This is a genomic window from Bacillus sp. 005/A4HT-01/001 (assembly GCF_004634445.1).
In the GTDB taxonomy this organism is placed as follows: Bacteria; Bacillota; Bacilli; order Bacillales; family Bacillaceae; genus Bacillus; species Bacillus altitudinis.
Genome location: NZ_SEIZ01000001.1, coordinates 517,695 through 633,037, shown reverse-complemented (window position 1 = coordinate 633,037; position 115,343 = coordinate 517,695). Strand labels below are relative to the sequence as shown.

General features: G+C 41.1%; 108 protein-coding genes (2 of these 108 cut by a window edge). 61 read left to right on the top strand and 47 right to left on the bottom strand.

The window, feature by feature from the left end:
- A protein-coding gene (locus ES896_RS03360) for a hypothetical protein (RefSeq protein ID WP_035389791.1) crosses the window boundary here: on the bottom strand, positions 1-102 show its start. The gene continues 375 nt to the left of window position 1, outside the view; 102 of the gene's 477 nt are visible here — the first part of the coding sequence; the start codon lies at positions 100-102; the stop codon falls past the left edge of the window.
- A 170-nt stretch (positions 103-272) separates the two neighbouring features.
- Between ES896_RS03360 and ES896_RS03355 the strand changes: the two genes are divergently transcribed.
- The 6 genes from ES896_RS03355 to ES896_RS03330 all read left to right on the top strand — a co-directional run bounded on the left by ES896_RS03355 (position 273) and on the right by ES896_RS03330 (position 5,767).
- Positions 273-503 (top strand): DUF1146 family protein, encoded by a 231-nt coding sequence (locus tag ES896_RS03355; protein WP_025208130.1) that lies wholly within the window; start codon positions 273-275, stop codon positions 501-503.
- Between the two features lie 128 nt (positions 504-631).
- Positions 632-1,366, top strand: a complete 735-nt coding sequence (locus ES896_RS03350; RefSeq protein WP_008343385.1) for a YwmB family TATA-box binding protein — start codon at positions 632-634, stop codon at positions 1,364-1,366.
- 32 nt (positions 1,367-1,398) lie between these two features.
- Entirely contained in the window at positions 1,399-2,706 is a 1,308-nt protein-coding gene (murA, locus tag ES896_RS03345) for a UDP-N-acetylglucosamine 1-carboxyvinyltransferase (protein ID WP_007497616.1), read from the top strand.
- 259 nt (positions 2,707-2,965) lie between these two features.
- A complete protein-coding gene (spoIID, locus tag ES896_RS03340; protein ID WP_116306369.1) occupies positions 2,966-3,988 on the top strand; it encodes a stage II sporulation protein D in 1,023 nt (340 codons plus the stop codon).
- Positions 3,989-4,312: 324 nt separating this feature from the next.
- Entirely contained in the window at positions 4,313-5,011 is a 699-nt protein-coding gene (locus ES896_RS03335) for a VWA domain-containing protein (RefSeq protein WP_080964606.1), read from the top strand.
- Between the two features lie 81 nt (positions 5,012-5,092).
- Positions 5,093-5,767, top strand: a complete 675-nt coding sequence (locus ES896_RS03330; RefSeq protein ID WP_046526721.1) for a VWA domain-containing protein — start codon at positions 5,093-5,095, stop codon at positions 5,765-5,767.
- Positions 5,768-5,818: 51 nt separating this feature from the next.
- Here ES896_RS03330 and ES896_RS03325 read toward each other — a convergent pair whose 3' ends face one another.
- A complete protein-coding gene (locus ES896_RS03325) occupies positions 5,819-8,167 on the bottom strand; it encodes an FdhF/YdeP family oxidoreductase (RefSeq protein WP_129547938.1) in 2,349 nt (782 codons plus the stop codon).
- A gap of 82 nt (positions 8,168-8,249) precedes the next feature.
- A complete protein-coding gene (locus tag ES896_RS03320) occupies positions 8,250-9,515 on the bottom strand; it encodes an L-lactate MFS transporter (protein ID WP_046526719.1) in 1,266 nt (421 codons plus the stop codon).
- Between the two features lie 134 nt (positions 9,516-9,649).
- Here ES896_RS03320 and fdhD point away from each other — a divergent pair, with 134 nt between their 5' ends.
- Positions 9,650-10,438 carry a formate dehydrogenase accessory sulfurtransferase FdhD gene (gene fdhD / locus ES896_RS03315; protein WP_008343373.1) on the top strand — a complete coding sequence of 263 codons (789 nt, stop codon included), beginning with the start codon at positions 9,650-9,652 and terminating at the stop codon, positions 10,436-10,438.
- A gap of 10 nt (positions 10,439-10,448) precedes the next feature.
- A complete protein-coding gene (moaA, locus tag ES896_RS03310; protein WP_135226403.1) occupies positions 10,449-11,456 on the top strand; it encodes a GTP 3',8-cyclase MoaA in 1,008 nt (335 codons plus the stop codon).
- A 253-nt stretch (positions 11,457-11,709) separates the two neighbouring features.
- Here the strand turns inward: moaA and rpsN are convergent, their stop codons facing one another.
- The 4 genes from rpsN to ES896_RS03290 all read right to left on the bottom strand — a co-directional run bounded on the left by rpsN (position 11,710) and on the right by ES896_RS03290 (position 13,985).
- Entirely contained in the window at positions 11,710-11,979 is a 270-nt protein-coding gene (rpsN, locus tag ES896_RS03305; protein WP_008343369.1) for a 30S ribosomal protein S14, read from the bottom strand.
- Between the two features lie 16 nt (positions 11,980-11,995).
- On the bottom strand, positions 11,996-13,192 hold the full coding sequence (locus ES896_RS03300) for a GTP-binding protein (protein WP_135226402.1): 1,197 nt from the start codon (positions 13,190-13,192) through the stop codon (positions 11,996-11,998).
- An 80-nt stretch (positions 13,193-13,272) separates the two neighbouring features.
- Complete coding sequence (gene rpmG, locus ES896_RS03295) at positions 13,273-13,422, bottom strand: 50S ribosomal protein L33 (protein WP_003214771.1); 150 nt, start codon at positions 13,420-13,422, stop codon at positions 13,273-13,275.
- A gap of 140 nt (positions 13,423-13,562) precedes the next feature.
- On the bottom strand, positions 13,563-13,985 hold the full coding sequence (locus ES896_RS03290) for a DUF5362 family protein (RefSeq protein ID WP_007497598.1): 423 nt from the start codon (positions 13,983-13,985) through the stop codon (positions 13,563-13,565).
- 516 nt (positions 13,986-14,501) lie between these two features.
- Between ES896_RS03290 and ES896_RS03280 the strand changes: the two genes are divergently transcribed.
- On the top strand, positions 14,502-14,900 hold the full coding sequence (locus ES896_RS03280; RefSeq protein WP_039165303.1) for a hypothetical protein: 399 nt from the start codon (positions 14,502-14,504) through the stop codon (positions 14,898-14,900).
- Positions 14,901-14,948: 48 nt separating this feature from the next.
- Here the strand turns inward: ES896_RS03280 and ES896_RS03275 are convergent, their stop codons facing one another.
- Entirely contained in the window at positions 14,949-15,458 is a 510-nt protein-coding gene (locus ES896_RS03275; RefSeq protein ID WP_135226401.1) for a thiol:disulfide interchange protein, read from the bottom strand.
- Between the two features lie 98 nt (positions 15,459-15,556).
- On the opposite strand from ES896_RS03275, the gene ES896_RS03270 reads away from it, so the two are divergent.
- The 3 genes from ES896_RS03270 to ES896_RS03260 are packed head-to-tail and all read left to right on the top strand — an operon-like array spanning position 15,557 to position 18,454.
- Positions 15,557-17,356 carry an ABC transporter ATP-binding protein gene (locus ES896_RS03270; protein WP_046344658.1) on the top strand — a complete coding sequence of 600 codons (1,800 nt, stop codon included), beginning with the start codon at positions 15,557-15,559 and terminating at the stop codon, positions 17,354-17,356.
- 1 nt (position 17,357) lies between these two features.
- Positions 17,358-17,927: a MauE/DoxX family redox-associated membrane protein gene (locus tag ES896_RS03265; protein ID WP_017360025.1), complete on the top strand. Its 570-nt coding sequence runs from the start codon at positions 17,358-17,360 to the stop codon at positions 17,925-17,927.
- Entirely contained in the window at positions 17,924-18,454 is a 531-nt protein-coding gene (locus ES896_RS03260; protein WP_007497592.1) for a TlpA family protein disulfide reductase, read from the top strand. Before ES896_RS03265 ends, ES896_RS03260 begins: the two co-directional genes overlap by 4 nt.
- A 235-nt stretch (positions 18,455-18,689) precedes the next feature.
- Here the strand turns inward: ES896_RS03260 and ES896_RS03255 are convergent, their stop codons facing one another.
- Positions 18,690-19,187: a GNAT family N-acetyltransferase gene (locus ES896_RS03255; RefSeq protein ID WP_008343345.1), complete on the bottom strand. Its 498-nt coding sequence runs from the start codon at positions 19,185-19,187 to the stop codon at positions 18,690-18,692.
- Positions 19,188-19,314: 127 nt separating this feature from the next.
- Here ES896_RS03255 and spoIIQ point away from each other — a divergent pair, with 127 nt between their 5' ends.
- Positions 19,315-20,211 (top strand): stage II sporulation protein SpoIIQ, encoded by an 897-nt coding sequence (gene spoIIQ, locus ES896_RS03250; protein WP_035389779.1) that lies wholly within the window; start codon positions 19,315-19,317, stop codon positions 20,209-20,211.
- 86 nt (positions 20,212-20,297) lie between these two features.
- Here the strand turns inward: spoIIQ and ES896_RS03245 are convergent, their stop codons facing one another.
- The 5 genes from ES896_RS03245 to ES896_RS03225 form a co-directional block, all read right to left on the bottom strand.
- Positions 20,298-20,645: a P-II family nitrogen regulator gene (locus tag ES896_RS03245; RefSeq protein ID WP_007497589.1), complete on the bottom strand. Its 348-nt coding sequence runs from the start codon at positions 20,643-20,645 to the stop codon at positions 20,298-20,300.
- Between the two features lie 19 nt (positions 20,646-20,664).
- On the bottom strand, positions 20,665-21,873 hold the full coding sequence (locus ES896_RS03240; RefSeq protein ID WP_008343343.1) for an ammonium transporter: 1,209 nt from the start codon (positions 21,871-21,873) through the stop codon (positions 20,665-20,667).
- Between the two features lie 193 nt (positions 21,874-22,066).
- On the bottom strand, positions 22,067-22,807 hold the full coding sequence (locus ES896_RS03235; protein WP_045033939.1) for an amino acid ABC transporter ATP-binding protein: 741 nt from the start codon (positions 22,805-22,807) through the stop codon (positions 22,067-22,069).
- Positions 22,808-22,817: 10 nt separating this feature from the next.
- Positions 22,818-23,495, bottom strand: a complete 678-nt coding sequence (locus tag ES896_RS03230) for an amino acid ABC transporter permease (RefSeq protein WP_007497584.1) — start codon at positions 23,493-23,495, stop codon at positions 22,818-22,820.
- Between the two features lie 41 nt (positions 23,496-23,536).
- The gene (locus tag ES896_RS03225) at positions 23,537-24,382 is read right to left on the bottom strand and encodes a transporter substrate-binding domain-containing protein (RefSeq protein ID WP_240688366.1); all 846 of its coding nucleotides are present in this window, start codon (positions 24,380-24,382) and stop codon (positions 23,537-23,539) included.
- A gap of 218 nt (positions 24,383-24,600) precedes the next feature.
- On the opposite strand from ES896_RS03225, the gene ES896_RS03220 reads away from it, so the two are divergent.
- Positions 24,601-25,992, top strand: coding sequence for an MFS transporter (locus ES896_RS03220; protein ID WP_135226400.1), 1,392 nt, complete (start codon positions 24,601-24,603; stop codon positions 25,990-25,992).
- 33 nt (positions 25,993-26,025) lie between these two features.
- On the opposite strand, the gene ES896_RS03215 is transcribed toward ES896_RS03220, so the two are convergent.
- The 3 genes from ES896_RS03215 to ES896_RS03205 form a co-directional block, all read right to left on the bottom strand.
- A complete protein-coding gene (locus ES896_RS03215) occupies positions 26,026-26,625 on the bottom strand; it encodes an undecaprenyl-diphosphatase (RefSeq protein WP_008343330.1) in 600 nt (199 codons plus the stop codon).
- A gap of 109 nt (positions 26,626-26,734) precedes the next feature.
- Complete coding sequence (locus ES896_RS03210) at positions 26,735-27,922, bottom strand: MFS transporter (RefSeq protein ID WP_007497577.1); 1,188 nt, start codon at positions 27,920-27,922, stop codon at positions 26,735-26,737.
- A 15-nt stretch (positions 27,923-27,937) separates the two neighbouring features.
- Positions 27,938-28,351, bottom strand: a complete 414-nt coding sequence (locus tag ES896_RS03205; protein ID WP_008343328.1) for a MarR family winged helix-turn-helix transcriptional regulator — start codon at positions 28,349-28,351, stop codon at positions 27,938-27,940.
- Between the two features lie 347 nt (positions 28,352-28,698).
- Between ES896_RS03205 and spoIIID the strand changes: the two genes are divergently transcribed.
- From spoIIID to ES896_RS03185, 4 genes are all read left to right on the top strand, one after another.
- Positions 28,699-28,977, top strand: coding sequence for a sporulation transcriptional regulator SpoIIID (gene spoIIID / locus ES896_RS03200; protein WP_008343327.1), 279 nt, complete (start codon positions 28,699-28,701; stop codon positions 28,975-28,977).
- 185 nt (positions 28,978-29,162) lie between these two features.
- Positions 29,163-30,164, top strand: coding sequence for a cell shape-determining protein Mbl (mbl, locus tag ES896_RS03195; protein ID WP_007497573.1), 1,002 nt, complete (start codon positions 29,163-29,165; stop codon positions 30,162-30,164).
- 134 nt (positions 30,165-30,298) lie between these two features.
- A complete protein-coding gene (locus ES896_RS03190; RefSeq protein WP_017360018.1) occupies positions 30,299-31,138 on the top strand; it encodes a flagellar hook-basal body protein in 840 nt (279 codons plus the stop codon).
- 29 nt (positions 31,139-31,167) lie between these two features.
- Entirely contained in the window at positions 31,168-31,986 is an 819-nt protein-coding gene (locus tag ES896_RS03185; RefSeq protein ID WP_007497568.1) for a flagellar hook-basal body protein, read from the top strand.
- 14 nt (positions 31,987-32,000) lie between these two features.
- Here ES896_RS03185 and ES896_RS03180 read toward each other — a convergent pair whose 3' ends face one another.
- Complete coding sequence (locus ES896_RS03180) at positions 32,001-33,056, bottom strand: tetratricopeptide repeat protein (RefSeq protein WP_135226399.1); 1,056 nt, start codon at positions 33,054-33,056, stop codon at positions 32,001-32,003.
- A 219-nt stretch (positions 33,057-33,275) separates the two neighbouring features.
- Between ES896_RS03180 and fabZ the strand changes: the two genes are divergently transcribed.
- Positions 33,276-33,710: a 3-hydroxyacyl-ACP dehydratase FabZ gene (gene fabZ / locus ES896_RS03175; RefSeq protein WP_007497564.1), complete on the top strand. Its 435-nt coding sequence runs from the start codon at positions 33,276-33,278 to the stop codon at positions 33,708-33,710.
- A 126-nt stretch (positions 33,711-33,836) separates the two neighbouring features.
- Positions 33,837-34,232 carry a large conductance mechanosensitive channel protein MscL gene (gene mscL / locus ES896_RS03170; protein ID WP_008343317.1) on the top strand — a complete coding sequence of 132 codons (396 nt, stop codon included), beginning with the start codon at positions 33,837-33,839 and terminating at the stop codon, positions 34,230-34,232.
- Between the two features lie 27 nt (positions 34,233-34,259).
- On the opposite strand, the gene ES896_RS03165 is transcribed toward mscL, so the two are convergent.
- On the bottom strand, positions 34,260-34,670 hold the full coding sequence (locus ES896_RS03165) for a YwpF-like family protein (RefSeq protein WP_003215215.1): 411 nt from the start codon (positions 34,668-34,670) through the stop codon (positions 34,260-34,262).
- A 117-nt stretch (positions 34,671-34,787) separates the two neighbouring features.
- Here ES896_RS03165 and ES896_RS03160 point away from each other — a divergent pair, with 117 nt between their 5' ends.
- The 3 genes from ES896_RS03160 to ytvA all read left to right on the top strand — a co-directional run bounded on the left by ES896_RS03160 (position 34,788) and on the right by ytvA (position 37,341).
- Positions 34,788-35,144, top strand: coding sequence for a hypothetical protein (locus tag ES896_RS03160; protein WP_008343305.1), 357 nt, complete (start codon positions 34,788-34,790; stop codon positions 35,142-35,144).
- Between the two features lie 394 nt (positions 35,145-35,538).
- Positions 35,539-36,399 (top strand): Cof-type HAD-IIB family hydrolase, encoded by an 861-nt coding sequence (locus tag ES896_RS03155; RefSeq protein WP_211256834.1) that lies wholly within the window; start codon positions 35,539-35,541, stop codon positions 36,397-36,399.
- Between the two features lie 153 nt (positions 36,400-36,552).
- The gene (gene ytvA / locus ES896_RS03150) at positions 36,553-37,341 is read left to right on the top strand and encodes a YtvA family blue-light photoreceptor (protein ID WP_017360015.1); all 789 of its coding nucleotides are present in this window, start codon (positions 36,553-36,555) and stop codon (positions 37,339-37,341) included.
- Between the two features lie 73 nt (positions 37,342-37,414).
- Here the strand turns inward: ytvA and ES896_RS03145 are convergent, their stop codons facing one another.
- Positions 37,415-40,192 carry a DEAD/DEAH box helicase gene (locus ES896_RS03145; protein WP_017360014.1) on the bottom strand — a complete coding sequence of 926 codons (2,778 nt, stop codon included), beginning with the start codon at positions 40,190-40,192 and terminating at the stop codon, positions 37,415-37,417.
- Positions 40,179-41,786, bottom strand: coding sequence for an SWIM zinc finger family protein (locus ES896_RS03140; protein ID WP_135226398.1), 1,608 nt, complete (start codon positions 41,784-41,786; stop codon positions 40,179-40,181). Before ES896_RS03140 ends, ES896_RS03145 begins: the two co-directional genes overlap by 14 nt.
- 186 nt (positions 41,787-41,972) lie before the next feature.
- Here ES896_RS03140 and ES896_RS20035 point away from each other — a divergent pair, with 186 nt between their 5' ends.
- Positions 41,973-42,116, top strand: a complete 144-nt coding sequence (locus ES896_RS20035; protein WP_003214884.1) for a YwzD family small protein — start codon at positions 41,973-41,975, stop codon at positions 42,114-42,116.
- Positions 42,117-42,230: 114 nt separating this feature from the next.
- Positions 42,231-43,550 (top strand): UDP-glucose dehydrogenase family protein, encoded by a 1,320-nt coding sequence (locus ES896_RS03135; RefSeq protein ID WP_135226397.1) that lies wholly within the window; start codon positions 42,231-42,233, stop codon positions 43,548-43,550.
- A gap of 40 nt (positions 43,551-43,590) precedes the next feature.
- On the opposite strand, the gene chrA is transcribed toward ES896_RS03135, so the two are convergent.
- From chrA to alsS, 5 genes are all read right to left on the bottom strand, one after another.
- Positions 43,591-44,124, bottom strand: coding sequence for a chromate efflux transporter ChrA (chrA, locus tag ES896_RS03130; RefSeq protein WP_007497548.1), 534 nt, complete (start codon positions 44,122-44,124; stop codon positions 43,591-43,593).
- Complete coding sequence (gene chrB, locus ES896_RS03125; protein WP_167764444.1) at positions 44,124-44,684, bottom strand: chromate efflux transporter ChrB; 561 nt, start codon at positions 44,682-44,684, stop codon at positions 44,124-44,126. Before chrB ends, chrA begins: the two co-directional genes overlap by 1 nt.
- Positions 44,685-44,721: 37 nt before the next feature.
- Positions 44,722-45,198: a chromate efflux transcriptional regulator ChrS gene (chrS, locus tag ES896_RS03120; RefSeq protein WP_017360010.1), complete on the bottom strand. Its 477-nt coding sequence runs from the start codon at positions 45,196-45,198 to the stop codon at positions 44,722-44,724.
- Positions 45,199-45,351: 153 nt separating this feature from the next.
- Positions 45,352-46,113 carry an acetolactate decarboxylase gene (gene budA / locus ES896_RS03115; RefSeq protein ID WP_370529243.1) on the bottom strand — a complete coding sequence of 254 codons (762 nt, stop codon included), beginning with the start codon at positions 46,111-46,113 and terminating at the stop codon, positions 45,352-45,354.
- 44 nt (positions 46,114-46,157) lie between these two features.
- Positions 46,158-47,858: an acetolactate synthase AlsS gene (gene alsS, locus ES896_RS03110; RefSeq protein ID WP_135226395.1), complete on the bottom strand. Its 1,701-nt coding sequence runs from the start codon at positions 47,856-47,858 to the stop codon at positions 46,158-46,160.
- Between the two features lie 150 nt (positions 47,859-48,008).
- Here alsS and alsR point away from each other — a divergent pair, with 150 nt between their 5' ends.
- Positions 48,009-48,896, top strand: coding sequence for an acetoin biosynthesis transcriptional regulator AlsR (gene alsR, locus ES896_RS03105; protein WP_008343276.1), 888 nt, complete (start codon positions 48,009-48,011; stop codon positions 48,894-48,896).
- 59 nt (positions 48,897-48,955) lie between these two features.
- Positions 48,956-49,573 (top strand): flavin reductase family protein, encoded by a 618-nt coding sequence (locus ES896_RS03100; RefSeq protein ID WP_008343275.1) that lies wholly within the window; start codon positions 48,956-48,958, stop codon positions 49,571-49,573.
- Between the two features lie 36 nt (positions 49,574-49,609).
- Here ES896_RS03100 and rbsB read toward each other — a convergent pair whose 3' ends face one another.
- The 9 genes from rbsB to ES896_RS03055 all read right to left on the bottom strand — a co-directional run bounded on the left by rbsB (position 49,610) and on the right by ES896_RS03055 (position 59,073).
- Complete coding sequence (gene rbsB, locus ES896_RS03095; RefSeq protein WP_008343273.1) at positions 49,610-50,527, bottom strand: ribose ABC transporter substrate-binding protein RbsB; 918 nt, start codon at positions 50,525-50,527, stop codon at positions 49,610-49,612.
- Between the two features lie 13 nt (positions 50,528-50,540).
- On the bottom strand, positions 50,541-51,494 hold the full coding sequence (gene rbsC, locus ES896_RS03090; RefSeq protein WP_008343271.1) for a ribose ABC transporter permease RbsC: 954 nt from the start codon (positions 51,492-51,494) through the stop codon (positions 50,541-50,543).
- Between the two features lies 1 nt (position 51,495).
- Complete coding sequence (locus ES896_RS03085) at positions 51,496-52,977, bottom strand: sugar ABC transporter ATP-binding protein (RefSeq protein WP_008343268.1); 1,482 nt, start codon at positions 52,975-52,977, stop codon at positions 51,496-51,498.
- A gap of 15 nt (positions 52,978-52,992) precedes the next feature.
- On the bottom strand, positions 52,993-53,385 hold the full coding sequence (gene rbsD / locus ES896_RS03080) for a D-ribose pyranase (protein ID WP_135226394.1): 393 nt from the start codon (positions 53,383-53,385) through the stop codon (positions 52,993-52,995).
- Complete coding sequence (gene rbsK, locus ES896_RS03075; RefSeq protein WP_135226393.1) at positions 53,382-54,260, bottom strand: ribokinase; 879 nt, start codon at positions 54,258-54,260, stop codon at positions 53,382-53,384. Before rbsK ends, rbsD begins: the two co-directional genes overlap by 4 nt.
- Positions 54,257-55,255, bottom strand: a complete 999-nt coding sequence (locus tag ES896_RS03070) for a LacI family DNA-binding transcriptional regulator (RefSeq protein WP_129547924.1) — start codon at positions 55,253-55,255, stop codon at positions 54,257-54,259. Before ES896_RS03070 ends, rbsK begins: the two co-directional genes overlap by 4 nt.
- 117 nt (positions 55,256-55,372) lie before the next feature.
- Positions 55,373-56,515, bottom strand: a complete 1,143-nt coding sequence (locus ES896_RS03065) for a Ger(x)C family spore germination protein (RefSeq protein WP_025208103.1) — start codon at positions 56,513-56,515, stop codon at positions 55,373-55,375.
- Complete coding sequence (locus tag ES896_RS03060; protein WP_079920195.1) at positions 56,505-57,602, bottom strand: GerAB/ArcD/ProY family transporter; 1,098 nt, start codon at positions 57,600-57,602, stop codon at positions 56,505-56,507. Before ES896_RS03060 ends, ES896_RS03065 begins: the two co-directional genes overlap by 11 nt.
- Positions 57,592-59,073: a spore germination protein gene (locus ES896_RS03055; protein WP_025208101.1), complete on the bottom strand. Its 1,482-nt coding sequence runs from the start codon at positions 59,071-59,073 to the stop codon at positions 57,592-57,594. Before ES896_RS03055 ends, ES896_RS03060 begins: the two co-directional genes overlap by 11 nt.
- A gap of 747 nt (positions 59,074-59,820) precedes the next feature.
- Here ES896_RS03055 and pgsB point away from each other — a divergent pair.
- The 5 genes from pgsB to ES896_RS03035 all read left to right on the top strand — a co-directional run bounded on the left by pgsB (position 59,821) and on the right by ES896_RS03035 (position 64,149).
- Positions 59,821-61,002: a poly-gamma-glutamate synthase PgsB gene (gene pgsB / locus ES896_RS03050; RefSeq protein ID WP_007497522.1), complete on the top strand. Its 1,182-nt coding sequence runs from the start codon at positions 59,821-59,823 to the stop codon at positions 61,000-61,002.
- Positions 61,003-61,017: 15 nt separating this feature from the next.
- Positions 61,018-61,467, top strand: a complete 450-nt coding sequence (gene pgsC / locus ES896_RS03045) for a poly-gamma-glutamate biosynthesis protein PgsC (RefSeq protein ID WP_007497520.1) — start codon at positions 61,018-61,020, stop codon at positions 61,465-61,467.
- A gap of 18 nt (positions 61,468-61,485) precedes the next feature.
- Positions 61,486-62,652, top strand: a complete 1,167-nt coding sequence (locus ES896_RS03040; protein WP_024718710.1) for a CapA family protein — start codon at positions 61,486-61,488, stop codon at positions 62,650-62,652.
- Positions 62,649-62,819, top strand: a complete 171-nt coding sequence (gene edmS, locus ES896_RS20030) for an extrachromosomal elements maintenance protein EdmS (RefSeq protein WP_008343253.1) — start codon at positions 62,649-62,651, stop codon at positions 62,817-62,819. Before ES896_RS03040 ends, edmS begins: the two co-directional genes overlap by 4 nt.
- Positions 62,820-62,925: 106 nt before the next feature.
- Entirely contained in the window at positions 62,926-64,149 is a 1,224-nt protein-coding gene (locus ES896_RS03035) for a C40 family peptidase (RefSeq protein ID WP_035389736.1), read from the top strand.
- Positions 64,150-64,205: 56 nt separating this feature from the next.
- Here ES896_RS03035 and ES896_RS03030 read toward each other — a convergent pair whose 3' ends face one another.
- Both ES896_RS03030 and ES896_RS03025 read right to left on the bottom strand, forming a co-directional pair.
- Positions 64,206-65,087, bottom strand: a complete 882-nt coding sequence (locus ES896_RS03030) for a Cof-type HAD-IIB family hydrolase (RefSeq protein WP_181362752.1) — start codon at positions 65,085-65,087, stop codon at positions 64,206-64,208.
- 348 nt (positions 65,088-65,435) lie between these two features.
- A complete protein-coding gene (locus ES896_RS03025) occupies positions 65,436-66,401 on the bottom strand; it encodes an LCP family protein (RefSeq protein ID WP_035389731.1) in 966 nt (321 codons plus the stop codon).
- Positions 66,402-66,671: 270 nt separating this feature from the next.
- Here ES896_RS03025 and ES896_RS03020 point away from each other — a divergent pair, with 270 nt between their 5' ends.
- Both ES896_RS03020 and ES896_RS03015 read left to right on the top strand, forming a co-directional pair.
- A complete protein-coding gene (locus ES896_RS03020; protein WP_089374136.1) occupies positions 66,672-68,036 on the top strand; it encodes a sugar porter family MFS transporter in 1,365 nt (454 codons plus the stop codon).
- 136 nt (positions 68,037-68,172) lie between these two features.
- Complete coding sequence (locus tag ES896_RS03015) at positions 68,173-69,570, top strand: bifunctional glycosyltransferase family 2 protein/class I SAM-dependent methyltransferase (RefSeq protein ID WP_135226392.1); 1,398 nt, start codon at positions 68,173-68,175, stop codon at positions 69,568-69,570.
- Between the two features lie 204 nt (positions 69,571-69,774).
- Here the strand turns inward: ES896_RS03015 and ES896_RS03005 are convergent, their stop codons facing one another.
- The 5 genes from ES896_RS03005 to kduI all read right to left on the bottom strand — a co-directional run bounded on the left by ES896_RS03005 (position 69,775) and on the right by kduI (position 75,197).
- On the bottom strand, positions 69,775-70,920 hold the full coding sequence (locus ES896_RS03005) for a Ger(x)C family spore germination protein (protein ID WP_135226391.1): 1,146 nt from the start codon (positions 70,918-70,920) through the stop codon (positions 69,775-69,777).
- Positions 70,917-72,017 (bottom strand): GerAB/ArcD/ProY family transporter, encoded by a 1,101-nt coding sequence (locus ES896_RS03000; RefSeq protein ID WP_024719278.1) that lies wholly within the window; start codon positions 72,015-72,017, stop codon positions 70,917-70,919. Before ES896_RS03000 ends, ES896_RS03005 begins: the two co-directional genes overlap by 4 nt.
- A 3-nt stretch (positions 72,018-72,020) precedes the next feature.
- The gene (locus tag ES896_RS02995; RefSeq protein ID WP_024719277.1) at positions 72,021-73,487 is read right to left on the bottom strand and encodes a spore germination protein; all 1,467 of its coding nucleotides are present in this window, start codon (positions 73,485-73,487) and stop codon (positions 72,021-72,023) included.
- Between the two features lie 104 nt (positions 73,488-73,591).
- Positions 73,592-74,365, bottom strand: coding sequence for a 2-dehydro-3-deoxy-D-gluconate 5-dehydrogenase KduD (kduD, locus tag ES896_RS02990; protein WP_058213531.1), 774 nt, complete (start codon positions 74,363-74,365; stop codon positions 73,592-73,594).
- A 4-nt stretch (positions 74,366-74,369) separates the two neighbouring features.
- Positions 74,370-75,197: a 5-dehydro-4-deoxy-D-glucuronate isomerase gene (gene kduI / locus ES896_RS02985; protein ID WP_135226390.1), complete on the bottom strand. Its 828-nt coding sequence runs from the start codon at positions 75,195-75,197 to the stop codon at positions 74,370-74,372.
- 257 nt (positions 75,198-75,454) lie between these two features.
- Here kduI and ES896_RS02980 point away from each other — a divergent pair, with 257 nt between their 5' ends.
- The 12 genes from ES896_RS02980 to ES896_RS02925 all read left to right on the top strand — a co-directional run bounded on the left by ES896_RS02980 (position 75,455) and on the right by ES896_RS02925 (position 89,903).
- Positions 75,455-76,465, top strand: coding sequence for a LacI family DNA-binding transcriptional regulator (locus ES896_RS02980; RefSeq protein ID WP_135226389.1), 1,011 nt, complete (start codon positions 75,455-75,457; stop codon positions 76,463-76,465).
- An 86-nt stretch (positions 76,466-76,551) separates the two neighbouring features.
- The gene (locus tag ES896_RS02975; protein WP_080995750.1) at positions 76,552-77,568 is read left to right on the top strand and encodes a sugar kinase; all 1,017 of its coding nucleotides are present in this window, start codon (positions 76,552-76,554) and stop codon (positions 77,566-77,568) included.
- Positions 77,540-78,148, top strand: a complete 609-nt coding sequence (locus tag ES896_RS02970; RefSeq protein ID WP_025208095.1) for a bifunctional 4-hydroxy-2-oxoglutarate aldolase/2-dehydro-3-deoxy-phosphogluconate aldolase — start codon at positions 77,540-77,542, stop codon at positions 78,146-78,148. The genes ES896_RS02975 and ES896_RS02970 overlap by 29 nt, the downstream gene beginning before the upstream one ends.
- A gap of 109 nt (positions 78,149-78,257) precedes the next feature.
- Complete coding sequence (locus tag ES896_RS02965; RefSeq protein WP_025208094.1) at positions 78,258-78,713, top strand: GNAT family N-acetyltransferase; 456 nt, start codon at positions 78,258-78,260, stop codon at positions 78,711-78,713.
- Between the two features lie 70 nt (positions 78,714-78,783).
- The gene (locus ES896_RS02960; RefSeq protein WP_135226388.1) at positions 78,784-79,785 is read left to right on the top strand and encodes a sugar-binding protein; all 1,002 of its coding nucleotides are present in this window, start codon (positions 78,784-78,786) and stop codon (positions 79,783-79,785) included.
- On the top strand, positions 79,782-81,224 hold the full coding sequence (locus ES896_RS02955) for a sensor histidine kinase (protein WP_135226387.1): 1,443 nt from the start codon (positions 79,782-79,784) through the stop codon (positions 81,222-81,224). The genes ES896_RS02960 and ES896_RS02955 overlap by 4 nt, the downstream gene beginning before the upstream one ends.
- The gene (locus tag ES896_RS02950) at positions 81,218-82,639 is read left to right on the top strand and encodes a response regulator transcription factor (protein ID WP_135226386.1); all 1,422 of its coding nucleotides are present in this window, start codon (positions 81,218-81,220) and stop codon (positions 82,637-82,639) included. Before ES896_RS02955 ends, ES896_RS02950 begins: the two co-directional genes overlap by 7 nt.
- A gap of 99 nt (positions 82,640-82,738) precedes the next feature.
- Complete coding sequence (locus ES896_RS02945) at positions 82,739-84,007, top strand: ABC transporter substrate-binding protein (RefSeq protein ID WP_035389707.1); 1,269 nt, start codon at positions 82,739-82,741, stop codon at positions 84,005-84,007.
- A gap of 58 nt (positions 84,008-84,065) precedes the next feature.
- Complete coding sequence (locus ES896_RS02940) at positions 84,066-85,037, top strand: carbohydrate ABC transporter permease (RefSeq protein WP_024719268.1); 972 nt, start codon at positions 84,066-84,068, stop codon at positions 85,035-85,037.
- Positions 85,034-85,855 carry a carbohydrate ABC transporter permease gene (locus tag ES896_RS02935; protein WP_008343219.1) on the top strand — a complete coding sequence of 274 codons (822 nt, stop codon included), beginning with the start codon at positions 85,034-85,036 and terminating at the stop codon, positions 85,853-85,855. The genes ES896_RS02940 and ES896_RS02935 overlap by 4 nt, the downstream gene beginning before the upstream one ends.
- A 147-nt stretch (positions 85,856-86,002) precedes the next feature.
- On the top strand, positions 86,003-86,953 hold the full coding sequence (gene manA / locus ES896_RS02930) for a mannose-6-phosphate isomerase, class I (protein WP_046344616.1): 951 nt from the start codon (positions 86,003-86,005) through the stop codon (positions 86,951-86,953).
- Between the two features lie 319 nt (positions 86,954-87,272).
- A complete protein-coding gene (locus tag ES896_RS02925; RefSeq protein ID WP_076821212.1) occupies positions 87,273-89,903 on the top strand; it encodes an N-acetylglucosaminidase in 2,631 nt (876 codons plus the stop codon).
- A 17-nt stretch (positions 89,904-89,920) separates the two neighbouring features.
- Here ES896_RS02925 and ES896_RS02920 read toward each other — a convergent pair whose 3' ends face one another.
- Together ES896_RS02920 and ES896_RS02915 are read right to left on the bottom strand one after the other, a co-directional pair.
- Entirely contained in the window at positions 89,921-91,108 is a 1,188-nt protein-coding gene (locus tag ES896_RS02920; protein ID WP_017368158.1) for a CDP-glycerol glycerophosphotransferase family protein, read from the bottom strand.
- 11 nt (positions 91,109-91,119) lie between these two features.
- Positions 91,120-91,890 carry a WecB/TagA/CpsF family glycosyltransferase gene (locus ES896_RS02915; RefSeq protein WP_007499915.1) on the bottom strand — a complete coding sequence of 257 codons (771 nt, stop codon included), beginning with the start codon at positions 91,888-91,890 and terminating at the stop codon, positions 91,120-91,122.
- Between the two features lie 368 nt (positions 91,891-92,258).
- Here ES896_RS02915 and tagD point away from each other — a divergent pair, with 368 nt between their 5' ends.
- The 3 genes from tagD (at position 92,259) to ES896_RS02900 (ending at position 96,536) form a co-directional block, all read left to right on the top strand.
- Positions 92,259-92,648, top strand: coding sequence for a glycerol-3-phosphate cytidylyltransferase (tagD, locus tag ES896_RS02910; RefSeq protein ID WP_008343212.1), 390 nt, complete (start codon positions 92,259-92,261; stop codon positions 92,646-92,648).
- A 97-nt stretch (positions 92,649-92,745) separates the two neighbouring features.
- A complete protein-coding gene (locus ES896_RS02905; protein WP_017368157.1) occupies positions 92,746-94,212 on the top strand; it encodes an alpha-glucosyltransferase N-terminal domain-containing protein in 1,467 nt (488 codons plus the stop codon).
- A gap of 47 nt (positions 94,213-94,259) precedes the next feature.
- A complete protein-coding gene (locus tag ES896_RS02900; RefSeq protein WP_135226385.1) occupies positions 94,260-96,536 on the top strand; it encodes a CDP-glycerol glycerophosphotransferase family protein in 2,277 nt (758 codons plus the stop codon).
- A gap of 109 nt (positions 96,537-96,645) precedes the next feature.
- On the opposite strand, the gene ES896_RS02895 is transcribed toward ES896_RS02900, so the two are convergent.
- The gene (locus tag ES896_RS02895; RefSeq protein ID WP_017368155.1) at positions 96,646-99,183 is read right to left on the bottom strand and encodes a glycosyltransferase; all 2,538 of its coding nucleotides are present in this window, start codon (positions 99,181-99,183) and stop codon (positions 96,646-96,648) included.
- A 291-nt stretch (positions 99,184-99,474) separates the two neighbouring features.
- Here ES896_RS02895 and ES896_RS02890 point away from each other — a divergent pair, with 291 nt between their 5' ends.
- Positions 99,475-100,302, top strand: coding sequence for an ABC transporter permease (locus ES896_RS02890; protein ID WP_017368154.1), 828 nt, complete (start codon positions 99,475-99,477; stop codon positions 100,300-100,302).
- A 19-nt stretch (positions 100,303-100,321) separates the two neighbouring features.
- The gene (gene tagH, locus ES896_RS02885) at positions 100,322-101,926 is read left to right on the top strand and encodes a teichoic acids export ABC transporter ATP-binding subunit TagH (protein ID WP_017368153.1); all 1,605 of its coding nucleotides are present in this window, start codon (positions 100,322-100,324) and stop codon (positions 101,924-101,926) included.
- A 27-nt stretch (positions 101,927-101,953) separates the two neighbouring features.
- Here the strand turns inward: tagH and galU are convergent, their stop codons facing one another.
- Complete coding sequence (galU, locus tag ES896_RS02880; protein WP_008343198.1) at positions 101,954-102,835, bottom strand: UTP--glucose-1-phosphate uridylyltransferase GalU; 882 nt, start codon at positions 102,833-102,835, stop codon at positions 101,954-101,956.
- Between the two features lie 263 nt (positions 102,836-103,098).
- Between galU and wecB the strand changes: the two genes are divergently transcribed.
- On the top strand, positions 103,099-104,238 hold the full coding sequence (gene wecB / locus ES896_RS02875) for a non-hydrolyzing UDP-N-acetylglucosamine 2-epimerase (protein ID WP_017368152.1): 1,140 nt from the start codon (positions 103,099-103,101) through the stop codon (positions 104,236-104,238).
- Positions 104,239-104,271: 33 nt separating this feature from the next.
- Here the strand turns inward: wecB and tagU are convergent, their stop codons facing one another.
- Positions 104,272-105,192: a polyisoprenyl-teichoic acid--peptidoglycan teichoic acid transferase TagU gene (gene tagU / locus ES896_RS02870; protein ID WP_008348305.1), complete on the bottom strand. Its 921-nt coding sequence runs from the start codon at positions 105,190-105,192 to the stop codon at positions 104,272-104,274.
- 182 nt (positions 105,193-105,374) lie between these two features.
- Between tagU and ES896_RS02865 the strand changes: the two genes are divergently transcribed.
- The 9 genes from ES896_RS02865 to tuaD all read left to right on the top strand — a co-directional run.
- Complete coding sequence (locus ES896_RS02865; RefSeq protein ID WP_035701604.1) at positions 105,375-105,698, top strand: hypothetical protein; 324 nt, start codon at positions 105,375-105,377, stop codon at positions 105,696-105,698.
- 25 nt (positions 105,699-105,723) lie between these two features.
- A complete protein-coding gene (locus tag ES896_RS02860) occupies positions 105,724-107,832 on the top strand; it encodes a SpoIID/LytB domain-containing protein (RefSeq protein ID WP_008348301.1) in 2,109 nt (702 codons plus the stop codon).
- A gap of 22 nt (positions 107,833-107,854) precedes the next feature.
- Positions 107,855-109,345, top strand: a complete 1,491-nt coding sequence (locus tag ES896_RS02855; protein WP_135226384.1) for an N-acetylmuramoyl-L-alanine amidase — start codon at positions 107,855-107,857, stop codon at positions 109,343-109,345.
- 132 nt (positions 109,346-109,477) lie between these two features.
- Positions 109,478-110,968 carry an N-acetylmuramoyl-L-alanine amidase gene (locus ES896_RS02850; protein WP_135226383.1) on the top strand — a complete coding sequence of 497 codons (1,491 nt, stop codon included), beginning with the start codon at positions 109,478-109,480 and terminating at the stop codon, positions 110,966-110,968.
- Positions 110,969-111,112: 144 nt separating this feature from the next.
- Positions 111,113-111,685: a hypothetical protein gene (locus tag ES896_RS02845; protein ID WP_017357854.1), complete on the top strand. Its 573-nt coding sequence runs from the start codon at positions 111,113-111,115 to the stop codon at positions 111,683-111,685.
- 198 nt (positions 111,686-111,883) lie between these two features.
- Complete coding sequence (locus ES896_RS02840) at positions 111,884-112,543, top strand: sugar transferase (protein ID WP_008348294.1); 660 nt, start codon at positions 111,884-111,886, stop codon at positions 112,541-112,543.
- An 18-nt stretch (positions 112,544-112,561) separates the two neighbouring features.
- The gene (tuaB, locus tag ES896_RS02835) at positions 112,562-114,013 is read left to right on the top strand and encodes a teichuronic acid biosynthesis protein TuaB (protein WP_167764437.1); all 1,452 of its coding nucleotides are present in this window, start codon (positions 112,562-112,564) and stop codon (positions 114,011-114,013) included.
- Complete coding sequence (gene tuaC, locus ES896_RS02830; protein WP_052320991.1) at positions 114,010-115,194, top strand: teichuronic acid biosynthesis protein TuaC; 1,185 nt, start codon at positions 114,010-114,012, stop codon at positions 115,192-115,194. The genes tuaB and tuaC overlap by 4 nt, the downstream gene beginning before the upstream one ends.
- Positions 115,195-115,269: 75 nt before the next feature.
- A protein-coding gene (gene tuaD, locus ES896_RS02825; protein WP_046344599.1) for a UDP-glucose 6-dehydrogenase TuaD crosses the window boundary here: on the top strand, positions 115,270-115,343 show its beginning. Its footprint extends 1,264 nt past the window's final position; 74 of the gene's 1,338 nt are visible here — the first part of the coding sequence; its start codon is at positions 115,270-115,272; its stop codon lies beyond the right edge, outside the window.

The window sequence follows — 115,343 nt, the reverse complement described above, 5'->3', positions numbered from 1 at the left end:
CTGTCTATAATCAAAGTAGAAAGCAATGGCTTCCCATTCATGTTCAAATGAGGGAACCAGTTCTCCGTACAAATCAACAAAGTCAGGAAAAGAATCTTTCAAATATGATCAGCTCCTTCCACCGCAGTATATCATCTCCTTCGCATCAGAATAAGAGGGGATTCACTCTAAATGTAGCTCTTTTTTCCAAATGATTCATCTTTCCGATTTTGGAGGATATAATGAAAGGGAGTTTTCCTTTACAGAAATCAATAAAAGGAGGATTCAAGTGTATGGAAGATGTAGGACAACAAGCAATTGTCAGTATTGTGATCCACCTATTTTTTATTGCCATTACGTGGTGGGCATTGCTTGCGGTGAATATTGATCCACTGATAAAAAAAGGAAAAATTATTCAAGCTAGATTGCTCATGATGCTGATCACGATTGCTATTGCATCGGCAGTCAGCAATTTCTTCCTTGATTATTTAAATTTCTCCAGACAAATCCCTTATATGTTTTAACATAAAAGGTTTGGTCACTGCCTTCTGCGGGAACGTAAAAAGAAGTGTCAAAAATATGGCCTTTGATGACTTTTCCACGTATGCATTGATCTCCTTGCGGCAACACTTGTAGCAAGGGGGAATGACAAGTGAGAAAGTATTTAAAAGGTTGGCCATTATTTGCATTTATTCTTTTTTTTGTTCTGATGATTCAAGGTGTTCGGGCAGAAGAAACATCGACGCTCGCCCAAATAGCAGAAGGTATGAAAAACCAGCAAATCGAAGTAAGTGGATGGACGCTTCATGCCAAAACAAATATAGACATTTCATCCGAACAATTTTCAAAAAAAGTGAAACGTTTGAAAGACGAACTACGACAGTATGAGTGGACCGAAAAAAAAGAGAAACATGTCACCAAAGTCACAGGAATTTACAAAGATGAAAAAAATGATACATTATCGAAAATTTTACTCGTGAAGACCGACACAAAATCAAACCAAAAGTCGTATTTATTATATGAGCAAAAAGGTGCTCGCCCACTGAATACCTGGGAGCATACATATGATCAGTTCGTACGTCATGCAAAAAGCATATTACAAGAAAAATTTGTGATTTTTACTTGTCTCGATGGTCATGTAAATGGTATGATGGATGTTGTTTTGCAAAAAAAAGCTGAAATGATAGCAAATGAATTTCAAGCAAAACCAGTTGAGTATCTCGTTGAGTCTAATTTTGTGTCGCTTTCCGCTTACACAGAGAAGTGGGAACAGTTCATTATGACTTCAAATGATAAAATGAATGTTCAAATTGCCATCAGAAGTTCGGAAATGAACGAAAATCATACGATTACGGTTGGCACACCAATCGTAACGACTGAATATTAATATAGAGAATTTGGGACGCGGAGGGGAAGACCTTGGAAAAAATCATCGTCCGCGGCGGTCAAAAGTTAAACGGCACAGTTAAAGTAGAAGGCGCAAAAAATGCCGTTTTACCAGTTATCGCTGCATCTTTGTTAGCAAGTACAGAAAAAAGCGTAATTTGTGATGTACCTACGCTCTCCGATGTATATACAATCAATGAAGTGTTACGTCATTTAGGAGCAGAAGTACATTTTGAAAATAACGAAGTATCAGTAGATGCATCTCATGCACTAGAAACTGAGGCTCCGTTTGAGTACGTCCGTAAAATGAGAGCATCTGTGCTCGTCATGGGACCACTTTTAGCTAGAACAGGTCATGCAAGAGTTGCATTACCTGGTGGTTGTGCGATTGGTTCAAGACCAATTGATCAGCATTTAAAAGGCTTTGAAGCAATGGGAGCTAAAATTCAAGTAGGTAATGGTTTCATCGAGGCTGAAGTAAATGGCCGTTTAAAAGGTGCAAAAATCTATTTGGATTTCCCAAGTGTAGGGGCAACTGAAAACATCATCATGGCAGCAGCATTGGCTGAAGGAACGACGATTTTAGAAAACGTAGCAAAAGAACCTGAAATTGTTGATTTGGCAAACTATATCAATGCCATGGGCGGTAAGGTTCGCGGTGCTGGAACTGGTACAATCAAAATCGAAGGTGTAGAAACACTTCACGGTGCAAAACACAACATCATCCCTGACCGAATTGAAGCTGGTACGTTTATGGTGGCAGCAGCCATTACTGAAGGAAATGTTCTTGTAAAAGGCGCTGTGCCTGAGCACATGACTTCACTTGTGGCGAAAATGGAAGAAATGGGTATTCAGATCATTGAAGAAGAAGAAGGTTTAAGAGTCATTGGACCATCTGAGCTCAAGCCAATCGATCTAAAAACAATGCCGCATCCTGGTTTCCCAACGGATATGCAATCTCAGATGATGGCGCTATTGCTTCGTGCGAACGGAACAAGCATGATCACAGAAACTGTGTTTGAAAATCGTTTTATGCATGCTGAAGAATTCCGCCGCATGAATGGCGATATTAAAATTGAGGGTCGCTCTGTGATAATCAATGGACCTGTTCAACTTCAAGGTGCTGAAGTGGCAGCGACTGATTTAAGAGCAGGAGCAGCACTTGTACTTGCTGGATTAGTGGCAGAAGGTCATACACGTGTCACTGAATTGAAGCATATTGACCGTGGATATGTGAACTTCCACCAAAAACTAGCAGCAATCGGTGCAGACATTGAAAGAGTAAATGATGAATCAGCAGATGTGACACAAGAACAAGTTGTATCAGATCTAAACGCATAATCATAAAAGAAATCAGTGTGTCCATTTGGGTATGCTGATTTTTTTTTTTAGAATCATAGACTGGTTTCATTTTCAAAAGCTTATCATTAGTGTATCCAATCGTTTTAAATTTTATTCATAAAGACGAACAGTAAATCAAATGATGAAGAGCACAAACATATCACCAAAAGACTTGTCCAATGAATGAAAGAAGCTGTCATATTAGCTTGTCCTTGCCCATAGGATAAAAGAGATTCAATGACAAATGGGGGCAGCCAATATGAAACCAATGATATGGACAATCGCAGGAATTTGCATCATCATTTTAATGATTCCAACCTTACTCGTGTTGCCGACGTTCCAAGGAAAACCAGCAGCCAGCCAACACGTAGCAGCAGAACCATCAGTTAAAAAAGAAGTGAAAGGTTCAGTCAAATTGAAACAATCACCCGTCTCCATTCCCGTCTACCGTTCAGCGCATCAGCAGGTAGAAAACATCCCCTTAGAAGAGTATGTGATCGGTGTCGTCGCTTCTGAAATGCCAGCCGATTTTGAAATAGAGGCGCTCAAGGCACAGGCACTCGCCGCTAGAACGTATATCGTCAGACAAATGATCATTGATAAAACCGTCAAATCTCCACAGGGTTCTCTTGTAGATGACACCCAAATGTTCCAAGTGTACAAAAATAAACAGGAACTGAAGAAAATTTGGGGAAAAGCGTACAATTGGAAATTAAAAAAGGTCACAGAAGCGGTTGCCAGTACACAAGGGAAAGTACTGACGTATGACGAAAAACCAATTGATGCTTCCTTCTTTTCAACAAGTAATGGGAAAACCGAAAATGCAGAAGCTTATTGGAAAAATGAAATCCCTTATTTGAAAAGCGTCTCAAGTAAATGGGACGAAAAATCACCCAAATTCCAAAACAAGAAAACCATCTCAGTGAGCGAATTTCAGCAAAAACTGGGTGTGACCCTTGGCCAGCAGCAGGTGGGAGAAATTGTAGAACGAACACCAGGTAATCAAGTAGCCAAAGCCGTCATTAACGGAAAAACATTGTCGGGCAGAGACATTCGCGAATCACTAGGATTGCACTCTGCAGACTTTACATGGGAACGAAAGGGTCAGCAAATCGTGATTACGACAAAAGGGTATGGCCATGGTGTGGGCATGAGTCAGTATGGTGCACATTATATGGCACAGTCAGGCAAAAAAGTAGAGGCGATCGTGAAACATTATTATCAAGGGATAAAAATTGAATCAGCTGATCGCTTTCTGAACACATATATGGCTAAGAAATAAAAGCAAAGGTGCCTCAAAATGGGGGCATCTTTTTTTATGTGTGAAGAGGTTTGAACAGAATGTGACAAATTGCGACTTAAGGCGCACCTCAGGAAATCTTAAACATTTACATCCCGACAAGAACCGATGGCCGATACAAAGCCCCTCGAAAGAATGAGAAAACGTGGGTGACAAAAGAGTCGTTAGGTGAATATATCTAGACATCTGACAGAATTTTAGTGATTTTGATGAAAGAGAAAAAGGGATCGAGTCCTATACCATTCCAAGACAGAATATTTTACGATTAAGATGTTTCAATCAAATACATAAGGAGGAAGGAAAAGCATGTTGAAAAAAGTATTTACACTCGTAACCTTAGCTGTATTGACATTATCAATGTCAATCTCTTCACCAGTATTTGCAGAAGCAGCATCAGCCAAAAAACATAAGAAAGATGTAAGAGTGACGATCTTACTTGATGCAAGTGGAAGTATGGCAAGAAAAGTGGATGGAGAGCGCAAATTCGATTTAGCAAAACAAGAGGTATTTAAATTTGCTCAGTCTCTTCCGAAAGATGCTAAAATCCGTATGAGCTTGTTTGGATCTGAAGGAAACAACAAAAACTCAGGTAAAACTCAATCATGTGAAGTCATTAGAGGCGTTTATGGCGTTCAGCCTTACGAAAAGGATAGTTTCGAAAACTCTCTAAACGGTCTTGGACCAAATGGCTGGACACCGATTGCACGTGCTCTTGAAAGTGCAAAGCAAGCGGATAAGCAGCTTCATAAGGGAACAAAACACATTGTGTACTTAATTACTGATGGTGAAGAAACTTGTGGTGGAGATCCAGTGAAAGTAGCGAAAGAGCTTCATAACTCAAAAGGATCTACTGTAGTCAATGTGATTGGATTAGACTTTAACGATGGCTATGAAGGTCAATTGAAGCAAGTAGCTAAAGCTGGTAAAGGTCATTACTACCAAGCAAGCACTGGGAAAGAAATGGGTTCTATCCTTACAGCAGAATCATTAAAACTACACGAATAACTTGCTGAAGAAAAGGGAAACGATTGATTGATGCTTTCGTTTCTCTTTTTCTGTACAAATGAAAAAAAGGGAGATTTTTTAATGAAAAGAAATATTATATTAACCATTTTAGCGAGTCTTGTTCTGCTTCTTTCTTCACCAGCTCATGCTGTAACGAAAAAGGAGCCTGCTCATGTGGTGATTTTACTTGATTTAAGCGGAAGCATGGCACAATCGGTTGAAGGCGAAAAGAAAATCGATATCGCAAAACGCTCGATCCAAAGTTTCGCAAGTATTTTATCAGAAGATACACAAGTCTTGCTTCGTGTTTTTGGTCATGAAGGAACGAATAAAAATGCAGGAAAAGCCGTTTCTTGTGCAAGTTCCGAAGCAGTTTATGGATTTGGAACATATGAGCAAGCAACCTTTCAACAAGCGCTAAATGTGTATGGTCCAACAGGCTGGACACCACTTGCCAAAGCATTAACTGATACGAAACAAGATTTTGAAGATCACCAAGCTAAAGGAAAAAATATTGTATATGTTGTCAGCGATGGTGAGGAAACATGTGGCGGAAGCCCATCACAAGCAGCGAAGCAATTACATGAAGAAGGTATTGACACAATCGTCAATATCATTGGCTTCGATGTAAATGAAAAAGAAGCAAAAAGTCTAAAATCTGTTGCCAAAGCTGGTGGTGGACAATATCAACCAGCAGCAAATGCAGAAGAATTGAATCATATTCTTCAAAAAGAAGCGAACGCTTTTGGTCAATAAGATGTGAATAGACAGCTGGGGAGAAACCCCCAGCTGTTTTTTCATAAAGGATCAATTTAAAGTCGTTTCTAATTCATCAATCCGTTTCTCCACGTAGTGCTGATCTTTTCTTGCATGAAAGGTTTCGGCTTTTTCTAATATCGCGGTGGTATTGTATTCTGGAATCTGGGAATAGCTTTCGTAAACTCCTTTTGGTATTAACACGTTTCCTTCAGGCCAATAAACTGCAATATTTCCACGTTTCAGCTCTCCGAATTGAGCAACTCCTTGGTAGGATCCATATTGATTGAAAAGGACAACAGGATCGCCTTCTTGGACGTAAAGCTCTTTCGCATCTTCTTCATTCATCAAGATAGAATGCCGCTTTCCACCATTAAAGGCATCCTTTTCACTGTAAATCATAGAGTTGAATTGCTTGCCTCGTCTTGTCGTGATATTGAAATGCCCCTCAGTTTTTCGATATTGGGGCAGCTGTGCTGGGAGCAGGTGTCCTTTTCCATCCGGTGTTGGACACACCCCATCTTCGCAAAGCCATGCGCCACCCCATTGAAAGACATCCCCTTTATGACGCAAATGCTGGATCCCATCATAGTTCCGATTTGCGATGGCAATCTCACGACGAATGTCTTCAGCATGGTCAAAATGAATCAGCTTCGCATCTTCTGGACGAACCCTTTTTGCTAGGTCAATATAAATGTCCCATTCAGCTCTGGCTTCTTCAATGCGTGGCCCTTCAATTTCCGGACTGAAATACACCATGCGTTCCGTACTGGTTGATGTACCGCCGCCTGGCTGTTCATATCTTGTCATTGCAGGCAGAACAATCACAGTCTCTTCTGCTTCTACCAGTGTAGAGGTGTTCAAAATAATATCTTGATGGACACGGAGTTCAAGCTCGGATAGTGCTTTTTCAATCGCTTCAGGATTTGGCATTGTTTCTAAAAAGTTTCCACCGCTAGTAAACAGCATCTTCAGCTTTTGCGGGTGTTCTTTTGGAAGAGCCATTTTTTCAAATGATTGCCCAATCGTGTCACCATGCCATTTTGGAATATCAAATCCCCATATCTTCTCGATTCTTTTAATATTCTCTTCATCAAAATCACTGCCGGGCAATACGAATGGATCGGCACCCATTTCGCCTGAACCTTGGACACCGCTATGGCCACGAATAGGCATAACGCCACAATGTTTTCTGCCAATAAACCCGCGTAACATGGCAAGGTTTGCGACTTGTGATATATTATCAGTGGCAAAGCGATGCTGAGTGAGACCCATACTCCAAATAAACACCCCTGAATTGGCATTGGCAAGCAGTACAGCGAATTCCTTCATTCTTTCTTTAGATAAGCCTGACGATGCTTCGAGATCCGACCATTTTAACTGAGTGACATGCTGCTTTACATCTTTTATGCCGGTTGTATGCGCTTGGATAAATTCATGGTCAAGAGCGGAATGGGGCGCTTGCTCCTCCATATCAAACCAATGTTTGATGACACCATTCATAAACGCAATATCGCCGCCTATATTGACTTGATAAAAATCATCCGCTATTTTTGTGCCGAATAAAGCACTTTCTGGAATAGAAGGGACCCAATATTTTTCCATTGCAGGCTCTTTATATGGATTGATGACAATGATCTTGGTTCCTTTCTTTTTAGCGGCGTACATATATTTAGTCGAAACCGGCTGGTTGTTTGCTGCAACAGAGCCCCAAAATATCAATACATCTGTTCCAATCCAATCACTGTAATTACAGCTGGATGCACCTATACCAAGGGAGCGTTTAAGAGCGGTTTTGCTTGGTGAATGGCAAATACGAGAAGCATTATCGATATGATTTGTTCCGATAAATCGCGCAGCTTTCGCCGCAGTATAGTACACTTCATTTGTAATCCCTCTAGCCGTTAAATAGAAAGCAAGTTGACGTTTATCAATCGATTTGATTTTAGCGGCGATTTGATCTAATGCATCATCCCAAGAAATGCGTGTAAAGGCATTCTCACCTTTTTTTCGAATCAGTGGATAAGGAATACGCCCAAGTTTTCGAAGAGACGTGCTATCCATTTGTTTGAGCCGCTCAATATCTTCGAACCATTTTGGATCAATTGCTGGCATTGTGTTAAGCCGTAGCACATTCAGTCTTGTCGTGCATATATGGGGCCCTGCTAGTGTTTGATCGTATAAACCTGATACACCAAGAGCACAGCCGTCACAAACGCCCTGAGTCAATATACGGTACGCATAGGGGAGATTATCTTTGTTCTCCCATGCCACTTTCATCGTGTCTCGAATGTGTTTCGGTTTTACTTTTCCAAGCCCCATAGGAGCAAAAGAGGCCCATAGCTTTGGTGAGGGTTTTTTGTTGAGTTTAATAGGCCCCTTGTGTTTTGTTTTTCCCATGATATCGTCACCCTCCTATTACTTTGTAAAGCGTTTTCATATCTAAAAATTACCTGTAGATTGTCATTCTGTCAAATTCATATTAAGAGCGGACCGTGACAGAAGAAGGAGCAGTAAGATTTGATTCACGAAGTTGTTTAATATCCTTCCGAATGAGAAGAGATATGATAAACGCAATGAAAAATAGGCCAGAGAAGACCATGAGACTTTGTGTGTAATTGCCTGTAATGTCACGAATAAAGGAGGAAAATAAAGGTCCTGCTAAACCAGCAGCGGCCCAAGCGGTGAGAATATAACCGTGTATGGCACCTAGCTGCTTCGTACCAAATAAATCTCCGATATAGGCTGGAATTGAAGCAAACCCTCCTCCGTAGCACGTATAAATGATCGCCATCACGATTGAAAAGATGAGCGGTTCTTTTAAGTAGGGAAGTAAGGGAAAAGCAATGAGCTGTATAGTAAAGAAAATCGTATACGTATTTGGCCTTCCGATATAATCAGAGAAGGATGCCCATCCGATCCGTCCTAGCCCATTAAAAGCACCTAAAATTCCAACAAGAGTAGCTGCTGCACCGGCCGTGAAACCAACACTTTCTTGAGCAAGCGGTGATGCTACAGAAATAATGGCAATTCCGCATGTGATATTAATAAAGAGCATGACCCACAAATAATAAAAACGCCGTGTTTTAATGGCTTCATTTGCTGTGAGCTGTGATAAATCTTGAGGAATTTTCCTTTGGTTTGTTTTTAGCACGTTAAATTGTTTGACATCATCAGGTGCTGGTGGTGATAAATAAAGAGATGAAACGACCATGATGATAAAATAAGAGATTCCGAGAATATAGAAGGTATTTGCAATATCAACTTTTTCAATGAGAAATTGAATAATGGGACTGCAAATAAGAGAAGCAAATCCAAAACCCATAATGGCTAAACCCGTTGCGAGTCCTCTTCGATCTGGAAACCATTTGACTAATGTTGAAACTGGTGCAATATAGCCTACACCTAATCCGATTCCAGCGAGTACACCATAAAATAAATAGAGGAGAGGTAATGAAGACATGTGAACAGCAAACCCTGATCCAGTCATCCCAATGCCGAAGAAAATAGCTGAGAAGAGCCCTGATGCCCTCGGCCCATACTTTTCAACGAAATGCCCCATAAAGGCAGCCGATAAACCTAAAAATAAAATAGCGATGCTAAATGTCAGGCTTATTTCTGTTAATGACCATTGAAAGGTTTGATGTAAAGGATTCGTAAAAACACTCCATGCATAAACAGATCCGATAGATAAATGAATCCCCACAGCACTTGTAGCGATAAGCCAACGGTTTTTTGTTTTGTTCATTGTGTTCCCTCCATATAAAGCAAACAAAAAGTTTGATAAGATAGAAATATGTTACATTTTTATGACTTTTTAAAATAATATCACAATTCGTCTGGTTCATATAACTAAATTTGTGTTGAAAGGAAGATCAGATCATGAATCCTTCTGTTAAAACGAAACGACGTATACACCAATATCGCAGAGGTCAAATGACATGTAAAACAGATGAAGTTGTAGAAGAATTCCCTTTAACCGTGCTGGTGAATGGTGAAGAGTTTGTCACACTCGTTTGTTCACCGGATCATTTGAAAGAATTGGTGATCGGTTTTTTAGCTTCAGAAGGAGTCATGCGATTTGAAAAAGAGATTAAAAGGTTTACAATAGATGAAAGTATGGGTTTTGCATATGTTGACTTACATCACTCAACTCAGTTCCAATCCTCAGATTTTACAAAACGAGTGATCGGATCTTGCTGTGGGAAAGGAAGACATTTTTATTTTCTCCAAGATGTGAAGACGGCAAAAACAGCCATTGACCGAATCAGTATTTCTGCTGAAACTTGTATTCATTTAATGAAATGTTTACAGGAGGAAAGTCAGTTATTTCAACATACTGGTGGTGTCCATAATGCTGGACTATGTGATACAGAAAAGCTATTCATCACTAGGACGGATATAGGACGGCATAATGCGTTGGATAAAATCTATGGATATTGTTTACTTCATAAAATCCCACTGAGAGATAAAATCCTTGTATTTAGCGGCCGGATATCGTCTGAAGTTCTGTTGAAGGCAGCAAAATTAGGGGTATCAATCGTCATATCAAAATCAGCTCCTACTGAGTTAGCACTTAAAATGGCAGAAGAATTAAATATAACAACAGTTGGATTCGTAAGAGGAGAATCTTTTAATATCTATACTCATCATCAGCGTATTACAGAATAGGAGGCTAAGTATGGTCAGTATTTTGGATAAAAGACATCGACCATTGCGCGATTTAAGAATATCCGTAACAGATCGCTGTAATTTTAGATGTACGTACTGTATGCCTGCTGAAATCTTTGGACCAGATTATCCTTTTTTAGATAAAGAAGAGCTGCTTAGCTTCGAGGAAATTGAACGACTTGCTGCGCTTTTTGCAAAGGAATTAGGTGTGGTGAAATTACGTATTACGGGCGGTGAACCTTTAATGCGTAAAGATTTGCCCGTTTTGATAGAAAAACTCGCAAAAATTCCAGGTATTGAAGACATCGCGATGACAACCAATGGAACGCTGTTACCTTTGTACGCAGATAAGCTAAAGAAAGCAGGTCTGAATAGAGTCACCATTAGTTTAGATTCTTTAAATCCAGATCGTTTTAAGCAGATGAATGGAAGACAAATTTCTATCCAAAAAGTATTTGATGGGATAGAGGCTGCAAAAAAAGCTGGACTTGCTATTAAGATCAATATGGTTGTCCAAAAAGGTGTGAATGATCAAGATATCTTACCAATGGCAGCCTATTTTAAAAAAGAAGGACACATTCTACGATTTATTGAATTCATGGATGTTGGCAATACGAACAAATGGAATCTCAAGCATGTATTGACGAAAAAAGAGATTATGGAGCTAATTCATTCAAAATACCCTATCAAACCAGAACCTCCTCGATATCAAGGGGAAGTAGCCAAGCGTTATTTTTATGAGGATGGGTCAGGAGAGATTGGCATTATTTCTTCCGTTTCAGATGCTTTTTGTGGATCGTGTAATAGAGCTAGACTATCTGCACGTGGCGAATTATTCACCTGTCTTTTTGCATCATCGGGCTTTGACCTGAGACGATTCATCCGTAATTCAGAAAATGATGAATATCTAGTGAACATATTGAAGGAACTTTGGTCAAACAGACAGGATCAATATTCAGCTGAGAGAGAGCAAAAGAAAGATCAGAAAAAAGTTGAGATGTCCTACATCGGCGGGTAATGACAACAAAGTATCATGATCATCGATTTTTGAAAAGAAGAGAAAATTCTATAATCACTGTTGAAAATCTTCTTTTAACATCAGGATAATATTTCCTATAAGCTTGGTCCCATAAAAAAACAGCAGAGATTCTGCTGTTTTTAAAAATGCTATTTTGTACCTCAAAATTGACGGAATAAGGATGAAAAAGAGACTTTTATTCATTTTGTCCTGCTTTACATTGACAGGAACTATGCTAAGATCAAATCAATCTTTACCAACTCGATTTTTTCACTCCTGGAATCTGTCCTTTATAGGCAAGCTCACGAAAAGCAATTCGAGACATTTTAAATTTTCTCAAGTAACCTCTAGGACGGCCAGTTAGTTCACAGCGGTTTTTTAAGCGAGTGGGTGAAGAGTCTCTAGGTAGTTTTTGCAAAGCTTCATAGTCACCTTTTTCTTTTAGCTCTTTCCTTAATTGTGCATATTTCAAAACGAGCTGCTGCCTCTTTTTTTCTTTTGCAATTTTTGATTTCTTTGCCATTTAAAACCCTCCTGGTTTAAGTGTGTATGTTCCATTGAAAGGGGTCTTCAAACGTTGTCCAATCTTGATCAAATTCTTCAGGTGTGAGTAAGCATTGATCTAGTGTACGAATAATATCTGCTTTAGGTAAATCTACACTGATAAAGACAAGTTTTGTATGTCGATCACCAAACTCTGCATCCCACTCATCTAGAATTTCTGGTTCCTGATTTAAGATCCGTGATCGTTCTTGCTCAGGCAAGGCAGCAATCCAGTATGCGATTGGTTCAATTGCCACAGATTTTCCGGCTTGTGAAATTAAAATGGTTAAATCATGATGTGTCGCTAGCCATGTAAATCCTTTCGCTCGAACGATTTGCTCTGGCATTTGATCTAACCATGCATTCAGTCTGCCAGTATGAAAAGGAAGCCTTCTTTCATAAACAAAAGATGAGATTTGGTATTCTTCTGTTTCAGGCGTATGCTGAGAGTGTCCAGCATTGATTTCTTTGATCCAGCCCGCAGAAGCACTAGATTTTTCAAAATCGAATAAACCAGTATTCAAAATATCACTAGGCTGTACGTTACCTTTAGAGGTTCTAATAATAGTTGCTTCTGGTTGAAGTTTGGTTAGCACGTGCTCAAGCCGATCTAGTTCTGATGCCGATACAAGATCACATTTATTGATAATGAGCACATCACAAAATTCAATTTGATCAATAAGTAAATCGGAAATCTCTCGTTCATCATCATCTGAAACTGCTTCTTTACGATCCAATAAACTTTCTCCTGACTGGAAATCTGTCCAGAAACGGTTTGCATCTACCACCGTTACCATCGTGTCTAATCTGCAAAAACGTGTCAAATCTATGCCCATTTCTTCATCAATGTAAGAGAAAGTTTGAGCGACAGGAATTGGTTCACTAATACCTGTAGATTCAATGACAATATAATCGATATTCCCAGCCTTACAAAGGCGTTCTACTTCAATTAATAAATCTTCTCTCAATGTGCAACAAATACAACCATTAGATAGTTCAACCAGTTTCTCATCTGATCGAGAGAGTTCGCCGCCTTGCTTAACTAATTCCGCATCAATGTTTATTTCACTCATGTCATTGACAATAACAGCTACTTTTAGCCCTTTACGATTCTGAAGAACATGATTTAATATCGTGGTTTTTCCAGCTCCTAAAAAGCCGCTTAGAACTGTGACAGGTATTCTTTTATCCATTTGTTTTAGTCCTTTTGAACATGCTCATTTTGTATGCCGCCTCACTTATATAGTAATGATTACGATTTAGATCTTAAAAATTATTTTGTTTCCCGATGAAGGGTGTATTTCTTTAATCGTGGAGAATATTTTTTTAACTCCAATCGGTCTGGGTTCGTTCGTTTATTTTTTGTAGTGATATAGTTTCTGTCACCTGTTTCAGTACAGGCTAAGGTGATTTTCACGCGCATAATTGCTATAATCCTCCTTTATTTCGTAATGATTACGATTTGTATTTTAAAATGATAAAGACTGATTGTCAAGTTTAGTATCAAGTCTATGCCAACTCAAATAAAAAAGGGGTATCGTATTTCATTGATACCCCTTTCTATTAATAAAAGTCACCAAGTTCTTCTTCGTAATAATCTTCGTACTGTTGGACATCGGTAGGGAGTTCTTGGAGAAAGGCTAGTCCGCCTAGTATAAACATCAAAACAATCGCGATGAATGAGAGAATAACGGCGGCAATACTTGAAATCGCAAACAGTGTTTGCATTTTCATCATCTTAGCATATTGTTCCAATAATTCTTCGTAAGAAGTATCAGGCGCTTGAATCAATTGTTCAGCTGCTTTCACGGATTTTTGGACATGAATTCCCATCATAATCAGAAAAACGCCAATGGCAGCAGGAAGAACAAGCCAAAACCCACTGAGGATGGATAGACCACCTGAAATATAGAGAAAGATGCTCCCAACCTTTCCCCACTTTGTTATTGAATGAAGAGATTGAATGATTTTCTCAGTTTGTTGCAATTGTGTTCACTCCTTTATGTATTCACTCTATATCATACTTGAGCAAGTAGTACTTTAGGAAGAGTGAATTGACCTTTTTTCTATCTTTCATTTACTTTTTATGGATAAATAAATTATTTTTGAATAAGAAAAAAGTAACAATTACTACAAATGTAATCTGCAGATTTTGTCATAAATAAGAAAAGTAGTTTAAAGTAATTAGAAAATTTATCAAAATATGTTGTTAGTTGTCTATAAATTGGTTATTATTGTATTGTATTACCATAAAAATTGGAAGGTGGAATTCATATGTTAGATCGAATTTTAAACAAAATGACCAATGTTCAACCTGCAGCTGCTAGATGTATTTTGCAAAGATTGGTAACTTCTTGCCAATCAGCACCAACTTGTTTCCTTCAAGGCGTTGGAACTTTCCGTTACTATGTGGATCGTGACACAGGTGAGATTTGTACTAGCCAAGAACGCGTTAAATGTGGCTGCTAAATCTAAGTATCTTATTTATTAGGGTGTGAACGCATGAGCATAACTCCAATTTCATTAGTAACAAATGCTATGCAGACGTCAAATAAGCGTCAAGCAGGCCATACATCAAATTCTTTTTTGACCCAAGCAGCGCAAATTGTTCAAGGCGACCATTCTCCAGAAGAGAGAAAGGCGTTATTTCAACAACTGACTTTAGTTCAGCAAGGAAAAGATTTAGAGCTTCATGTTTCTAAATTAAAGGAACTAGAGAAAGAGGTTCAAAAAGAGGGATCTTCTTCTGTTACTGTGAATCAGCACGGTGATCAAGTTGACATTTCAAATGAAGCTCGCAGTGAGTTTGAACAAGCTGAGGAACAAACATCCGCTTCAAGCGAAGCTAATGATATCGCTGCAGAGGAAAAAGGGAAGGATGTTCAGCCAAATTCACAATAATAAAAAATGAGGCATGTGTTTAATGCTCTTCACATGCCTCATTTATCTTTAGTTTGCAGCTAGTCTTGAATAAAGACCGTCTGGAAAAGGTGCTGCATATGAGATGGTATCATTGTCTTCTACCATGATGTAGAACGGAAACTCCTGAATTTGGAATGCGTTTATCAATTGTTCATCTACCGGAATAATTCGCAAGTTTGTTTCGTTATCACGATATAATTCTTGGTCTTTTTTTTGCCCGTTTTTCAACAAAATACTCAATGAAACGTTTAGTTTATGCTGCTTTTTTGTTTCTAGAAATTGTTCGAGTGATGGAATGCAGTGCGGACATGCTGTGTCAGTGAAGATCAGTAATTGTTGTGTACGATTTGTTTGCAGCAGATCATTCATGTGAATGGGTGATGGCTGTTCGAGAAGTGGATGCGCAAGTTTCTGCCCCACGTGTTCTATAGGTAAGATGATAAGCTGCATCTGTTGTTTTAAATAGATGATAATTCCAGCCGTTAATAGAAGACTGCAAATCATAAGAGCGAGCTGTATAAGAAAAATTGAATTCATCGTATATCGTCCTCTCAAAGTGAAGTTACGCAAAGCTATCATATTACAAATATCAAAAATATGTCAATTATACTAAATGGTGTAAGGTGGAGCATCTCATGAGTACAGTGAACCATTGTTTATATGCAATCTCCTATACTTGGAAAAAAAGTCGTTCTTATCTTCTTTTAACTTTGTTCATTCAAGTGATCGTTGGTTTTATGCCTTTGGCTAGTGTCTGGATTATTCAAACTTTGATTAATGAAATTATTTTATTTATGACGTCTTCAGGTGACATCCAAAAGGTTTTGTGGTTATTTGGACTGCAAATGGTCATTGTGATTTTAGGATATGGGCTTCAATTTATTCTTCAGCTTAGTCAACAGAAAGCAACAAATCTGATTGGTCTCCATTTGAAAGGTGAATTGCTTCAAAAAGCGATAAGACTGCCGTTTATTACGTTTGAGCACCCGTCCTTTTACAATGAAAGTCAACGTGTGATGAACAGTCATCAGCATGTTCTCAGTATGGTGAGAAGTATTTTTACAATGATGAGCGCGTTGATTACTGTTGTATCACTTCTTATTTATATGATCGGTATTCATTGGGGCTTAGCGGTCATATTGTTCTTGTTTACCTTGCCTGTATTATGGATTGAACTTTTCTTTGGAGGCGCACGTTATCGATTAAATCGTTTGTTAACGGCTAATGATCGAAGAGAAATGTATGTATCTGATCTCGTCGCACAGCGAGATTCTTTAAAGGAAGTTCGTTTATATGGAATAGGGAATTATCTTCTTCAAAAGTGGAGAGGTCACTACGTTAAAAGTGCAGATGAAAAATATAATTTGCTGAAACGCCAAGTGCGCTGGGAGATGGCAGGCGGGTTGCTCATGACATTGGCCTATGTGTGCTGTGGTTTATTGATTGTCTTTCTTATTTTTCAAAAAAAATTAGCTGCGGGTACGTTTGTTGCAGTGCTACAAGCTGTACAAAACATTCAAAGTGGGTTTCAAGATTTAACGAGGGAATGTTCTAGTTTATATGAAACGAGCCTATATGTTGATGAAATGAGAGCTTTTCTAAAGAGAGAAGAGGAAATGCATGAACAGACGGAAGAGGCAGCGTCGCTTCAGGGAATTGAGCATATCCAGTCCATTACATTAGACAATCTCTCTTTTACTTATCCGAATATGAAAAAACCAGCGATTGAGCATATTCATTTTCATATGAATAAAGGTGAACGAATTGCATTAGTAGGAGATAATGGGTCCGGTAAAACCACTTTAATCAAATGTTTAACCGGCTTATACGATCCAGATCAACAGAATATGCACAAAGTCAATGGAGAGGATATTTCCACCATCCATAAAAAGTCCTATCATGCGAGAATGGCTGTTCTTTTTCAAGATTTTATGAAGTACGAATTCACTGTGAGAGAAAACATAGGGTTTGGCCGTATTGATGATATAGAAGAGGAAGAGCGGTTGATTTCAGCCGCCCGTCAAGCAGGTATAGAGAAAAGAATTAATGAAATGGAAGACACATATGATGCGCAGCTAGGTCGCTTTTTTGAAGAGGGACATGAATTGTCTGGCGGACAATGGCAAAAGCTTGCGATGGCGAGAACCTTCTTTAGAGAAAGTGATTTTATTATTTTAGATGAACCGACCTCTGCTCTCGATCCATTGTCGGAGATCTCACTCATTCGAAAGTTGTTCGATCATACGCAGGATCAAGGTGTTTTGTTTATTACACATCGTATGGGAGCGGCCCGCTTAGCAGACCGTATCATCGTCATGAAAGATGGTGCTTTCATTGAAGAGGGCAACCACGATGAACTGATGGCATTACACGGAGAATACAGAAGGCTATACGAGGCACAATCTCAACTATTTCAACAAAAGGAGATGGTGTAAGGTGAGTGTCTTTTATTTCATAGGAGTCTATTTACTAGGAATCATTTTTGCAGGTGCATGGCTGGATAAAGCAAGGAAACAGAAGGCACATGTCCAACAGATCAATGCTTATCGGCTGCTGCCGCCTTCTTTCGCGGCACCCATGTTTTATGTATTTTTGTTGATTGAGTTGGTTTGTACGATTCATTTGTTTATATGGAACATGTCTGTCCTGCCTGCAGTGGGCCTTACAGCCCTGTTATGTATTTACACTGGAGCGGTTACGTTCAATTTAATGAGGGGGCATCGTGATATTTCGTGCGGTTGTGGAGGATTACTGGAAAACGATCGCCTGCATTGGGGGATTGTGATTCGCAATCTGCTGATGCTTACTCTTGTGGCAGGGTTATTTTATGTACATCCTAGTGTTGAAATGATTTCATTGCGGTTGAAAATGATTTGTTTTCTCATTGCAGCGGCTGTCTGTTTGATCATAGCGGTCAGCCAAGAAATTGTGCTATTGAAGCGAAAGTGGATCGACTCATTCCAGATTGCAGATGGATCAATTATAGAAGGAGATAAAATGAAATGACAGATATTTTATTAATCATTGTGTTATTAATTGTCATTGCCCAGCTGGCTGTCGTGTTTTTGCTTGCCCGTTTTATCGGGAGATTTATGAATAAAATAAAATCTCTTGATGGAATTGAATTGAAGGAAGCGGATATTGGTGACCCGGCTCCGTTATTTCGCAGTTATTCGCATGTAGGTGAAAAGGTGATCTTGAAGGAGTATTTGCAAAATGGGCGAGCTGTGATGCTGTTATTTGTGAATTCTACTTGTATGACTTGTAAAAGTATTTTGTCTGATGTGCAGCCTCAAACTTCACATGATGATGCTCATGTGATTGTTATTAATGGAGATGAACAAGCCGATGATGCCTCGCTTCTTCAATTGCTGCCGGAGCAAGCTGTTTATATGCGCTCATCACAAATTATGGAGTTGTATGGAGTAACAGTTGTTCCGCAAGCGCTTCTGATTGATGAACATGGTATCATTCTGAAAAGAAAATCGCTTCAAAATGCGAAGCAATTTGAGCAGTTGGTGCATGCTTCATAAAAAAGCGTCTCTTTCTTCAAGAGACGCTCCAGCGTGTAGACAAACCTTCGCATTCTTTGTCAGTCCTGCGTGCTGGTGCTCACGAATGTGACATTCGCTCCGCGCCAGTACTCGTCCTTCCTCGGGCTGCAAAGGTTTTCTATCACGCTGAAAAGAAGACAAAGGGCTAAATTAAAGTTCATTTTAGCCCTTTGTCAACAATCTAAAGCGTGTCTTTCTTCAAGAGACGCTCAGTTTATAATTCTTTTCCTAAAATATCTAAGTCGTACCGATTGCCGTCCATTTCTGCGATGCGTGGCAAATGTCCCCAAGTCTCAAATCCGTGCTTCTTAAATAATTTGATGCTGGCTTCGTTGTGGCCGAAAATAAAGGCAAGTAACGTTCGGATGCCTAATGAGGGTGCCAATTCGAGCGCCTCTTGTAAGAACAGTGACCCTAAACCTTTTCCTCGATAGTTTTGGTTCAAGTAAATACTCATTTCAACAGTACCGTTGTATGCAGGTCTGCCGTAAAACGTTTCAAAACTGAGCCAGCCGTAGATATTTCCTTCCTCATCTGTTTTCACATAGAGAGGACGTTTCTCTGAATGATTCAAAAACCACTGACGGCGGTCTTCTACTGTAACAGGTTCTGTATCGGCCGTTACTTCTCTTGAAGCAATCGTTGAATTGTAGATATCGACGATCTCTTTGAGGTCATCTTCTGTTGCCATGCGGTTGAAAGTTTTCACCATATGTACCCCCATCTTTTTTCATTCATCATACATATTATTGATGCGATTGCGCAAAATAAAAAGAAAAATGATTTCGTGTGTATATATTTTTTGAAAAGTGTTCAGAATGTTGCTGAGGTGATGAAAAATGAGAGAGGAAGAAAAGAAACGTACTTCCAAAATCACAAAAGTTCAGCAATTTTTCCGTAAGCGCTGGGTATTCCCTGCTATTTACTTGGTCAGCGCAGCGGTCGTGTTAACAGCCGTTCTTTGGTATCAAGCTGTATCGAAAGATGTGAAAGACCAACTATCTGATGGAAATCAAACAGGACAAGAACAGCGTGATGATGCCGTTGAAGTTGGAAAGCCAATTGAAAATGTCGCTATGCCGGTCCAGAATTCTGAGAATGTTTCTGTCGTGAAAAAGTTCTATGAAGCAGATGCTGATCAAAAAGAAAAAGAAGCAGCACTTGTAAACTATAATAACACCTATACCTTAAGCAAAGGTATTGATCTTGCAGATAAAGATGGCAAAGTGTTTGATGTCACAGCTGCTCTTAGTGGAACAGTCGTTCAGGCGAAAAAAGATCCAGTTCTCGGTCACGTTGTTGAAATTGAACATGAAGATGGATTGTCTACTGTGTATCAATCGTTGTCTCAAGTGAGTGTAAAAGAAGGCGATGAAGTAAAGCAGAATGATGTCATCGGTGCTTCTGGTAAGAATCTATATGGTGCTGAAAGCGGCAACCATGTTCACTTTGAAATTCGTATGGAAGGTTTAGCGCTTAATCCGCTTAGCTTCATTGATAAGCCTGTTTCTTCCATTGAAAAAGCAGCGCAAGAAGTGACGGAAGAAGCAAAAGAACCTGCTCAGCCAAAAGCTGATGACAAAATGAAGGAACCTGCTGCTGACGATAAGGCAAAAGAGCCGGCTGAAGAAAAATCTGAAGATAAGTCTGATGAGAAGGGGAAATCCTCTGATCAAGAAAAGTCTTCTGATTCCTCTAAAGACCGCAGTCAGTCAGAAGAAACAAAACAATCTTAATGTCATGTCAGATCCTCTGTGTAGATAAATGCACAGAGGTTTTTTTCTGTCTTTAAAAAAACCTCCGCCATATGGCGGAGGGGATGCTATAAGGCGGCAGGTCCTTCTTCACCTGTCCGAATGTTGATTGTATTTTCTATCTCATATATAAAAATCTTCCCATCCCCTGGTTCGCCTGTACGCAGTACTTTCTGTGCTGTTTCCACGACCTGTTCAACAGGTACTTTGCTTAAGACGATTTCAATCTTTAAACGTTCGTACACATTGCTTTCCTTTTTGACGCCACGGTATAGTTCCGTATGTCCCTTTTGTAATCCGCAGCCGTGCACATTGGAAAAGGTAATCGAGGTGACACCAATCTTTCCAAGCTCCACCTTTAATGTTTCAAAATTAGCTGGACGTGTGACAATCTCCACTTTATACATTTTGCTCATAGAGACACCCCTTTTTTCTTTAATCTTGATATGCTTTTTCGCCGTGCATCGTTAAATCAAGACCGACTGATTCTTCTTCTTCAGTTGCGCGGATCTTGAAGAAGATGTTGACGACTTTGATGATCACGTATGTGACAACTGCAACAAAGACGTATGTGGCCACGATGGCGACAACTTGTTTCCAAAGTAAGCTTGGATCGCCGTAAAATAAGCCGTTGGCTCCGCCATCATTGACAGATGTAGTGGCGAAAAGGCCTGTAGCAATGCCTCCCCACGTACCGCCGATTCCGTGGAGACCGAATGCATCCAGTGCATCGTCATAGCCGAACTTGGCTTTGAGTGAATAGACGCCCCAGAAACAAACGATTCCGCCGATGATTCCGATGATGATCGAAGCGAATGGTGTGACAAAACCTGCGGCAGGTGTAATCGCTACTAGGCCTGCAATGGCGCCAGAGATTGCACCTAGCATCGTTGGTTTTTTGTTGATCATCCATTCGACTAACAGCCAGCCGATGATTCCTGCAGCAGCTGCTGTATTCGTGTTAATAAAGGCATACATGGCGACACTATCTAATGTGAGGGCACTTCCTACGTTAAATCCAAACCAGCCAAACCAAATCACAGCTCCACCAAGAAGTGTGTAGATCAAGTTATGCGGAGAAGAACTTGCCGCTTCTTTTCGCTTCCCGAGAACAATGGCTACGACTAGACCAGCCACACCGGATGATATGTGGACGACGTTTCCACCGGCGAAATCAAGTGCTCCCATTTCGCCAATCCAGCCGCCACCCCATACCCAGTGTGCGACTGGAGCGTATACAAATGTGACCCAAAGGAGTGTAAACACGACCACCGCTGAGTAACGAATACGTTCAGCGAAGGCACCAGAGATAATGGCTGTTGTGAGGACGGCAAAGGTCATTTGGAACATCATGAACAATGAATGTGGAATCGTATCACTATATGAACCAGGTTCAAAGCCAACGCCTTTTAGTCCAACCCAGTCAAAGCCTCCGATCCATGCATTGCCTGGCGCAAAGGCCAGTGAATAGCCAAACACGATCCAGACGATAGAGACAATGGCTAGTGAGGTTAAGCTGTGCATTGTCGTACTTAACACGTTTTTACTTCTCACAAGTCCTCCGTAGAATAAGGCTAAACCCGGTGTCATTAACCACACGAGTAGTGCGCAGAAGAACATAAATACTGTATCACCCATTTGCATGCTGCATTCCCCCGAATCATTCAGAATTAATAGATTTCTTAATTCTTCATTATAGAGAGAAAAGTCATATATAACATATTTATGTAAGTTTATCTAACATGGTTTTTTGGTCATTATCAATATAAATGGATGAAAAGTTCGTAAAAAATGAGAATAAACGTGTATGAACGACGAAAAATAAAGGGCGTTTGACCTATAAAATCGAACTGAGAAACAATTTGGTTCGCTCCTCTTGGGGAGAATCAAATAATTCTGATGGGGTACCTTGTTCGACAATTCGTCCTTCATGCATATAAACAACTCGGTCAGCTACTTCTTTTGCGAAGCCCATTTCATGAGTGACGATGACCATTGTCATGCCTTCTTTGGCAAGACTTTTCATGGTTTGCAGCACTTCGCCTACAAGCTCTGGGTCCAGCGCAGAAGTGGGCTCGTCAAATAACATGACATCGGGCTTCATGGCAAGAGCTCGTGCGATGGCAACACGCTGTTTTTGACCGCCTGATAGCTTTGAAGGGTACACTTTTGCTTTATCCGCTAGTCCGACTTTTTCTAATAAGACATTGGCTTCAGTTATCGCTTGTGCTTTCTTTGTTTTTTTCACCATAACCGGTGCTTCGATGATGTTTTCAAGCACGGTTTTGTGCGGGAAGAGATTAAAATGCTGAAACACCATGCCTATTTTCTGCCTCATTTCATTTAATTGATCTCGTTTTGGATGAACGGGACTGCCATCAATGATGATCTGACCGTCATTTTTTATTTCTAAAAAATTCATACAACGGAGCAAGGTGCTTTTCCCAGAGCCGCTTGCACCAATTAAGACGACGACATCATTTTCATATACAGTGAGGTCGATATCTTTTAAGACATGTAGCTCTCCAAAGTGTTTATTCAGTTTTTCAACACGAATGATCTCTTTTGATTCTGTCATGCTTCTCCTCCTAATGATCACTGACTGAAAGTTTCTTCTCAACGGTTTGCACAGCGAATGTTAACAGCAGGACAAGAACTAAGTAATAGACAGCCACGACAAGTAAGTACGTCATGTTGTCAAAACTGTTGGAGCCTTGAGTAGTGGCTATGTTAAAGAGTTCATTGACGCTGATGAAGGCAGCAAGTGATGAATCTTTTAAGCCGATGATAAACTGATTGCCGAGAGGGGGAAGGGCGCGCCGCATCGCTTGCGGGAGAATGATACGTCTCATGGTTAGAAATCGCCCCATGCCAAGAGAACGTCCTGCTTCTTTTTGACCTTGATCGATTGATTGAATCGCACCTCTAAATATTTCTGCTATATAGGCACCGTTATGGAAGGCAAGCGCAATAGAGGCTGCCCAAAAGTCGGGTATATTTAATTCTGTCAGCCCAAAATACAGGATAAAAATCTGCACAATGAGTGGTGTTCCGCGTACAAGGAAGATATAGGCATTTGCGATATAACCGAAAACGGCTACGCGGGATATTTTTAGTAAGGCAAAGAAAAGCCCGATGAACATGCCGATGAAAATACTGATGACAGTGAGTTGTAAGGTGAGCAGCATTCCTTCTAAGAAAACGCCTCTAGAATCAATCAGCGTTTGAAAAAAGTGTGATAAGGTAGGCAAAACAATCATCTCCATTTGAAGAAAGTGCGCCTAGAGAAAGGCGCACAATCGTGGTTTTAATCCTGTTTGACGGTAATATCTTCGTCAAAATACTTTTCGCTAATTTGTCTTAATGTTCCGTCTTTTCTAAGTGCATCAATCGCATCGTTGATTTCTTTTATGAGCTCTTTATTGTCTTTAGAGACAGCGATTGCTTGCTCACTTTGCCCGAGTCTTTCTTGTGCTTCAATTTTTAGTTTTTTCTTCATGGCTTCTGCACCTGTGGCAAAATCAGTGACGACCGCATCGTGTTTGCCATTGGCTAGTGCTTCTAAAGCGACAACATCACTGTCGTAATATTTCGGTTCCTGACCGCTATGTTCTTTGGCAATATCCGCATAAGACGAACCTTTAGAGACAGCGATTTCTTTGTTTTTTAAGTCATCTGCACTGTGAATGTCTGCGCCGGGTCTTGTGAAGATTTGCGGACCTGAGTAGTAATACGGTTGAGAAAAAAGGACGTGTTTTTTTCGTTCCTCGTTGATGGTATGACTTGCAACGGCGGCATCAAATTTACCTGCTTTGACGCCTTCGACGATGCCTGCGAATTTATATTTTTTCTGTACAGGCTCTAGGCCCATCTTGTCGCTAATCGCATTGCCGACATCAATATCAAAGCCGGACATCTGGTTTCCATCCATGTAACTGAATGGGTGGAATTCACCTGATGCTGCAAAAATAAATTTCCCATCCTCCAAAATTGGCGACCCTTTCGCTGTAGAATTACGTTTATCTCCGTTCCCATTTGTTTCATTTGAACCACACGAAGACAGAAGTAATACTGCAACCGAGAAAAGGGCTGGGACCCAAAACCGTCTTTTTTTAATAATAAGCTTCTCCTCCTTTTCAGCCGTTCTCCGTATAAGGAGAAAGTAGGCTTTTCAATATGTGTAGCATCTTACCATTTGTTCCTCATATTCTCAATTTTATATGCGCTTTTCCAACACTTGCCCTTTTTAAAATGTATGTCTTGCTTTTCGGAGAGAGAACTTGAATTGATCAGGGTAAAAAAGGGAAATGAATCTCATAATAACGAGGAGATAGACAAAGAACGTGTATGTCAAAAGAAGGGGGCGGGTGTATGATCAAATGGAAAAACAACCGAAAAGTCTTTTTAACGGCGATTGCTTTTGGAACGATGTTAAATCCATTGAATTCCTCAATGATTTCTTTAGCCTTGCATCAAATTCAGCATGAGTTCGGTTTGTCGTTTACGACGGTATCTTGGCTCATTTCAACCTTTTATTTGGCCAGCGCGGTCACGCAGCCGGTGAGTGGACGAATTGGAGATCATGTGATGAGCCGAAGAACCTTATTTTTATTTGGACTAGTTCTAGTGGCAGTCTCAGCCATTTGTGCGCCGTTTGCCCCGACTTTTGCGGTGCTGATTGTGATCCGGCTTCTACAGGCGATTGGAAGCAGTGCGATCTATCCTTCAGGTGTTGGACTGATTCGGGATCATGTGAAGGAACGACAAGCTTCTGCTTTAGCGGTATTGTCCATCTTTGCTTCAGCGATGACAGCACTCGGGCCGACACTTGGCGGGTTTTTGATGACGATCGGCAGCTGGCCGGCGATCTTTTTAGTGAATTTGCCATTCATATTGATCAGTTTTTTTCTAGGCCTTTCCTTGTTTCCTAAGGAGAAGAAGAAAAAATTGCGTATCGGAGACACTGTCCGAAAGCTTGATTTGCCAGGGATGTTGCTATTTACAGTTTGTATTGTCCTTTTGCTTTCTTTTTTATTATCACTATCTGATGGTATTCAGTATGTACAGGGCATTCTCTGTCTTGTGAGTGGGGGTGTTTTTATATGGTGGGAATATCAGGTGGATGAACCATTTATCCAAATTCAGATGTTCAGGCAGGAGAAACGGCTTTCGCTTGTGTATGTGCAATTTATCATTTTGAATATTTTCTTCTATTGTCTCTTTTTTGGCTTGCCAAGTTATTTTCAGGATGAATTGGGCTGGCGTGTGGAGATGACAGGTCTCTTTATGCTTTGCATGTCTGGCGTGAGCATTATGGTATCGCCGCTGACTGGCAAGTGGGTAGATCGCGGCGATGAACGGCACCCTGTTTTGGCAAGTGCTGTGCTGATGCTGGCCGGTGCTTCTGCCATGACTTTCTTTTTTATTCCGGCGCCATTCTGGGGGAAAGGACTGGTTCTTGCTTTGCTTGGACTCAGTTACGGGATTGGAAATGTTGCGCTTCAAGCTGCGATGTTAAAAGCGAGCCCTCAACAAATGATTGGCACGACCTCTGGGCTTTTTCAAACATGCAGGTACCTTGGTTCCATTCTGTCATCTGCCGTGCTTGGCATGCTGTTTGGTGAGGAAATTGCAGGTTCTCATTTTGAACAATTAGGCTGGACATTGATCATGATTTCTCTTGTCGGCATTAGCGTCAGCCTTTATTTTTCGAGTATGGTCAGAGGAAAACAAACAATGAAAAAAGCGGCTGGGATAAAGTAGAAGAGAGGTCTTCCATACTTTATCGCAAGCCGCTTAAGAGTTGGACAGGTCTGATCCTTGGTCCTTTTGCTTCCTTCTGAAAATTTTGCCCACAATGTTCTCGTAAAATGTCACGATACGGTCAATTGGAGAGTCAAAGAACTTCCATAATTTATTCATGATAAAGACAACCACAATCGATACGATCAAGCTGCCTAATACATCAAATGGATAATGATGACCGACCCAGATGCGGGAGAACCCTGTCAGTAATCCAAAAACAAGCAAAATATTGCCGAGTTTTTTATTACGGGATCGAATGGCTAGTGAAAGAGCCAGTGCACCTGTTGTGTGGTCACTTGGGAAGGAAGCGTCTGCTGAGTGCGGGATGAGTGTGTCGACTTTGTGCGCCACAAACGGCCGCTCTTCATAATAAAACAGCGTAATGGCAAAATTGACGATGAGTGCCACGATGCCTGTTACACCAGAAAAGAAGACATGCTTCTTAAATTTGTGATTACCTAAAAACCAGCAAATCAATAAGACGAGGGCATATACGAGAATGGCCTTTTTCGTAATGAAAATCATGGCCTGATCTAAAAACTCAGAATGATGAGCCATCCCGTGTATGACTTTAAACAATTCGTAATTCAAAACATCACCTATACTTTCGCTTAACGCCAACTATTTTTCAAAAGACCTATCTGTTCATTTGAAATATCCTATATTTTAGCATGTTTTCAGTGAAGTTTAAAACAGTATCCTATTCTGATAGGGAAACCTTTTGTGCTTTTGCTTCTTGCGGTTTTCGTTCGCTCCAATAAAAAACGCCCATGCTAAGTAACACGACAACGCCAGCAATGAGATATACATTTGAAAAATCTGTGAAGCTGACAAGCAGTCCGAAGACAAATGATCCAGCGGCAATCCCCGTATCATATAAGGTAAAGAAAGTTGCTGTGGCGTAGCCTGTACGGTGTGCTGGTGAGTGTTGTATCGCAAGTGTTTGTAAACATGGCACCAAAGAGCCGTAGCCAAGACCGATGACAGCGCCGGATAAAAGAAGCATGGTGGCTGTTTGTGTAGCGGTCAGCATCCATAAACCAATCGCAAAGAGAGCAATCGATGGATAGATCACAATATGAGGCCCGACTCGGTCAAACAGTCTGCCTGTAAATGGACGTGATCCAAGCATTGCAGCTGCAAATACAATGAAGAAATAACTGCTTGCACCCATTAGGTTCAGGGAATTGGCATAGACTGAAATAAATGAAATGATCGGCGAGTAACAGAAGGAGATAATGATTCCAACTGCTGCCGTTTTTAAAGCACCTTTTTCAAACAGGTGAGAAAAAGTGAATCGAAAGATGACACTTCCGCCGTTTTCAGGCTCAGGCTGTCTAATCAGCATCGTGAAAGCTGCACCGATAGAGACGATGATCGAAAAGAGAAGAAATAAAGAATGGAATCCTACTTTTCCGACTTGATTCAGTGCGATAAACGGACCGATGACCACGGCAAGGTTCATTGACATGACAAAGTATCCAAGACCCTCTCCTCGTTTATGTTTCGGAATCATATCAGCTGCAATAGCACTTGCTACGGTTGTCAAAATGCTGAAGAAGATTCCTTGCACGAAACGCAACATGAGAAGTGTTTGGAATTGATCAATTGGAATGTATAAATAAGTGAGCAGGGCAAAAGCTGTTGAAGAAAAAATCGCCATGCGTTTCTTGCCGAATTTCTCAATAATGGCCCCTGAAAATGGTCTTGTCACAATTGCTGATAATAAGAAGACCGTCACAAGGAGGCCGCCCTGTGATTCTGTTCCATTTAATTCATCCATTGTGTAAATGGGGAGTAGTGTCAAAAGGGCATAAAAAGAGGTGAATGTAAATAAATTCACCAGGACAATCATGATAAAGTCTTTTGTCCAAATGCGTTCGTTCATGGTGTATGTCACTTCCTATTCAGTTGATAATTTGTGTAAAAGTGTATGGAGGAGTTGTTTTTCTTCGTAGGTAAAATCTGAAAGACATTCTTCTTCAAATTGTTCCATCGTCTGTTTGATTTTTTGAAACTTTGCTTTTGCATCGTCTGTCATGACGATGAGATTCTCACGTTTGTCTTTTCCTTGGACTCGTTTCACCCAGCCGTTTGCTTCTAGACGTGTCACGGTTCTGGTAATCGTCGGTGCTTCGACGTTCAAATAGGTCCAAATGTCTTTTTGCGTTTTAGGGCCGAATGTATCCAAACAAAAAAGTACAGTCCACTGGGACATGTACAAGTCATAAGCAGCAAGCGCTTCGTTCGCTTTTTTAGACAGCAGCCGCGCGCTTTGATGTATTTGATGTAAACACTCTCTGTTTAACGTATCCATAGGCTCACCTTTATTCATTATTTATCTAGGTAAATAAATTCACCTTTCCTATTTTACGTGTTACACCGATGCTTGTAAAGTGAAAATTTTCGCCACTCGAAATGATTTTTTGTTTTGTCTTTTCTGATAAATCCCTTGTCCCATCTTCATTTTTAGCATATTCCCTATGCAATGCTAATACACTGTTACAAACCTGACAAAGAGAGTGTTTGAGGTGAGGGATCGTGTTTGGCATTTACTACCTAATGGATGAGAAATTAAGACGAACAAGCGCCGCTGAAAATGGATAATATTGATACGGATCTCATTTCACACTTCTCACATCCATTTTAGGGAGGTCGAGTGGTGTGCACGATTACATCAAAGAGCGAACAATCAAGATAGGAAAGTATATCGTGGAGACAAAGAAAACCGTTCGTGTAATTGCGAAAGAATTTGGAGTCTCTAAAAGTACTGTACACAAGGATCTAACAGAAAGACTGCCAGAAATTAATCCAGATCTGGCTAACGAAGTGAAGGAGATACTGGATTATCATAAATCAATCCGTCATCTGCGAGGGGGAGAAGCCACAAAGTTAAAGTATAAAAAAGAAGAAATTTTAGAAGGTGAGCCTGTAAAACAGTAAGCTTTAGTTCTTTGTTCATAAACATGATATATATATCTTCCTCTTATCGGTAGTTTCTAACCACAAATTTTGTAAAGACTTTTGTAAAGAAATATCTTTTTTTCTGCAAATTATGATAGAATATATAATTAGGGCAGAATGTGGTATTTGCTATGGAAACAGATTTTCAAGGAGGATATATATAGATGTTTGCTAGGGATATTGGAATTGATCTTGGTACTGCAAATGTACTGATTCATGTCAAAGGAAAAGGAATTGTGTTAAATGAACCATCTGTTGTCGCTCTTGATAAAAACAGCGGGAAAGTATTAGCTGTTGGAGAAGAAGCGAGACGTATGGTTGGACGTACGCCTGGGAATATTGTTGCGATTCGTCCATTAAAAGATGGCGTAATTGCTGATTTTGAAGTAACTGAAGCGATGCTCAAGCATTTTATTAACAAATTGAATGTGAAAGGGCTGTTCTCTAAGCCGCGTATGCTCATCTGCTGCCCAACAAACATTACATCTGTTGAGCAGAAGGCGATCAAAGAAGCTGCTGAAAAAAGCGGCGGGAAGCATGTATTTCTTGAAGAAGAGCCAAAAGTAGCAGCTATTGGTGCTGGTATGGATATTTTTCAGCCAAGTGGAAACATGGTCGTAGATATTGGAGGCGGAACGACAGATATCGCTGTCATCTCAATGGGTGACATTGTAACCGCCTCTTCTATTAAAATGGCTGGAGACAAATTTGACTTGGAAATTCTAAACTACATTAAAAAAGAGTACAAGCTGTTGATCGGTGAGCGAACTGCAGAGGACATTAAGATCCAAGTTGCAACGGTATTCCCAGACGCACGTCACGAAGAGATCTCGATTCGTGGACGAGACATGGTGACAGGATTACCAAGAACGATTACCGTCACAAGCAAAGAAGTAGAAGAAGCATTACGTGAATCTGTATCTGCCATTGTTCAGGCTGCGAAACAAGTTCTTGAAAGAACACCACCTGAATTATCAGCTGATATCATTGACCGCGGCGTCATCATTACTGGTGGCGGAGCGCTTCTAAACGGGCTTGATCAATTGCTTGCAGAAGAGCTGAAAGTACCAGTTTTCGTTGCAGAAAATCCAATGGATTGTGTAGCAGTTGGTACTGGCGTGATGCTTGATAACATGGACAAGCTGCCAAAGCGTAAACTCAGCTAATGATTTCCCTCATTCTTTTTAGAAAGAATGGGGGATTTTTATTAAAGAAGCCTGCCAATATGCCGATATATTTCATAGAAGATTGTGTACTGATGATTTTAGGTCATGTGAAAGAATTTGAATGAGGTGAGCACGTGTTAAAAGGACTATACACCGCAACATCTGCCATGATCGCTCAAGAGCGGCGGACAGAAATGCTTTCAAATAATATCGCAAATGCGAATACTCCAGGCTATAAAGCAGATGAAGGGGCCATGCGCGCATTTCCAGAAATGTTGCTAAGCCGAATGGAATCAGGACGTTTCCAAACATCTTCAGGCAAAGGCTTTAGTATCCCGCAGCAAACGGCGATCGGCGGAATTAATACGGGAACATACATGCAGGAATTGATTCCCCAATTTACACAAGGAACATTAAAAACAACGGATCAAACAACGGATATCGCATTAGTAGAAAATAATGTACCCATCAACCCGGAGACAAATCAAAAGTCAGCGCTTTTTTATGCTGTGAATACACCAGAAGGCGTTCGTTATACGAAAAGCAGTTCCATTACATTGAATGATCAAAATCAGTTGACGATCAATGGACGTGCCCTTCTTTCCGTGACGGGTCAGCCGATTACCGTTCAAAGTGAGAATTTCAAAGTGAACGCAGATGGAACCGTGAGTGAAAACGGACAAAACCTTGGACAAATTGATGTACGTGTTGCAATGGATACAAGAAACCTTGCGCGTGAAGGAAATGATTTATACCGTACAGCTGATAATCAGCCTCTTCCAAGTGCGGTCAATAACGGTCAAATGTCCTATACATTAAGCCAAGGTGTATCAGAGCTGTCGAACGTTGATGTGACGAAATCATATACAGAAATGACAACAGCCTACCGCGCATTTGAAACAAACCAAAAAGTGGTTCAGGCATATGATAAGAGTTTAGAAAAAGCAGTGAACGAAATCGGAAGAGTGTATTAATGAAGAAATGAAGAGAGAGGAGGATTCTCATGCTTAGAACGATGATCAATGCAGCTGTGTCGATGAACGAGGTGCAAAAACAGCTTGATATCATTAGTAATAACATCGCAAACAGTGAAACAACAGGGTATCGCGCGAAAAACACCCGTTTTTCAGAGCTGGTCAGACAACAGTTTAATCAGGTAGATGAAAAAAATGAGCAGGTGGCAAACAGTCGTCTGACACCTGCTGGTTTAAGGCTTGGAACTGGAACGATGGTCAATGCATCCATTAACTCATTGCAAGGGTCTATTAAAGAAACAGGCCGTGACCTTGATGTTGCATTTGGTGCGCCATCTCAGTATTTGCAGGTCAATGCTGGCGGTAACATCCGGTATACAAGAGATGGCTCTCTTTATTTACAGCCAGGAAATAATCGGAATCAAGTCCAGCTGGTGACAAGCGAAGGCCATCCGATTCTTGACGAAAACGGGAATGAGATTGTCTTAAATGCGAATTTCCGTGATATTTCTATCGATAAAAATGGCCGGCTTACAGCTATTTCTCGAGGCAATCAACCGAATCAGCAGGTGAATCTTGGGGTTGTTCAAGTGAATAATTCTTCAGCACTCATCTCTGAAGGAGAAAATTTGTTCTCAGTCGACGGCAACTATCAAGGCGCTTTAACGGCACTGAATGGGGCAAACCGTCAGGCCATTCAACTTCAGCAAGGTGCACTTGAAACGTCGAATGTGGACATGTCTAAAGAATTAACAGACCTCATGACAACACAGCGTTCGTATCAGATGAACTCAAGAACCATTACGATGGGCGATCAAATGCTAGGACTCATTAATACCATTCGATAATGAGCAGGCGGATGTCAGCCTCTCATGATAAAAAAGGCGGCTCGCTCAAAGTCGCCCTTTTTTTTATAAAAATCTGAGACATCTGCAAGCAGATCTTCAAGATCAATCCAGGCTTCTTTTCGTTCAAGACATGTGACGAGTGTAGCAATCTGTTCATCTGCCTTGGGCGTTTGGCTGTAGAGAAGGAATAAAATTTGGAACTTGATTCTTAATAGATCAAATTGGGCATCAACGGCTTCTTTTAGCCCTTTTTGAATATACTTCATTCCTTCATCAGTTAAATTCTCTTTAAAACAGGAACGCACAGTTTCATAGAGACACGATACATAGGAGTGGGCAGATTTCCGGTATGCTGGGAGCCGAAGCGCTTTTTTAAAGTATTCTAGTGCTTCCTTATGACGATTCTGTCTCGACTTGATAAAACCAGCGTCATAATACACGATACCAAGCAGTTCTTGGTCATCAATCATTTTCACGTATTCGATAATTTCAATAAAAATAGCTTCTGCTTCTTCATATTTTTTTTGATCACTAAAGTTAAGTGCGAGCACAATTTTGCACCGATAAATGCTGTGGATATCCCCGTGCTTTGCAAAGATATCCATGGCTTTTTCAACATGTCGAATGGATAACAGTGAATAGCGGTTGTTATAATAAACACCACTTGTACGGAAATGAAACTCTGCTTCCTCTAGCTCATCTTCTAGCAGGGGAAGTTTTTCTTCTGCTTTTTCAAGATAATGAATGGCATCATTTTGATCGCTCTTTAAAGATTCGTATAAACCGAGAAAAAAGTAAAAATAATATTGTAGTTGATCGTTCATTTGATCTTTGTGGAGCATGAGTTCATGCTTCAGTTTTTCTAAGTCTTCTGTTTGGTTCATCCAGAGCTGATGGCGAAAAAGCATAAGCTGATAATGTAAATGAAGCTCCTGTTTCTTTGATAATCTACGTTTATATTTGGCTAAGGACGTTTTGATCTCTTCAGCCTTCGAAAAATGTCGATGTTTTAGCATTGTATACCACGAATGGAGAAGTTTTTTAATGGATTTATCGCTTATAAAATTCATTTTTACCCTCTTATTCAATCAATGATGTAATATATATTACCATATTTGTGAAAAAACGATGAGTGTAGAGTGGATTATATTTCATGACAATAGGTAATGATAGATTCTATTTTTTACCATAAATGTTGGCTGGACGTTGAAAAATGATTGCATTCATAATATACTTCAATAGGAATCAAATGAAGATCAGCGATATAGAAAAGAAGGAGAGATCAAGATATGCTTGATGCTCAGCAAATTCAAGACATTATTCCACACCGTTATCCATTTTTATTGGTTGACCGTATTCTAGAAGTTGATGGTGAGAAAAGAGCGGTTGGAATCAAAAATGTCACAGTAAATGAAGAATTTTTTAATGGCCATTTCCCAGGATACCCCGTCATGCCGGGTGTGCTTATTGTAGAAGCGCTTGCTCAAGTTTTTGGGGTCATCATGTTAGGTAAAGAAGAGAACAAAGGGAAAATTGGTTTGTTTGCAGGGATTGACAGCTGCCGATTCAAAAGACAGGTCAAGCCAGGCGATCAGCTACGTTTAGAGGTTGAAGTCACACGTCTTCGCGGTCCAGTTGCCAAAGGAAAAGCAGTTGCAACAGTAGATGGCGAAGTGGCATGTGAAGCAGAACTGACATTTTCTATCGGTCCGAAAGTATCGTAATGTGTCTGACGGTTCATCTTGTATGAACCGTTTTTTATATGGAAACATTCAGCCAGAGCGGATGAGGACTTGCTTTTTTGACAAAAAAACGTCATATTAGACAAAAAAAGATGAAGGTGATAAAGAATGCTAAAAGAATTTAGAGAGTTTGCCGTCAAGGGGAATGTGATTGACCTGGCTGTCGGTGTCATCATCGGGGGAGCATTTGGCAAAATTGTCACTTCTCTTGTGAATGATTTAATTATGCCGCTTGTTGGTATTATTGTTGGGGGGCATGATTTTAGTGGATTGTCTATTAAAATCGGTTCTGCTCAAATTTTGTATGGAAGTTTCATTCAAACAGTGGTCGACTTCTTGATTATCTCCTTTTCCATTTTTATCTTTATTCGTTATTTAAATAAATTAAAACGGAAAAAGGTAGAGGAAGAAGAAGTGGTTGAAACGCCAGATCAAACGGAAGTGTTGTTAACCGAAATTAGAGATTTATTGAAAAAACAAAGCCAATCGAAAGATGTGCAATAGAAAAAGAGCGGCTCATCCCGCTCTTTTTTATGTGTTCTGTTTAAAAGCATCCAGCAGTTTTTCTCCTGATAGCCCCTCTTTGACGAGGTCTTTTAATACTTCTTCGGTTTCTGTTCTGTAACGATTTGTGATCATTTTACCGTCGAGTAATACAGATATGTTTTCTTCTAAGGCAACGATGTTTTTGACTTGGACCGATAGATGAACAGGGCGGTTGTTTTCTTTTGTAATCGTCACGAGAATCTTTACTTCTGTATGCTGCTGGAAGAGCACCTCAAACACTTGTCTATGCTTCTTTGGGATTAGTGCCTCGATCATCCAGTGATTTTCGCCATCTTCTTTATTAATGATTAAGCCGTCACGAAGGGGAATGCTGGACATTTTATCTTGCTTTGGATCAAGTTCGATTTTTAAATCAATCAGCCTAAAGGTTTTCATATTTATCACCTCACAAGCGTTCATTATTCGTAAGTATCATTATAGCATACAACATCTGTATAAATGAAACCGCTGCCTACTCAGAACTAGCTGCATATAAGTGAAAGGAGATGTTTTATGGAGTCCTATCAACTTCGAAACATACATATTGGTGAGGAAAAGGAAAGCAATGTGAGGGTCTATACATGGGGAGACATTCTCTCATTTTGTGACGTGTATATGGAAGAAGGGGAGTCCCTCACTTTTCAATACGTGACAGACGATCAAATGGACTGTTTCGAATTTCAATTGTCAATTCATGATGGAAGGCTTTGTTTTTATTGGTTTGCGTGGGACGGGTCTGACTATATTCACATGCCTTCTAGTAATTGGATTCATTCAGATGTTTTTTATCAATTTATGAAAAATAAGTATTTCGTCAAACAAAATAAGATGATGTTTTATACGCAAGCGGTAAAAAGTAAAAATGATTGAGGAAATAAAGAATTTGAAGAACGATTTTGTCATTTTCGTTTTTTGTCTCTTGTGCTATTCCGCAGTAGACTAGGGTTAGCTAAAAGGAAAGGAGGCAAAAGGCAAAGGTCTAGCATCTCGCGGCCCCCCTCTAGCTATAGCTGATAGACTTTGCCTTGTACACATATTCACTGCGTAATAGTAGAACCAAGGTTTCTTTGTATCAGTTATGTGTCCCCTGTGAATCCCCTTATGCGTAGTATCCGGTCATGTAGCGTGACCGGGTACTCTTATATTCATTGATAAGCCGATCATCCCTTGCAAATAGTGGATACTCATTTCATAATGATGATGGATTTGATAAACGGAAGGTCAACTGAAAATGCAGGCAAAAAAGGAGAGACCGATGACAAACATTCAATTAATCGCAACGGATTTAGACGGAACTTTATTGAACAGTGAGCACAAAGTGAGTCAGGAAAACGAGCAGGCGTTAAAGGAAGCAGCGGCGAGTGGGATTGAGGTTGTCGTTTCAACAGGAAGAGCGTATTTTGATGTGAAATCTATTTTTGATCAGCTTGGGATGAATACGTGGGTCATCAGTGCAAATGGAGCTGTGATTCATGATCCAGAAGGTCAGGTATATCATTCGGCTGTTCTAGAAGAAGAAAAAGCAAAACACATCTTATCATGGCTTGAGGAGCGTGATTATTACTATGAAGTGTTTACGAATGAAGCCATTTACACACCAAACCGCGGCAGGGAGCTTCTGGCGATAGAAATGGACCGCTTAAAGAGTGCAAATCCAGAAACGGATCAGCGTGTTCTTGAGCAAGCGGCTGAAGTTCAATACAGCCAGTCAGGTTTTGCTTATATTGATACATATCAAGAATTGTTTCGTGAGGATCAGAATCTTTCGTTTTATAACATCTTAGGTTTCTCATTTTTTCAAGACAGATTGAAAGCCGGATGGGATGCGTTTGGACATGATTCTGAATTAACATTGGTTAGTTCGGCTGATCATAACTTTGAAATTGGAGCAAAGGAAGCGTCGAAAGGGCAGGCGTTAACCAGGCTGGCAGAAAAGCTCGGTATTCCATTAAGCCGAACAGCGGCTGTAGGAGACAGTTTAAATGATGAATCAATGATTCGGGCAGCTGGGGTTGGAATTGCAATGGGGAATGCGAGAAAGGATATAAAAGAATTAGCTGATCACGTCACGTTAACAAATGATGAACATGGTGTGGCACATATGATTCAACATCTTTTGAAATAATTGAATCGTATGTATTTGTATAAATGACATAGGATGAAGCGCATTCTACAAAAGAGGAATTCAGAACTACTTCTATTTACACCCGCTATGGAACATCATATAATTTAATTATGAATATAACCCGCTTGTAAGGAAGTTAAGGAGAGTAAACGAATGGCGCTGGAATCTTATAAGTCCGACAATCTGCATTTAATCAAGGAAGCCTTAGACTATACTCAGGTTGGCCTGACGGTGACGGACCCGTCTTTACCTGATAATCCTTTAATATATGTGAACAAGGGCTTTTTAGATATGACAGGCTATCAAGAAACCGAAGTATTAGGAAAGAACTGTCGTTTCCTTCAAGGAGATGAAACTGAACAGATTGCTCTCAAACAAATTAGGGCAGCCATTGAAAACAAAGAGGCTGTCACTGTTCAGTTGAAAAACTATAAAAAATCTGGTCAAATGTTTTGGAACGAGTTAAGTGTGGCGCCTCTATGGATTGATGAAAATGAAGGGAAACGCCTTTATTTCGTCGGTCTGCAAAAGGATGTTACGAAAGAGAAGGAACAGCAAGAGCTTCTTGAGCAATCTATTGATGAAGTATTGAATATTTCTGTCCCGATTGTTCCGGTGAAGGATGGTATTTCTGTCCTGCCGATCATTGGTACGTTAACAGCGCCAAGGTTTGATAAAATCATCTCAACAGTCTCCACTTATATCTCTCAATCCAAAGACGATTACTTTATTGTGGATCTGTCTGGTCTATTAGAAGTGGATTCATTTGTGGCGGATGCGATCTTTAAGCTGAATGATTTGATTTTAATGACTGGCACAGAACTGATCGTGACAGGTATTAAACCAAATCTTGCGATGAAAATGGGAGAAATGAGAGAGGACTTCCGTGAGTTGAATACGTATATGAATGTGAAATCTGCATTGAAAAAGCTGCAAATTTAAGCATTCCTTTAGATGAGATTAAAAAAAGAGGACTTTTCATCACGCCCTGAGAAAAGTCCTCTTTTTGCTGTCATTAAGATGATTGAGCGGCTGCACTTAACGTGAATAAATCTTCTAGTTCGTTCGTTGACAGCTCTGTAATCCAGCTTTCACTTTGGATAATTTGATCATTTAACGTTTGTTTTGTTTCGAGCATTTGATCAATTTTTTCCTCTATCGTGCCGGTTGTGATCATCTTATGGACATGAACAAACCGCTTTTGCCCGATGCGGTAAGCACGGTCTGTTGCTTGGTTTTCTACAGCAGGATTCCACCATCTATCGTAGTGAATGACATGATTGGCGGCGGTTAAGTTTAGTCCAGTTCCTCCTGCTTTTAAAGAAAGAATTAAGATGTTGAACTCTTTTTTCTGGAAGCGTTCCACCATTTTGTCCCGATCATGTTTTGATAAGCTCCCATTTAAAAATTGAACTGGTTCTCCAAACATCTTTTCGGCGAGCTGTTTGATCATGTTGCCCATTTCAATATACTGCGTAAAAATGAGACAGCTTTCTCCTTGTTCGTGTATAGCTTTTAACAGCTCTGCTAATTTATCCATTTTTAATGAACGCTTCAACAATTTTACATCTGTTCCGCTCTCTTTTAAATAAAGAGCAGGGTGATCGCAAATTTGTTTGAGTCTGCCAAGCATACTTAAAATGATGGCTTTCCGCTGCATCCCTGTTAATGAGGCCATATGTTCGAATGTATCTTTGACCAGCTGTTCATATAAAGATGCCTGCTCTGCAGATAACGGGATGAATTCTTTTTCTTCTAGTTTCTCTGGCAGATTGAGTGCGACTTCTTCATCTTGTTTTGTTCGTCTTAATAAGAATGGCTTGATCAGCTGCTGCAGCTGTTGGATTCTTTTTTCTTCACGGTCTTTTTCAATCGGAAGGACGAACTTTTTATGAAAACTGGTCAGGCTGCCGAGATATCCTTTGTTCACGAAGTCGAAAATAGACCAAAGCTCTGTCAAGCGGTTCTCCATCGGTGTCCCGCTGAGGGCAATGTGGTGCTGTCCTTTTAATTGCCTAATGGCTCTCGATTGTTTCGTATGGGCATTTTTAATGTTCTGGGCTTCGTCTAAGCAAATGGTATTCCATTTGGCTGCTGTTAATTCATCACGGTCAGAATGTGAGAGACCATACGACGTGAGAACGATATCTGTTGATTCGTACGCTTTTGTAAAGTTCTCACCTTGTGGACGTGACGGTCCATAATGCAGAGCGACATTCAAATGTGGTGCGAATGTTTCAAGCTCTCTTTGCCAGTTCCCTAATACGGAAGTCGGTGCAATGATGAGAGATGGAGCGGCGTCTTGTTGATGCTCCTTCAAATAGGTGAAATAAGCGATCATTTGAATCGTTTTTCCAAGTCCCATATCATCTGCTAAACAAGCCCCGAATCCATGAGACCTTAAGAACAGAAGCCAGTTGACACCGTGCTGCTGATACGGGCGCAGTGTGCCCTTAAAGGACTCACTCATCTCGTAGGATGGCAGCTCTTGTGTATCATTTAACTGATGAACAAGTCCTCGTAGTTGAGACGAAAGTTCAAATTGAATATGGGCAAAGGCCGAACTGTCTAGCAGCTCAGGAATCGACTCAGAAGAGGCCTCTTGGTCTGCGAGTTCACGTGACAAAATATCCGACATATGAAGTCCTTCGTTCTCAGCGCGCTCCATCCATTTCTTCATTTGCTGGATAAAGGTCGGATCAATTTTAATCCATTGTCCACGAATGTTGACAAGACGACGTTTACTTTGAACAAGCTCGTTGAACTCATCTTCTGTCAGCTCAATACCGTTTGTGGCAAAGCGCCAATTAAAGTCCATAAGGGCATCCATTCCAACGTGCGATTCGCCTCGTGGTGTGGAGGAAATCCGTGCTTTTAGCATCATGGTGCTTTCTTTGACGATCTGCCACCATGATGGGAGCAGGATCTCAATCCCCATGTTCACAAGTGTTTCACTCGCTTCAGATAGGAAGAGCCACGCTTCTTCTTCTGACATGAGGGTGGTACCAGATGTAAATGAGAGCCAAGGGACAATCTGACCGAACCGCTCCAGCTCTCTGGTGATCTTTTCTTGAAACGGACGCCATGATTTTTTTAAAGAACGGATGCCTTCAAAGAAATGCAGATCACTGTTTTTCTTATCACGCAAAAACAATTCAATTTTCCAATCATCCCCGTCGAAATCAGGCTCATTTAAACGCAAGCCGACAGTGAAAGGCGTCTCATCATCAATCCAGCCGATCGTTTCCAAGAAATCCTGTTCATCTAAAAAATGTCCCTGGAAGGAGGAAAGAGCAGGCGATTGAGCAGTCATTCGGTTCCATTTGTGCTGCAAGGCATCATCATATTGAATGTAATCCTGTACGGCAAAGGAGAACCAATCAGCTGTGTAGCCATCTAACAGGCCTTCTTTGTCTTTAAAGCGAAGCATGCCTTTTGTCCATGCCTCGAAATCTGGGACAAAATCTTCATCCTCGATGAATTCGTAAATGGTTGAGGCTGTTTTCATAAGCGGCTCTGTTTCATCCGTTAACGTCACATGGCTGAAAGTATTGAATGAATTTTTCCCTAGCAATTCAACGGTCATCCAAGGACTTAACAGGAAGGCAGGTGTGCCAATAAAGCTCACATCTTCTAAGAATGTTCCGTAAAAAGATGATTCGTGCCATTGGAAAAGCTGTCTCTTCATTTCATTTAGCGGTACAGGCTGTCCGTCCTCTGCTTGCGCTGAAATGGTGAAAGAGAAATCTTCGGTTTGTTCTGCATGAATGACAATTTGTTTATGGCGTGTCATCAATTAATTTTCCTTTCTTCATTTCCTCTTGGAACGCACGCAGCCGTTTTGTTGAATCTTGCAGCTGCTGTACATATCTTTCCCACACCGCGGTTTTTTTCGTTTTATGATAAAGCGTACGCAGTTTTTTGAGCATTTTCACAGATTCCCGGTAAGCACTTCGATTCTTTTGATCGAGAAGCAGTGAGATTTCCCGGTGGTATGAAGGAATGAGTGCTTCAGGCTCTTCCTTTGCAATCTGTTTGATCAGTTCTTTCTCCAATTCACTGATGGAGAAACCGACGAGGCTGTGTATTTCAATCCATTCTGCATAGCGTTCTTGTGCATATAAGAGCTGACTATATTCAGTAAAGGCATAAGGCATACAGATTTGGAGATAGCGTTCATACAAGAAATGATCTTTCGTCTGTTTAAAGTACGCGTCTAAATAAAAGAAGAAATCGCTGACGGCTCCACGCAGTTCTCTATAAGATAGGTCAAGCTGGCAATATTCTTCTAATACATATGTGATCTCTTGATACCAAAGCTTGAGACGCTTCCAGTCCTTGCGGTTTGTGAGATCCTTTAGCCAATTGAGCATATTTGGCAGCATATGTGCATTGAGCAATTTTAATTGCTGGAAGAGTCTTTCGTCTTCTTTTAGCAAATAATCCATATGCATCAGCCCAATGGTACGCTCAACCGTTTGTTCCTGCTGTTGGGCGCTCTTGAGTAATTCTGTTTCTTTTTTGACCCATTTCCCTCTATTTAATATAGTTCCCCAAATCTCCATAAAGACCGCAACTCGTTCATGCTGGAAAGGTCCGCTGATTTGAAGAAGTGTCCGAACGGCAGTTGGTGTGTTTTCAAGAAACGGATCGAGGGAAAAGGAAAGGGCGTATGTCCTCAAATGATCCACTGAATCAAAAATGGTGTTCATGAGCTGTTCTACATATGGATTCATCGAATAAAAGTCTTTTTCGGCATCAAGACGGCCGAGGTCGATGAGCTCATGGAGCCTTAACCACACATCGATGGACGTATGAATCGCATACAAACTCTTGAATTCAGGTGAAGTGGGTGCGTGTTTTTTCAGGATCGATAAATAGCCGTAATACAAATGCTGTGGTGTTTGCTGGTGCTTCGGTGTCCGTTTCAGCCAGAGGTGAAATTCCTCCTGGAAAAAATTCAGCCAGCTCTGAAGTGATTGTTCATCTGGGCGCTTCACTTGGAAATGCTGACGAATGAGTTCTTTGCTGCGCTGTAATTCATCCTTCTCTGACCAATTTTCTGTAAAGCCGGTCACACTCTCTACTTGAGCGTATAGCGAAAAGAAGACAGCGAGGATGTGTTTACATAGTCCATCAGCTGGACATGAACAGCTGCTTCTCACTGGAAACAGCACATGAAGGTGGACTCTTGCTGCCACGACATCATGTACATAAGCTGACCATTCGGTATCAGACTCTTGCTTGAGCCGATATACGCTGTCCTGTCTATAAGTAATCAATGCTTTTTTGATGAGTTGCTTGTTTTCATCTGTTGAAGGAAGAAGTTCTTTGATCTGTTCGGCTGTTTGTTTGATTTCTTCTTCGTTGATGTTGTGCTGAAGCATTTGATCCGCTCCTAACCAAGTAAAAGATTCCAATTCTTTTATTATAGCTCAATGATGATTTATAAAAAAGTTTTTCATGAAAATGGTCATAAATTTCAAAAGCTGTCGAATGATGTAATAGAGTATTGCATAAACCAACCATACAGCATATAATAATGAAATTAGTGGAATCGAAAGGATACAGACATGGATAATAAGGGTTTAAATCAAGAAGAGTTTTTAAAGATTTTGATGTACGCTCATGATATTGGTGAAAATTCCAATGATGTCACAACAAAAGAAATGCTTGAAAATCTGATTGCTCATATTCGAAATGGCCTTGTTTCATAAAAGTAGCCCCCTGCTCTCTCAGCAGGGGGTTTTTGTATGCTTTTATGAATGGAACGAAAATTCCCGGCATACGATGACATTACAAGCATAAGGAGTATGGGGAGCTGATGTGTCATGAAGATTGCGATTGCAGGCTGTGGGTATGTAGGGCTTGTCACAGGGGTGTGTTTAGCAGAAGCGGGACATGATGTGACATGTATGGATATTGACCGGCGGAAGGTCATGCAGCTGAAGCAAGGGAATCCTCCGATGTACGAGCCGGGATTAAAAGAACTGCTCAAACGGAATATGGAGCAAGGACGCATTCGTTTTCACATCAATGGAGTGTCAGCCTATTCGCAGGCTGACGTGTTAATGATTGCTGTCGGTACCCCGCAGCAGGCAGACGGTCAAGCTGATTTGCAGTATGTCTTTCAAGCGGCAAAGGAGATGGGCTTACAAGCAAAGCCAGGCGCAGTGCTTGTCGTGAAAAGTACAGTGCCTGTCGGAACGGGCGATCAAATTGATCATTTGATTCATCACGTGTTAGGTCGTAAGGAGCCATTATCTATCGCATCGAATCCAGAATTTTTACGAGAAGGGTCTGCCATCTCAGATACGCTGCGAGCGGATCGGCTGGTGATTGGAGCCGAAACGAAGAACGGATTAGATCAGCTAGAGTCTATGTATGCGGATTTCCACATTCCATTCGTGAGAACAGATCGGAAAAGCGCAGAGATGATCAAATACGCATCAAATGCATTTCTTGCCACAAAAATCAGCTTCATGAATGAAATTGCTTCGATTTGTGGAAAAACGGGAGCTGATGTTGAGAGAGTTGCAGAGGGGATGGGACTCGATCAGCGGATTGGTGCTTCGTTTCTTAGGGCAGGCATTGGTTACGGAGGTTCCTGTTTTCCGAAGGATACTAATGCCCTTGTCCAAATTGCAGGGCATGTGTCCCATGATTTTGAGCTATTGAAGGCTGTCATCAAAGTCAACAATGAGCAGCGAGCAAGTTTTATTCGAAGTGTGAAGGAGCGGCTGGGAGAAAACTTGGAAGGGAAGAGAATGGCTCTTCTTGGCCTTTCCTTTAAGCCGAATACAGATGATATGAGAGAGGCGCCGTCAATCCCAATCGCTCATCAGCTCCATCAATTAGGAGCGGAGATCGTAGCCTATGATCCTGCTGCCGCTCGCAATGCAGCTCAAGAACTGCATGATCAAGTCCTTTTTGCTCAAACGATTGAAGAGGCGATCAAGGATGCTGATGCTGTCTGTATATTAACTGAGTGGGCGGATATTCAGTCATTTCCACTTTCAGCTTATAAAGATTTCATGAGGCAGCCGATCATTTTTGATGGCCGGAATTGTCATACGCTTGAAGCGGCAGAAGCAGCTGGTGTCGAGTATCATTCTATTGGGCGCAGGCCTGTCTCTCCTATTTATATGTAATGAGAAAAACCGATAACTTCACGTGTTATCGGTTTTTGCGTTAATGCGGAAGAATGAATCCGCCATATAAAAATGCAGCCACTATTAGAAAAGCAGGGTGCAATTTGAATTTGGTCATAAAGAAAAATGAAATGGCGGCAATGGCAAGTGATTGCGTCCAGCCAATGGCTTTCACGGCATCTCCGCCAATTTCCCATGTTAATAAAAGCATCATCATCGCAATGACAGGCTGTACAGATAGAGTCATGCCTTTGACGACAGAAGATTGGCGAAAACGATCAATGAGTTTTAGCAATAAAATCAATCCAATAGCAGACGGCAGGACCGTCGCAAGCAGTGCAACGATAAAGCCTGGCCATCCCATGACATCATAGCCTACATAAGCCGCAATTTTCGTAGCGATTGGACCTGGAAGTGCGTTGGCTAATGCGAGCATATTGGAGAACCCTTCGTTTGTCATCCAATGAAAATGATTGACGATTTCTTCATAATTGAGCGGAATGGAGGCAGGTCCTCCGCCATACCCTAACAGATTGGATAAGAAGAATGCCCAGAATAAAAAGAGAATCAGCATCACGAAGACACTCCTTTCTCTTTATTTGTTCGAGTCCAGCGATCTTTCAGTTTGAAATGAAAGGCACCATAACATAAAAAGATGATGACAATGATTCCTGGATGAATCGAGAGTACTTGAAGACCGACAAATGCCAAAAGGAATAGGACGATTCCGAAGATCATGCCGAAGCCCTTCAACGCTTTTTGTCCAAATTCATATGCCATCATTCCTAACAGAACGGCAATCACTGGTGTCACAGCACCGATCATATTTTGAATGATGACTGAAGAGCTTAAGACGCTGACAAGTGTAACAAGTGCCACCATAGCGAGACATGTCGGTAAAATATGTGCAGCTGTTGCAATAATGGCGCCAGATACACCTTTTAATCGATAGCCGAGGTATGCCGACATTTTCGTAGCAATCGGTCCGGGTAATGCGTTGGCGATGGCGAGTGTTTCTCCAAATTCGTCATCATTGATCCATTTGTATTTGACGACCGCTTCATGGCGAATGAGCGGGATCACAGAAGGTCCTCCGCCAAATCCCAGAATACCGGTTCGTACCATGGCGATCATGAGTTCAAGATATGATTGCAAGTGGTTCAACTCCTATCTACAATTTCATGCCCATTCGGCTTTTATATCGTTTAATGAGCATTTGACAGTCAACACTGACGACGCCTTCAAGCGGGTACAGCTTCTTTGTCAGGAACGTCTCCATTTCCTGTTCATTTTGAAAAATGCCATGCATATGCAGCTTGCTTGGTCCTGTCATATGATAAAGGCTTGTGACGGCTGTTTCCTGCTCAAGCTGAAGGGCGACTGTTTCTAAACATTTCGGCTCAACCTCTACGTTAAAAAAGACAGAGACATGAATGCCGATCTTTGCTGGATTAATGACAGCGGTGAATCGTTCAATGACACCTGCTTCAATGAGTTGCTGAATACGGGCTTGTACAGCAACACGGGAAAGGCCGACTTGTTTCCCTAGATCTGTATAGGACATACGCCCGTCCTCGTGTAATAAGGAAAGAATTTGTTTATCTCTTTCATCTAATGTTAAGTTTGGAATGCGATATTCATGTGCCACCGTATAACCACCTTTCTTCTGTTGATATTCTATCATATTTTATTACGAATAGAATGTTTGATTTTTAATTGAGCGACGAAATGAAATAATAAAAGAAGATAACATATCTTTTTGCATAAAAAAACACCCCGACATCACCGGGGTGTGTTCATTTTATTTTTCTGGGCTGCTTTCCGCACTGGCAATTTGCTGTGCAAGGTCAGCACGATCAATGTCTGCTTGGAAGAACTCCTGCGTATTTGGAAGGTGTAAGTTCATGTGACGTTTTTGGGAAATTCGGATGGTCACTTGATCCACAGTGTAATCAAATACATGCCCGCCTACGCTTCGATCATCATCAATAAAGTGGAGATGATATCCACTTACCGCAATGCCATGTGCGTACTGTGGTGTACGGAAGCCTGCAATCGTTCCGCGAATATTTTCAAAATCGAAAATAGGCTGTGACTTGACTGCTTCCACCATCGGAACGTAAGGTTTTTCCTGTTTTTCAACCGTACGGGTTTGAACCTTTTTGAATGACCCATCGATGCGGATCGCATAAAAGACATTCTTGCTCGGTAAGATTCGGTCGATTTCTTCCTCTAGCTCTTTGGACGTCATCGGTGCATCAATTCGATGAACGATGTCCGTTTCAAAGAATGCTAGAGAACAGAATGGTGAATAATCTTGATCGGTTACTGGTGTGGCTGTTCCATCAGAGCGCAGTCGATAAAAAGCGCCGTCAAAGCCGATTAGTTCCCCATCTAATTGATTGAATGTGCCAATGCCAAAATCACCGTGCTCGGGAATATGTGATAGGGAGAAATCTCCATCGTATACGGCTTCCAGCAAGGAGGTCATGGTTGATACTTGATAGACCTCTTGCTTTTTGTCCTGCGGTATTGTGTTGTTTTGTTGATTCATTGGGTGCATCATACCCATGTCCGCTCACTCCTTTAACGTAATGTATCGAAGTCTTATCTGACGTTCGTTGTGTGTTTTTCACGAAAGACTTCTGGCCATTTTTGACTGGCGAGGTCTGGGTTGTCTTGATAGTCTATCGGTATATCAATAATAACGGGCCCTTCTATGTTTATACCCTTTTGAAGGACAGTTGAAAGCTCTTCAGGTGAGTTGACACGTAATCCAGTTGCTCCAAAGCTTTCTGCATATTTCACTAAGTCGATCTGACCGAACTCAACACAAGACGTACGGTCATACTTCATTTCCTGCTGGAATGCCACCATATCGTATGTGCTGTCGTTCCAAACGAGATGAACGAGATTTGTTTTCATGCGCACGGCTGTTTCTAATTCCATGGCGGAGAAGAGAAAACCGCCATCACCTGAGACTGAAATGATCTTTTCATCTGGATTTAATATGGAGGCTGCAATCGCCCACGGTAGTGCCACGCCAAGTGTTTGCATTCCGTTACTTACTAGGAACGTGTTCGGTTCATAAACACGGAAGTGGCGAGACATCCAAATGGCGTGCGATCCGATATCACATGTCACTTTCGTGTCATCTGGGATGATACGTCTCAACGTATGAATGACATCCAACGGGTGTGATAAATGACTTTCTCTTTCTGGTGCTTTTTCGATATCACTTAACAGCTCTTGTAATTCTGTGACGAGATCTACGTTCTTTTTGCATAATGAAAGTGGAACGCTGTCGTGGGCTAGATGTTGCACTGTTTCAGATATATTGCCCACAAGCTCAAGCGTCGGTTCATAGAAATGGTCAATATCTGCCTGCATGTCATCCACATGGATGATTTGACGCTGCTGCGGTTTCAAATTCCAATGCTTCGGATCGTATTCGATTGGATCAAAGCCAATAGTTAAAATCACATCTGCTTTCTCAATGAGAAGGTCGCCTGGCTGATTACGGAATAAACCGATTCTGCCCACATATTGAGGCTCAAGCTCTCTTGAGAGAACACCGGCTCCTTGGTACGTTTCGACAAATGGGATACCAAGTGTTTTTAATAATGTTCTTGTCGCATTTGCCGCAGCTGGACGGCTAGCTTTCATTCCCACAATTGCAACAGGTAAGTGCGCATTTTGAATTTTGGCGATGGCCGAACTGATGAGAGCATCCGGTGCAGGACCTAGTTCTGGAGAAGGGTGAGCAGACACTGGTGTTTGTGTGGTGTGTTCGGTCACGACATCTTGTGGAAAGCTGATAAATGCTGCCCCAGCTTGACCTCTTTGTGCCGCGCGAAAAGCATTTGTTAAGGCTTCTGGTATATTGTTTACGTCTTGTACTTCAACGCTATATTTTGTCACTGGTTTGAATAATGCCGCATTGTCGAGTGATTGATGTGTTCGTTTGAGCCGATCCGCACGGATGACGTTTCCAGCGATTGCAACAACAGGGTCACCTTCTGTATTGGCTGTTAATAGACCTGTCGCTAAATTGGATGCGCCAGGACCTGATGTGACGAGACAAACGCCTGGTTTGCCAGTTAAACGACCGACAGCTGCTGCCATGAATGCCGCATTTTGTTCGTGTCTGCATAGCACAAGCTCTGGACCTCTGTCTTTTAATACATCAAATACTGCATCAATTTTTGCACCTGGAATCGCAAAAACATGGGTCACACCTTGGGCAATGAGCGTATCGACAATCAACTCTGCTCCTCGTTTTGTTAGGGGTTGTGTTTGAGAATTCATTTACCCCGCACTCCTTTCGGCAAGTAAAATTTTTTATGAAAATATATTTTCATGATATGATTTACTATACATTTCACAAAATAAATTTTCCAATATATGTTTAACGTAGTTTTAATATGTTTCACGAATAAGTGTTTGAGGAGTGAAAGGATGGAACTGAGACATTTGCAGTATTTTGTCACAGTCGCGGAGGAGCTGCATTTCGGCAGAGCGGCCGCACGATTGAACATGACACAGCCTCCACTTAGTCAGCAAATTAAGCAGTTTGAGGAAGAATTGGGATTTCCTTTGTTTCACCGGTCTAAACGGGTGGTGGAGTTAACAGCTGCTGGAAAGGTTTTTTTACATGAGGTCCGGGGGGTGCTGCATCAGCTTGATAAAGCCGTTGATCATGCCCGGCATACGGCAAGAGGGGAGCTTGGGAAGATTATCATCGGTTTCGTTGGTACAGCGACATATGATATTCTGCCGCCAGTTGTCCGTGAATTCAGAGAGCTGTACCCCTCTGTCAGTATTGAGCTGCAACAGCTCTCTGTCCCGCAGCAGCTTGAGGCGCTTTTGAATGGTGAGATTGATATTGGTTTTTTGCATCCTACATCACCGCAAGAAGAATTGGTCAGTCGTTTAATGAAGCAAAGTGAATGTATTTTTGCGATTCCGAAAAACCATCCGCTGGCGGAAAAAGAAGCGGTCACGATTGAAGATATTCGTGATGAGCCGATTATTTCTTTATCAAAGGAATCATGGCCGTCCCTTTATCAGCATTTTGTCCTACTTTGTGAAAAGTACGGATTTTCACCCAATATCGTGCAGGAAGCAGCAGAATATCAAATGGTCATTGGTCTTGTCACAGCGGGAATCGGAATTGCTATCATTCCAACATCGGCCCGGCGTTTATTTAATTTAGATGTGGTGTATCGGTCAATTGAAGGTGAGCAGCTACTCGCGGAATGGACCATTTCTTATAGACGAGAAAATCATAATCCGGCATTGTTTCATCTTGTCCATCATATTCTCCATCGTGCTGAGCCGGAATAAGGGAAGAGAGAACGGGGTATGGTATGATGTCGTTACATATAAGAGGAGGCGTGTCTGAAGTGATTACATTACAAATGGATCAGTTGTCACGAAAAGAAGCATATAAAGTATTATCTGGTTCCGTCGTTCCAAGACCCATTGCATTTATTACAAGCCTTTCTAAAGAAGAAGTCGTCAATGCTGCACCATTTAGTTTCTTTAATGTCATTAGCGGCCATCCTCCGCTGATCGCTGTTTCTATTGGACGTCGTCAAGGAGAGATGAAAGATACAGCAAAACATATCATCGACAGGGAAGAATTTGTTGTCCATGTGAGTGATGAAGCGATGATTGAAGATATTAATGAAACAGCTGCTACTTTGCCAGAGGATGAGAGTGAGCTGACTCGTACCGGTCTTCATCAAGTGAAGAGCAGCGTGGTGTCAGTGCCAGGAATCAAGGAAGCACGCATTCGCTTTGAATGTCAGCTGGAAAAACATCTGACCTTTCAAAATGATGAAGGGGAGATCACAGTCGATCATATCATTGGCCGGGTGGTGTGTGCGCATTTAGATGAATCCGTCTATGATGCGGAAAAAGGATATATTTTTACGAATGAATTAAAGCCAGTTGCACGTTTAGCGGGGAATGATTATGCCCATTTAGGTACGCCATTTGTACTGAAGAGACCGGAATAACATCTAAAACCCCCGAGGCTATCGGGGGTTTAGTGTTTATTTCTTTTGTTCTAGTTTCAATGGAGCGGCGATATTTTTTTCTACCTTTTTGCCTTTTAATACATCGTCCGCAGCGCCGACTGCCAGTTGACCGATCAGCTCTGGCTGCTGCGCGACTGTTGCAGATAGTTTTCCTGCTTTGATCGAGTTGAGTGCATCTTCGTTACCGTCAAAACCAACGACAAGAATGTCTTTTCCAGAGCTTTGGATGGCCTCTAGTGCGCCAAGCGCCATTTCATCATTGTGGGCAAAAACGGCTTTGATGTCAGGGTTTCCTTGAAGAAGGTTTTCCATCACGTTGAGCCCTTTTGTCCGGTCGAAGTCAGCGGCTTGTTTTGCTGTGACATCTAACTGTTTGTCTGCAATTTGATGGAAACCTTTTCCTCGTTCACGTGTCGCAGAAGCACCTGGTACACCTTCTAGTTCAGCCACTTTTGCTCCTTTACCGACTTTGTCGATGATAAAGTTAGCGGCCATTTCGCCGCCTTTGATGTTATCGGAAGCAACGAGCGCTTCAACCTTTCCGCTTTCTGCCGAACGGTCTAATGTGATGACCGGTATGTCTGAAGCATTCGCAGATTCGACAGCCGTTGATATGGCAGAGGAATCGGCTGGGTTAATGAGTAATGCATCAACCCCTTGTTGAATTAAATCTTCTACATCACTCGTTTGTTTGGCTGAATCATTTTGTGCATCGGCAATGACAACTTCGATGCCAAGCTTTTTCGCTTCTTTTGTCACGCCGTTTTTAAGAGAAACGAAGAATGGGTTATTTAAAGTCGAGATCGACAGTCCGATTTTCATGTCTTTTTTCTTGCCATCCTTTGTTGATTTGGCCCACTCTGGCGGTTCAAGCGAGCAGGCAGAAAGCATGAATAGTGAGAGAGTCACGATCAGGATTACATATTTTTTCATAGCAGCTGCCTCCTTAAGCAGATTTCTTTCTGTCGAGTAGGACTGCAATTAAGATGACAATCCCTTTCACAACAGACTGATAGAATGATGAAACACCAAGTAAGTTCATACCATTGTTCAAGACCCCGATAATGAGTACCCCGATGAGTGTGCCGACAATTCGCCCTCTTCCGCCGGATAGGCTTGTCCCGCCAAGTACAACGGCAGCAATTGCATCAAGTTCATACGACGTACCAGCTGTTGGCTGGGCTGAGTTGAGACGAGATGTTAAGATCGCACCTGCTAAAGCAGACATAAAGCCGGCTAAGGAATAAATCATGATTTTGACGCGTGGTACTTTAATACCTGAGATGAGGGCTGCTTTTTCATTTCCGCCAATGGCATACGTTCTTCTGCCAAAAGGTGTTTTATGAAGCAAGACCCAGAGTACGATAAAGGTGAGAAGCATGGTGATCGCTGGAACAGGAATGCCTAAGAAATATCCACGGCCAAATAGCTGAAATGCATAGTTAGAGCCAAGCCCTGTAATTGGGTTTCCGTCTGTATAAACAAGCGTCAATCCTCTGAAAATCGTCATCGTCGCAAGTGTTGCGATAAAAGGAGCCATTTTTCCTTTTGTGATTAAAAGACCGTTGATCATTCCAAGGATGGCACCGATGATACATCCAACGATGATGGCAAGAATCGGGTCCAAACCAGATACAATAAAGCCGGCAGTCAGAGCACTAGACAGCGCTAGAATGGCACCGACAGACAAATCAATTCCTCCGGTTAAAATAACAAATGTCATGCCAAAGGCAATGAGGGCGTTAATGGAGATTTGTCTGAGTAAGTTTAAAATGTTTAATGGTTCTAAAAAGGCCGGATTTAAGATAGAAACAATGGCGACAAGGATGATGAGTCCTAAGAATGGCCCAAGCTTTTGCATGATGTGATCAAATCGTCCATTTGAAGTAAGTGGTTTCATGTTACTTCCCTCCTGTAGCTAGTGTCATAATTCGTTCTTGTGTAGCTTCTGTTTTACTTAATTCTCCGCTGATGGTTCCTTCATGGATGACAAGCACTCGATCGCTCATCCCAAGAACTTCTGGGAGCTCAGAGGAGACCATCAAAATGGCAACACCTCGATCTGTCAGCTCGTTCATGAGCTGATAAATTTCTCGTTTCGCCCCGACGTCGACACCTCTTGTCGGTTCATCTAAAATCAGCACCTTCGGTTGAATGCCGATCCATTTGGCGATGACGACCTTTTGCTGATTTCCACCGGACAGGCTGCGTGCAGAGATTTCAGATGAAGCGGTTTTGATCGTGAGTCGTTTGATGAGCAGGTCAACAAAATCCTGTTCGTTTTTCTTATCAATCAGCCCCTTTGGAGAGAAGCTGTCTAAGTTAGGTAACCCGATGTTTTCCCGAATGGATGCATCTAGCATCAGTCCTTCATCTTTGCGATCCTCCGTAATAAAACCGATGCCAAGCTTGACCGCATCACTTGGTTTTTTAATAACAGCCTTTTTCCCATGAACCCAAATTTCTCCTTGATCCAGGGGATCGAGTCCAAAGAGCGACCGCATCATTTCTGTCCGGCCAGCGCCCATTAAGCCTGCAACACCGACAATTTCCCCAGCTTTGACGGAAAAACTGACATCTTGAAAGCGGCCTTTCCTCGTTGCTTGCTTCACCTCTAGGACGATATCACCAGTAGAAGGTGTGCGCTCAGGGTAACGATCTGTTAATTCGCGGCCGACCATTTTTTTGACGACTTCATGGAAATTCGTGTCCGGTATCGCTTTCGTATCGACCGTTTTTCCGTCACGCATGATCGTAATCCGGTCACAGATGGCAAAGATTTCTTCCATCCGGTGAGAAATGTAGACGATGGAAACGCCTTCTTTTTTGAGTGATTCAATGACCTGAAATAGCTTTTCAATCTCACGGTCTGTGAGAGCAGCTGTTGGTTCATCCATAATAATGACCTTTGCATCGGTCATTAACGCTTTCGCAATCTCAATCATCTGCTTTTGGCCGACAGAACAGCTTCCTGCCTCTTGATCGAGCGATAAGTTGACAGACAATCGGTCGAGCTGCGCTTGGGCGAGTGTTTTCATTTTTTTGGTGTCTAGGAGACCAAGTTTTGTATAGATTTCTTTCCCGATAAATAAATTCTCGAGTACCGTCATATCAGGCCATATATTCAGCTCCTGATGAATGAAGGCAATCCCGTTCTGCTCGGCTTCTTTCGGATTTTTGAAAGCGGTTTCTTTTTCGTCGATTTGAATCGTTCCTTGATCCAGGGAATAGAGTCCTGTCAGCAGATTCATTAACGTTGATTTTCCTGCCCCGTTTTCACCCATAAGTGCATGGACTTCACCTGTGACGAGGTCAAAGGAGACCCCGGCGAGAACGGTGTTTTTTCCAAAGGCCTTATGGATGTTATGCATTTCAATGTTCATAAGTGGCTCCTCCTTTTAAAAGATGACACCGGCATGAAGAATGCAGTTTGCGTATGGGGTGGCTTCACCCGTTCGAATCACTGCTTTTGCCTGTTTGGTCATGTCTTTGAACGTCTCGTGATCGACTTCATCTAACGGATTTGAGAACGCTTTCTTTAGAAAAAAATGATCTCTCTCATTGGCTTCTTTGATTTCACTGGCGATCGTGATGTGTTCAATGGCCATTTCCTCAAGAAGAAGGGAAGTAACCTCCTGAAAGGATGGTGTGCCGATGGATAATGCAAGGTCGATCTTGACCGGGCCTTCTGGAATGGGCAGGCCGCAGTCTGCGATGACAATCGTATCTGTATGACCAAGATCAGCAAGCACCTTGGCGATATGACTATTTAAAATACCATTTTTCTTCATTTCTTATTCTCCAATTCTTCTCTTGCTGGCATGCCGCCTTGGGCACCAAATTTTGTGACTGAGATAGATGCGGCTAAGTTGGCAAAGGCAAGTGCGTCGAATAGGGATTTTCCTTCTGTTAGTGCTACAGCTAAAGCGCCGTTAAAAGTATCGCCAGCGCCTGTAGTGTCGACGGCTTTCACAGGATAGCCCGGTACCAACACTTCTTTTGATCCGTCAAAGTATCGAACACCACTTTTTCCTTCTGTAATGAGTAATTTGTTTGGATATTGGCGCAAAGCCTCTGCTATGGTGAGTCCATCAAACATAAGAGCTGCTTCGTGTTCGTTTGGCGTGATATAGGCAGCTTGATCTAATATTTGCTGAGAGACTTTGCGAGCTGGTGCGGGATTTAAGATGACTGGAATCCCTTTTTCGCTGCAAATGGCGCAGACGGCTTCGACTGTTTCTTCAGGAATTTCCTGCTGGATGAGGACGATTCCGATATTTTCAATAGAAGAAAGAGCATCTTTTACATAATGAGGTGTTACCTCATTGTTTGCTCCTTTGACGACAACAATGCTGTTATCTCCTTCAGCTAAAATGATATGAGCTGTTCCGCTTTCCATTTCGGTAACCGGTTTCATATAGGTGGTGCGAACACCTTGTGCTTGCAAATTGCTCATAATGTCCTGACCATACGCGTCATCACCAACTCGGCCGATCATATATACATCTGCACCGAGCCTTGCGCTTGCTACTGCTTGATTGGCTCCTTTTCCCCCAGGAACCGTTTTAAATGATTCGCCTAGGACGGTTTCTCCGGCACTAGGACGCTTATTCGATGTGACAACTAGATCCATGGAACAACTTCCTACGACAACTATTTGACTCATTGTGAATCCACCTTTCTTGTGGTCTTTCTTGTGGTCTCTCGTTCAATAAAAGAGACGGGCATTTGAATAACTGCTTGATCTATTGGCTGTTTTTGAATGGCTTTAATGATCAGCTTTGCGGCTTCTTTCCCCATATCATAGGCAGGCTGCCGGATCGTTGATAAAGAAGGGAAGAGCAGTTCACTTTGCGGAATATCATCAAATCCAATGATTTGGACGTCTTCTGGAATGGCTTTTCCAATACGAAGCGCTTCGTGTACGACGGCTGCTGCGACGATGTCATTGCTGGCAATGATGCCATCTGTTTCAGGGTACAGCTTGAAAAGAGCCTTGGCGCTTTTTCGGGCTTCCTGAAAAGAAAAAGAAGCGTTAGACATCACATGAAAGTTAGCACCTTCTTCAGTCAGAACATCAAGTGCGCCTTTGAATCTTTGCCGCGCCGTTTGAAGATGAGCGGGCCCTTTTAGCAATGTGATTTGCTGACTGCCGCGTTTGATTAATTCCATTGCAGCCATTTTCCCACCTGCCGTAGCATCTGCAAACACAGAAGGTGCATTTGGAACGGTACGATCTAAGAAGACAACAGGCAGTTCATCATCATTGTATAAATCCGATTCAGGTTCGTTTGTGACAGCGATGACACCGACCACCTGGTTTTGCTTAAAGGTTTGTAAATAGGCCATTTCCTTCTCCCGATCTTCATCACTGTTTCCGAATAATAAACGAAAACCGTTTGCATGAATCTCATCCTCAACGCCTCTAGCCAGCTGAGGGAAGAAGGGGTTTGTGATATCAGGTAAGATGAGACCAACTAATCTTGATTCTCTTTTAAAAAGGGATCGTGCCACTTCATTGGGGAAGTAGTTGAGCTCCTGCATCGCTTGTGTCACACGGGTTTTCGTATCAATATGGACGTATCCAGTATCATTGAGCACGCGTGAAACAGTTGCAACAGACACTTGAGCAGCTTTTGCAACATCTTTAATTGTAGCCAATGGAGTGCCTCCCTTCTTTGATGTGTAACCGTTTACACAGATAGATTATCACGAAAGCATTGAAAAAACAATCTTAAAAAAATAAAAAAAGAAAAGAAAGAGGACGTCTTCCTTTTCTTAACTAATAATGCCTGTTTGAGTAATGTTCACTTTGATTTTTGGAATGATCTTCACTTTTGGATAATCGGTGACCCAATTCATTTTCATATACTCATCATAATGTCTGACTCTGTATTTTCTGCCGAGGCTTAGCACATCGGAATTCGCATCTTGCAGGGCAGCGATAATTTTTTCTGCTTCTTTTGTCAAAATGACTGATAGCTTTTTGTTGAGCATTTCAATTTTTTTGTCAGTATCAAGGTTATCTTTTGGGTACTCAATGACAGAAGTATTAAATTCAAATTTGAGTGAGTATGTTAAGTTTCGATGATCAGGATTTAGAATCTCGATGTCTCTCTTTACATCAGTGACTTGAATCGTAATGTAATTGTTTTCTTTTGACTTCATGTCGCTTCTCACTTTTTTTGTGAAGTTGGCATACTTGCCCATTTTTCCGTCCATGATGGTGAGCAAGATCGCATCTTGACCGTACAACTCGCCTTTCTTTTTCTCATTATCAAATAGGGCAACACCTTTTACACTGATTAATTTCTTCGATTGATCAAAATGGATTAAGGGCAATGTGAAGTCCTCTCCAGTTTGGAGCATTTTAGATCGAATACTTTGAATGTTTTTAGGTGCTACTTGGGATGAGCGTGATGCGGTTGTGATCAAGTTATTTAAATAGTCACTCACAATGAGCTTTTCCTTCAGTAGCGAGTTAATCACTTCTTCACAAGTTCCCCCTTGAACAACGGCAAGATTTGCGAGGAGGGGGCTTTTCGGATCACGATAAAACATATCTAAATAGGGCAGAAGACGATTTTGGGCAAATTCATCACCGATCAGCATCACCCGCATTTTCGACATGTCTATTTTTTGATCCACTATCCGGCTGAAGTTGGTTCTTGCTTTTCTTAAAGTAGGTGCTTCCGTTGTGAGAAGAGTGGTTAAAAAGCTGCCAGTATTTCCTTGCTCCATACTTTGAGACTGCTGCACCTTTCGATAAGTAATCGAGTACTTCGCATTGTCATCTTCTCCTTGATCAACAGCAGAGGTTAAAACAAGAGAGATATTCTTTAATAGGTTCTGATCCCAGCAGCCAGGCATGAATATGAGAGACACACACATGAGCAACGTCAGTATGTACTTATGACGCATGTGATTTCACCTTCCCTTTGCGATGTTTGATAAAGATGATAATGGCCATAAAGATTGGGAGTGTGTAAATAAATGAATATTGAGCGATGGTGGTAAAATCATTAAAACGCTGAATTCTAAAATTATCGGTTGCAAGGTAACAGCTAGCCGCATAGATCAAAATGGCAAAATAAAAGACGTATTTTTTGTGGTCTTTTTTCTTGAGAATACTTGCTACGCCATTTGCACAAAAGTAAAGATAATTACTGAGTGTGGCTAAAATGACAAATACCCAGAAACTAAGAAAAATTAAATCCGTCCGCTCAATCACACCGAACGAAATGGTTTTTAACAGATAAAGAACAGGATTTGGAATGATTTTAAGCTCAATCGGGCTGAAAAACATAAAACAAATCACTGTGATAAATAGGTAGTAAAGAGTCGTGCATATATTGGCAATGGTCATGACCTTGTATCGCGCTTTAATGGTGCCTTTCATCAGTGGAGAGATGATCAGAATCATCTCAAATCCATTCATAGATAATACAACATCCTTCAATCCAAGCTGAAATTGAGAGAAGTCCGTTTGGAAAAAGGGCATAAGGTAGTCGATATTGGTTCCTTTTAATGAATACAGCATGATGAGAGACAACAAGAGTAAAAAAGGAGTCAGAATAAAGTTGAATCTGACAATCGCTGTAATTTGTTCCTTGGCGATGTAAAGGATGGATATCATGAGTAGTAGGTTGATGACCCAATTGGGTGTAAGTGGTAAAACCCATATACCCAGAATTCTCGTGAAAATAGATAGAACGACAATACAGACTGAGGCGAAATAAATTGTATAAAGAGCCACTAAGATTCGCCCAACCCATTTTCCAAAAACCTCAATTAACGCCTCGAAAAATGATGTCTCAGGGTATTTGTGAATGATATATATAAAAATGGTATTGATGATTTGGATAAAAAAACAGGCCAAAATGATAGCCATCCAGCCATCATGCCCCATATCTTTCATGAGCAAATGAGGCAGGGCTAAAATACCGACACCAATTTGAGATTGAATGATAAAAAAGACAGCTTGAGATGGAGATATTTTATTTTTCATCTTGATTTTTCCATCCTCTCAAATTTTCAATTTGCTCTTTCTTTTTTGGGTTTAAGTAAACAGGGCGATTTTTATACATCCACATTGGTAATCGAATCACAGTGTCTTTTAAATCCTGCCAGTTAAATGGAGTTACTGGAGATAAATACGGGACACCTAGTGATTCAAGGCGGCATAAATTCATCAGGACGATCGACAGACCGAATGAAATGCCAATAAACCCAAACATCGATGCCATGAACATGAGCGGAAAACGCAGCATCCTGATGGTAGACGTCATTTCAAACGAAGGAAGAACAAAGGAAGCAACAGCGGTCACGGCGACCACAACGATAAGAACATTGGAAATGAGCCCAGCTTTTACTACCGCATCTCCAATGACCAAACCGCCTACGATCCCAATGGTCTGTCCAATTGGTTTTGGCAGACGCACACCTGCCTCGCGTATGAGCTCAATCGTAATCTCCATCAGCATAGCTTCTATTAAAGGCGGAAAAGGAATGCCGATAATGGAATTTTTCATCGTAATCGCTAATTCATCCGGGACTACCTCATAATGAAAGCCGATGACTGCAATATAAAAAGAAGGCAAAATCACAGCGATGATACAGGCAATATAACGAAGAATACGAATAAATGTAGCCGGAATCCAGCGGCTATTATAGTCATCTGGTGATTGAAAGAAGCTAAAGAACGTAATAGGCAAAATGATAGCCATTGGGCTGCCATCCATTAAGACGACAATTCTTCCTTCAAGAATGGCAGATCTCACTTTGTCAGGTCGTTCTGTGTCAATAAGCTGCGGGAAGATGGAATACGAATCATCTTCAATCGCCTCTACAATAGAACCGGGGCTAAGCAGCGTGTCTACTTTAATAGAAGAAATTCGTTTGTTAACCTCATCTATCTTTTCTTGATTGGCAATATCAGAAATATAAACCGTTGCAACCTTTGTTTCAGATTTTGTACCGACCTTATGATACTGGATTGCAAGTTTTCGATCATTTAAGTGTGAACGCAGCAAATATAAATTGGTATCTAAACTCTCAACAAACCCATCATGTGCGCCTGCAATAATACTTTCAGAAGAAGGTTCAGAAATGGAACGCAGCGGCGGCTGCCCAACAGCAAATATTTTGATCTGTGCGGATTTTTCATCAAGGAAGGCAATACTTCCGGCAATAATGCTGTCGACAATCAGCGTCAAGTCACCTGTTTCGAGTGAACTAAGAGATTTTGCATAGTCCTGTTTTCCAGGAGGACCGAGCAAGTTGCCGATAATGAAGTCGTTTAATTTGCTTTCATCGACTCTAGTTTTAATAAAAAACAGCACTGATTTCGTTTCATTCACCATCAATTCCCGGTATTCAAAATCAGCGCTTTGTTGAAATGCTTTGTTCAGAATCCGAATCTTTTCCTCAAAACCGCCTGATAAAAAGTGTAAGCGTGTTTGCTCATTCGTATTTGGCATCTTTAGCCTCCTCTCACAGATTTTTTAACCATAGTGTAAGCCGAGAAGATGATTTTATGCGTCATCTTTGGGGAAAGCATGACAAGAACCGACAACTTTCAACTAAAATCACATTAAAAATGTTAAGAAATGATGAATCTTGATAAAAAGAAATGAATAATGTTTCATTGTTTAGGTCATAAGGAGTGAATATCGTAAAGAGAGGCTATAACAAAATGATTAATCTTTGACATCTTATCCCAATTTTTTGTGACCTGAAAATAAGCAGATGACTTGATTTTTTGACAGGTGACCTTTGTCATAGGTCAACACATAGCGTTCTGACCGATGAGGATGACTTTCTAACCTGTTCATTTAAAAATATAAAATATTCTAAAACACACACTATTCATTTAAAGCGCTGATATGACTGATTTCGTAGAGATGAAAGGGCTTTAAAACATTGATTCAAAATACATCTTAATAATTGTCGAAAAATTTAGGGAGAAAAGGACAAAAGATTTTTCACTGTTTGATGGTAACGCTTTCTCTTATTCTGAGCAGAAATTCAGTCGTCATTTTGTCCGTCTTTTGGCCTTTTCATTTGAGCGTGAGATAGGCAAATACGCCTTCTGATTAGAGGAATTTGGCATACGAGGAAGTGAAAGATTATGTTACATAATACCGATTGTGATTTTATGCTGAACCTATATACTGTTGATTGAATTTACATATCACACTCATAAAAAAAGGAGATGTAGATAAGCGATGTGGTTAATCGTTATAGCCTGTGTCATCATGTTAGGGATTGGCTTTATTGAAAAGAAGCGTCATCAGAAAAATATCGATGCCCTGCCGGTACGCGTCAATATTAATGGTATACGCGGAAAGTCTACCGTTACAAGATTGACAACCGGTATCTTAATGGAGGCAGGTTATAAAACTGTCGGCAAAACAACAGGAACGGATGCAAGAATGATTTATTGGGATACGCCAGAAGAGAAACCGATTAAAAGGAAACCGCAAGGACCAAATATCGGAGAGCAGAAAGAAGTTATGAGAGAAACCGTTGAAAGAGGAGCAAATGCCATCGTCAGTGAATGTATGGCGGTGAATCCAGATTACCAAATTATCTTTCAGGAAGAGCTGCTTCAAGCGAATATTGGCGTGATCGTAAACGTTCTTGAAGATCATATGGATGTGATGGGGCCAACTCTTGATGAAATAGCTGAAGCCTTTACAGCGACAATTCCTTACAATGGGCACTTGGTTATTACGGATAGTGAATATACAGATTTCTTTAAAGAGATTGCGAAAAAACGCAATACTGAAGTGATTGTTGCAGATAATTCCAAGATTACCGATGAGTATTTACGGAAATTTGAGTATATGGTGTTCCCGGATAATGCTTCACTTGCACTTGGTGTCGCACAAGCATTGGGAATTGATGAAGATACGGCATTTAGAGGCATGTTAAATGCGCCGCCTGATCCAGGAGCGATGAGAATTCTTCCATTAATGGATGCAAAAACACCTGGACATTTTGTAAATGGATTTGCGGCTAATGACGCAGCATCTACATTGAACATTTGGAAGCGTGTGAAGGAAATTGGGTATCCAACAGATGAACCGATTATTATCATGAACTGTCGTGCGGATCGTGTAGATCGAACGATCCAGTTTGCGGAGGATGTACTTCCTTATATTGAAGCAAGTGATCTTGTCTTAATTGGTGAAACGACAGATCCAATTGTGAAGGCATTTGAGGATGGAAAAATTCCGGCTGACCACTTACACAACCTTGAATATCAATCTACAGAACAAATTATGAACATGCTTGAGAAAAAGCTTCATAATCGAGTGGTTTATGGAGTCGGCAATATTCACGGCGCCGCTGAACCTTTAATCGAAAAAATTCAAGAATACAAAATTAAGCAGCTTGTCAGCTAGGAGGAAATATAGAAAATGTTCGGATCAGATCTTTATATCTCGTTAATTTTAGGTGTTCTACTCAGTTTAATTTTTGCAGAAAAAACAGGAATCGTACCAGCTGGGTTGGTTGTTCCAGGTTATCTGGCACTCGTCTTTAACCAGCCAGTCTTCATTTTAGTTGTTTTATCTGTCAGCTTGCTGACATATGTGATCGTTCGTTTTGGACTATCGAAATTTATGATTTTGTACGGACGTAGAAAGTTTGCGGCGATGCTGATTACAGGGATTGCCTTAAAGCTCATATTTGATTTCTTCTATCCAGTAGTTCCGTTTGAAATAGCAGAATTCCGCGGAATCGGAATCATCGTGCCTGGATTGATTGCGAATACGATTCAAAAGCAAGGTCTTACGATTACCCTTGGAAGCACATTACTTCTAAGTGGTGCAACATTTGCCATCATGTATGTTTACTATCTATTTTAAGATAAGGTGTGTCCAATGATGAATAAAAAATTGAGCTTTCAGGAAAAGCTGCTGAAAATCACAAAGAACCAAAAGAAAAAGACGAATAAACACGTACTGATTGCTTTACCGATTGTCATTGCTTGTACATTTCTATTTACATTTATCGGGAAAGCACAAGTACCAACTGTAGAAAAGAATCCAGAAAACATCCTGACCGCTTCGTTTGTCGGAGATATTATGTTTGGAAGAAATGTAGAGAAAGTAACAGACCGCTATGGAAAGCAGCACCTGTTCCGCTATGCGAAGCCGTATTTTGATGTATCAGATTATGTAACTGGGAATTTTGAGCATCCAGTGGCTTCAGATAAGGAACAGGCAGCACAAAAGAATATTCATTTGAAAACAGATGAAGATTCTGTACAAGCGTTAAAGGATTTGAATTTCTCTGTACTAAACTTTGCGAATAACCATGCAGCAGACTACGGTGAAAAAGGCTTAAATAACACGATTGATGCCTTTGAAAAAGCTGACATGGATTATACAGGGGCAGGGCGCAACGTCAAAGATGCGAAGCAGAACATTTCATACAAAGAAGTGAATGGCGTTAAAATCGCTACCCTTGGTTTTACAGATGTATATGGAAAAGATTTTAAAGCAACAAATCGCAAGGCAGGTATTCTGCCAGCTGATCCATCTATCTTTATTCCGATGATTTCACAAGCTGCTGAAAAGGCAGATATCGTTGTTGTTCATGCGCACTGGGGACAGGAATATAACAATGAAGTAAACGACAGACAAAGAGAGCTGGCAAGAGCGATGTCAAAGGCTGGTGCTGATATCATTATCGGTGCACACCCGCACGTTCTTGAGCCGATGGAAGTCTATAACGGAACAGCGATTTTCTATAGCTTGGGGAACTTTATTTTTGACCAAGGCTGGTCAAGAACACGTGATTCTGCCATTGTTCAGTATCATCTGAATGAAGATGGAAAAGCGACATTTGAAGTGGTTCCAATGTACATCAAAGAAGCGACACCTGCTCCAGTCAAAGCAGGATCTCTTGAATCAAAATCGATTATCCGTATGCTGACAAATGGCACGAATGCGGATTGGAAAGAAAAAGACGGACATATTTTCTTTGAAGTCGATCATTCTGATAAAGTTCAAACATTAAAAGAAAACGAGGGGAAGGATAAAAAATGAAATTCCTTAAAGCAAGCTGGCCGTTTGTTGCGTTAATTTTAGTCTTTGTCTTTATGTCTGCTTTTAAATTTAGTGACAGCCTCACCGATCATGAGAAACAAAAGATCTCGGTTGAAATGCAGAAAATTGAACAGCAAAAGCAGTCAAAAGCGGAAGCGAGTAAATAAAGAAATGATGATGAAAAGAGCACGCGAGGCGTGCTCTTTTTTGACGGAAAAAGGTGTAAAATGAAAGGGGTCATGTCGAAACTATAAAAGAAAGGAGGAAGAGAGGATGAAATGGAAAGGAATACTGCTTGGAGGATGTGCCATTGTAGGACTCATGTTTATGTCTCAAACAGAGGTGTCTGCTCAAACAACATCTCCTTTAAAACAAGCGGAAACGCTGATAGGTACGCCTTATCATAAAGGAGGAATCGATCCGAAAACGGGCTTTGATGCGTCTGGCTTTATACAATATGTATATAAAACAACCGGTGCATTTGATTTGCCGCGAAAGGTGATTGATCAATACCAAATCGGTGAAAACGTATCATGGGAAAAAGCGAAGCCTGGAGACCTTGTCTATTTTCGCAGTCTTGAAGAAACAAAAGACATCCCGACACATGTTGCTTTGTACGCTGGAAATGATCAAGTGATCCACATCACACTCAGTCAAGGGGTGGTGAAAACAGATGTCAGCAAAAGTAAATATTGGACCGATCGGTTCTATGCGGTCAAACGGCTGCCTGTCTCCCAAGAGATGTCGGATGATCAACTGGTGAAAGATGCGATGAAATATTTAGGAATCCCTTATGTATTCGGGGCATCAGATCCAAAAGTAGGCTTCGATTGTTCAGGTTTTTTACAATATTTATTTGAAAAATCACTTGGGATTTATTTACCAAGAAGTGCTGAGCAGCAATGGATGGTTGGAGAGAAAGTAGCACGAGACGATATTCGCCCTGGAGACTTTGTTTTTTTTAGCAACACGTATAAAAAAGGAATTTCACATGTAGGCATGTACATCGGAGGAGACCGCTTTATTCATGCGAGCCGTTCGGAAAGTGTGACGATTTCTTATTTGTCTGAATCGTATTGGCGTGAGAAATGGACAGGTGCGAAACGATTAACTGAGCTGAAACTAGCGAAAGAAGACCCAGTCGTATCAAAAGCTGCCACGTATATTGGAGAAGTACCCTATGTAAAAGGTGGTGCGAGCCCAAAGCAAGGCTTTGATACAGCAGGATTCACGCAGTATATCTATCAAGAAGTGCTTGGAATGGAGATGCCTCGCTATGCGCCGGGACAAGTTAAAGCAGGTACACCTGTGAAACGATCGGAACTAAAGCCAGGAGATCTTGTCTTTTTTAAAGGGACTTCGTTGATGCCAGCCATTTATGCTGGTTCAAATCAAGTCATTCATGTGACGGTTTCAAATGGCGTTGTCATTACCAATATGAAAACAAGTACGTATTGGAAGGATAAATATGAGACGGCTGTTAGAATCAAAAAATAAAGAAAAAGCCCGATCAATGCTCAGATCGGACTTCTCGACTTCTCACTAGGCGCTGATCAGACAAGCGTCTTTTTTTCTTGAAATTGATTCTGCAAAAGCAGATCAATAAAATAGGCGACGCCATCTTCATGGTTGCCTTTTGTGATATAGGTGCTTTTTTCTTTAATGACATCCACCGCATTCCCCATCGCTATCCTGTGTCCTGCTTCATCGAACATGGATAGATCATTAGGGCTGTCACCGATCGCATAAATATTGGATCGGTCAACGCCATAATGGGCTGCAAGTTTCTTGAGGGCATGTCCTTTGCCTGACTCTTTTGGCAGTACCTCAATGATATGTTCTCCAGATGAGGTCAAGGAGAGCTCAGGCATCTTAGAAAGAAGATCTCGTGCTTCTTGCAGCTTATTCATATCAAATGAGAAGCATAGTAATTTATAAGTTGGTTCATTCGACTCAAAAATTTGACGGATGTCATCGACAGGTTTGATGCCAAACTGTTTAAATTGAGTCATCGCCCCTTCCCATAAATCAGCTACATCCTCGTTAGGATTGGCGCTTTTGATCATATCAAATTCAGCTTTGAGCTTATCTTTTCCATCAAATGGGGAAAGGAGGGCATCGTCTGTATACACCTCGAAATAAATGTTCCGTTCCACTAATTCCTTTGCAGCACGTCTACCAGCTTCTTGATCAAGGGTGATTCTGCTGAAGAGCTTGTACCCTTCTGTATGGACAGTTCCTCCGTTTGCCGCAATGATGGGAATATCCAAATCCTCGAGAAGCTCTTTTACATCAAAAGTCGCGCGCCCTGTACAAATGGTCACAATATATCCAGCTTCCTTCGCACGAATCAATGCCTGCCGGTTTTGAGCGGATATTTCACTTTTCGTATTTAAGAGTGTACCGTCTAAATCAATCGCAATCATTTTTTTCATTGCTGTTATATCCTCCTTCATTCATGCAATAGCCTCTTCAAAGTATGTACGATTTCCTTCATTCTCATGAAAGAGTCGGATCGTGGATTCCTCTCTTTAAGGCTAAACAAAAATGGTCAATTGATCAAGGATATAAGAAAAAGCGCCCAAAAGGACGCTTTTAGCGTGTAGACAAACCCTCGCATTCTTTGTCAGTCCTGCGCTCCGGTGCTCACGAATATCAAATTCGCTCTGCTCCGGTGCTCGTTCTTCCTAGACTGCAAAGGTTTTCTATCACGCTGAAAAGAAGAAAAAGGGCAAACACCTTTTTCAACACATAAAAAGCGCCCAAAAGGACGCTTTCTGTGTTTATGATAATTCAAGCTGTTTCTTCAATTCCGTTTTGACTTCGTTCAGTTGGTTTTGATCCAATTGGTAATAATAAACGCCATTTGGCTGGTAATCAGATCCTTTTAGTTGAATCGTATCAACAGATTTCAATGAAGTGAGTAGTGGGAAAAGACCGACTAGTTCTTTCATTGACAGGTTAGTTGAGACGTTATCGCCTAGAGTATCTATGATATTGTCATAAGACGGAATAGATGTTACTGATTTTGATTTATCGAAAATGGCTTTTAATACTTCCATTTGACGCTGTCCACGCATGAGATCACTGTCTGCTTTTCTTGTTCTCACATAAGCGAGAGCTTGATTACCATCTAGTGTGTGAGTGCCCGTTTGCAGCTGAACTTTGCCCTTTGTATCTTTGAGAATCTGTTTCACAACATATTCATCTTTAATGTTAACGGAAACACCGTTTAATTCGTTCACAATTTCCTTAAACGCTTTGAAATTACTTTCAATCACAAAGTCGACAGGGATATCTAGTAAATTCTCAACTGTACTCACCGTGAGGTCTGCATCACCAAATGCGTGTGCATGTGTGATTTTGTCATAACCATGACCTGGAATATTAACATATGAGTCCCTTGGAATACTTAATAATTTCACGGTTTTATTCGTACGATTTACTGTCGCTAATACCATTGCATCGCTTCGTGCTTGTTTGACGGTTTCGCCTGGTCTGCTGTCAATGCCAAGTAGCAAGACAGAAAAGCTGTCTTTCCCAGGATCAAATGCTTCAATCCGTTTGACAGATTGTGCACCGCGGTCTAGAGAGACTTGTGCTTTTTTAGCAGCTGTTGTCACTTTATAGTAGGCATAGCCGGTGACAGAAGCGGTTGTCAGTAAAAGAATACCAAAAATAAAAAGAGTGACTTTCACCCATGGTTTTAAACGCTTTTTGCCTTTGCGTTTACTTCTTGTTTGATCCATATATTTAAACCCTCGCTATGATTTTATAGTAAAGATGTCCTTCTTCCTGCTTACAAACTAAAACAAATATACCTTAAAACGGGATATAGTGCGACATTTTTTTCACTAACGCTTAATTGACGTTTCCTTATCTAAAAAAGTTTCAATGATACGCAAATGAAATATATTTGTCATAAAACATCGAAATGTTTGAAATGACAGGAAGTGAGGAAAATGATTTTTCATAGAGAAACATCCAGTCATTACATAGATAAAAGAGGGGTTATGATCATGAAAAATCGGAATGGGTGGCTTTATTTCTTCGGCGCACTTGGCGGCGCCTTATATGGTTACGATACAGGTGTCATTTCTGGCGCTATCTTATTTATGAAAGAGGATTTAGGTTTAAATGCATTTACAGAGGGACTTGTGGTCAGCTCGATTTTAATTGGGGCGATGCTCGGGTCTTCTCTTTCTGGAAAACTGACAGATCAATTCGGACGGAAAAAAGCGATTATTGCCGCAGCCATTTTATTTATTATCGGCGGATTTGGAACAGCCCTTGCACCGAATACGGAGGTCATGGTCTTATTCCGAATCGTGCTAGGACTTGCTGTCGGATGCTCGACGACGATTGTTCCATTATATTTATCTGAACTTGCGCCAAAGGAATCAAGAGGGGCACTTTCCTCATTAAACCAACTCATGATCACATTTGGTATTCTTCTTGCCTATATTGTGAACTACGTTTTAGCAGATGCAGAGGCATGGCGTCTGATGCTTGGAATTGCCGTTGTTCCTTCTGTTCTCTTGTTATGTGGTATTTTGTTTATGCCAGAAAGTCCTCGCTGGCTGTTTGTCCAAGGACAGGCGGACCGGGCGAAAGAAATATTGTCCAAACTTAGACAAAGTAAGCAAGAAGTTGAAGACGAAATTGCGGATATTCAAAAAGCAGAAAGTGAAGAAAAAGGCGGTCTTAAGGAATTACTCGAACCATGGGTGCGCCCCGCTTTAATTGCTGGTGTCGGTTTAGCCTTTTTACAGCAGTTTATTGGGACAAATACGATCATTTATTATGCACCAAAAACATTTACAAGTGTCGGCTTTGGCGATTCAGCAGCCATTTTAGGAACTGTAGGAATTGGTGCAGTCAATGTTGTCATGACGTTTGTTGCGATTAAAATCATTGATCGTGTCGGGCGGAAAGCGTTACTCCTATTTGGAAATGTAGGGATGGTTCTTAGTTTGATTGTTCTAGCAGTGGTCAATCGTTTTTTCGAGGGATCAACAGCTGCAGGGTGGACGACAATTATATGTTTAGGACTTTTCATCGTCATTTTTGCTGTCAGCTGGGGCCCGGTCGTATGGGTGATGCTGCCGGAGCTGTTCCCAGTACATGTCCGGGGAATCGGTACGGGGGTATCGACCTTCCTACTGCATACAGGGAATTTGATCATCTCGCTCACATTCCCAACCTTGTTAAGTGCAATTGGCATCAGTAACCTTTTCCTTATTTATGCAGCCATCGGCATAGGTGCCTTCTTATTTGTGAAATATTTAGTCACAGAAACGAAAGGAAAAAGTCTTGAAGAGATTGAAGAAGATTTAAAAAAGAGAAACCGTGCCGTCGTGAATGACGAAGGGGAAACGGTATGAAAAAAGACCAGCTGCATGAGGCAGCTGGTCTTCCTTTGTTAAACAAACGTTTAATCAAGAAAGGACAATCACTCATCTTCTGAACGTGCTGCCTATGACATACATATGGAACAGGCGGGCGAAAGGTGGAAATGAGATGAAAGGAAAAACGAGCATTGTGATGCTGACGTACAATGAACTGCACCTAACGAAAAAATGTATCGACAGTATCAAGGAGCATACTCGGCGTGATGAATATGAACTCATTATCGTGGATAATGCTTCATCAGACGGAACAAAGGAATATGTGAGACAACTGGAAGATGTCGTGTTGATTGACAACGAGAAGAATCAAGGTTTTGCCAAGGGCTGTAACCAAGGGGCGAAAAAGGCAACAGGAGATAGTATTCTTTTTTTAAATAACGACACGATTGTGACCGAAAACTGGCTTTTGCCTTTAAGAGAAGCCCTTTTTGCATCAGATCGTATTGGCATGGTAGGCCCTGTCTCCAATTATGTGAGTGGTCCTCAGCTCGTTCAGCCATCTTACACAGATGTGAAGGAGCTTCCTGCCTTTGCGAAGGCATATACGGCTTCGAAAAAAGGTCAAAGAACATATGTGCATAGACTTGTTGGTTTTTGTCTGCTGGTCAAAAGAGAGCTGATCGAGGATGTAGGGTTATTTGATGAGCGATTTGTATATGGATCATTTGAGGATGATGACCTTTGTCTGCGTTCGTTGCTGAAGGGATACCAGCTGCAAATCGTCCATGATTCTTTTGTGCATCATCACGGTCATGCTACCTTCAATGCCAATGAAGAAACGAACATCTCTACGTTGTTTGCGGAAAACAGGCTTCGTTTTTTAGATAAATGGGGCATTGATTTAAATCTGATAACGCCCCATCCATATTTTGCAACACTGCTCCCTGAGGATGCCGGATGTGTGCTGGATGTTGGCTGTGGTGCTGGGGCGACAGGACTTGAACTGATCAACCGGCAGTCCGTTGACATGTACGGAGTAGAGGCGGATGCATTAAAAGCAGAGATGGCAAAGGCGTATTACAAAGAAGTGATTGAGACAAAAGCGGAGGCGTATCCTTGGTCAGAGAAAGAAGCTTTTTTTGATGCTGTGATCTTTTCTGATGTGTTAGAGCATGTGTCAGACCCATGGCAGTTGATAGCTCAAGCGCATGCGTCTTTAAAACCAGGTGGCGTGATCATTTGCTGCTTACCTAATATGATGCATGCGGAAGTACTGCTGCCTTTAATGGCAGGTGATTTTACGTATCAAGATGTGGGGATTTTAGATCGAACACATATGAGATTTTTCACACCAAACACAATGCGGGCGCTCTTTCCAGACCATTTGTTTCATCGCGTGATTGAACAGCCGATCAATGTGCCAATTGATCAAAACGTTCAATTGTTTTTTGACGAAGTGGCGAGAGTAGGAGAGTCACTTGGCTTTCAAACAAAAGCATTATCTGATCAAGTGACGCTCTATCAGCTTTTGATCGTTGCACGTAAAAAAGGCGGTTCCCCCTCCGGGTAATCCGCCTCAGCGTGTAGGCAAACCCTCGCATTCTTTGTCAGTCCTGCGCGCCGGTGCTCGCGAATCCTTCATTCGCTCCGCTCCGGTACTCGTCCTTCCTAGACTGCAAAGGTTTTCTATCACGCTGAAAAGAAGACAAAGGGCTAAAACAAAGTTCATTTTAGCCCTTTGTCAACCATCTAAGGCGGATGACCGCCTTTTGTGCTACCATTTAAAGCTTTTCGTTGCGCCTTCTGCACCAAAGTTCAAAATGCTCACTTTGACGTCATATGCAATGTCTACTTCTTGAAATAGTGTATCCCATTCATTGCGGTGCTGATCCCAAAAGTCTGGATACTTGATGCGCACCTGCCGATTTAAAAGGATCGGGTCAACGCCAACTTCTTTTTGCATGTGGTGGACAGCTTTTTGAATGCGCTCTTTGATTTTGCGTTCAAAAATGCGCTCAAATCGTTTGATGTATTGCTCATCGTATGAGTTTTCAGGGGGATATTGATCTTCTGATAGTTTCCCGTTTGTTTGTACACTAATGTTAAAGGAAATCTTTCCGTTCTTCAGATAGGGTTCAATCTTTGACTTTGCTTTCTTGATTTCATACGTAATCGGAAAGCCTTTGTAGGTGGCGGGTACGACTCCGCCTGAGATGCGATTCATGACCCAGTTTAAAGATTGGACATCTTTTGCTGGAATGAACCCTATCAGCTTTCGTGTTTTTCCATGGATAATGCCTGCACCATCATAGGTGAGTTCTCCGTTTACGACATCCACACTCTGGACAAGAAAGCTTGTACCCATCTGAAAGTAATCCGACGCTCGGCCAATACGTGTTGGCAGTAAAATCTTCCCGTTAAAGCTCCGGTTTTTTGATGTTTCAAAAATATGCTCGACTGGAACCCTTTGTTGTGATTTTAATTTTTGATTGATGACTTTTGATGCCTCATGGCGTGACACTAAGAGGTAGCTGCTTCTTCGAACCTCATCATCTCGTATAAAGTGGTTGAGTGTTCCTTGAATATCATGATGCTCGGCTTGATTTTTGCCAAACAAAAAGATTTTGAGGTGATCACTGTAAATCGGCGGGTCCTTCAAAGCGACATTGCTGACTGCTTCCAGTACATTTTTCCCCTTTGAGACGACATTCACATAGCCAGGGGAATCTGCTTCTTGTGTACCGCCCATTTTAGGGACAAGGTTTTGATAGGTGAGTTTGACTCCGTTATCATCTTCCTCGTCAATGCCAACACCGCGTACAAACGATAATTTCTCAATATCCTTTAAGTCCCAGCAGCCTGTCGATAAAATCAAAAGACAGCAAGACAGAAAGGTGAGCCATAAACGCCGTCCTTTCATGCAGATCGACCTCCCCATTTTTTACGTATCATGAGCAGAACAGCTGTTAAAAAAGGAATCGCTAACACAGCGAATAATGCATAGCCGAGTAAAGTCGAGTAGTAAAAGACTTCATTGATATTTCTCGGAAAAAGAGAGAGAGCTGAGGTCAGCAAAAACAGCAACCATAGCAGTCTCGTTAAATTGGTTGTCTTAAAAACCGTTTGACAGCCTTTAATAGCAAATTGGAAAAAGCCAAGCATACAAATAAACTGCTGGCACGTCCAGATCGTCAGTAAGAAAATATCAAAGCGTTCAATGAAGACCCCTTCTAGTTCTAGCGCTTGAATGAGTGAGACAGTGGGCCAGGTGAGTGATTTCGTTTCTCCAACCGTCATGGAACCAATCACAATAAAGAGCGTGAGGGAGTAAATAAGTGTGGTGATCCCTACACCGATCGCTGCGGCCCATTTCGCTTTTGACCATTTGTCTTTATAGATAAGCGGTACGACAAACAAAATGACTTCAAAGCCTGTAAATTGAATAAATGTTTGAGAGAACAAATTACTAAAATCTTTAAACCCGTGAGCCATTACCGGGCGTAAATAATCAAAATCAAATATTTTCAAACTAAACAGCATGAGCCCAATGTAAATGATCATGGTCATCGGATAAATATATGTCACCATTTTCACTACCGGAAAAATTCCGCTTTTTAAATGATAGGTGGCCACCAGTAAAAAAATCATCACAATCACGGTCATCGGGGTCGATTGCAGCAGGAAAAATTGAACCACTTCCCCCAGTACACGCGCCTCAAAGCCAACAATGGCTAGTAAATAACCGATCAGCATTAGGTTAAAGATCGTGCCAAAGAAGGCACCGGCTCCTTTTGTATTCGATTCAAAAATGGTATCCGGTGCATTCTTCTCCGCAATCCAACCTAGCAAAAAAGCAACGAAAGCAAAGATGACTCCCTGTATTAATACAATGATCCAGCCATCAGGGAATCCTGAATTGGCAGAACTGCGAGGAATGGTTAAAATTCCAGCGCCTATCATTGTAGAACTGCACAGAATGGTGACTTGTAACAATGATAGCTTCTCAGCTCTGTACATCGTTTACTCTCCTTGTCTTTTGAGATTTTTTGTCTTGGCTGTTTTCGGTCTTGATTTAAATAGCCCTATTGGTAAACGAACGTACGTATCTTTTAAATCTGAAAACGGTGAAGACAAAACAGGTGTGAAATAGTCAAAACCAAAGGTCTTTAGCTGCATCAAGTGACAAAGTACAAATAAATAACACATGATGAGGCCGTATAATCCAAACATGGCTGAACTGAAGATCGCCATAAACCGCAGAATGCGTAAGGGGAAGCTGAAATCATATGATGGAGCAGTGAAATCGGCTAGTGCCGTCAGAGACACAATAATGACCATTAAGGCACTGACGATATTGGCTTGGACAGCCGCCTGTCCAATAATGACGCCGCCAATCAGTCCAATCGTCTGCCCGATCGCCCTAGGAAGACGAAGTCCAGCTTCCCGCAGCAGTTCAATCGTAAACGACATCAAAATGGCTTCCACTACAGGAGGAAAGGGCACATTTTGCCGGCTGCCTGCGATGGTAAGTGCCATTCGTGTTGGTAATAAACCAGGATGATAGGAAACAAGGGCGATATAGAGTCCCGGTAAAAAGATCGTCAAAAGCACGGCAATATAACGGAGCAAACGCAAAAGAGTCGCACTTGTCCATCTTTGATAATAATCCTCCGGTGATTGCATCAAGGCAGTGAGAGTCATCGGCATAATGAGGGCAAACGGCGTCCCATCGAGCAAAATAGACACCTTTCCTTCTAACACAGAGGCAATCACCCGATCAGGACGTTCTGTATTTTGAATCTGCGGGAAAATAGAGATATGACTGTCTTCAATCAGCTGTTCTATGTAGCCGCTCTCAGGAATATCATCCATTTTGATTTGCTTCATACGAGAGAAGACATCATCTACTAGTTTGGGGTCTGCGATATCACGAACATACACAAGAGCAGCAGATTTCTTGTTGCGAGTTCCTATGTTTACCTTTTGAATGACAAGGTTCGGATCGTTTGCTCTTTCACGAAGCAATGCCGTGTTTTTTTCAAGATTTTCAATAAATCCAATCCTTGGTCCTCTAACAAGGACTTCTGATTGCGGCTCCTCTACTTCTCTAAATTGAAAAAGATTCGTATGGAGCGCAAGCGCTTGAGTGGCCCTATCCACAAATAAAATAGCCCTGCCGCTGTATAACTGCTCGATGGCAAGGTTCATATCTTCCAGCACATCATTTTGAATACCAAAGAACGTTTTAGAAAGGAGAGAAAGTGTGGTGTGGTCGACCTCAGTGATGGTCAGTTCCTTTTGCATAGGTGAAATAATTTGTTTGGAAAGCATCTCAAATTCTGTGAGTCCTTCAACGTACACGAGACATGCAGAGACAGCGGAAGGGCCAAATGAAAAAGAGTGGAACACGATATCATCACTTTTGCCGGCAAAGCTTTTGACACGCTGAATGACGGACTCTATATCTTGTTCAATACGACTTTTCATAATACCTCACCCTCATGTCTTTTTTTATAGAGTGACTCGGAAGGAGAAGAATTATGCAAATAGAAAAAAGAGAATCCCCTAAAATAGGAATTCTCTTCACATGTTTATCTCGCCAGCCAGCCGCCATCTACGGCTAAAATATGACCGTTCATATAATCAGAGGCAGGGGAGCTGAGAAAGACGGCGGCACCTGCTAGATCTTCAGGCCGTCCCCAGCGTCCAGCGGGGATTCGTTTCAGAATCTCTTCATTCCGGTTCGCATCGTCACGAATGGCTTGCGTGTTATTGGTTGCAATATAACCAGGCGCGATCGCATTGACCTGAATATGCTGACTTGCCCATTCATTTGCAAAAGCTTTCGTCAAACCTGCGACAGCATGCTTACTTGCTGTATAAGCGGGAACAAAGACACCGCCTTGAAATGATAGAAGGGAAGCGATATTGACAATTTTCCCTTGCCCTTTTTTCAGCATCTGCTGTCCGACCTTTTGCGTGAGGAAAAAGAGACTGTTGATATTCACATCCATGACAGTATGCCAGTTTTCCTCTGAATATTGAGCAGCCTCTTCTCTTTTAATGGTCCCAGCATTATTGATCAAAATATCAATTGAATGCTGTTTTAAAAGGGCATCAACATCCCGCTTTGCGGACTTAGGATCTGCAAAGTCTACTTGAATCGCATGAAATGATCTGCCGGTCTGTTCGACAAGTTCTTTTGTTTCATCAAGCGGCGTATGGTGGTAGGTGCCGATGATATCTGCACCTGAACGGGCAAGCGCTACGGCAATACCTTGCCCAATACCAGTTCCAGGACCTGTGACAAGAGCTGTTTTGCCTTCGAGGGAAAAGAGGGACGCTACATATGATGTCGTCGTCATCTCATTACCTCAGCTGGTCCATCGGGACAAAGTCCATATCTTTAAACGTATAGTTTTCTCCCGCCATTGCCCAAATAAATGAATAATTTGCGGTACCTGAGCCTGAATGAATGGACCAGGCAGGTGAGATGACGGCTTCTTCATTTGCTACAACGAGATGTCTCGTTTCAGATGGCTCCCCCATAAAATGAAAGACACGTGCGTCTTCCTCTATATCAAGATATAAGTACACTTCCATCCGCCGGTCATGTATATGAGCAGGCATCGTGTTCCATGTGTTATTGGTTTCAAGCTGAGTGATGCCCATCATAAGCTGGCAGCTTTGGATGCCGTCTGCATGAATGACCTGATACAGATTCCGTACGTTTGAGGCGGATGCTTCCCCTAAATGATTCGGTGTTAATTCAGCAATCGCTGCCTTTTGTGTCGGATACGCTCTATGAGCTGTGGCTGACACAAGATAAAATTTGGCCTGCTCATCTGATGAACTAGCAAACTGTACATGTTCGTGTCCAAGTCCAATATATAAGAAATCTTTATGCTCCAGCACAAATGACTCACCATCGACTGTAACCGTACCTTGGCCGCCGACATTCACAATGCCAATTTCCCGTCTTTCAAGGAAATATTCTGTACGTAAAAAGTCGCCGGCATCTAGCTTGATCGGTTCTGATGTCGGCATAACACCGCCAATCACCACACGGTCCTCATGCGAATAATATAGCTTCAATTCACCACTGACAAAGAGTGTCGGAATATGAAAATGACGACGAAGTTCCTCTGTTGTAAAACGCTTGACCTGCTCAGGATGTACAGCATAACGATTTTCCATTTGAGATAAGCCTCCCTTTCCATCTGAAACATATGATTGTTTTATTTGGTATCGGTTTCAAGGAAAATTCTAGAGGAAAAAGAGAGCGGCGTCAACCGTTAATTTGAAATCGCTTTCTTTAATTGTATAAAAGCTTTTTTTCTTCATGTTCATGAAAAAAATCTTCTGATACAGTTCAACTTGTGGTATGCTTTTTTTAAGTTTATTTGAAATCGGTTTCGAAACAAATGAGAAGATCGATCTTGGGAGTTTTTTGTATGAAAGAGAAAAAGCAAACGAAAGTCACCATTAACGAAGTTGCAGCATATGCAGGTGTCTCAAAATCAACGGTATCCAGATACATCAATGGCAGAACAAATGAAATTTCTCCTGAAAAGGTAAAAAAGATTAAAAAAGCCATTGAGGAGCTCCATTACCGTCCGAGTCAGCTTGCCCAAGGATTGAAAGTAAGAAAGAGCAAGGTCATTGGTTTTATTGTGGCTGATATTACGAATCCATTCTCTGTTGCGACACTTCGTGGTGTGGAAGAGATTTGTGATGAATATGGATACAGCATCATGGTGTGCAACACAGATAATCGTCCAGAAAAAGAACGAGAAATGCTTCTGAAGCTGAATGCGCATTATATTGAAGGGCTGATCATTAATACGACCGGTCAAAACAATGACATTTTGCAAGACTTTAAGCAAAACGATGTACCGATTGTTCTTGTTGACCGTAAGTTACCTGAACTCAAGGTCGATACCGTCACAACGAATAACCGTGACATCACGGCTCGTCTACTTCACCAAATGTATGAAAAAGGCTACGAACATATCGCTTTCTTTACTGAGCCGGTCGATGGGATTAGTCCACGTGAAGAACGAAAAGAAGCCTATGAACAGACGGCCATGAGTCAACATAAGAAACCTATGATTGCAGAAATCAATTTGAAGCAAAAGGAACAAATGCGAGATGAGATTTGTCGTTTTTTACAATCAAACCATCAGAAAAAAGCGATTTTAGCAGGCAATGGATTACTCATGCTGAAGCTCATCAGTGAACTCGTCGATCTTGGGGTGAAGATTCCTGAGGAGATAGGCATTGCCGGATTTGATGATACAGAATGGTATAAGCTGATCGGGCCAGGCATCACTACGGTGGCGCAGCCATCTCATGAGATGGGGAAAGCGGCGATGCAAAAAATCAAGACGCGTCTTGAAGGGGATAAGAGTGCACCCCAGACCATTCAACTTGATGGAGAAATCATTGTGAGAAAATCTTTATAAACGTTAGGCAGAGAAGAGTATACATACGTGCATGCTCTCTCTTTTTCAACTGTTTTGAAACCGGTACCAAGAAAGGGGAGAAATGAGTGAAAGCATTGGATGTGATCACATTTGGGGAATCAATGGCGATGTTTTATGCAAAAGAAATTGGCGAGCTTCACCAAGTGCATACGTTTCAAAAAGCACTTGCTGGTGCAGAGAGTAATGTTGCGGTCGGTTTGGCAAGATTAGGCTTTAGCGTAGGCTGGATGAGCAAGGTCGGGGCGGACTCACTTGGTACATTTATTTTAGAAGAGCTTCAAAAAGAAGGGGTCGATACTGAGGCAGTACTCCGTTCAAATGATGGAGCCAAAACAGGGATATTGCTTAAATCAAAAGTCATCGATGGAGACCCTGATGTGACGTACTACCGAAAAGGCTCTGCTGCGAGCACATTGAACGCAAGCGATTTCCCGTCCACTTATTTTCAGCAGGCAGGACATCTTCATATGACCGGAATCCCGCCTGCTGTGTCTAGTGAAATGAGAGCGTTTTCTTTTCATGCCCTTAAAGAAATGAAAGAAGCAGGAAAAACCATTTCCTTTGACCCGAACCTGAGACTTCAACTATGGGAAGAGGAAGAAGACATGATTCATACGGTGAATCAGATGGCTGCTCAAGTAGATTGGTTTTTCCCTGGGCTTGCAGAAGGTCAAAGACTCACAGGATGTCATGAGCCGGAAGCGATTGCGGATGTTTATTTACAAAAAGGTGTCAAGCTTGTGGTCATTAAACTGGGAGCGGAAGGAGCCTATTTCAAAAGTGCATCCGGCCAAGGTGTAGTGGATGGTTTCCATGTGTCTCATGTCGTGGATACAGTCGGAGCTGGTGATGGATTTGCAGTGGGAGTGATGAGCGGTCTACTGGACGGATTATCATATGAAAAATCGGTGACAAGAGGCAATGCCATTGGAGCACTTGCAGTCATGTCCCCAGGAGATCACGAGGGACTGCCGACTCGAAAAGAGCTTCAGGCATTTATAAAAGAAGCCAAACGATATCAAAGGCGACACGATATGAAGGGAGATGAGAGGTATGGGAAAGTCAGCAAGTATGAGCGTTAAAGAGAAGCTCGCAGCTTGTAAACTCATTGCGGTGGTCAGAGCAGCTAGTGAAGCAGACGGGATAGAGATGATTGGTCGTTTAAAGAAAAAAGGGGTGCGGGCCATCGAAGTGACATATACCACGCCTAATGCAGAGCGGATCATTGCATCTTACCAGCATGACCACGACTTGATTGTCGGAGCCGGAACGATTACAACGCTTGAGCAGGCACAATCAGCCATTGAAGCCGGCTCTCAATTTATCGTCAGCCCGGGATATCTTCCTGTCATCGGAGAGCACCTATCTTTTCACGATACACTTTACGTTCCAGGTGTTTTGACCCCGAGTGAAATTATGCAGGCAAAAGCAAATGGATACAGCGTGTTAAAGCTTTTTCCGAGCGGCTCCTTCGGTTTGTCCTATATGAAAAATTTGCAAGGTCCGTTTCCAGAGATTGAGTTCATCCCAACAGGAGGCATTCATCCAGTCGATGTGCCAAAGTGGCTTGAAGCAGGAGCCGTGGCAGTAGGTGTCGGCAGCCAGCTTGAAAGCAGTACAGCAGAAGAATTACAAGCTGTTCTTTCTTCCACCATCATGTAGTTCACATAAACAACCGGCGGATGACTGCTGGTTGTTTGTTCGTTTATCTGACAAAAAAGCTCAGAAGACGCATCTTTTCACGTAAAATGAGCATAAAGGAGAGGTCGATATGTACATTCAACAAGATGAACTAAAAGATGGTCAAATTGAACAATTGATTCAAGCTCATTTAGAAGAGATGAAAAAACATTCACCGCCAGAAAGCATTCATGCCCTTCCGTTAGACGATCTGAAAAAACAAGATGTCACAGTATGGAGTGCAAGGGATGGCGAGGTGCTTCTTGGCTGCGGAGCCATCAAGGAGCTATCAAGTGAACATGGTGAACTCAAATCGATGAGGACGGCAGCAGCCCATATGCGAAAAGGGGTGGCGAAGCATCTGTTGACCCACCTTCTCCAAGAGGCGAAGCGGCGGGGGTATAAAAGAGTCAGCCTTGAAACAGGTGCGATTGCTTTCTTTGAACCGGCAAGAAAATTATATGAAAGTTTTGGATTTCAATATTGTCCGCCTTTTGGTTCATACCAAGAAGATCCGAACAGTTTATTTATGACAAAGGAATTATAGAGGTCGAGAGAGTATGCTTTTATAAGCAGCTCTTTTTTTATGCGGCAACAATGGAAGGAGGAGAATGTGAATGAAATGGTCGAAGTTGTTCGGAATGGGCGCATTTCTCACATTTTGTGTCGTATCTGTTCTTTTTTTATCTATATTAGGTCAAGATTTAGTTAAAATTGAAAGCGCTTCCGATGAGGCGGTATCAACTTATCAATATCACTTTGTTCTTGTACCAGAGGAACTTGATAATGAATATTGGCAATTGGTGCAAAAGGGAGCTGCTGATGCGGCGGAAGTTCATCGGGTGTATCTTGAATACCTAGGTCCAAAGCAGGCTGATTTGGATGATCACCTGAAAACCATTGATATGGCAATTGCTGGTCATGTGGATGGCATTATGACGCAAGGGCTTGATGCAAAGAGATACAAACCGCTCTTTCAAAAAGCAAGAGAGAAAGGTATAGATGTCGTCACAGTCGATACCGATGCAGAGGGGAGCAAGCGTCAAGTGTATGTCGGAACAGATAACTATTATTCCGGTTTTATCGCCGGACAGGCACTCATCGCTGATACAAAAGGCGAGCAGTATGTGGGCATTGTGACGGGACGGCTTGATGCGATTCACCAGAAGCTTCGCGTGAAGGGGTTTCGAGATGCCGTTTCTGGTGAGAAACGCATTCATATTGCTGGAATAGAAGAGTCGGCGATTACGAAATCAGGTGCTTCCGGTGCTGCGTATAAATTGTTAAATGATCATACGCAGCTCACCGCATTTTATGGAACAAGTGCATTAGATGGTGTCGGCATTATTCAAGCAACAGAGCAATATCATTCGTCTAAAGATGTTTATGTGCTCGCATTTGATACTCTGCCTGATACGATTCAAGCGCTGGATGATGGGAAAATTGATGCAGTGGTTGTACAGCACCCTTATGAAATGGGCTATCAAGCGGTTGAATCTCTTGTTCGTTTGCAACAAGGGGATAAACAAGAACCGCTTCAGTACACAGGGACGAGTGTGATTCGGCGAGGAGACCTGCCCCTTCATCAAATGGAAAGACCACAGGGGGTTCAGCCATGAGAAAAATACGAAGTAAATTATTATTGGCATTTTTAATTCTTGTGCTCCTTGGTAATGTGGCCGCTTTTTTTGTGTATTGGAGCAGTTCAAAAATCACATCAGAATATAGCAAGAGCTTTCGTTCCTTTCTCCTGCTGAATGATATTTCGACAGAAGCAAAAACGATGTATGAAAAGGTCAACGCCTTTGCCATCGAAAAGGATCAGGCGTTTGCCAAGGGGTATGCTGAATCAAAACAGAAAATGACATCATATGATCAAACATTACTCAAAGATGCAGGGCTTCATGCCACCATCCCCTCCATTGAAAAATATCGATATATGATGCGGACGCTCATAAACGAAAGTGATGCGACAATGAATCATGTCAAAGAAGGGAAAATCAAAGAATATGCTGCAAGTGTGAAAGAAGTAAGAACCGTGTCCTCTTATATCCAAGAGCAGACAATGACTCTTTTGGATGATGAATTATCCGAGTATCAAGTACTCTACCAATCCCTTCAAAAAAGACATCAAACGTATGCGCTTTTTACTCTATGTCTGTTTACATTATCGATAGGTATCGCTTTATGGATGGCCTATATCATTGCGGGCGGAATTTCAAGACCGATCGTTCATCTATCACGAAGTGCCAAAGAAGTATCAGAAGGAAATTTTGATGGTCCGAATTTGCATGTGTCATCAAAGGACGAAATCTCTGTGTTAAATCATGCCTTTGAGCGAATGCGGCGAGAGATGAAGGTAATGATTGAAGAGATGAAGCAAAAGGCCGCTTTAGATCAGAAAATTAAAGACATGAAGCTGAAAACACTGCAAAATCAAATGAATCCACATTTTTTATTTAATACATTAAACATCGTTTCACGTATGGCGTACTTAGAATCAGCTGATGCGACATCGAGATTGATACAATCCGTTTCTACGCTGATGCGGTATTCTCTATCTCCTCTCAGCGCATCTGTTACGTTAGAACAAGAAGTGAAAGTGGTAAAAGAATATTTTCATATACAAGAAACAAGATTTTCCGATCGTATTACATGCAAAACGACCATAGATGAGTCGTGTCTATCTGTTCACATTCCGAGCCTCACATTGCAGCCGCTTGTCGAAAATGCCTTTATTCATGGGGTAGAACCAAAAGAGGAGGAGGGGCTTGTAGAGCTCTCTATTGATCGAGATGATGGCTTTGTCATGATTCGGATTCGGGATAATGGACTTGGCATCAGTGATCAAGAGAAAAAGAGATTGCTATCGCAAGAGGAAGAAGATCATCAAGACACACATAGTAAAGGTCACTCGACAGGAATTGGTCTTCGAAATGTGATGTCGAGGCTGCGTTTGTTTTACGGAGTGCAGGATGCCCTTCAAATTGATTCAAAGCCAAACGAAGGGACCACCATTCAATTGACAATACCAATCAAGGAGGAACGAGCATGCTGAACGTGCTGATTGTGGATGATGAAAAAATTGAACGAATGGCGATGCGTAAGTTCATGACCGAATGGCTGCCAGACTGTCATATTGCAGGGGAAGCTGCGAATGGAAAAAAGGCGGTGGAATTGGCGCAGTCTAAGTCAATTGACCTTGTGCTCATGGATATTCAGATGCCAGGCATGGATGGACTCACAGCGATCAAACAGATCAAAGTAAGCTGTCCTCATACTAAATTTATTATGCTGACAGCCTACGATACGTTTGATTATGCCAAGCAAGCCATGCAGGAAGGGGTCAAACAATACCTTGTCAAACCAGCTGATAAAGACGAAACCATTACAGCGATTCGTTCTGTTGCGGCAGAAATTCAGCAGGAGGTCTCCCTGCGGCAGGCGGAGAAAGTCAATCAGCAGTCAAAATGGCTGGAAGCTCATGTGGTGAACGGTCAATCTTATTCCTCCACAGCGTTTGAGCGGCTGTTTCAGGATTTTCAAGCAGGTCTAGTGATCGCTGTTCAGCGGACAGGCGGGGATCAACTCCTGAATCATTTGCAGGAGTCTGCTCTTTTTCAAGCAGTGCCTATCAAAGTGAGCGGTGAGCTGTTCACATGCTTGATTTACTGCCGTCAATCACCTGGTCATCTAAAGGCGAATGTACTGCAAGCCATTCGCGCTGCCATGACAAGCGCGCAGCATTCCCCTGTCATTGTTGGCATGGGTCATCCTGTCTCAAATCCACTTCAACTTCAGAAAAGTGCGGCAGAAGCGAAGCTTTCCTATTATCAGCGAAAAAAAGATGACGGTGCGGTTCGTTATGGCTTTTACTATACAGATAGACAATCTTACGTATTGATCAACTTGCCTGAGCTTGCCGATGACATGATGCTGGCACTAGAAGAAGGGAGAAGAGATGATGCTCTTGCTTACTATGATGCCTTCCAATTAGAAGGGGCAACCATTTCTCATGTGAAAGAGCTGCTCATTTTACTCAAATCACGACTTCGTGCAGATGTGCCGATTCTAGCTATCACAACAGAAACAGAATGCCGCCAATGCTGTGAACATTTATTTGATCTGTATGAAGCAAGAACCCAGACGGTGAATGATATAGAACGGGCGAAACGATACATTCAAACACATTTTTGCGAACATATTACGCTGGAGCAAACGGCCGCCTATGTTGATTTAAGCCCGACGTATTTCACCAAACGCTTTAAGGATGAGACAGGTCTGACGTTTAAAGAATATGTGACGACCTGTAGGATGGATAAAATGAAGAAGCTACTGAAAGAGAGTTCGCTTAGTTTAAAAGAAATCACCTATCAAGCTGGATATACTGATCCAAATTACGTCAGTCGTGTGTTTAAAAAAATGATTGGCTGTTCACCGAAGGAATATCGAAAACAGGTCGTAAAAAAATGAAGAATTTCATAAAAAAGTGAAGAAGTTTGCCTGAAAAAAGGCAAGGATCTGCCAGTATACTTATTTTGATAACGCTTACAAAATAGAGATGGGGGATCCATGATGAAGTTTAAATTAGGCTTTACTTTATTGGCACTCTGTATGCTGGTCGTCTCTGCTTGCAGTTCATCGACGAACTCAGATGCAAAAAAAGAGGGCGGAGCGGAGAAACTAGAAATTTTCTCTTGGTGGACTGGTGCAGGTGAGGAAGACGGGCTGAAGGCACTCATTCAATTGTTTGAAGAGAAAAATAAAGACATTCCAATTGAAAATGCAGCTGTCGCTGGTGGCGCTGGTACGAATGCAAAGGCTGTTCTAACAAGCCGGATGCAAGGAGATGATCCGCCAGCTACTTTCCAAGTACACGGGGGAGCAGAGCTGAATGAGAGCTGGGTAGCCGCAGGTAAAATGGAGCCGCTGGATGACCTTTATGAGAAAGAAGGCTGGAAGGATAAATTTCCAGAATCACTGATTGACCTTGTGAGCAAAGACGGGAAAATCTATTCCGTTCCAGTGAATATTCATAGAGGCAATGTGCTTTGGTATAACAAAAAAGTATTTGAAGATCAGGGCTTAGAACCGCCAACGACGTTTGATGAATTTTTCAAAACAGCCGATGCCTTAAAGAAAAAAGGGATTACTCCACTTGCGCTTGGGGATAAAGAACCTTGGGCAGCGACTCATTTGTTTGAAAGCGTTCTTCTAGGTGTACTAGGTGCAGATGACTATCAAAAACTTTGGGCGGGCGACTTAAAAATGGATGATGCAAAAGTGAAGGAAGCGGCAGACATCTTTGGACGTATGCTCGAATACGTCAACGACGATCATAGCTCGCGTAACTGGCAGGATGCCTCACAGCTCGTGGCAAAAGGGGAAGCTGCAATGAATGTCATGGGCGACTGGGCAAAAGGATACTTTGTAAATGATCTAGATTTGAAGGTAAATAAAGACTTTGGATACGTGGCAACTCCTGGTACGGAGGGTAGCTTTATGGTTATCACGGATACATTCGGACTGCCGAAGGGTGTCAAACAGCCAGAAAACGTAAAAAAATTCTTATCTGTCTTAGGATCTGTGGAAGGACAGGATGCGTTTAATCCGCTGAAAGGGTCAATACCGGCACGTGTGGATGCAGACGTATCGAAATATGATGAATACGGAAAATCAGCAATGAAGGCGTTTAAAGAGTCAAAGCTGGCACCGTCTCTTGCGCATGGCTCAGCTGCTGAAGAAGGTTTTGTCACGAAGGCGAACCAAGCCGTCAATATTTTTGTGACACAAAAAGACAGCAGCCAGTTCGTTTCTTCTTTAAAAGATTCAATGAAATAAAGATGAAAGAGGCGGCCGTTAGGCACCGCCTCTTTTTTAAAAAAAGGAGTGTAGCTTCATGCGCATGGACACATCGCCGATCACAAAAACACCAGCAGCAAAAGTGAAACGTGTTCGGAAAAAATGGAATGGAGACCAGCTGCTTGCCCTGCTATTTTTAGCACCGTCAGCTGTTTTATTATTCATTTTTGTTTATGGATTTATTGGCTGGACAGGATATGTTTCATTATCGAACTGGACCTCGCTTGTTCCTGATTTTTCTTTCGCAGGTATGAAAAATTATGTCATGCTGTTTCAAGATTTTCGCTTTCAGTCAGATCTTCGAAACACGGTCTTTTTTACATTATTCTTTATTGGAGCAGTCATTGCTTCTGGGCTTGTACTGGCCATTTTACTAGACCAGAAGATCAAGGGGGAATCACTTTTTCGGAATCTCTTTTTCTTTCCGATGGCCCTTTCTTTTGTTGTCACAGGTGTTGTGTGGCAATGGATCCTAAATCCATCAACTGGGGTGAATCTGTTTTTAAAAACTCTCGGCATCCAGCCCAAGTGGTACACGGATACGAACATTTTAGCTGGATTTGTCTGGGGGAAAATTGAGTTTGGTGTACCGGCAGCAATGATTGCAGTTGTCATCGCTGCTGTGTGGCAGATGACAGGGTTCTCACTTGCGATGTATTTGGCTGGTCTTAGAGGCATTCCAGAGGAAGTGAGAGAGGCTGCTAGAATGGATGGCGCAACCGAGTGGCAAATCTACTGGAAAATCATTTTCCCGCTGTTAAAACCAATCACAGCGAGTGTCGTCATTATTATGGCACATATTTCTTTAAAGATCTTCGATTTGATTTACTCGATGACAGGACCAGGTGCGAACTTTGTCACCGATGTGCCAGGTGTTTATATGTTTGAAATGACCTTTAGAGGAAACCATTATGCAGGTGGTGCCGCCATTGCGATCGTTATGCTGATTTCTGTTGCGGTCTTTATCGTGCCGTATCTCCTGTCTAGCCGGAAGGGGGCTTCATCATGACCGCAAGAGGGTTTGTCCGTCCAGTTCTTTATGCTTTATTAATACTGTGCAGTTTGTTTTTTCTCATGCCTGTTTATGTCATGCTCGTCACAAGCTTAAAGCCATTAGGTGAAGTGACCCTTGAGCGAATGTGGTCGCTTCCATCTACACTAGATTTCTCAAGCTACAAAATCGCTTTTGAAAAGTTATCACCCAATTTAATGAACTCTCTTTATCTAGTCATTCCTGCTACCTTATTGTCAGCTGTATTAGGTGCGATGAATGGCTATGTGCTGTCTAAATGGCGCTTTAAAGGATCAGAAGTGGTGTTTACCTTCATGTTGTTCGGTATGTTTATTCCATACCAAAGTATCCTCATTCCACTTATTCAATTTTTACGTGAAATCGGCTTGTATAACTCTATTCCGGGACTTGTGCTTGTCCATGTCGTATATGGCCTGCCAATTACAACACTCATGTTCCGCAATTTCTACGTGAGCATTCCTGATGAAATGATTGAATCAGCGAAGATGGATGGGGCCGGATTTATCGGGATCTTCAGACATATGATTCTGCCACTTTCCATCACAGGGTTTGTTGTGGTTGCCATTTGGCAGTTCACAAATGTGTGGAATGAGTTTCTATTTGCGGTTACTATGACCACGGCAGAGAATCAGCCGGTCATGGTTGCGTTGCAAAATTTATCAGGCAGTCAAATTGTGCAATGGAATGTTCAAATGGCAGGTGCCATCTTGGCTGCGCTGCCGACACTTTTGGTCTATATTCTACTCGGAAAATACTTTGTGAAAGGGCTTCTTGCAGGCTCTGTCAAAGGGTAAATTGATTTTCTTGTTATCGTTTTCATTCGGTGTACTGAAAGGATTGACTTCTCTTTAGATAGCGTCATAATAAAAGTTGAGACTTGCTAGTTTTCATCTTGCTAGGCAAGGATTATCAAAGGGTAGCAAAGGGAGGAGTCATCCTGAATGAAGCAGTCACCAATTTTTTTACTGCCTGAATTGAAGGAGAGAATATGGGGAGGTACAGCCTTAAGGGATCAATTTGGCTATGATATTCCTTCTGATCAAACGGGAGAATGCTGGGCAATTTCTGCTCATCCAAACGGACCAAGTGTCGTGCAAGACGGTCCATATAAAGGGAAAACGTTGATCGAACTATGGGACAATCACAGAGAATTGTTTGGGGGAATAGAAGGCGATCGCTTCCCGCTCTTAACAAAAATTTTAGATGCAAACCAAGACTTATCCGTTCAAGTTCATCCAGATGATGATTATGCGGAAAGACATGAAAATGGCGAGCTTGGGAAAACAGAGTGCTGGTATATCATTGACTGCAAAGAAGGCGCAGAAATGATCTACGGTCATAATGCAAGGACGAGAACTGAGCTTGTGACCATGATGAACAGCGGAGATTGGGAAGGCCTTTTGCGGCGAGTGAAAATTAAGCCGGGCGATTTTTATTATGTGCCAAGCGGTACCATTCATGCGCTATGTGAAGGCACACTGGTTCTTGAAACGCAGCAAAGTTCAGATACGACCTATCGGGTGTATGATTATGAACGAAAAGACCAAAATGGCCATGAACGTGAACTTCATTTTGCGCAGGCCATTGATGTCACAACGGTTCCTCATGTAGACGGTTATGCAGATGAATCAGTAGAAACTCGTCCAGGGGTGACCATTAGAACATTTGTAGAAGCAGAATACTTCTCTGTGTATAAATGGGAAATTGATCAAAAAGTAGAGCTATCGCAAGATTATCCGTTTTTGCTGTGCAGCGTTATTAATGGGGAAGGGTCCTTAGAGCATAATGGACATACATATCCGCTGCCAAAAGGAGCCCATTTTATCCTGCCGGCTGAAACTGGGAACTTCACCATTGAAGGATCTTGTGAACTGATTGTGTCACATATATAAAGGTAAAGAGGACTTCGAGAGGTCCTCTCAGCGTGTAGACAAACCCTCGCATTCTTTGTCAGTCCTGTGTGCTGGTGCTCACGAATGTCAAATTCGCTCCGCGCCAGTACTCGTCCTTCCTTGACTGCAAAGGTTTTCTATCACGCTGAAAAGAAGACAAAGGGGTAAAATAAAGTTCATTTTACCCCTTTGTCAACAATCTGAGAGGACTTCGAGAGTCCTCTATTTTTCTATTGCATAAAAGACTTGAAAGAGACTTGTTTTTGTCGATAAAGAGATTAGTAGACTATTATGCAAAGTTAAGAGAGGGACAGGGAACGTGAAAAAAACCATCAAGATTATGTTACTCGCAGCTGCCTTTGGTATGACATTACACACAGGCAAAGAAGTGCAAGCAGCCTCCTATGTCGATCAATCCATTTATACGATTAGCACCTCAAAAGTATTTACAACAGAAGCAGAAGTGAAAAAAGCGGTTGACACGTTGAAAAAGGATAAGAAGTGGACAGCCACTTATCAAACTTCAGGAAATACATCGACTTATCAACTGACTGCCTCAGGATATGACTCACAAGTAGCAGCTAATGCAAGTGCCGCTGCATTAAAAAAAGAGTTAGGTATGAGCGGTACGGTGTCTCCAGTAGGTGACCGCCTTCCTTTACAGAAAATCGTATCTGATCCAATCAACGATGAAAGTCAGGCGAAAAAACTGACGCTCGAGCTGACGAAAACATCAGGACTCAATAGCACGTATGAAGCTATCAATCAAAGCAGACCATCTTATCAGGTCATTTCAGGAGCCATTGATTCTGAAACGAAAGTCAAAAATATTCAAACCGAACTACAAAAACAGGCCGGAGTCACGAGTACATACCAAACTGAAAACAAGGCCGGCACCGTGTATCAGCTGATCTCAGGCAATATTGTTGGACAGAGTAAGGCAAATACCATCCTGCAAGGTTTTCAAAAGGAATCTGGTTTAAAAGCAGTACTCCAAACGGTAGCAGCAGGCAAACCGTATTACATCGTCACATCTGCTGCACAAACGAATCAGTCTAAAGCGCAAACCCTTCTGACCCAGCTGCAAAAAGAAGCGAAAATCAGCGGAAAGATTCAGAAGGCTGGAGCTGTTAAAAATGTATATAGCATGGAATCAGGCTATTTCAAAGACAGTAAGCAAGCAGCCTCAGCGGCGTCTCAGATTAAAAAACAAGCTGGTGCGTCAGGTACTGTGCAGCGAGTAGGAAAAACGAAAAATTATATCGTAAAGCTCAATCAATTAAATGACACAACTTACGCAAAAACAGTTGCCTTTTTCAAGAAAAAGAAATGGCGCTATACATCTAAAAAGATCTCCTCTACACAGCCATATCAAGTAGTGACTGGGAATCTTTTGGGCGATGATCAAGCGAAAAAAGCAACGGCATTTTTCCAAAAGAAAAAAGTATCCGCCACAACGAAAAAAACAGGCAAAGCATCTGACAGCACGTATCGACTAGTTGTGAATCAAGCAACGGATCAGACAAAAGTAAATAAAGGTGCTGCATACTTAAAAGCACAAAAGGTGACAAGCAGCATCACAACAGGCAAGGGGCAAGCCGTCAGTAAAGCATACAGCCTGATGACAACTCCTGTATATGATCAAAGCAAAGTAAAGCAGGCGCAAGAGATCATGAAAAAAAATGGAGTTGCCAGTAGTACAAAAACATTAACAGAAGCTGTTAAGCAATACCGTATTACGACAGAGGCGACTGTGAATCAGACAAAACTGAATCAAGCCTTAAGTTATTTAACCAAACAAAAAATGAAAGCAGCCGCTCAAAAAACGGGAGCAACTGATTATGGTCAATATCAGATCAAAACAGGGGTTATTTCGACTGCTGCCTTAAGAGATCAAGGCATGACATTCTTCAAAAAACGAAATGAACCAGCTGCTTATACAACAACGACAAAACCGGCATATAAAATCAACATCACACAGCAGTTTACAGGGTTACCAAATGCGAATGCGGCCATTGCTTTTGTGAAAAGCCAATACGGCTGGACAGCCACAGCGACAAAAATCAAAAACGGTCCAATGGTGATGCAGACGAATTATAACCTCACTGTCAATGAGATGGTAAACAAACAAATGAAGGTATCGCCGCAGACAGATGGTGCAGCATATGTCTATGCGACATATGTAGACCCAGCGACATCCACAGTGAATACAGACGGGCTAAATGTACGTTCTACACCTGATTCAAGTTCGGCTAGCAACATCGTCGCACAGCTGAACAAAGGAACAAAAGTGAAGCAGCTTGGAAAAGAAGGCAACTGGATCAAGATCAGCCTCGGCTGGAGAAATGCGAGTTCAGCAGAAGTATTAAAATATGTAGACCCAGCGAATATCGCGGAGGGCACTCAATCTTATTTTCAATTTCTCAAACTCTCTGAAGCTGCAAATCTCAACCCGACTGAAGTGAATACGAAGATTTTAGCAGGGAAAGGCATTCTTGCCGGAAAAGGACAAGCCTTTATCACAGCAGCGAAAACGTATCATATTAACGAAATCTATCTCATTTCACATGCATTGCTTGAAACAGGCAACGGCAGTTCCATTTTAGCGAACGGTACGAAGTTTAATGATAGAATCGTGTATAACATGTATGGCATTGGTGCATATGACAGTAACCCGAATTACCTCGGTGCAAAGTATGCGTATGAACAGCAATGGTTCACACCAGAGGCAGCCATTATTGGCGGGGCAAAATTCATTGGCAACAGCTATATCAATAACGCCACATACAAACAAGATACCATTTACAAAATGCGGTGGTCTGCGACAGCGACTCACCAATATGCAACAGATATTGGCTGGGCTTCTAAACAGGTCACTCGTATGTATAGTTTGTATAACTTACTTGATAACTATACGCTGTATTATGATATCCCCGTGTATAACAAATAAAAAAACGTCCGTGCTTCTTAATGAGAAGCCGGACGTTTTTTGTGTAAGAGCTGATGTTCAATAAAGGAAAGAAGCTGCTGACTTGATTTCCCTTTTGAATATTGGTTCCATTCCTCAGCAAAGGTTTTCAATAAGTCTTGATTGGCTGATTCGTTTAGCCCCTTAAGCTCCTTTAAGAGCATATCTTGTGTGACGCAAGCCTTTCCTGGAATAATGTCTTCATAACGTTCGACTAAACCGCGTTTCATGCGATAAGTCTCTAGATCGTAAGTGAAGAACAAAACAGGCTTTCGGAGCAGCGCATATTCAAACACAATGGACGAATAATCTGTAATCAGGACATCGCATACAGAGAGCAATGGAAAGAGCGGCTGATCGGACACATCAAATATCCACTCACCATCTGTTTCTGCTTTGGCTAAATGTTTCACTGCAGGATGAAGTTTGACGAGCAGGATATAGTCACCATTCAGCTCTCTATGCAATTGTTCTTTAGAAAAAGGTAAGACAAGACCGTCCATTGCAAAGTCCCGGTAGGTCGGCGCATACAGCAGCACTTTTTTGCCTTTTGGAAAAATATCCGTCTGAAAGGAAATAGGGCGCTCATCATAGTACGCATCTGTGAATGGTACACCTGTTGGCAGAAAACGATCGTCCTTGACGCCAAATGAAGTTTTGAAAATCTCGCGCATGTGATCTGAGCCTGTAACGATATAATCGAAAGACGCATAGACCCGCTTGAAACGCTGCAGATCACGAGAACTACGGTGATGATTTGAAGCGTCTTCAAGACCGAACTTTTTCAAAGCACCATTGGCGTGCCACACTTGAATACAAGTGGTAGAAGGTCTATTTCTTAGCACACTTGTCATCAGAAAATAATTATCTGTGACGACAACTTTGCTTTTTAGCATCGTATAGATACATTGAATGAGATGGAAGGGATTTTTTTCATGAAAATAGCGAAATGACACATGAGGCACGTCCTTTTCTATCACGGAAGCATGCTTCGTATAGAGGACAGTGAGCTTCATTGTCATATTCGCCTGTTGTTGATAAGTATCAATGAGAGCAGCTGCATTCTCTTGGAATGAAACAAGCAGCGTCACCTGATTGTCACGAGGTTTCACGCCGCTCATGAGCCATCCAGCAAAAGAAACAAAAGCTGCATAGCATGAGATGATCATTGAGCGTATATTCATCATGTATCAGTCTCTCACAGCTGCTTCGTCTGATCTTTTACTTGCTCAGGATAGTAGCGCTTTTTCCCTTTGTTTTCTTTTAATACGGCAAAAGCGTACTTTGGGATATTCAGCATTCGTTTCCATCTCCACGGATTGACAATGAGTCTGTACAGCCATTCCGTATTTGTTTTAATCATCCAGCGTGGTGCACGCTTCACCGTACCGCTAAATACATCAAAGCTTCCACCTAAACCGATGCAAACAGCTTGCGGGAACAAATGACGGTATTCATAAATAAAGTTCTCTTGGTTTGGATAACCTAAAGCAACAAACACCATATCTGCTTTTGAACGAGCAATTTGTTTTGCCACAAATCGTTTATCCGCTTGATAACCATCACAGCTGCCTGCAATCACCACATTTGGATATTCTGTATCAATTCGCTGTTTGACAGCCTCGAGCACTTCTTCTTTCGCCCCATATAAAAAGATACTTTTAGATTGCTTGTTTGCGAGATCAAGCATAGACATGAACACATCAAAACCTGCAATTCTTGATTTCAATGGACTTTGCGTCATGCGTGACATCAACACAACACCTACACCATCCGGCAGTACATAATCCGCGGAAGAAACCACTTGATGATATGCATCATCCTTCATGACAGCATAGCCGATCTCTGGATTCACTGTCGCAATCATGGCGCCTCTTCTCTGGGAAATATGATGCTGGTTGATATAGCTAATAAATTCATCTAAGTCACCATTTACATAAGAAAGGTTAGAGACCACTTCTGTTTGCATTGTTCAGACCTCCTTTTTCATTTTGTTATCTATGAAACGTTCATTGTAAATTCATTCTTCGCCTACTCATCATTTTATCACAGTTGCTCCATGAAATATTAACAATAACTTTACAATCCTTTAAATTTCGTGACATTTTCATTAATTCATATGGACGATCCTTTGTGAAATATTGATTTCTCGGTCTTCTCCTCCTGCACCCAATAAATTGGAAATAGTTTGTCTTTACATTTTCTTAACCTTTCATAGGCGTTGTGATATAATGAAGTTCCGAAGAGCGAAAAAATGATCGATGATAATAGGATTACGGATAACATTACTGCTTGAAGCAGACGAATAAGGATGAAAGAAAGGAGTTCATGTTTGCAATGAAGAAAGTTATTACTTACGGTACATTTGATTTATTACACTGGGGGCACATTAAGCTGCTAGAGCGTGCAAAGCAGCTCGGAGATTACTTAGTGGTGGCCATCTCTACAGACGAGTTTAATTTACAAAAATCAAAAAAAGCTTATCATAGCTACGAGCATAGAAAGCTGATTCTTGAAACCATTCGTTATGTAGACGAAGTCATTCCAGAAAACAGCTGGGATCAAAAAGTCCGTGACGTGCAAGAGCACGATATCGATGTGTTTGTCATGGGAGATGACTGGGAAGGTAAATTCGATTTCTTAAAAGAACATTGCGAAGTCGTATACTTGAAGAGAACAGAAGGCATCTCGACAACACAAATTAAGGAAGAAATTGCGGGACTTTAATAGATCGAAAAAAAGTACTTCTTATCTTTTGGTGAGAAGTACTTTTTCATGTAAAATACAATGAGCAAGTCATCATTATTTTTAAGGAGAGCTTCCTTTGTTTCAAAATTGGATGAAGAAAAAAGTTGAAGATACATTGGATCAATCTGAACAACATGAAACAATGGCATCAGTGGACATGCCTGATATGGATTACTACTTTATTATGGGTGATGTGCCAAAACAGGATGAGAGCTTAACGAAATCTTTAAAGACAAGAATTAAGCCCTTGGCTGATCAGCATAAGCGTACTGCAATTTTAACTTTAAATTACGATGCAAATGTGAAAGAACGTATTCACCGCATGGAAGAGATCTTTTCTTCTGAGGTTGACATCTTGAATGTGTATGAACACTATATCCTACCGGAAAGCGGTAGTAAGAGACGTTACTCGGAATTTATTGTCGGTGAATCATCGCATTCGATCAATGAAGCAGTGACTCCAGCAGATGAATCCACGATTCAGGTGACGAGATATGAACGGTCTTCTTCTCCCATTTGTTATATTGAACAATATAATGAAGAGAAGCAATTGGTGAAAAGGGAAGAATATAATTTTCATGGCGTTTTATGCAGAGTACAAAGTTTTGTTCCCCATACAGGTGCACTATACTTGGAGGAATTGATCAATGACGATGGCAGCATTTTTATGGAGATCATCTATGCTGGTGATGCAAAAAAGAATCCAGTCCGTCACATTAATTGGTATAAAAAAACAGGAATTCAAACATTTACAAAGAAGACGGATATAAAACAACAATGGCTATCCAGCATTCAATTACAAAATGACCGGTTAAAACTGATGGTCACAGAGGACCGGGACCAGGACCGCCATTTGTTTAAAATAGATCAACCGGAATCAACTTATTATGCTGCTTTTGTGCATGAAGCCCATTATGAGGAAAATCCGCACCATATCAATTCTCAATATGGAGAATTATTTAAACAAATAAGAAAACAGCAAGTGGATGCCGTCTTCTTTGGCGATACTAAGCATAAAGAAGATGTTGAGAAGGTTTTAGGAGAACAAACTTATTTCTACCATGTGCCTTCTGATGAAATGTCAGCTTGGAAAACAGTACTTCATCAGATGCTGGAAAACCGTATACGTAAAGATGAGCTGAGAAAGATCGTGGATCGCACGAAATGGGTGCTGCATGATCTTAGCTCTGAACACCATGTTCTTCATCTTCAGCTTAAGATGACAGACGAAATGAGCCAAGCGGATCATGTGGAAATTGATTTTGCAGGATATGATCGAGTGAATGGAGCTGAAATCATTTCTCAAACAATTGATGAGAATGATCAAGTCAGTTTCCCAATTGGTCATTTTCAAACAAAGAAAAACATCGAAACCAACCAAACAAAATTTGTGGATTTTTACATCCGCTTTAAAACAGAAGAACTTCAAGAAGTTTTACAACGTCTAGAAGTAGAGGGAGAGCTCCTTACCAATAAACCATCTTCAATTGATGGTTGGTCGTATCAAACGAAACAGGGGAACTATTCTTGGAAAGTAAAATAATGATACAAATAACGGTAAGATTTTTGAACAGAGGAGATTAACGATTAATGATTGAAGAGGGAATCCATAAGAAGAGTGTCGTTGAAGGTTTAAAAAATCATCATGAAAAATTGGAAATGCTCGTTCGCATCTACGATGACATGCCATTAGCAGATAGAGAGTTTTATCTGTTTATGAGGGAAAGGGTCTCAAAACAAGAACTATTCCTCCCGCTTGTTCATCAAGAAGAGAATCTATTCAAATTGGTACTGAGTGAAGCATCGCTTCCGCTTGCGTTAGAGCAAGGCCAGACATACAACTTGTATGTCACGGACTATCTGAGCGCAAACAAAGAAGAGGACGAAGACGAGCTTGAAGACTCAGCCTATGATTCTGATTCGGAAGAAGAGGATGAAGACGTAAAAGAAGCGGATACCAGCGCGACTTCCGAAATAGAAGAAAAAACACCATATTATAAACGTCGTTTGAAAATGGAAATTGAAACGCCAGAGCTGACATTTTTAGAAAATAAAGAAGCGCTGTTGTATGTTATTCCATATCGTACAGACAAAGGCAATGCTTCATTGAAAATCAAACGGGAGCTCAAAGTTGTGAAATTCCATCATATCGAGCTCAACAAAGAATGCACGCTATCTTTATCTGGGTATGCAGGCGTTCTAAGTGCAGAGCATCCTTATCAGATCAAAGAAGTAAAGCTTCTATTGAAGAAAAATGGTGAGGAACCAGTTGAGCATCGTTTTCCTGTCAAGATGACACATAAAAAAGATGAAGTCATTCAATATCGTGACGACCATCAAACACCACAACTGTATCAATTTTCAGCAGAAGTTCCTTTAGAGGAGTTAACTTATTCCTTAAACAAACGGTTTGTCTATCGCTTCTATTTTGAGTTTATTTGCGATGTTAACGGAGTGGAAGAAACGTTAACAACAACTTCTTTAGTGCTTGGAGATCGTTCAAACAAACTCAAAGGACTTGTTCAAATTCATAAAAGAAACGATGTACCAATTCGATATGAAGTGTACAGAAAGAAAAAAAGACAAACTTTAGGCATCCGAATAAATGATTACACCATGAAGACACGTGCTAAGTACTACGTAAAAAGCAAGTGGAAGAAATTCAAGAAGCAAGTGGGTAAGATTAAAAAAGTTCGCAATCGCCTTGTGACAAGTACTTTCCAAACGACCTTTACACTGGCGAGTAAACTGTCCGTCAAAAAGAAAACCGTTATTTTTGAGAGCTTTAATGGGAAACAATTCAGCTGTAACCCGCGTGCTATTTATGAATATATGAAAGAAAATCACCCTGAATATACGCTGATCTGGAGTGTTAAAAAAGGTCATGAAGCACCATTTAAAGAAAAAGGCATCTACTATATCAATCGTCTGTCATTGAAATGGATTTTTGCAATGGCAAGAGCTGAGTATTGGGTCGTAAACAGTCGTTTGCCGCTATGGGTTCCAAAACCAGAACACACCCAATACTTACAAACATGGCACGGCACGCCATTAAAACGACTGGCGATGGACATGGACGAAGTGCATATGCCTGGAACAAACACGAAGAAGTACAAAAAGAATTTCACGAAAGAAGCATCGAATTGGGATTATCTCATCTCTCCTAATGCCTACTCGACTGAAATCTTTACACGTGCGTTCCAATTTCAAAAGACCATGATTGAGTCAGGATATCCGAGAAATGACTTCCTTCACAATCAAAACAATGAAGAAACGATGAGAGCACTGAAACAAAAAATGAACCTGCCACTTGATAAAAAATTGATTTTATATGCACCGACATGGAGAGACGATCAATTTTATAAAAAAGGGCAGTACAAATTTGATTTAGATCTTGATCTGCATGAGCTACGAGCATCTATCGGAGAAGAATATATCATCATCCTTCGTATGCACTATTTAGTAGCGGAAAACTTTGATCTCGGACCATATGAAGGCTTTGCCTATGATTTCTCTCATTACGAAGACATTCGAGACCTTTATATGATTTCCGACCTACTCATTACAGATTACTCTTCCGTGTTCTTTGATTATGCAAACCTTAAACGTCCGATGCTGTTCTATGTACCAGACATCGAAACATATCGTGACAAACTGAGAGGCTTCTATTTTGACTTTGAACAAGAAGCACCAGGACCACTTGTAAAAGAAACATCACGCGTGATTGAATGGGTAAGAGAAACAGAACAACCGACATTTACACTACCAGAATCATTTGCACCGTTTTATGAAAAATTCTGTTACTTAGAGAGCGGGGAGTCATCGAAGCGGGTGGTTGAAGTAGTTTTTAATTCGCACCGCTTTTAATTGTTTTCTTATAGATGGAAAAACACCTTTGGAAGGTATCAAGTTCAATACTTGACCATTATCCAAAGGTGTTTTTAAATACATATAATTTTATTCTGTATATAAGTGGTTAATTAGTTTTAGTACAGACATTTTTGTAGAAGAGGTCTAGCGCCTCGCTATTATACTTTTCATAATCAAAGGATTTTTGTTCCATACTATTCTGGATAAAATCAGACATACCATTAAATAGCGCAGTTTCATTATTATCAACTAATAATCCGTATCCACCCTCTAAGACGGAATGTACTCCAGTTACATCGGTAGCTATAATTGGTTTTTTCAGAATCATTGCTTCCATTAGAACCAAGCCTTGCCCTTCATACTCTGAAGATAAGACAAAACAATCACATTCATCTAGTAAAGAAAATGGATTTTCGAGTTGTCCAACAAAAAACACGCAATGTTCTAGATGTAATTTTTTTGTGTGATCCTTTAACTCTCTTTTTAAAGGCCCTTCACCCACAATATACAATACAGCTTTTGGGTATTGTTTGTGTAATTGTGAAAAAGCAGAAATTAATTTCTTTTGTCCTTTTTCAGGGGATAATCTTCCAATAGTTATAAAGTTGATATAATCCTTATTAGGAAGTGGTATCCCAGATAAATTAAGACCGATGGATTCGTTTTTATCATTTTGGTGAGTAATTAAATATCTCTCATTATTAAATTCTATAATCTCTTTATTTTCTTTCATTTGAAGTACTTTGTTAGGCGAGATTACATTATTAACAAAAACCATTTTCTCTAAAGCATTAGGAACAAAAGGGCTTAAATTCAAGTGATTTTCTATGTTAGTCGATTCGGCAACTGAAACAATTCTATCGAAGAACTTGTAAAGTGAGAAAATGACTTTTAGGTTACCACGATGTTTATATTTGTGGTTCACTTTCTTGTTATATTCTTTCATCATGTCAGCATGAAGGAAAATACTTTTGACTTTAAAATCTCCGAATGCGAAAAGAAGAGTCCAGAACTTGTTATATCCTCCAAAATCTATTCCTACATCAAATTTCGTATTACCAATAATTCTCTTTAATTCTCTTTTATATGAGTTTACTGGAGTGTATTTTAACATTTTGTTATTGTATATACCACGGCGGAAAATTAGATTCTGTTTATATGTTTCTACTAATGTTCTATTAACAAAACCTGGTCTATAAATAATATGAACATTAGGATGAAGCTTCTGTATGTTCATCCATTTATCCTTATGATAATTTGAGTTATCAATGACGACAACTTCATATTTGTTGTAATCAATCTGATCAAATAAATTAGTCGCTGAAACGGTTATACCATTATTGTAGAAGCCCCCACAATAAAAAAGTAATTTTTGTTTATTGCTTTCAACCTTGATTAATTCATCTTGATTTTTCCCTTTAAATATTATGTCAATGAGTCGATCAGTAGCATTTCCGTCATCATAAGAGCAATATTCATCTAAAAACTCTTTGTATTGACTTTCAAACTGTTTATTGAAGTTATTTAAACTGTTTAGTTGACCTAAGCTGTCAATTAAATCAACTATACTTTCACAGATAGGTCCTGGAAGTTTTGTTATATCTAAATAAAAACCTCTCTCTGCTTCATATTCATGTAAGTCAGGCATATAGAAAAAGACAGGTCTTTTTAAAGGTAGGAAATCGAAAAAGATACTTGAATAATCTGTAATCAAAATGTCTATAGCTGATAAAAGTTCATTTGTATCAATCCAGTTTGGAACACAAAGATGTTCAAGACCACTCTGTTTAAAAAATTTATAAGAAAAGTAATGAGATTTTAAAAGTACTAAATAATTATCACCAAGCGCCTGCTGAATTTTCACAACTTCACTATGCAATGTATAGCAAGTATCCTCTTCGGCACCTATTGTTCCTCTCCATGTTGGAGCATAAAGTACAATTTTTTTATTAAAAGGTAGGTCTAATCTTTCTTTCACACTTTCACTGCTAGTGTTTAATGTTAAATCTACTCTAGGATAACCGATATTTGCAATTTTCCCGGCAAATATCCCAAAAACATCATTTGATTTTAGTAACTTTTCATACGTAAAAGTATTCGGGCTAATAAGGTAATCACAATGAAGCAAATTTCTTTGTATATTTTTATGACCAGACATTGATCTTTTATTAATATCTTTCCCTAAAGTTTTTAAAGGAGTTCCATGCCAAGTATTGATATAAACTTGCTCTTCTCTTTTAATAAAATAAAAAGGAAATGACGTATCATTAACTAAATATTTAGAAGTTGCTAAATATTTTAGATATTCGTCACTATCAACTTTAACAAAGGAAATATTAGAAGTTTTCTGCTTTAATTCTGTAATCATTGGATCATTAAAATCATTAATGACCCAAACGTGATGTAAATCTTTAAAAGTACTATCTTTCATCAATCCTAGAAAAATTGCATAACAATTTCCAGAAATACTTTTTCCATGATAAGCTTCATATAGAATATAATTACTTCTAACCGGATTTTTCTCTAAATAGGAGGTATATTTACTTCTGATACGAAGTCGTGAATCTCTGGAAAATTCAATTAGTGGATTTAAAATAAATTTAATCTTTCTTGTAACAATTTTTTTGAATTGCTTGATTCTCATTAATGTTAAGCCCCTTCATGTAATATATATAATAGGAAAATGATATTTATTTCGGAAATGCAATTATCCTGATAATTATATTCTAATGGCAATTATAAAGCAATGATATAATAAGGTAATTAGTAACCTAGAATAGCTGAATATACCAGCGTTTGTTTTGATCGAATTTCCCTACTAGTTAATATACTCATTCGATTTGAAAAGTGAAATATTTCTCAACATCTGTTACAATTATGAGCGGTGATTTTTTTAAAGAGGTAATCCCAAAACTAATATCTAAGGAAGATTAGAATGAACGCATTGTTTACAATATTAAGAGAGCAAATCAGCTCACTTCCGCTGATTATACGACTTGCTGTTTATGAAACAAAATCAAAATATCAGATGAATTATTTAGGTGTTTTGTGGCAGTTTTTAAATCCATTAATGCAGATGCTAGCTTATTGGTTTGTTTTTGGTATGGGTATTCGCGGAGGACAGCCAATTGCCATTGGAGACATGGAGGTTCCATTTATCATCTGGATGCTTGCCGGTTTAATCCCTTGGTTCTTCATTAGTCCAACCATTCTTGATGGATCAAACAGTGTGTTTAAACGCATTAATATGGTATCGAAAATGAATTTTCCGATTAGTGCGCTGCCGTCTGTGGTCATTATGTCCAACTTGTTCAGCTATTTTGTCATGATGGGTGTCTATCTTATTGTGCTGATTTCTTATGGCATATATCCTGACGCGCATTGGCTACAATATATTTACTACCTTATATGTATGATCGCGTTTATGTTTTCGTTTAGTTTGTTTAATTCAACAATTAGTGTACTCGTAAGGGACTATCAATTTCTTTTACAATCAGTGACACGTTTACTTTTCTTTTTGCTGCCGATTTTTTGGAATATCTCAGAAAAGCTCACTGGAGACAAAGCATGGATAGGAGATATTTTAAGATTAAATCCTCTTTTCTACATTATTGATGGTTTCAGAAATAGCTTGTTAAAGGGAGAATGGTTCTTCCATGATGTGAAATATACGCTTTATTTCTGGCTGATTACGCTTCTTCTTTTAACAGTCGGTTCATTACTGCATATGAAATTTAGGGATAAATTTGTCGATTTTCTTTAAAAAGTAAGGAGATTATACGATGAAACTAAAGGTTTCGTTTCGAAACGTATCCAAGCAATACGTCCTATATAAAAAACAGTCGGACAAGATTAAAGGGCTGTTTTTACCTAATAAAAATGAAAAAGGTTTCTTTGCCGTTCGTGATGTGTCTTTTGATGTCTATGAAGGAGAGACGATTGGTTTTGTAGGGATCAACGGTTCTGGGAAATCCACGATGTCGAACCTTCTAGCGAAAATCATTCCACCGACAAGTGGTGAGATTGATATGGACGGCCAGCCATCGTTAATTGCCATTGCGGCAGGGCTGAACAATCAGTTAAGCGGTAAAGACAACATTCGTTTAAAATGCTTAATGATGGGTCTGACAAATAAGGAAATTGACGATCTTTATGAAAAAATCGTAGAGTTTGCGGATATTGGAGACTTTATAGACCAGCCTGTAAAGAGCTATTCAAGCGGAATGAAATCCCGTCTTGGTTTTGCTATTTCAGCACATATAGATCCAGATATCCTCATTATTGATGAGGCACTGTCTGTAGGAGACCAAACCTTCTATCAAAAATGTGTGGATCGCATCACCGAATTCAAAGAACAAGGAAAGACGATCTTTTTCGTCAGTCACTCCATTAGTCAAATCCAAAAAATCTGTGATCGGGTTGCTTGGATGCATTATGGTGAACTTCGTATGTTTGATGATACGAAAAAGGTTGTGAAAGAGTATAAGGAGTTTGTTGATTGGTTTAACAAGCTTTCTAAGAAAGAGAAAAAGGAATACCAATTGAAGCACAAGGAAGGTCGAAAAGGCGTACAAACGACAGAGAAAGTCACGAGGTATAATGACACTGGAAAACGACGTTCCTTTTTCGGACCGGCGTTTCAAGTCACCATAATAGCTGTTTTAACCATCTTACTTGCCCTTTCTATGTTTTCGGATCGTCCGCTGCGTACACTGGCGACATTTGGTGCAATTCCTTCAGGTAAAACAGAGACGCCCCAGTCAACAAACCATGAGACGAAAGGTGCCCCTGATGATATGAAAAAGATTGACCAACAGGCCATAGTTAAGGCAGATCCAATGACGGTTTATACAGACAGGGCCATGAAAAAAAAGGCAGACGTCACATTATCGTTTGGACAAGAAGTAAAGGCTGTGGCTAAAAATAAAAAAGCCATTCAAATCGAAACAGCATCAGAGACGTATTATGTGCAACCTGATGCGCTACAAAACGCAGATGAATTGAAGCCGTTATCCATCGGACCAGCACAGTTCAATTCCTACGTATCACCCGCATCTGCAGGTTCGTATGAGTACTTACTTTCTTTCCTTGGAAAAGAAGAGTCTGTGCTGAAGCAAAGAATGCAAACACTTAGCTCGGTCAAAAGTGAGCAAGGTGATACCGTTGAGCGGCTGACCACTGAGAAAACCGATTATGTGATTCAAAATGGTCTGGCGAATACGATGGTGTTCCGCGAGATCATGCCTATCTCTCTTTCAACACTTGGACTAACAGAACAGAATGTCTGGATGAATGAGAAACAAACGAAGTTCGCAGTAAAGGGCGAACATAACCTGTTTGTCATTGATAATGAACAGCATACGCTGACCGTTTCAGCGACCAAATAAAAAAGCTGCCGATGCCGGCAGCTTTTTTTAATTCACTTCTTCTTTTTCAAGAAGTTGTTTCATAAATGGAATGAGTTTTTTCTTGAGCTCTTCATCTTGAAGGGCAAACTCTAGCGTCGTTTCAATGAAACCTTGCTTCTCTCCGACATCATATCGTTTTCCTTCAAAATCATAGGCAAATACACGCTGGATGTCATTGAGCTTTTGAATGGCATCTGTCAGCTGAATTTCTCCGCCTGCACCAATTTCTTGTTGATCAAGGTACATAAAGATCTCCGGCGTGAAAATGTAGCGCCCTAAAATGGCTAAATTGGATGGTGCGGTTCCTTGCGGCGGCTTTTCAACAAAGTTTTTCACTTGGTAGCGGCGCCCTTCTTGGGTAAGAGGGTCAATGATCCCGTAGCGATGCGTATCGCTGTCCGCTACCTGCTGAACGCCGATCACGGACGAAAGGGTTTTTTCATATTCATCCATCAGCTGGCGAAGTCCAGGTGTTTCGGCTTGGACAATATCATCACCTAATAAAACAGCAAAAGGTTCATCACCGATAAAGTTGCGTGCGCACCAAACGGCATGTCCGAGTCCTTTAGGTTCCTTTTGGCGGATGTAATGAATATCAGCAATATTAGAGGACTTTCTCACTTTTTCTAAAAGTTCACTTTTCCCTTTTTCTTCAAGGTTACGCTCAAGCTCTGGCGCAAAATCAAAATGATCCTCAATGGCTCTTTTCCCTTTTCCAGTGACAATAATAATGTCTTCAATTCCTGATTCTACAGCTTCTTCAATAATATATTGAATGGTTGGTTTATCAACGATTGGCAGCATTTCTTTAGGCATAGCCTTTGTGGCAGGGAGGAAACGTGTTCCGAGACCTGCAGCTGGTATTATGGCTTTACGTACTTTTTTCAATGAACTTTGCACCTTCCTTACATATAGAAAAAATGATGTGATCTTCATTTTTCATCTTTCATAAAGTGTAACTTACAAATGATAGAAATGACAAATGATTTACGAGAAAGATTTAAAACCAATTGTAAAGAACTTCTGTAAATATTCATGTTGAAAAGAGTAAAGGTGCTGTAAAGATTAAGAATAGAATGATTAGGATTCGTTCTTATTCTTTTGTATAATGAACAACATACAATAATTGAGAAGGAAAGAGGCATCGACTATTGAAAACATTACATGTAATGACTGTATTCGGGACGAGGCCTGAAGCGATTAAAATGGCACCCCTTGTCCTTGAGCTAAAAAAACATCCGCAAATCAAATCCTCAGTCACTGTGACTGCACAGCATCGGCAAATGCTTGATCAAGTGTTGAAAGCCTTTAACATTCAACCAGATCATGATTTAAATATTATGAAAGAACGCCAGACATTATCTGAAATCACATCAAATGCACTATTAAAACTAGATCAATTATTCCAAGAGGAAAAACCTGATATTGTCCTTGTTCATGGAGACACCACTACAACCTTTGCAGGAAGCTTGGCCGCATTCTACCACCAAATTTCTGTCGGCCACGTCGAAGCGGGTTTAAGAACTCACAATAAATACTCACCGTTCCCTGAGGAATTGAACCGCCAAATGACAGGCACTATTGCTGACATTCATTTTGCCCCTACGGCTGAGGCGAAGCAGAATCTTTTAGTAGAAAATAAAAAAGAAGAGACCATCTGTGTGACAGGGAATACGGCCATTGATGCCCTGCAAACAACAGTCACAGAACAATATCAACATCCAATTTTAGAGAAGATCGGTTCAGATAAAATGATCTTATTAACGGCTCATCGCAGAGAAAATCTTGGTCAGCCGATGAAGAACATGTTTAGAGCGATTCGCCGTGTTGTCGAAGAATTTGAAGGTGTTCAAGTCGTATACCCTGTCCATTTAAATCCTGCTGTTCGTGATGCGGCTCAGACAGAATTCAGTGATCTTGATCGTGTGCACTTAATTGAGCCGCTCGAAGTAGTTGATTTCCATAACTTCGCTGCTGCCTCGCACTTTATTCTAACGGATTCTGGCGGTGTACAAGAGGAGGCGCCTTCTCTAGGGAAGCCAGTACTAGTGCTGCGCGATACAACAGAACGCCCTGAAGGTGTGAAAGCTGGTACGCTGAAGCTCGCAGGTACAGATGAAGAGACCATTTACAACATGGCAAAACAGCTTCTAGTCGATCAGAAAGAGTACGACAACATGTCAAAGGCGTCTAATCCATATGGTGATGGACAAGCGTCAAAACGAATTGTCGAAGAGCTTCTCCATCGTTATGGTTTAAGTGATGAAAAACCAGCCCCATTCCAATCATAAAAAAAGAAGACTACATTCCTGTAGTCTTCTTTTTTACTGCTCCAAACTATCCTTCAATTCCTTCTTCACTTTCGCTAAACTGCTGTCATCAAGCTGATAGTAATAAATATTATTGATTCGTGCGCCTGTACCTTTCAGCTCGTGCTGTTTCACATTTTGTCTTGCATCACGATAATCATTCATCATCGTCCACATGTCGTCAAAGGACATATTCGTTTTCATGTTGTTTTCAACGACTTTAAACATATCGCCGAATTTCGTAATAGATGAAATGTTAGCGCCTTTTGCAATGATGCCTTCAATGACTTGACGCTGTCTTTGCTGACGGCCGAAATCACCTTTAGGATCTTGCTTTCTCATTCTTGTATAGGCAAGGGCTTGATCGCCGTTCAGGTTAATTTCTCCTGTACCAAATGAATGGCCATCATAGCTGAAAGCAAACGTGCTGTTCACCGTAATGCCGCCAAGTGTATCGACAATGTCTTTAAAACTTTCCATATTCACTTTCACAAAGTAATCCACAGGTACATCAAGCAGTTCCTCTACTGTATCTGCAGCCATTTGTGTACCACCGAAAGCATAAGAGTGGTTGATTTTATCCATTGTGCCTTTTCCGACAATTTTTGTATACGTATCACGGGGGATACTCACCATTTCAGTTGTTTTCGTTTTCGGATTCACTGTCATGTATATTAATGTATCTGCACGGCCTCGGTCATTCTTTCTTTCATCGACACCCATGACTAAAATGGAGATCGGGTCTTTTTTACTTAAATCGACATCTTTGTCACGCTTATCTGACTTCTTTAAGTTCTCTTGAATGCCTGCGACAGTGGATGCGGCTGTATTCCAAAGATGATACGCGTATCCGCCAGTGGCTAATACGAATAAGCCAATAATCGATAAAACAATCCAAAGAACCTTCTTTTTCTTTCTTTTTCTCTCAGCTCTCATAATGTCCCTCACCTTTTCTATCATTCTTCCATGATTATAGGTTTACGAATCTTGATAAACAAGTTATTTTTTTACTCTGAACCTAGATATAGACGTTGTAACAAAAAAAAGGTTTCAAAAAACCTTAAATTTACCTTAAAATATTAAGTTATAAGACGATACAAAGACATGAGGTGAAAAAAATGAAGAAAATCGTCGTTTTACCGTTCTTAATACTACTACTAGGTATCGTGCTCACAGCATGTGGAACGGCTGAGCAATCCTCAGGAGAAAACAAGACAAGCAGTTCAACTCCTCAGGTGCTGGAAGAAAAAGCTGAATTTATTGGAATGGCTGATGCACATACAGTCGAAGTGAAAAAAGTGAATACGACTTTAAGCTATGAATTTACGGATAATTTTAAAGATGTATTAAATGAATTTAAACCAGGTGACAAAGTAGAAATCTCTTACTTTATCAATGACAGTGGTCAAAAAGAAATTCAGAAGATTGAAAAACAGAAGTAAAAAAAGATGGGCGGGATGAACAAAATTGAAGAAAACAGGCATTACACTTATCGTTCTCATGACACTGACACTACTAATTGCACCTTTTCAGTCTGCCATGGCCAGCTCGACAATTTCAGTAAAACTGTCTAACTATATCGGAAACAAAAACAGCATGGATTTCTCAACAACGGGGGAATACAAACTATCAGGATCAAATGTCGCTGTGACGAAAAGATACGACGGCAAAAATCGTTACGAAGTAGCCAATAGTATTGCTTCTGCAGGATGGAAAAATCCTTCAACCGTTGTGATTGTGAGCCGAGATGCTTTTGATCATGCCATTTCTGTATCGCCGTTAGCATACAAATTAGGCGCCCCAATTTTGTACACGAACATTGAAAAGCTAACGAAGACAACCGAAAATCAGTTGAAAAAGATGAATCCTGATAACATCTTAATTGTCGGGAATACGAAAAGTATTTCAACAGCTGCTGAGAAATCAATCAAAAAGTATGGAAAAGTGAGACGCATTAGTGGGAAAGACAAATTTGAAATTTCCCAAAAAATCGCCAAAGAAATGGGTAACTATAAGCAAGCAATTGTTGTCGGCGGGAACTCATTCATGAATGGGATTGCAATTGCATCCTATGCATCGAGAAAAGGATACCCAATCCTATTAACAAAAAAAGATTCCATTCCGTCTTATAAAATGCCAAGTAAAGTCATTATCATCGGCAGTACAAAAAGTACGGGACAAAAAGTAGAAAATCAAATCAAGAAAACCTCACAGGTGACACGAATCAGCGGTGCCAATCGCTACGAATTATCTGTGAATATCATTAAAAAATTAAACATTAATGCAGATAAAGTGTACTTGGCAAAAGCCTCTAGCTATATTTATGCAATGCCTTTGTCGCAATTGGCTGCAAAATCTAACAGTACCGTTGTGTATGTGAAGCCGGATTCTGTCACAGCGTCATTAAAAGCATTGCTGAAAGAAAAAGGTACATATGCTTACCATCTTGCTGGTAGCACAAGTGCGATTACAGATAGTTTAAAAAATTCTTTAGCCAAACAAGTCTATCTGAAAAAAAATCAAAACTACCAATTGAATATTTCTAACGGAAAAATTTCATTAAAAGGCATTAAGACGTATAACACATTAAGAGTTGTTCCTGAGAAATATTCAACCAAAAATGTCCTTCAAATCGCAGGGAAGCCTTACTTAGGTAACGTCAACTTTGCCATTGAATCAGGATATATCAGGCCGACTAATGAAAATATTCCATTTGAAGACTATCTAAAAGGTGTTGTGCCAAACGAAATGCCTGCGAGCTGGCATGTTGAGGCATTAAAAGCACAAGCTGTTGCCGCTAGAACGTATTCAGTGAAAAGTATTGGAAAAGTCGTACCTGATACAACAGCCTTCCAAGTATATGGAGGATATAACTGGTACACAAATTCGACAAAAGCTGTGGATGCCACAAAAGGCAAGGTTCTGAAATACAACAATCAACTTATTTCAGCCACCTATTATTCTAGTAATGGCGGATACACTGAGGCGAGTGAAGAAGTATGGGGGAATGCACTGCCATACTTAGTCGCCAAAAAAGACACAAAAGATCCTGTCAATGCGTGGACACTGAAGTTGTCTAAAAAGCAATTAGGCACTACGTTGACTGCAAGTACAGCAGCTTCTGAGTGGTCTAAGGCAAAAGAAGCCAATGCTGCCGACCTTGCTGGTCTAAAATCATGGCTGTTGAAAAATAAAGAAACAGCTGCATCTGACATGAGAATTGCATCTATTTCAAGCCTGACATTCTCAGGAAAAACAAAAGGTCAGCGTGCGAAGACCGTTTCAATCAAGCTGAATTACCATCTGAAAAACAAAACAGGTACGTATACAGTGAACAAAAGTACAACGGCAAGTATGAAAATGACAGAGTTTAGAACAGTCATGGGCGCAACAAAGGTGAAAAGTACGTTTGCGTCAGTAAAGAATAATACAAATGATTTCACGATTTCAGGAAAAGGCTATGGTCACGGCATTGGTATGAGTCAATACGGCGCCAAAGCTAGAGCTGAATCTGGAAACTCGTATTCTTCCATACTTTCGTTCTACTATCCAGGTACAAAACTAACAAACTATTAAGAATAAAAGGAGGACTTAGAAGATGCGCTCAATGATCAAAACAGCCATCCTCAGCCTCATCGCCATTTTCGTTATTGTTCCAACAGCTTCAGCAGATAACTCGGTCTCCCGAATTGATGGTGGGAGCCGGTATGCTGTAGCAGCAAACGCAGCGAAAAAAGGATGGGGAACAGCAAGTACAGTTGTTTTAGTGGGGAAAACTGCATATGCAGATGCAACAGCAGGAATTCCACTGGCACATCAAAAAAATGGACCAGTTCTTTACACAAATAGTACAAGCCTTTCTGGAGATACAAAAAAAGCCTTAACGGCTTTAAAAACGAAGACAGTTATTGTTTTAGGCAGCACATCAAGTGTGTCAAACAACGTGGTCAATCAAGTAAAGAAAATGGGCATCTCTACACAACGTATTTCAGGAAAAAACCGATATGAGCTATCGGCAAATATCGCGAAAAAAATGAAAACGCCAGCTGGCGTCGTTGTGGTTGAAGGGTCATTCTATGCACATGGAATTGCCATTGCACCTGTAGCGGCACAAAAAGGGTTCCCAATTCTATATACAGATAAAAAGGGCCTTCGTTCTGAAATCGCTTCTGTTGCAAAAGCAAGCAATGTGAAACAAACCATTGTCGTAGGCGGAGAGAATTACGTCACAAAAGCAGCTTATAATCAATTAAAATCTCCAACGCGAATCAAAGGCTCTACTCGTTATGACGTGGCTGCGAATATTGTGAAAAAATACAATATGAGCACAAATAATACCTATGTAGGAAGAGGGTTTGGCTATGCCACTTCATCTTCCGCGGCAGGAATTGCAGCAAAGCAAAACAAAGCATTGCTCCTAACGAATGAAAAGACGCTGCCAAAGGTAACAAGAGCGACGATTAGCAGCAAAAAAATCACCAAATTTACTGTCGTTGGCAGTACAAATACAGTGACACCAACTGTCGTGAATCAATTGAAAAATCCTGTCGTTGGCAAAAAAGTATTCATTGACCCAGGTCATGGCGCTCATGATTCAGGAGCGGTAGGCTACGGATTATATGAGAAGAACTTAAACTTAGATGTAGCCAAACGTCTAAATACAAAGTTAAACAACGCAGGTGCACTTGTGACGATGTCAAGAACATCAGACACATTCGACAGTCTTCAAACACGGGTGAGCAAAGGTGCGTCAGCAAATGCAGATATCTTCATCAGTGTCCATGCGAACTCAAATGATAACAGCAGTGCAAATGGAACTGAAACGTATTATGACAAAACATATGCGGCAACAAACAGCTTGAAGCTTGCGCAAAATATTCAGCCTAAAATGGTCAGTGCATTAGGCACAAGAGACCGTGGCGTGAAGACAGCTGGTTTCTATGTGATTAAATATTCTAAGATGCCAAGTGTTCTCTTAGAAACTGGTTTTGTTTCCAGTCCAGTTGATTCAAATATTTTGAAATCTGCTACTTATAAAGATCGATTAGCGTCAGGTATTTCAAGCGGTGTTTCAGGCTATTTTAGATAAGAAAACAAACAGATGAGGGGTGCCTAAGATACACCTCTTAGGCTGCTCGAGAAACGACTCTCGGCAGCCTTTTTTCAAAAGTACATGAAGTGTTTCCGGGGTGAAGGGTTCAAAACCAAGGAGGTTGACTTCATGCGTTCTTATATCAAATGTTTTGTTTTGATTGTGGTTTCACTATGTTTGTATGCACCATCTGCATTTGCGCAGCACAATGTATCGAAAATTGAGGGAAGTAATCGATATGAGGTGGCAGTTAACGCTGCAAAACGAGGCTGGTCGACAGCACATACAGTTGTTTTAGTAGGCGGTGAAGCTTATGCAGATGCGCTAAGTGCTGTGCCGTATGCCTTTCAGCAAGGAGCCCCAGTGCTTTTAACGAATACTAGCAGTCTTTCAGGTGCAACTAAGTCAGGTCTTCAGCAGTTGAAAACGAAGCGTGTCATCATTCTTGGCGGAACCGCAAGCATTTCTCAAAAAGTCGTAGCGCAGCTAAAAGCAATGAATCTATCCGTATCGCGAATACAAGGGAAGAATCGATATGAATTGGCGGCAAACGTTGCTAAGCAAATGAAGAGTGCTGATACAGCTGTGATTGTGAATGGTTCTGCTTATGCAGATGCTGTGGCGATTGCTCCGTATGCTGCAAAACAGGGCTTTCCTATTTTATTAACCGATGCAAAAGGGCTGCGGCAGGAAACAGCCAATCTATTAAAAAGCAAAGCGGTGAAACGGACGATTGTGATTGGCGGGGAAACAAATGTCAATCAAGCAGCCTATCAAAAGCTACCATCACCCGTGAGAATCAGCGGAGCCAATCGGTATGAAGTGGCAGCCCGAATTGCGAAAACATACCCGATGAAGACAACCCAAACGTATATGAGTAACGGCTATGCATATGCCGATGCGGCAGCTGCGGCAAGTACGGCAGCCAAGCAAGGGCAAACCCTTCTTCTTACAGACGCTCAATCAGTACCAGATGCGATTCGTCGTGTCATTGGGACTAAAAAGATTTCAACATTTACAGTGTTAGGCGGAACATCAACCATACGAACCAGTGTGATCACACAGCTGAAAAATCATGTGTTAGGTGAAACCATCTTTATTGATCCAGGTCATGGTGCGCAGGATGCTGGAGCGGTAGGAAATGGGCTGTTTGAAAAAAATGTAAATCTGGATGTCGCGTTAAAACTGCAAGCAAGGCTCAAACAAGCGGGTGCGCTGACGGTCATGTCTAGAACATCTGATACATTTGATTCCTTGCAAACACGTGTAAGTAAAGGATCACAGGCTGGTGCGGATGTGTTCATCAGCATCCATGCCAATGCAAATAATCATAGCGGTGCAAATGGAACAGAAACGTATTATGATGCGACGTATGCTTCGGCCAATAGTTTAAAGCTGGCACAAAAGGTACAGCCCCAGATGGTGAAAGCCCTTGGCACAAGGGATCGTGGTGTGAAAACAGCAGGGTTCTACGTGATCAAGTATTCAAAAATGCCCAGCATCTTGCTCGAAACAGGGTTCGTAACCAGTCCGATTGATGCCAGTATATTAAAATCAACGACTGCTAAGGAGAGGCTGGCTTCAGGAATCGCAGCAGGTGTATCTCAATATTTTGAATAAAATAGATCGGATGAATGATATGTCAAGTTAAAAATACATTTCATTTCAGGTTATTTTTGTTATAATCGAAACATAGAGGGTGGATTTTTCACGTATTTGCCTTCCAATGACAGCAAATCGACAAATCATGAAGAGGTGACGATCTTGAAAAAATTAATCACAATGCCGTTTTTAGCCTTACTTCTAGGTGTAATGCTCACAGCATGCGGCACATCAAATCAGTCAAACGATAACAACAATACGGATAACAGCAAAAAAGAAACAACTGAAGCAGCAGATCAAAAGAAAGAAAATGCAACAGACGAAAAGACGGAAGACAAGTCTGCAAGTGAAAAAGCAGATGATGAAAGCAAAGAAACAGCTGCTCAAACAGAAGACCAAGCAGGTCAATCTGATGAAGATGCAAAAGAAAGCTCAAGTAAGGAAATCACAAAAGAAGAAACGACAAATGATCAGTCAAAAGCTGAATCTAAAACAAAAAAAGAATCTACAACGAAGAAAAATGAAGTCACCAAAGAAGGCACATATGTCGGTTTGGCTGATGGACATACAATTGCTGTCAACATTGATGGAAAAGAAGTAGCCATTCAATTCGGAAATACATTTTCTAAACAAGTGAACAGCCTAAAAGAAGAATCAAAAGTGAAAGTAACTTATACAAAAGATGCAAACGGAACGCTTAGACTGAAGACGATCGAATCCGTAAAGGCAAAATAAAAAAAGACACGTAGACCCGCAGAATTGCGGGTCTTTTTTACGTTTAAAAGGGCATAACTTGATATAAGGGCACATTCTTAACACACTTTTACAAGACTTAACAGCCCATTTACATTTGCTTAATGTTGCTCTGCTAAACTGACTTTCATAGAACATCTCTTTACACAACAACTACTTTGAATGGTGAGGTGCAGGTCAGTGAGCGCAGAGAAAGCGATGAACCTTTACAGAGAATATGAAGTGAGACGAAACCACTCTTTTGCTTTAACAGAACATATGGTTCGATATTTATTTGCAAAACGTTTCATAGATGTCGTGTTCTCGTTCATCGGATTGATGTTGAGTACGCCAATCATTTTACTGTTTGCCCTTTTAATTAAGCTAGAAACACCAGGGCCAGCCTTTTATATGCAGGAAAGGGTCGGAAAAGACGGTGTCTACTTTAAATTATGGAAGCTCAGATCGATGAGAACCAACGCAGAAAGCGGAGGAGCGAAATGGGCGCAAAAAAATGACCCTCGTATCACCAAAGTGGGGGCATTCATCAGAAAAACAAGAATTGATGAACTGCCGCAATTTATCAACGTGTTAAAAGGAGAAATGAGTATTGTAGGTCCACGTCCTGAAAGACCAATGTTTACTGCCGAATTTAATCGGACGATTCCAGGCTTTACAAAAAGACTGACAGTGAAGCCAGGGCTGACTGGTCTTGCTCAAGTAAATGGGGGATATGAAATGAGTCCAAGTGAGAAATTATCACATGACTTACAGTATATTCAAAACTTGACATTTTCTCTCGACACGAAGATTATGGTAAAAACGTTAAAAGTCATCGTGACTGGTGACGGAGCCAGATAAGTAAAGTAGGGAAGAGAAATGGCAAGTATGAAAAATCGCCTGCTGGGCGGAGCAAAATGGACAAGCTTGTCCGCATTGATCATTACCATCATCCAAATTACACAGTTCGCCTTTTTAGGGAACGTAATGTCACTGAAAGAATTTGGACTCGTTGGCATGATCACAACTGTCGCAATATTTACACAGATTTTACTTGATCTAGGCATCGGTGCTGCGATCATTCAAAAGGAACAAACGACGAAACGTCAATTATCTACATTATATTGGATTAACTTGCTGACGGGAATTCTCTTGTTTTGTGTATTGATCCTCGCAAGTCCCTTGATTGCCACCTTTTATGCCAGACCTGAGCTGGAAGGCTTGCTCAAGTTATTATCAATCATGTTTCTCATTGCACCAATTGGTCAGCAATACCAATATATGATGCAGAAAGATTTAGCCTTTAAAACCTTAAGTACGATTGAGACGATAGCGACGATCATTTCGCTGATTGTTCTACTTATCCTAGCCTTTTTTATCAATCCAATTGTGGCCTATGTGGTCTCTCAAGTGCTGCTTCAATCAGGAAAAGGTCTCATGTATGCAGCTGCTTATTGGAAGAAGTGGCGCCCAGCACCCGTTTTCGCATTAGGGGAAGTGAAAGAGTTTTTCTCCTTCGGGGCTTTCCAGCTTGCGTCAAGGCTCGTCAATCGGGCAGGCTCAAATATCGACATGATTTTAATTGGACGGTTTCTTGGAGCAGAGGCATTAGGGATTTACAGCCTGGCTTATCAAATCGTCACAATCCCGGTGCTGAAAATTAACCCGATTGTGACGAGAGTGGCTTTCCCAGTTTTCGCAAAAAGTCAGCGTGATCACTCTAGGCTGCGTGAGGGCTTCCTCAGTATGACGAATATGCTCGCACTCATTAGTTTTCCACTACTCATCGGTCTTGCTGCCGTATCAGATAGCTTTATAGAAGTAGTGTTTGGAGAGAAATGGCTAGTGGCGGTCCCGGTTTTGAATATTTTGTGCATTGTCGGTCTACTCCGTGTGCTGATGAATCCAAATGGTTCCATCCTTCTTGCAAAAGGGAGAGCGGACTTAGCTTTTTATTGGGATACAGGCATGCTCATCGTATATGGATGCGCCTTATATGCAGGAGTCCATACTGGCAGTCTATTGACTGTAGCTTGGGTCTACTCAGGGGTCAGCCTGCTGAACTTCATTGTCGGCAGGTGGCTGATGGCTTACGTCATTCAGCTAGATATGAAGATGTATATAAAATCACTCGTAAAGCCTGCTGTCATGACGCTGTTAATGGCCGGCTGCGCAGTAGCTGTTCATCAAGGGATGAAGCTGACATCAGCGGATATACTGCTTCAATTACTACTGACGATTTGTTTAAGTGCGGCTTTATATAGCTTGCTGCTTGTCAAAATGTATCCGCAGGTGACAGGGAAATTATGGAGAAGAGGTCGTTCGTCATGAAGGTGCTATGGCTGACAAGTGTATATCCTAGTGAAAAACATCCAAGTGAAGGCGTCTTCCATGAAACACAAGTGCAGGAGCTGGTCAAACAAGGCGTAGAAGTGAGCGTGATTTGTCCCACCCCTGTCAATCCGCCCATCTTACGGATGCTTAAAGCTTCCTATCGTCAGAGAAAAGATCTTCCCCAGCAGGAAGTGAGGTGCGGAGTACCGGTTTACAGACCGCCTTATACAGCACTGCCTGGACAGCTAAAATGGGCTCAGCCGAGTAAACGAATCGCAGCTTCTGTCCTACGCACAATGGAGCGTTATGATCTGTCACCGGATTTCATCCATGCGCACTTTGCCATGCCGTCTGGCGGCGCAGCAGCTGTGATTCAAAAGGAAGCGAGCATCCCTTATCTTCTGACCTTACACGGCAGTGATGTGAACGTCTATCCAAACTATAGCAAAGGGGCGTTTGCAGCCTTTGAAGCAGCAGTAAAACAGGCGTCTGCTGTTCTCACAGTGAGTGAGGAGCTGGCAAAGAAAACACATGACATGACAGAGGTGGATGCACAATGTCTCCCGCTTGGAATTCCGCTCAAGTCATTTTCTAGAACACCAGGGGATCAAACAGCCATCAGAAAGCAGGTAGGTTTACCGCTTCACGACAAGCTCATCGTTTTTGTTGGCCGTTTAGTCAAAGAGAAAGGTTTGCTTGAATTAGCGGAAGCTGTCAGCGGGATGGAGGGTGTGAAAGCCGTCTTTGTCGGAAAAGGACCCCTCGCAAAGGAGCTGGCCGAACGGGCGGGAGAATCCATTATACTCCCGGGGCAGGTGCCGAATGAACAAGTCAAACATTATTTAATGGCAGCTGACCTGTTTGCCCTTCCATCCTACAGTGAAGGAATGCCGACTGTCGTCCTTGAGGCGCTCGCTTTAAAACTGCCTGTCATCGCAACACGGGTTGGTGGTCTCCCATCACTATTTTCTACCTATCAACATCTGCTCATTGAACCGCGTTCAACGAGTCAGCTAAAAGAAGCGATTCACGCTTATCTTTATGAAAACAGATGGAACGAGCAAGTGAAGAACGATCTTCACCACATCGTCCATACAGATTATTCATCATCACATAATGCTACGCTCCTGATTCAGCAATATGAAAAGGTGCTGAATCAATCAACATCCACCGTTTAAACAGGATGAAATGTGCAAAGACTGATAGATAAACAGTTTGGAACGACCAATATGCTTTTACTGAGAGGATGAAACATGTTGAAGAAAATTGCTGTGATTGGAACAGGATATGTCGGGTTAGTATCGGGTACTTGTTTTGCTGATATCGG

Coding starts and splice junctions, on each gene's coding strand:
- ES896_RS03355 (WP_025208130.1), top strand. CDS start 273: ATGGAAGATGTAGGACAACAAGCAATTGTCAGTATTGTGATCCACCTA.
- spoIID (WP_116306369.1), top strand. CDS start 2,966: ATGAAACCAATGATATGGACAATCGCAGGAATTTGCATCATCATTTTA.
- ES896_RS03335 (WP_080964606.1), top strand. CDS start 4,313: ATGTTGAAAAAAGTATTTACACTCGTAACCTTAGCTGTATTGACATTA.
- ES896_RS03330 (WP_046526721.1), top strand. CDS start 5,093: ATGAAAAGAAATATTATATTAACCATTTTAGCGAGTCTTGTTCTGCTT.
- ES896_RS03325 (WP_129547938.1), bottom strand. CDS start 8,167: ATGGGAAAAACAAAACACAAGGGGCCTATTAAACTCAACAAAAAACCC.
- ES896_RS03320 (WP_046526719.1), bottom strand. CDS start 9,515: ATGAACAAAACAAAAAACCGTTGGCTTATCGCTACAAGTGCTGTGGGG.
- fdhD (WP_008343373.1), top strand. CDS start 9,650: ATGAATCCTTCTGTTAAAACGAAACGACGTATACACCAATATCGCAGA.
- moaA (WP_135226403.1), top strand. CDS start 10,449: ATGGTCAGTATTTTGGATAAAAGACATCGACCATTGCGCGATTTAAGA.
- rpsN (WP_008343369.1), bottom strand. CDS start 11,979: ATGGCAAAGAAATCAAAAATTGCAAAAGAAAAAAAGAGGCAGCAGCTC.
- ES896_RS03300 (WP_135226402.1), bottom strand. CDS start 13,192: ATGGATAAAAGAATACCTGTCACAGTTCTAAGCGGCTTTTTAGGAGCT.
- rpmG (WP_003214771.1), bottom strand. CDS start 13,422: ATGCGCGTGAAAATCACCTTAGCCTGTACTGAAACAGGTGACAGAAAC.
- ES896_RS03280 (WP_039165303.1), top strand. CDS start 14,502: ATGAGCATAACTCCAATTTCATTAGTAACAAATGCTATGCAGACGTCA.
- ES896_RS03275 (WP_135226401.1), bottom strand. CDS start 15,458: ATGAATTCAATTTTTCTTATACAGCTCGCTCTTATGATTTGCAGTCTT.
- ES896_RS03270 (WP_046344658.1), top strand. CDS start 15,557: ATGAGTACAGTGAACCATTGTTTATATGCAATCTCCTATACTTGGAAA.
- ES896_RS03260 (WP_007497592.1), top strand. CDS start 17,924: ATGACAGATATTTTATTAATCATTGTGTTATTAATTGTCATTGCCCAG.
- ES896_RS03255 (WP_008343345.1), bottom strand. CDS start 19,187: ATGGTGAAAACTTTCAACCGCATGGCAACAGAAGATGACCTCAAAGAG.
- spoIIQ (WP_035389779.1), top strand. CDS start 19,315: ATGAGAGAGGAAGAAAAGAAACGTACTTCCAAAATCACAAAAGTTCAG.
- ES896_RS03245 (WP_007497589.1), bottom strand. CDS start 20,645: ATGAGCAAAATGTATAAAGTGGAGATTGTCACACGTCCAGCTAATTTT.
- ES896_RS03240 (WP_008343343.1), bottom strand. CDS start 21,873: ATGCAAATGGGTGATACAGTATTTATGTTCTTCTGCGCACTACTCGTG.
- ES896_RS03235 (WP_045033939.1), bottom strand. CDS start 22,807: ATGACAGAATCAAAAGAGATCATTCGTGTTGAAAAACTGAATAAACAC.
- ES896_RS03230 (WP_007497584.1), bottom strand. CDS start 23,495: ATGGAGATGATTGTTTTGCCTACCTTATCACACTTTTTTCAAACGCTG.
- ES896_RS03220 (WP_135226400.1), top strand. CDS start 24,601: ATGATCAAATGGAAAAACAACCGAAAAGTCTTTTTAACGGCGATTGCT.
- ES896_RS03210 (WP_007497577.1), bottom strand. CDS start 27,922: ATGAACGAACGCATTTGGACAAAAGACTTTATCATGATTGTCCTGGTG.
- ES896_RS03205 (WP_008343328.1), bottom strand. CDS start 28,351: ATGGATACGTTAAACAGAGAGTGTTTACATCAAATACATCAAAGCGCG.
- mbl (WP_007497573.1), top strand. CDS start 29,163: ATGTTTGCTAGGGATATTGGAATTGATCTTGGTACTGCAAATGTACTG.
- ES896_RS03185 (WP_007497568.1), top strand. CDS start 31,168: ATGCTTAGAACGATGATCAATGCAGCTGTGTCGATGAACGAGGTGCAA.
- ES896_RS03180 (WP_135226399.1), bottom strand. CDS start 33,056: ATGAATTTTATAAGCGATAAATCCATTAAAAAACTTCTCCATTCGTGG.
- fabZ (WP_007497564.1), top strand. CDS start 33,276: ATGCTTGATGCTCAGCAAATTCAAGACATTATTCCACACCGTTATCCA.
- mscL (WP_008343317.1), top strand. CDS start 33,837: ATGCTAAAAGAATTTAGAGAGTTTGCCGTCAAGGGGAATGTGATTGAC.
- ES896_RS03165 (WP_003215215.1), bottom strand. CDS start 34,670: ATGAAAACCTTTAGGCTGATTGATTTAAAAATCGAACTTGATCCAAAG.
- ES896_RS03160 (WP_008343305.1), top strand. CDS start 34,788: ATGGAGTCCTATCAACTTCGAAACATACATATTGGTGAGGAAAAGGAA.
- ytvA (WP_017360015.1), top strand. CDS start 36,553: ATGGCGCTGGAATCTTATAAGTCCGACAATCTGCATTTAATCAAGGAA.
- ES896_RS03145 (WP_017360014.1), bottom strand. CDS start 40,192: ATGACACGCCATAAACAAATTGTCATTCATGCAGAACAAACCGAAGAT.
- ES896_RS03140 (WP_135226398.1), bottom strand. CDS start 41,786: ATGCTTCAGCACAACATCAACGAAGAAGAAATCAAACAAACAGCCGAA.
- ES896_RS20035 (WP_003214884.1), top strand. CDS start 41,973: ATGGATAATAAGGGTTTAAATCAAGAAGAGTTTTTAAAGATTTTGATG.
- ES896_RS03135 (WP_135226397.1), top strand. CDS start 42,231: ATGAAGATTGCGATTGCAGGCTGTGGGTATGTAGGGCTTGTCACAGGG.
- chrA (WP_007497548.1), bottom strand. CDS start 44,124: ATGCTGATTCTCTTTTTATTCTGGGCATTCTTCTTATCCAATCTGTTA.
- chrB (WP_167764444.1), bottom strand. CDS start 44,684: ATGATCGCCATGGTACGAACCGGTATTCTGGGATTTGGCGGAGGACCT.
- budA (WP_370529243.1), bottom strand. CDS start 46,113: ATGCACCCAATGAATCAACAAAACAACACAATACCGCAGGACAAAAAG.
- alsS (WP_135226395.1), bottom strand. CDS start 47,858: ATGAATTCTCAAACACAACCCCTAACAAAACGAGGAGCAGAGTTGATT.
- alsR (WP_008343276.1), top strand. CDS start 48,009: ATGGAACTGAGACATTTGCAGTATTTTGTCACAGTCGCGGAGGAGCTG.
- rbsB (WP_008343273.1), bottom strand. CDS start 50,527: ATGAAAAAATATGTAATCCTGATCGTGACTCTCTCACTATTCATGCTT.
- rbsC (WP_008343271.1), bottom strand. CDS start 51,494: ATGAAACCACTTACTTCAAATGGACGATTTGATCACATCATGCAAAAG.
- ES896_RS03085 (WP_008343268.1), bottom strand. CDS start 52,977: ATGAACATTGAAATGCATAACATCCATAAGGCCTTTGGAAAAAACACC.
- rbsD (WP_135226394.1), bottom strand. CDS start 53,385: ATGAAGAAAAATGGTATTTTAAATAGTCATATCGCCAAGGTGCTTGCT.
- rbsK (WP_135226393.1), bottom strand. CDS start 54,260: ATGAGTCAAATAGTTGTCGTAGGAAGTTGTTCCATGGATCTAGTTGTC.
- ES896_RS03065 (WP_025208103.1), bottom strand. CDS start 56,515: ATGCGTCATAAGTACATACTGACGTTGCTCATGTGTGTGTCTCTCATA.
- ES896_RS03060 (WP_079920195.1), bottom strand. CDS start 57,602: ATGAAAAATAAAATATCTCCATCTCAAGCTGTCTTTTTTATCATTCAA.
- ES896_RS03055 (WP_025208101.1), bottom strand. CDS start 59,073: ATGCCAAATACGAATGAGCAAACACGCTTACACTTTTTATCAGGCGGT.
- pgsB (WP_007497522.1), top strand. CDS start 59,821: ATGTGGTTAATCGTTATAGCCTGTGTCATCATGTTAGGGATTGGCTTT.
- pgsC (WP_007497520.1), top strand. CDS start 61,018: ATGTTCGGATCAGATCTTTATATCTCGTTAATTTTAGGTGTTCTACTC.
- ES896_RS03040 (WP_024718710.1), top strand. CDS start 61,486: ATGAATAAAAAATTGAGCTTTCAGGAAAAGCTGCTGAAAATCACAAAG.
- edmS (WP_008343253.1), top strand. CDS start 62,649: ATGAAATTCCTTAAAGCAAGCTGGCCGTTTGTTGCGTTAATTTTAGTC.
- ES896_RS03035 (WP_035389736.1), top strand. CDS start 62,926: ATGAAATGGAAAGGAATACTGCTTGGAGGATGTGCCATTGTAGGACTC.
- ES896_RS03030 (WP_181362752.1), bottom strand. CDS start 65,087: ATGAAAAAAATGATTGCGATTGATTTAGACGGTACACTCTTAAATACG.
- ES896_RS03025 (WP_035389731.1), bottom strand. CDS start 66,401: ATGGATCAAACAAGAAGTAAACGCAAAGGCAAAAAGCGTTTAAAACCA.
- ES896_RS03020 (WP_089374136.1), top strand. CDS start 66,672: ATGAAAAATCGGAATGGGTGGCTTTATTTCTTCGGCGCACTTGGCGGC.
- ES896_RS03015 (WP_135226392.1), top strand. CDS start 68,173: ATGAAAGGAAAAACGAGCATTGTGATGCTGACGTACAATGAACTGCAC.
- ES896_RS03005 (WP_135226391.1), bottom strand. CDS start 70,920: ATGAAAGGACGGCGTTTATGGCTCACCTTTCTGTCTTGCTGTCTTTTG.
- ES896_RS03000 (WP_024719278.1), bottom strand. CDS start 72,017: ATGTACAGAGCTGAGAAGCTATCATTGTTACAAGTCACCATTCTGTGC.
- ES896_RS02995 (WP_024719277.1), bottom strand. CDS start 73,487: ATGAAAAGTCGTATTGAACAAGATATAGAGTCCGTCATTCAGCGTGTC.
- kduD (WP_058213531.1), bottom strand. CDS start 74,365: ATGACGACGACATCATATGTAGCGTCCCTCTTTTCCCTCGAAGGCAAA.
- kduI (WP_135226390.1), bottom strand. CDS start 75,197: ATGGAAAATCGTTATGCTGTACATCCTGAGCAGGTCAAGCGTTTTACA.
- ES896_RS02980 (WP_135226389.1), top strand. CDS start 75,455: ATGAAAGAGAAAAAGCAAACGAAAGTCACCATTAACGAAGTTGCAGCA.
- ES896_RS02970 (WP_025208095.1), top strand. CDS start 77,540: ATGGGAAAGTCAGCAAGTATGAGCGTTAAAGAGAAGCTCGCAGCTTGT.
- ES896_RS02965 (WP_025208094.1), top strand. CDS start 78,258: ATGTACATTCAACAAGATGAACTAAAAGATGGTCAAATTGAACAATTG.
- ES896_RS02960 (WP_135226388.1), top strand. CDS start 78,784: ATGAAATGGTCGAAGTTGTTCGGAATGGGCGCATTTCTCACATTTTGT.
- ES896_RS02955 (WP_135226387.1), top strand. CDS start 79,782: ATGAGAAAAATACGAAGTAAATTATTATTGGCATTTTTAATTCTTGTG.
- ES896_RS02950 (WP_135226386.1), top strand. CDS start 81,218: ATGCTGAACGTGCTGATTGTGGATGATGAAAAAATTGAACGAATGGCG.
- ES896_RS02945 (WP_035389707.1), top strand. CDS start 82,739: ATGATGAAGTTTAAATTAGGCTTTACTTTATTGGCACTCTGTATGCTG.
- ES896_RS02940 (WP_024719268.1), top strand. CDS start 84,066: ATGCGCATGGACACATCGCCGATCACAAAAACACCAGCAGCAAAAGTG.
- ES896_RS02935 (WP_008343219.1), top strand. CDS start 85,034: ATGACCGCAAGAGGGTTTGTCCGTCCAGTTCTTTATGCTTTATTAATA.
- manA (WP_046344616.1), top strand. CDS start 86,003: ATGAAGCAGTCACCAATTTTTTTACTGCCTGAATTGAAGGAGAGAATA.
- ES896_RS02920 (WP_017368158.1), bottom strand. CDS start 91,108: ATGATGAATATACGCTCAATGATCATCTCATGCTATGCAGCTTTTGTT.
- ES896_RS02915 (WP_007499915.1), bottom strand. CDS start 91,890: ATGCAAACAGAAGTGGTCTCTAACCTTTCTTATGTAAATGGTGACTTA.
- tagD (WP_008343212.1), top strand. CDS start 92,259: ATGAAGAAAGTTATTACTTACGGTACATTTGATTTATTACACTGGGGG.
- ES896_RS02900 (WP_135226385.1), top strand. CDS start 94,260: ATGATTGAAGAGGGAATCCATAAGAAGAGTGTCGTTGAAGGTTTAAAA.
- ES896_RS02895 (WP_017368155.1), bottom strand. CDS start 99,183: ATGAGAATCAAGCAATTCAAAAAAATTGTTACAAGAAAGATTAAATTT.
- ES896_RS02890 (WP_017368154.1), top strand. CDS start 99,475: ATGAACGCATTGTTTACAATATTAAGAGAGCAAATCAGCTCACTTCCG.
- tagH (WP_017368153.1), top strand. CDS start 100,322: ATGAAACTAAAGGTTTCGTTTCGAAACGTATCCAAGCAATACGTCCTA.
- tagU (WP_008348305.1), bottom strand. CDS start 105,192: ATGAGAGCTGAGAGAAAAAGAAAGAAAAAGAAGGTTCTTTGGATTGTT.
- ES896_RS02865 (WP_035701604.1), top strand. CDS start 105,375: ATGAAGAAAATCGTCGTTTTACCGTTCTTAATACTACTACTAGGTATC.
- ES896_RS02855 (WP_135226384.1), top strand. CDS start 107,855: ATGCGCTCAATGATCAAAACAGCCATCCTCAGCCTCATCGCCATTTTC.
- ES896_RS02850 (WP_135226383.1), top strand. CDS start 109,478: ATGCGTTCTTATATCAAATGTTTTGTTTTGATTGTGGTTTCACTATGT.
- tuaB (WP_167764437.1), top strand. CDS start 112,562: ATGGCAAGTATGAAAAATCGCCTGCTGGGCGGAGCAAAATGGACAAGC.
- tuaC (WP_052320991.1), top strand. CDS start 114,010: ATGAAGGTGCTATGGCTGACAAGTGTATATCCTAGTGAAAAACATCCA.